Source organism: Geothrix sp. SG200 (assembly GCF_022808935.1).
Classification (GTDB): Bacteria; Acidobacteriota; Holophagae; order Holophagales; family Holophagaceae; genus Geothrix; species Geothrix alkalitolerans.
In genome coordinates, this window is the sequence record NZ_JAKZFR010000005.1 from 56490 (window position 1) to 165725 (window position 109236).

Annotated in this window: 114 protein-coding genes (2 of these 114 running past the window's edge); 57 read left to right on the plus strand and 57 right to left on the minus strand. The window is 68.0% G+C overall.

Going from position 1 to position 109236, the window contains the following annotated elements:
- The 29 genes from rplC to rplQ form a co-directional block, all read left to right on the plus strand.
- Nucleotides 1-98: the end of a 50S ribosomal protein L3 gene (gene rplC / locus ML539_RS10870; protein ID WP_243317342.1), read on the plus strand. Its footprint begins 529 nt before the window's first position; the window shows 98 of its 627 coding nt (coding positions 530-627); its start codon lies beyond the left edge, outside the window; the stop codon is at nt 96-98.
- A 1-nt stretch (nt 99) separates the two neighbouring features.
- Nucleotides 100-735, plus strand: a complete 636-nt coding sequence (gene rplD / locus ML539_RS10875; RefSeq protein WP_243288438.1) for a 50S ribosomal protein L4 — start codon at nt 100-102, stop codon at nt 733-735.
- Entirely contained in the window at nt 732-1007 is a 276-nt protein-coding gene (locus tag ML539_RS10880) for a 50S ribosomal protein L23 (protein WP_026852754.1), read from the plus strand. Before rplD ends, ML539_RS10880 begins: the two co-directional genes overlap by 4 nt.
- Nucleotides 1008-1080: 73 nt before the next feature.
- A complete protein-coding gene (rplB, locus tag ML539_RS10885) occupies nt 1081-1902 on the plus strand; it encodes a 50S ribosomal protein L2 (protein ID WP_243295500.1) in 822 nt (273 codons plus the stop codon).
- Between the two features lie 11 nt (nt 1903-1913).
- Entirely contained in the window at nt 1914-2198 is a 285-nt protein-coding gene (rpsS, locus tag ML539_RS10890; RefSeq protein WP_026852752.1) for a 30S ribosomal protein S19, read from the plus strand.
- A gap of 2 nt (nt 2199-2200) precedes the next feature.
- The gene (gene rplV, locus ML539_RS10895; RefSeq protein WP_043483641.1) at nt 2201-2554 is read left to right on the plus strand and encodes a 50S ribosomal protein L22; all 354 of its coding nucleotides are present in this window, start codon (nt 2201-2203) and stop codon (nt 2552-2554) included.
- Between the two features lie 2 nt (nt 2555-2556).
- Nucleotides 2557-3204, plus strand: a complete 648-nt coding sequence (gene rpsC / locus ML539_RS10900) for a 30S ribosomal protein S3 (protein ID WP_243317343.1) — start codon at nt 2557-2559, stop codon at nt 3202-3204.
- Between the two features lie 9 nt (nt 3205-3213).
- Nucleotides 3214-3633 (plus strand): 50S ribosomal protein L16, encoded by a 420-nt coding sequence (gene rplP, locus ML539_RS10905; protein ID WP_243295501.1) that lies wholly within the window; start codon nt 3214-3216, stop codon nt 3631-3633.
- Between the two features lie 5 nt (nt 3634-3638).
- Nucleotides 3639-3839, plus strand: a complete 201-nt coding sequence (rpmC, locus tag ML539_RS10910) for a 50S ribosomal protein L29 (protein WP_026852748.1) — start codon at nt 3639-3641, stop codon at nt 3837-3839.
- Nucleotides 3840-3847: 8 nt separating this feature from the next.
- Entirely contained in the window at nt 3848-4105 is a 258-nt protein-coding gene (gene rpsQ / locus ML539_RS10915; RefSeq protein WP_026852747.1) for a 30S ribosomal protein S17, read from the plus strand.
- A 9-nt stretch (nt 4106-4114) separates the two neighbouring features.
- Nucleotides 4115-4483, plus strand: coding sequence for a 50S ribosomal protein L14 (rplN, locus tag ML539_RS10920; protein ID WP_026852746.1), 369 nt, complete (start codon nt 4115-4117; stop codon nt 4481-4483).
- A 20-nt stretch (nt 4484-4503) separates the two neighbouring features.
- Nucleotides 4504-4758, plus strand: a complete 255-nt coding sequence (gene rplX, locus ML539_RS10925) for a 50S ribosomal protein L24 (RefSeq protein ID WP_347710762.1) — start codon at nt 4504-4506, stop codon at nt 4756-4758.
- 330 nt (nt 4759-5088) lie between these two features.
- Nucleotides 5089-5652, plus strand: coding sequence for a 50S ribosomal protein L5 (gene rplE / locus ML539_RS10930; RefSeq protein ID WP_243323813.1), 564 nt, complete (start codon nt 5089-5091; stop codon nt 5650-5652).
- A gap of 18 nt (nt 5653-5670) precedes the next feature.
- Entirely contained in the window at nt 5671-5856 is a 186-nt protein-coding gene (locus ML539_RS10935; protein WP_026852743.1) for a type Z 30S ribosomal protein S14, read from the plus strand.
- A 12-nt stretch (nt 5857-5868) separates the two neighbouring features.
- On the plus strand, nt 5869-6264 hold the full coding sequence (gene rpsH / locus ML539_RS10940; RefSeq protein ID WP_243288432.1) for a 30S ribosomal protein S8: 396 nt from the start codon (nt 5869-5871) through the stop codon (nt 6262-6264).
- Between the two features lie 48 nt (nt 6265-6312).
- Nucleotides 6313-6849 carry a 50S ribosomal protein L6 gene (rplF, locus tag ML539_RS10945; RefSeq protein WP_243288431.1) on the plus strand — a complete coding sequence of 179 codons (537 nt, stop codon included), beginning with the start codon at nt 6313-6315 and terminating at the stop codon, nt 6847-6849.
- A gap of 9 nt (nt 6850-6858) precedes the next feature.
- The gene (gene rplR, locus ML539_RS10950) at nt 6859-7221 is read left to right on the plus strand and encodes a 50S ribosomal protein L18 (protein WP_243288430.1); all 363 of its coding nucleotides are present in this window, start codon (nt 6859-6861) and stop codon (nt 7219-7221) included.
- Between the two features lie 9 nt (nt 7222-7230).
- A complete protein-coding gene (gene rpsE / locus ML539_RS10955) occupies nt 7231-7758 on the plus strand; it encodes a 30S ribosomal protein S5 (protein WP_243288429.1) in 528 nt (175 codons plus the stop codon).
- 1 nt (nt 7759) lies between these two features.
- The gene (gene rpmD / locus ML539_RS10960) at nt 7760-7957 is read left to right on the plus strand and encodes a 50S ribosomal protein L30 (RefSeq protein ID WP_043483639.1); all 198 of its coding nucleotides are present in this window, start codon (nt 7760-7762) and stop codon (nt 7955-7957) included.
- Nucleotides 7958-7960: 3 nt separating this feature from the next.
- On the plus strand, nt 7961-8422 hold the full coding sequence (gene rplO / locus ML539_RS10965; RefSeq protein ID WP_243295504.1) for a 50S ribosomal protein L15: 462 nt from the start codon (nt 7961-7963) through the stop codon (nt 8420-8422).
- Nucleotides 8423-8428: 6 nt separating this feature from the next.
- Nucleotides 8429-9784 (plus strand): preprotein translocase subunit SecY, encoded by a 1356-nt coding sequence (gene secY / locus ML539_RS10970; protein WP_243323815.1) that lies wholly within the window; start codon nt 8429-8431, stop codon nt 9782-9784.
- Nucleotides 9781-10440 carry an adenylate kinase gene (locus ML539_RS10975; RefSeq protein ID WP_243323817.1) on the plus strand — a complete coding sequence of 220 codons (660 nt, stop codon included), beginning with the start codon at nt 9781-9783 and terminating at the stop codon, nt 10438-10440. The genes secY and ML539_RS10975 overlap by 4 nt, the downstream gene beginning before the upstream one ends.
- A complete protein-coding gene (gene infA, locus ML539_RS10980; RefSeq protein WP_026852734.1) occupies nt 10437-10655 on the plus strand; it encodes a translation initiation factor IF-1 in 219 nt (72 codons plus the stop codon). Before ML539_RS10975 ends, infA begins: the two co-directional genes overlap by 4 nt.
- A gap of 18 nt (nt 10656-10673) precedes the next feature.
- Nucleotides 10674-10790: a 50S ribosomal protein L36 gene (gene rpmJ / locus ML539_RS10985; protein WP_026852733.1), complete on the plus strand. Its 117-nt coding sequence runs from the start codon at nt 10674-10676 to the stop codon at nt 10788-10790.
- A gap of 9 nt (nt 10791-10799) precedes the next feature.
- Entirely contained in the window at nt 10800-11168 is a 369-nt protein-coding gene (gene rpsM / locus ML539_RS10990) for a 30S ribosomal protein S13 (RefSeq protein WP_026852732.1), read from the plus strand.
- A 12-nt stretch (nt 11169-11180) separates the two neighbouring features.
- Nucleotides 11181-11588 (plus strand): 30S ribosomal protein S11, encoded by a 408-nt coding sequence (gene rpsK, locus ML539_RS10995; RefSeq protein ID WP_026852731.1) that lies wholly within the window; start codon nt 11181-11183, stop codon nt 11586-11588.
- Between the two features lie 15 nt (nt 11589-11603).
- A complete protein-coding gene (gene rpsD, locus ML539_RS11000; protein ID WP_243323823.1) occupies nt 11604-12236 on the plus strand; it encodes a 30S ribosomal protein S4 in 633 nt (210 codons plus the stop codon).
- 9 nt (nt 12237-12245) lie between these two features.
- Nucleotides 12246-13217 (plus strand): DNA-directed RNA polymerase subunit alpha, encoded by a 972-nt coding sequence (locus ML539_RS11005; protein WP_243288422.1) that lies wholly within the window; start codon nt 12246-12248, stop codon nt 13215-13217.
- 9 nt (nt 13218-13226) lie between these two features.
- On the plus strand, nt 13227-13619 hold the full coding sequence (gene rplQ / locus ML539_RS11010; protein ID WP_243288421.1) for a 50S ribosomal protein L17: 393 nt from the start codon (nt 13227-13229) through the stop codon (nt 13617-13619).
- A 57-nt stretch (nt 13620-13676) separates the two neighbouring features.
- Here the strand turns inward: rplQ and ML539_RS11015 are convergent, their stop codons facing one another.
- Nucleotides 13677-15134, minus strand: coding sequence for a bifunctional serine/threonine-protein kinase/universal stress protein (locus tag ML539_RS11015; protein WP_243323830.1), 1458 nt, complete (start codon nt 15132-15134; stop codon nt 13677-13679).
- Between the two features lie 2 nt (nt 15135-15136).
- On the minus strand, nt 15137-15877 hold the full coding sequence (locus tag ML539_RS11020; RefSeq protein ID WP_243323831.1) for a metallophosphoesterase family protein: 741 nt from the start codon (nt 15875-15877) through the stop codon (nt 15137-15139).
- Nucleotides 15878-16411: 534 nt separating this feature from the next.
- On the opposite strand from ML539_RS11020, the gene ML539_RS11025 reads away from it, so the two are divergent.
- Together ML539_RS11025 and acs are read left to right on the plus strand one after the other, a co-directional pair.
- Nucleotides 16412-18073 (plus strand): MFS transporter, encoded by a 1662-nt coding sequence (locus ML539_RS11025; RefSeq protein ID WP_243323833.1) that lies wholly within the window; start codon nt 16412-16414, stop codon nt 18071-18073.
- A gap of 285 nt (nt 18074-18358) precedes the next feature.
- Entirely contained in the window at nt 18359-20305 is a 1947-nt protein-coding gene (gene acs / locus ML539_RS11030) for an acetate--CoA ligase (RefSeq protein WP_243323834.1), read from the plus strand.
- Nucleotides 20306-20507: 202 nt separating this feature from the next.
- Here the strand turns inward: acs and ML539_RS11035 are convergent, their stop codons facing one another.
- The 7 genes from ML539_RS11035 to ML539_RS11065 all read right to left on the minus strand — a co-directional run bounded on the left by ML539_RS11035 (nt 20508) and on the right by ML539_RS11065 (nt 29040).
- Nucleotides 20508-21323 (minus strand): purine-nucleoside phosphorylase, encoded by an 816-nt coding sequence (locus tag ML539_RS11035; RefSeq protein ID WP_243323836.1) that lies wholly within the window; start codon nt 21321-21323, stop codon nt 20508-20510.
- A 20-nt stretch (nt 21324-21343) separates the two neighbouring features.
- Complete coding sequence (locus ML539_RS11040; RefSeq protein WP_243323838.1) at nt 21344-23278, minus strand: hypothetical protein; 1935 nt, start codon at nt 23276-23278, stop codon at nt 21344-21346.
- 146 nt (nt 23279-23424) lie between these two features.
- A complete protein-coding gene (locus ML539_RS11045) occupies nt 23425-24501 on the minus strand; it encodes a M23 family metallopeptidase (RefSeq protein WP_243323840.1) in 1077 nt (358 codons plus the stop codon).
- A gap of 159 nt (nt 24502-24660) precedes the next feature.
- On the minus strand, nt 24661-25161 hold the full coding sequence (gene moaC, locus ML539_RS11050; RefSeq protein WP_243323842.1) for a cyclic pyranopterin monophosphate synthase MoaC: 501 nt from the start codon (nt 25159-25161) through the stop codon (nt 24661-24663).
- 100 nt (nt 25162-25261) lie between these two features.
- Entirely contained in the window at nt 25262-25909 is a 648-nt protein-coding gene (locus ML539_RS11055; RefSeq protein ID WP_243323843.1) for an HAD family hydrolase, read from the minus strand.
- A gap of 122 nt (nt 25910-26031) precedes the next feature.
- Entirely contained in the window at nt 26032-27627 is a 1596-nt protein-coding gene (gene serA / locus ML539_RS11060) for a phosphoglycerate dehydrogenase (protein WP_243323850.1), read from the minus strand.
- Nucleotides 27628-27735: 108 nt separating this feature from the next.
- A complete protein-coding gene (locus tag ML539_RS11065) occupies nt 27736-29040 on the minus strand; it encodes a cation:dicarboxylase symporter family transporter (RefSeq protein WP_243323852.1) in 1305 nt (434 codons plus the stop codon).
- Nucleotides 29041-29128: 88 nt separating this feature from the next.
- On the opposite strand from ML539_RS11065, the gene ML539_RS11070 reads away from it, so the two are divergent.
- The 3 genes from ML539_RS11070 (at nt 29129) to lpdA (ending at nt 32204) form a co-directional block, all read left to right on the plus strand.
- On the plus strand, nt 29129-30280 hold the full coding sequence (locus ML539_RS11070) for a fatty acid desaturase (protein WP_243323853.1): 1152 nt from the start codon (nt 29129-29131) through the stop codon (nt 30278-30280).
- 31 nt (nt 30281-30311) lie between these two features.
- Nucleotides 30312-30689 (plus strand): VOC family protein, encoded by a 378-nt coding sequence (locus ML539_RS11075; protein ID WP_243323855.1) that lies wholly within the window; start codon nt 30312-30314, stop codon nt 30687-30689.
- 111 nt (nt 30690-30800) lie between these two features.
- Nucleotides 30801-32204 (plus strand): dihydrolipoyl dehydrogenase, encoded by a 1404-nt coding sequence (lpdA, locus tag ML539_RS11080; RefSeq protein WP_243323865.1) that lies wholly within the window; start codon nt 30801-30803, stop codon nt 32202-32204.
- A 220-nt stretch (nt 32205-32424) separates the two neighbouring features.
- Here lpdA and ML539_RS11085 read toward each other — a convergent pair whose 3' ends face one another.
- From ML539_RS11085 to ML539_RS11125, 9 genes are all read right to left on the minus strand, one after another.
- Nucleotides 32425-33351, minus strand: coding sequence for a hypothetical protein (locus ML539_RS11085; protein ID WP_243323866.1), 927 nt, complete (start codon nt 33349-33351; stop codon nt 32425-32427).
- Between the two features lie 201 nt (nt 33352-33552).
- Nucleotides 33553-33951 (minus strand): hypothetical protein, encoded by a 399-nt coding sequence (locus ML539_RS11090; RefSeq protein ID WP_243323868.1) that lies wholly within the window; start codon nt 33949-33951, stop codon nt 33553-33555.
- A complete protein-coding gene (locus ML539_RS11095) occupies nt 33944-34495 on the minus strand; it encodes a hypothetical protein (RefSeq protein WP_243323869.1) in 552 nt (183 codons plus the stop codon). Before ML539_RS11095 ends, ML539_RS11090 begins: the two co-directional genes overlap by 8 nt.
- Nucleotides 34496-34815: 320 nt before the next feature.
- Nucleotides 34816-36138, minus strand: a complete 1323-nt coding sequence (locus ML539_RS11100) for a serine/threonine-protein kinase (RefSeq protein WP_243323875.1) — start codon at nt 36136-36138, stop codon at nt 34816-34818.
- Between the two features lie 384 nt (nt 36139-36522).
- Complete coding sequence (locus ML539_RS11105) at nt 36523-37341, minus strand: hypothetical protein (RefSeq protein ID WP_243323877.1); 819 nt, start codon at nt 37339-37341, stop codon at nt 36523-36525.
- Nucleotides 37338-38951 (minus strand): hypothetical protein, encoded by a 1614-nt coding sequence (locus ML539_RS11110; protein ID WP_243323879.1) that lies wholly within the window; start codon nt 38949-38951, stop codon nt 37338-37340. Before ML539_RS11110 ends, ML539_RS11105 begins: the two co-directional genes overlap by 4 nt.
- A gap of 91 nt (nt 38952-39042) precedes the next feature.
- Entirely contained in the window at nt 39043-39789 is a 747-nt protein-coding gene (locus ML539_RS11115; protein WP_243323882.1) for an ABC transporter ATP-binding protein, read from the minus strand.
- Nucleotides 39786-39965 (minus strand): Arc family DNA-binding protein, encoded by a 180-nt coding sequence (locus ML539_RS11120; RefSeq protein WP_243323885.1) that lies wholly within the window; start codon nt 39963-39965, stop codon nt 39786-39788. Before ML539_RS11120 ends, ML539_RS11115 begins: the two co-directional genes overlap by 4 nt.
- Nucleotides 39966-39971: 6 nt before the next feature.
- On the minus strand, nt 39972-40853 hold the full coding sequence (locus ML539_RS11125; protein ID WP_279341624.1) for an SPFH domain-containing protein: 882 nt from the start codon (nt 40851-40853) through the stop codon (nt 39972-39974).
- A gap of 99 nt (nt 40854-40952) precedes the next feature.
- Here ML539_RS11125 and ML539_RS11130 point away from each other — a divergent pair, with 99 nt between their 5' ends.
- Nucleotides 40953-41741, plus strand: a complete 789-nt coding sequence (locus ML539_RS11130; protein ID WP_243323888.1) for an SDR family oxidoreductase — start codon at nt 40953-40955, stop codon at nt 41739-41741.
- A gap of 55 nt (nt 41742-41796) precedes the next feature.
- On the opposite strand, the gene ML539_RS11135 is transcribed toward ML539_RS11130, so the two are convergent.
- The 10 genes from ML539_RS11135 to ML539_RS11180 form a co-directional block, all read right to left on the minus strand.
- Nucleotides 41797-43143 carry a Fic family protein gene (locus tag ML539_RS11135; protein ID WP_243323892.1) on the minus strand — a complete coding sequence of 449 codons (1347 nt, stop codon included), beginning with the start codon at nt 43141-43143 and terminating at the stop codon, nt 41797-41799.
- 215 nt (nt 43144-43358) lie between these two features.
- Nucleotides 43359-44735 (minus strand): M20/M25/M40 family metallo-hydrolase, encoded by a 1377-nt coding sequence (locus tag ML539_RS11140; RefSeq protein ID WP_243323894.1) that lies wholly within the window; start codon nt 44733-44735, stop codon nt 43359-43361.
- Nucleotides 44736-44814: 79 nt separating this feature from the next.
- Nucleotides 44815-45813 carry an N-acetyl-gamma-glutamyl-phosphate reductase gene (gene argC / locus ML539_RS11145; RefSeq protein ID WP_243323895.1) on the minus strand — a complete coding sequence of 333 codons (999 nt, stop codon included), beginning with the start codon at nt 45811-45813 and terminating at the stop codon, nt 44815-44817.
- A gap of 115 nt (nt 45814-45928) precedes the next feature.
- Nucleotides 45929-46981 carry a hypothetical protein gene (locus ML539_RS11150; RefSeq protein WP_243323896.1) on the minus strand — a complete coding sequence of 351 codons (1053 nt, stop codon included), beginning with the start codon at nt 46979-46981 and terminating at the stop codon, nt 45929-45931.
- Nucleotides 46982-47005: 24 nt separating this feature from the next.
- On the minus strand, nt 47006-48193 hold the full coding sequence (gene argG / locus ML539_RS11155; RefSeq protein WP_243323897.1) for an argininosuccinate synthase: 1188 nt from the start codon (nt 48191-48193) through the stop codon (nt 47006-47008).
- A gap of 11 nt (nt 48194-48204) precedes the next feature.
- Nucleotides 48205-49563 carry an argininosuccinate lyase gene (gene argH / locus ML539_RS11160; protein WP_243323898.1) on the minus strand — a complete coding sequence of 453 codons (1359 nt, stop codon included), beginning with the start codon at nt 49561-49563 and terminating at the stop codon, nt 48205-48207.
- Complete coding sequence (locus ML539_RS11165) at nt 49560-50621, minus strand: M20/M25/M40 family metallo-hydrolase (RefSeq protein WP_243323899.1); 1062 nt, start codon at nt 50619-50621, stop codon at nt 49560-49562. Before ML539_RS11165 ends, argH begins: the two co-directional genes overlap by 4 nt.
- Nucleotides 50618-51550 (minus strand): acetylglutamate kinase, encoded by a 933-nt coding sequence (gene argB / locus ML539_RS11170; RefSeq protein WP_243323906.1) that lies wholly within the window; start codon nt 51548-51550, stop codon nt 50618-50620. The genes ML539_RS11165 and argB overlap by 4 nt, the downstream gene beginning before the upstream one ends.
- A gap of 94 nt (nt 51551-51644) precedes the next feature.
- A complete protein-coding gene (locus ML539_RS11175; RefSeq protein WP_243323909.1) occupies nt 51645-52637 on the minus strand; it encodes an N-acetylornithine carbamoyltransferase in 993 nt (330 codons plus the stop codon).
- Between the two features lie 140 nt (nt 52638-52777).
- Entirely contained in the window at nt 52778-53944 is a 1167-nt protein-coding gene (locus ML539_RS11180) for an aminotransferase class III-fold pyridoxal phosphate-dependent enzyme (protein ID WP_243323910.1), read from the minus strand.
- 136 nt (nt 53945-54080) lie between these two features.
- On the opposite strand from ML539_RS11180, the gene ML539_RS11185 reads away from it, so the two are divergent.
- From ML539_RS11185 to ML539_RS11195, 3 genes are read left to right on the plus strand one after another with little or no spacing between them, the layout of a single operon-like run.
- On the plus strand, nt 54081-54485 hold the full coding sequence (locus ML539_RS11185) for a hypothetical protein (protein WP_243323911.1): 405 nt from the start codon (nt 54081-54083) through the stop codon (nt 54483-54485).
- Between the two features lie 45 nt (nt 54486-54530).
- Nucleotides 54531-55271: a hypothetical protein gene (locus ML539_RS11190; protein ID WP_243323912.1), complete on the plus strand. Its 741-nt coding sequence runs from the start codon at nt 54531-54533 to the stop codon at nt 55269-55271.
- 4 nt (nt 55272-55275) lie between these two features.
- Complete coding sequence (locus tag ML539_RS11195; protein WP_243323918.1) at nt 55276-56418, plus strand: peptidoglycan DD-metalloendopeptidase family protein; 1143 nt, start codon at nt 55276-55278, stop codon at nt 56416-56418.
- Nucleotides 56419-56436: 18 nt separating this feature from the next.
- Here ML539_RS11195 and ML539_RS11200 read toward each other — a convergent pair whose 3' ends face one another.
- Nucleotides 56437-58092, minus strand: a complete 1656-nt coding sequence (locus ML539_RS11200; protein ID WP_243323922.1) for a tetratricopeptide repeat protein — start codon at nt 58090-58092, stop codon at nt 56437-56439.
- Between the two features lie 20 nt (nt 58093-58112).
- Nucleotides 58113-59300, minus strand: a complete 1188-nt coding sequence (locus tag ML539_RS11205; protein ID WP_243324129.1) for a type II secretion system F family protein — start codon at nt 59298-59300, stop codon at nt 58113-58115.
- A gap of 97 nt (nt 59301-59397) precedes the next feature.
- On the opposite strand from ML539_RS11205, the gene ML539_RS15555 reads away from it, so the two are divergent.
- From ML539_RS15555 to ML539_RS11255, 10 genes are all read left to right on the plus strand, one after another.
- Nucleotides 59398-61887 (plus strand): hypothetical protein, encoded by a 2490-nt coding sequence (locus ML539_RS15555; protein WP_279341625.1) that lies wholly within the window; start codon nt 59398-59400, stop codon nt 61885-61887.
- Nucleotides 61888-62021: 134 nt separating this feature from the next.
- Nucleotides 62022-63185 (plus strand): DUF4382 domain-containing protein, encoded by a 1164-nt coding sequence (locus ML539_RS11215; RefSeq protein WP_243323923.1) that lies wholly within the window; start codon nt 62022-62024, stop codon nt 63183-63185.
- A 220-nt stretch (nt 63186-63405) separates the two neighbouring features.
- On the plus strand, nt 63406-65376 hold the full coding sequence (locus tag ML539_RS11220; RefSeq protein ID WP_243324132.1) for a proton-conducting transporter membrane subunit: 1971 nt from the start codon (nt 63406-63408) through the stop codon (nt 65374-65376).
- Complete coding sequence (locus tag ML539_RS11225; RefSeq protein ID WP_243323925.1) at nt 65373-67328, plus strand: proton-conducting transporter membrane subunit; 1956 nt, start codon at nt 65373-65375, stop codon at nt 67326-67328. Before ML539_RS11220 ends, ML539_RS11225 begins: the two co-directional genes overlap by 4 nt.
- Nucleotides 67329-67353: 25 nt before the next feature.
- Nucleotides 67354-68256, plus strand: a complete 903-nt coding sequence (locus tag ML539_RS11230; protein ID WP_347710763.1) for an NADH-quinone oxidoreductase subunit H — start codon at nt 67354-67356, stop codon at nt 68254-68256.
- 2 nt (nt 68257-68258) lie between these two features.
- Complete coding sequence (locus tag ML539_RS11235) at nt 68259-68894, plus strand: hypothetical protein (RefSeq protein WP_243323927.1); 636 nt, start codon at nt 68259-68261, stop codon at nt 68892-68894.
- 3 nt (nt 68895-68897) lie between these two features.
- Nucleotides 68898-70355 (plus strand): proton-conducting transporter membrane subunit, encoded by a 1458-nt coding sequence (locus ML539_RS11240; RefSeq protein ID WP_243323928.1) that lies wholly within the window; start codon nt 68898-68900, stop codon nt 70353-70355.
- Nucleotides 70352-71866, plus strand: coding sequence for an NADH-quinone oxidoreductase subunit C (locus ML539_RS11245; RefSeq protein WP_243323929.1), 1515 nt, complete (start codon nt 70352-70354; stop codon nt 71864-71866). Before ML539_RS11240 ends, ML539_RS11245 begins: the two co-directional genes overlap by 4 nt.
- Nucleotides 71863-72690 carry a 4Fe-4S dicluster domain-containing protein gene (locus ML539_RS11250; RefSeq protein WP_243323932.1) on the plus strand — a complete coding sequence of 276 codons (828 nt, stop codon included), beginning with the start codon at nt 71863-71865 and terminating at the stop codon, nt 72688-72690. Before ML539_RS11245 ends, ML539_RS11250 begins: the two co-directional genes overlap by 4 nt.
- Before the next feature lie 141 nt (nt 72691-72831).
- Nucleotides 72832-73983 (plus strand): DUF4382 domain-containing protein, encoded by a 1152-nt coding sequence (locus ML539_RS11255; RefSeq protein WP_243323933.1) that lies wholly within the window; start codon nt 72832-72834, stop codon nt 73981-73983.
- 48 nt (nt 73984-74031) lie between these two features.
- On the opposite strand, the gene ML539_RS11260 is transcribed toward ML539_RS11255, so the two are convergent.
- The 6 genes from ML539_RS11260 to rplU form a co-directional block, all read right to left on the minus strand.
- Complete coding sequence (locus tag ML539_RS11260; RefSeq protein ID WP_243317401.1) at nt 74032-75285, minus strand: Glu/Leu/Phe/Val dehydrogenase; 1254 nt, start codon at nt 75283-75285, stop codon at nt 74032-74034.
- 12 nt (nt 75286-75297) lie between these two features.
- Nucleotides 75298-75672, minus strand: a complete 375-nt coding sequence (gene rsfS, locus ML539_RS11265) for a ribosome silencing factor (RefSeq protein ID WP_243317402.1) — start codon at nt 75670-75672, stop codon at nt 75298-75300.
- An 18-nt stretch (nt 75673-75690) separates the two neighbouring features.
- Entirely contained in the window at nt 75691-76308 is a 618-nt protein-coding gene (gene nadD / locus ML539_RS11270; RefSeq protein ID WP_243323934.1) for a nicotinate (nicotinamide) nucleotide adenylyltransferase, read from the minus strand.
- A complete protein-coding gene (gene obgE, locus ML539_RS11275) occupies nt 76305-77327 on the minus strand; it encodes a GTPase ObgE (RefSeq protein ID WP_243323938.1) in 1023 nt (340 codons plus the stop codon). The genes nadD and obgE overlap by 4 nt, the downstream gene beginning before the upstream one ends.
- A 175-nt stretch (nt 77328-77502) precedes the next feature.
- Nucleotides 77503-77763, minus strand: a complete 261-nt coding sequence (gene rpmA, locus ML539_RS11280) for a 50S ribosomal protein L27 (RefSeq protein WP_026852683.1) — start codon at nt 77761-77763, stop codon at nt 77503-77505.
- A gap of 118 nt (nt 77764-77881) precedes the next feature.
- Nucleotides 77882-78193: a 50S ribosomal protein L21 gene (gene rplU, locus ML539_RS11285; RefSeq protein WP_243288366.1), complete on the minus strand. Its 312-nt coding sequence runs from the start codon at nt 78191-78193 to the stop codon at nt 77882-77884.
- Between the two features lie 185 nt (nt 78194-78378).
- On the opposite strand from rplU, the gene ML539_RS11290 reads away from it, so the two are divergent.
- On the plus strand, nt 78379-79848 hold the full coding sequence (locus ML539_RS11290) for a menaquinone biosynthesis decarboxylase (RefSeq protein WP_243323940.1): 1470 nt from the start codon (nt 78379-78381) through the stop codon (nt 79846-79848).
- A 255-nt stretch (nt 79849-80103) separates the two neighbouring features.
- Here the strand turns inward: ML539_RS11290 and ML539_RS11295 are convergent, their stop codons facing one another.
- From ML539_RS11295 to ML539_RS11345, 11 genes are all read right to left on the minus strand, one after another.
- Nucleotides 80104-80637, minus strand: coding sequence for an outer membrane beta-barrel protein (locus ML539_RS11295; protein WP_243323941.1), 534 nt, complete (start codon nt 80635-80637; stop codon nt 80104-80106).
- A gap of 205 nt (nt 80638-80842) precedes the next feature.
- Nucleotides 80843-81202 (minus strand): 50S ribosomal protein L19, encoded by a 360-nt coding sequence (gene rplS / locus ML539_RS11300; protein WP_243295563.1) that lies wholly within the window; start codon nt 81200-81202, stop codon nt 80843-80845.
- A gap of 146 nt (nt 81203-81348) precedes the next feature.
- Nucleotides 81349-81903 (minus strand): outer membrane beta-barrel protein, encoded by a 555-nt coding sequence (locus ML539_RS11305; protein WP_243323942.1) that lies wholly within the window; start codon nt 81901-81903, stop codon nt 81349-81351.
- A gap of 202 nt (nt 81904-82105) precedes the next feature.
- Entirely contained in the window at nt 82106-82891 is a 786-nt protein-coding gene (trmD, locus tag ML539_RS11310) for a tRNA (guanosine(37)-N1)-methyltransferase TrmD (protein ID WP_243323943.1), read from the minus strand.
- Nucleotides 82891-83493 (minus strand): exopolysaccharide biosynthesis protein, encoded by a 603-nt coding sequence (locus ML539_RS11315; RefSeq protein WP_243323944.1) that lies wholly within the window; start codon nt 83491-83493, stop codon nt 82891-82893. The genes trmD and ML539_RS11315 overlap by 1 nt, the downstream gene beginning before the upstream one ends.
- Nucleotides 83494-83563: 70 nt before the next feature.
- Nucleotides 83564-84664, minus strand: coding sequence for a 23S rRNA (adenine(2503)-C(2))-methyltransferase RlmN (gene rlmN / locus ML539_RS11320; protein ID WP_243323945.1), 1101 nt, complete (start codon nt 84662-84664; stop codon nt 83564-83566).
- Nucleotides 84665-84666: 2 nt separating this feature from the next.
- The gene (locus tag ML539_RS11325; RefSeq protein ID WP_243323946.1) at nt 84667-84930 is read right to left on the minus strand and encodes a hypothetical protein; all 264 of its coding nucleotides are present in this window, start codon (nt 84928-84930) and stop codon (nt 84667-84669) included.
- 44 nt (nt 84931-84974) lie between these two features.
- Nucleotides 84975-85532, minus strand: coding sequence for a thiamine phosphate synthase (locus ML539_RS11330; protein WP_243323948.1), 558 nt, complete (start codon nt 85530-85532; stop codon nt 84975-84977).
- Nucleotides 85529-86518, minus strand: coding sequence for an aldo/keto reductase (locus ML539_RS11335; RefSeq protein WP_243323950.1), 990 nt, complete (start codon nt 86516-86518; stop codon nt 85529-85531). Before ML539_RS11335 ends, ML539_RS11330 begins: the two co-directional genes overlap by 4 nt.
- Nucleotides 86519-86666: 148 nt before the next feature.
- A complete protein-coding gene (bamD, locus tag ML539_RS11340; protein WP_243323956.1) occupies nt 86667-87599 on the minus strand; it encodes an outer membrane protein assembly factor BamD in 933 nt (310 codons plus the stop codon).
- A complete protein-coding gene (locus ML539_RS11345) occupies nt 87596-88597 on the minus strand; it encodes an alpha/beta hydrolase (RefSeq protein WP_243323957.1) in 1002 nt (333 codons plus the stop codon). Before ML539_RS11345 ends, bamD begins: the two co-directional genes overlap by 4 nt.
- Before the next feature lie 85 nt (nt 88598-88682).
- Here ML539_RS11345 and prfB point away from each other — a divergent pair, with 85 nt between their 5' ends.
- Nucleotides 88683-89789: a peptide chain release factor 2 gene (prfB, locus tag ML539_RS11350; RefSeq protein WP_243324134.1), complete on the plus strand. Its 1107-nt coding sequence runs from the start codon at nt 88683-88685 to the stop codon at nt 89787-89789.
- A gap of 503 nt (nt 89790-90292) precedes the next feature.
- Here prfB and ML539_RS11355 read toward each other — a convergent pair.
- On the minus strand, nt 90293-90793 hold the full coding sequence (locus ML539_RS11355) for a DUF6677 family protein (protein WP_243323959.1): 501 nt from the start codon (nt 90791-90793) through the stop codon (nt 90293-90295).
- Between the two features lie 89 nt (nt 90794-90882).
- Here ML539_RS11355 and dcuS point away from each other — a divergent pair, with 89 nt between their 5' ends.
- The 5 genes from dcuS (at nt 90883) to ML539_RS11380 (ending at nt 98265) form a co-directional block, all read left to right on the plus strand.
- Nucleotides 90883-92475: a DcuS/MalK family sensor histidine kinase gene (dcuS, locus tag ML539_RS11360; protein ID WP_243323960.1), complete on the plus strand. Its 1593-nt coding sequence runs from the start codon at nt 90883-90885 to the stop codon at nt 92473-92475.
- Nucleotides 92472-93188, plus strand: coding sequence for a response regulator (locus tag ML539_RS11365; RefSeq protein WP_243323962.1), 717 nt, complete (start codon nt 92472-92474; stop codon nt 93186-93188). The genes dcuS and ML539_RS11365 overlap by 4 nt, the downstream gene beginning before the upstream one ends.
- A 422-nt stretch (nt 93189-93610) precedes the next feature.
- Nucleotides 93611-94921 (plus strand): C4-dicarboxylate transporter DctA, encoded by a 1311-nt coding sequence (dctA, locus tag ML539_RS11370; protein WP_243323964.1) that lies wholly within the window; start codon nt 93611-93613, stop codon nt 94919-94921.
- Nucleotides 94922-95172: 251 nt separating this feature from the next.
- Nucleotides 95173-96288 (plus strand): hypothetical protein, encoded by a 1116-nt coding sequence (locus ML539_RS11375; protein ID WP_243323967.1) that lies wholly within the window; start codon nt 95173-95175, stop codon nt 96286-96288.
- A 390-nt stretch (nt 96289-96678) separates the two neighbouring features.
- Complete coding sequence (locus ML539_RS11380; RefSeq protein ID WP_243323969.1) at nt 96679-98265, plus strand: hypothetical protein; 1587 nt, start codon at nt 96679-96681, stop codon at nt 98263-98265.
- A gap of 436 nt (nt 98266-98701) precedes the next feature.
- Here ML539_RS11380 and rpsR read toward each other — a convergent pair whose 3' ends face one another.
- From rpsR to ML539_RS11410, 6 genes are all read right to left on the minus strand, one after another.
- Nucleotides 98702-98968 (minus strand): 30S ribosomal protein S18, encoded by a 267-nt coding sequence (gene rpsR, locus ML539_RS11385; RefSeq protein WP_243295579.1) that lies wholly within the window; start codon nt 98966-98968, stop codon nt 98702-98704.
- Nucleotides 98965-99354, minus strand: coding sequence for a 30S ribosomal protein S6 (gene rpsF, locus ML539_RS11390; protein ID WP_243288344.1), 390 nt, complete (start codon nt 99352-99354; stop codon nt 98965-98967). Before rpsF ends, rpsR begins: the two co-directional genes overlap by 4 nt.
- A gap of 189 nt (nt 99355-99543) precedes the next feature.
- The gene (pth, locus tag ML539_RS11395) at nt 99544-100122 is read right to left on the minus strand and encodes an aminoacyl-tRNA hydrolase (protein ID WP_243323972.1); all 579 of its coding nucleotides are present in this window, start codon (nt 100120-100122) and stop codon (nt 99544-99546) included.
- 85 nt (nt 100123-100207) lie between these two features.
- A complete protein-coding gene (locus ML539_RS11400; RefSeq protein ID WP_243323974.1) occupies nt 100208-100840 on the minus strand; it encodes a DUF6448 family protein in 633 nt (210 codons plus the stop codon).
- A gap of 24 nt (nt 100841-100864) precedes the next feature.
- Nucleotides 100865-101458 carry a TetR/AcrR family transcriptional regulator gene (locus ML539_RS11405; protein ID WP_243323975.1) on the minus strand — a complete coding sequence of 198 codons (594 nt, stop codon included), beginning with the start codon at nt 101456-101458 and terminating at the stop codon, nt 100865-100867.
- A gap of 90 nt (nt 101459-101548) precedes the next feature.
- A complete protein-coding gene (locus ML539_RS11410; RefSeq protein ID WP_243323976.1) occupies nt 101549-102190 on the minus strand; it encodes a 50S ribosomal protein L25 in 642 nt (213 codons plus the stop codon).
- Between the two features lie 181 nt (nt 102191-102371).
- Here ML539_RS11410 and ppk1 point away from each other — a divergent pair, with 181 nt between their 5' ends.
- Nucleotides 102372-104495 carry a polyphosphate kinase 1 gene (gene ppk1 / locus ML539_RS11415; protein WP_243323977.1) on the plus strand — a complete coding sequence of 708 codons (2124 nt, stop codon included), beginning with the start codon at nt 102372-102374 and terminating at the stop codon, nt 104493-104495.
- A 30-nt stretch (nt 104496-104525) separates the two neighbouring features.
- Here ppk1 and ML539_RS11420 read toward each other — a convergent pair whose 3' ends face one another.
- Nucleotides 104526-106616: a hypothetical protein gene (locus ML539_RS11420; protein ID WP_243323978.1), complete on the minus strand. Its 2091-nt coding sequence runs from the start codon at nt 106614-106616 to the stop codon at nt 104526-104528.
- Between the two features lie 284 nt (nt 106617-106900).
- On the opposite strand from ML539_RS11420, the gene ML539_RS11425 reads away from it, so the two are divergent.
- A complete protein-coding gene (locus tag ML539_RS11425; RefSeq protein ID WP_243323979.1) occupies nt 106901-107935 on the plus strand; it encodes an Mrp/NBP35 family ATP-binding protein in 1035 nt (344 codons plus the stop codon).
- 12 nt (nt 107936-107947) lie between these two features.
- Here ML539_RS11425 and ML539_RS11430 read toward each other — a convergent pair whose 3' ends face one another.
- The gene (locus ML539_RS11430) at nt 107948-108466 is read right to left on the minus strand and encodes a hypothetical protein (RefSeq protein ID WP_243323980.1); all 519 of its coding nucleotides are present in this window, start codon (nt 108464-108466) and stop codon (nt 107948-107950) included.
- 28 nt (nt 108467-108494) lie between these two features.
- Nucleotides 108495-109236, minus strand: the 3' portion of a protein-coding gene (locus tag ML539_RS11435) for a PstS family phosphate ABC transporter substrate-binding protein (RefSeq protein ID WP_243323981.1). The gene runs 257 nt beyond the window's last position; 742 of the gene's 999 nt are visible here — the last part of the coding sequence; the start codon falls outside the window, past its right edge; it ends in the stop codon at nt 108495-108497.

The window sequence follows — 109236 nt, forward strand, 5'->3', positions numbered from 1 at the left end:
AGATCGCCAAGGTGGACGCCGAGAACAACCTGCTGCTCATCAAGGGCGCCGTCCCCGGCCCCAAGGGTGGGTACATCGTCATCAAGCAGGAGGCCTAGGATGGCAGCGTTCCAGCACCCCGTCGTCAACCTCGACAACAAGCAGGTCGGCACCGTCGACCTCCTGCCCGAGGTGTTCAAGCTCGAGGACCTGAACGAGCACCTGATCTGGGAAGCGGTCCGCCACTTCCTGGCCAAGCGCCGCTCCGGCACCGCCAAGACCAAGGACAAGTGGGAAGTCAGCGGCTCCGGCAAGAAGCTCTGGAAGCAGAAGGGCACCGGCCGCGCCCGTGTGGGCTCCATCCGCAGCCCTCTGTGGAAGGGCGGCGCGACGGTCCATGGCCCGCACCCCCGTTCCTATGACTACGCCTTCCCCAAGAAGGCCCGGCGCGCCGCCCTGCGGAACGCCCTGTCCGCGAAGCTCGCGAGCGGCCAGATGCTGGTGGTCGAGAGCTGGGAGGTCGAGTCCCACAAGACCAAGGCCCTGATCCAGACCCTCGGCAAGCTCGGCGTCACCGGCTCCGCCCTTCTGGTGGGCACCGAGGCCAGCGAGAAGCTCTCCCGCGCCGCCGGCAACAACCCGAAGCTGCAGACCGTCGAGAGCCTGGGCGTGAACGTCTATGAGCTCCTCAAGTACGACCAGGTGATCTTCTCCAAGGAAGCCGTCCTGGCCCTCCAGGAGGTGGTGAAGCCATGACCAAGATCTTCGACGTGATCCGCAAGCCCCTCCTCACGGAGAAGGGCCAGATCCTGCGGGAGAAGAACATCCAGGTGTTCGAGGTGGCCACCTGGGCCACCAAGCACCAGATCCAGGAGGCCGTGGAGCTCCTGCTCCAGTCCAAGGTGAAGAGCGTCCGCACCGTGCGGATCCCCAGCCGGACCAAGCGCCTCGGCCGCTTCGTGGGGACCTCCAGCCCCCGCAAGAAGGCCTATGTCGAACTCGCCGAGGGCGCACCCGCGTCCGAGTAGGCGATCCATGGCGGACGGACAAGCTTTGCCCACTATCGCCCGCCCCTTTCAACCCTGAGGCAAGAGGACACCCATGAGCATCAAGCAGCTCAAGCCCACGACCCCCGGTCAGCGCGGCATGTCCAAGTTCGGCTTCGAGGAAATCACGACGGACACGCCTGAGCGTTCCCTGATTGCCAAGAAGAACCGCACTGGCGGCCGGTCCAACACCGGTCGGGTCACCACCCGCCACATCGGCGGCGGCCACAAGCGCCAGTACCGCATCATCGACTTCAAGCGCAACAAGCTCGAAGTCCCGGCCAAGGTCGCGACCATCGAATACGATCCCAACCGCACCGCCCGCATCGCCCTTCTGGTCTACGCGGACGGCGAGAAGCGCTACATCCTGGCCCCCGATGGCCTGGAAGTGGGCCGCACCGTGGTGGCCGGCAAGAACGCCGACATCCTGGTGGGCAACGCGCTGCCCCTGCGGAACATCCCCGTGGGCAACACGGTGCACAACATCGAGATGAAGCCCGGCAAGGGCGGCCAGATCGCCCGCGCCGCCGGCACCTTCGCCCAGCTCGTGGCGAAGGAGGACGACTACGCCCAGCTCCGCATGCCCTCCGGCGAGATCCGCAAGATCCACCTGGACTGCTACGCGACCATCGGCACCGTCGGCAACCTGCAGCACGAGAACATCCAGATCGGCAAGGCCGGTCGCACCCGCTGGAAGGGCATCCGCCCGACCGTCCGCGGCGTGGTCATGAACCCCGTCGACCACCCCCACGGTGGCGGCGAGGGTCGCACCTCCGGTGGCCGTCACCCGGTGACGCCCTGGGGCCAGCCGACCCGTGGCTACAAGACCCGTGGCAACCGTCGCACGGACAAGTTCATCGTCAAGCGGATCAACTAGGAGGCCCGACAATGGCACGTTCCCTGAAAAAAGGCCCGTTCATTGACGCCCACCTCCAGAAGAAGGTGGAAGTCGCCCAGGCGGCCAACGACAAGCGCGTGATCAAGACCTGGTCCCGCCGCTCCACCGTGGTCCCGCAGATGATCGGACTGACCCTCGCCGTGCACAACGGCAACAAGTTCATTCCTGTCTATGTCACCGAGAACATGATCGGCCACAAGCTGGGCGAGTTCGCCCTGACCCGCACCTTCAAGGGTCACGCTGGCAAGGCCGACACCAAGGCGAAGGGGAAGTAGCGATGGCTGAGATCGTTTCCAGCGCCACCGTTCGCCACCTGCGCGGTTCGGCCCAGAAGGCCCGCCTCGTGGTGGACATGATCCGCGGCAAGCACGTCGGCGAGGCCCAGTGGGTGCTCGCGCAGGCCAAGAAGTACGCCGCCGCCCCCATCCGCAAGCTCCTGGATTCCGCCGTGGCCAACGCCATCGACAAGAACCCGTCCGTCAACCCGGACGAGCTGATGGTCAAGACCGCCTTCGTGGACGAGGGCTTCCGCATGAAGCGGGTCCGCCCTGCGCCCATGGGCCGCGCCTACCGGGTCCAGAAGCGCACCTGCCACATCACCATCCAGCTTTCTGCGGCCGGGGAGGAGTAGTCATGGGTCAGAAGGTCCACCCCTACGGGTTCCGCCTCGTCCACCAGAAGAACTGGCGCAGCAAGTGGTTCTCCAAGCGCGAGTACTCTTCGCTGCTCCACGAGGACATCAAGCTGCGCCGCGAGCTCAAGAAGCAGCTGCACAGCCTGAATGCGATGATCTCGAAGATCGACATCGAGCGCGCCGCGGACAAGGTCACCGTGCGCATCTTCACCGCCCGCCCCGGCATCGTCATCGGCCGCAAGGGCGCCGAGATCGACAAGCTGCGCGAGGATCTCCAGAAGCGCCTGAACCGTCCCGTGTCCGTCGACATCCAGGAGATCAAGAAGCCTGAGGTCGATGCCCAGCTCGTGGCCGAGGGCGTGGCCCAGCAGCTCGAGCGCCGCATCGCCTTCCGCCGCGCCATGCGCAAGGCGGAGGAGGCCGCGATCCGCTTCGGCGCCAAGGGTTTCAAGATCAAGGTCTCCGGCCGCCTGAACGGCGCCGAGATCGCCCGGACCGAGGACTACCTCTCCGGTCAGATGCCCCTGCAGACCATTCGCGCGGGCGTGGATTACGGTTTCGCCGAGGCCCGCACGACCTACGGGATCATCGGCATCAAGGTTTGGGTGAACCTGGGCGACCAGGTTGCCGAGACCGTGAAGCGCTGAGGTGACCCCATGCTGATGCCCAAGAAGGTCAAGAACCGCAAAACCCAGAAAGGCCGCACCCGCGGCGTCGCCACCCGCGGCAACGATCTCGCCTTCGGCGATTTCGGCCTCAAGGCGACGGAGCACTGCTGGCTGACCAACCGTCAGATCGAAGCCGCCCGTATCGCCATGACCCGCCACATCAAGCGCGGCGGCAAGATCTGGATCCGCATCTTCCCGGACCGTCCCACTACCTCGAAGCCCGCGGAGACCCGCATGGGCTCCGGCAAGGGGGCTCCGGACGGTTGGGTGGCAGTGATCCGCCCCGGCCGCATCCTCTTCGAGATGGAGGGGGTGACCGACGAGGTGGCGCGCGAGGCCCTGCGTTTGGCCCAGATGAAGTTGTCCGTGGCGTCTGAAATCGTCACCCGCACGCCGCCGGAGGAGTGATCGCCATGACCAAGAAGAATCCCTTTTCCGATTTGACCGGCAAGAGCGTCGAGGAGCTGGCGCAGCTGGAGGCCGAGCTGGCCGCCAAGCGGTTCACCCTCCGCTTCCAGCACGCCGTGGGCCAGGTCGAGAACACCGCCGAGATCCGCAAGACTCGCCGTGAGCTCGCCCGTGTCAAAACCGCCCTGGCGACGAAGCTGGCCTAGGAGATCCCATGAGCCTCGAAAACAAGATGATTCGTAACGGCGTCGTGGTCTCCAACAAGGCCGACAAGACCGTGGTGGTGAAGGTGGAGCGCAAGTTCCAGCACCCGCTCTACCACCGCACGGTCAAGCAGACCGCCAAGTTCATGGCCCACGACGAGACCAACGCCTGCGGCATCGGCGACGTGGTCAAGATCGTGGAGACCCGCCCCCTTTCCAAGCGCAAGCGCTGGACGGTCCTCGAGATCGTCCAGAAGGCCGGCGAGTAAGGAGCTCACATGATCCAGATGGGAACCATGCTCACCGTCGCCGACAACTCCGGCGCCAAGAAGATCTGCTGCATCCTGCCCCTGGGCGGCGGTGTGGGCAAGATCGCCCAGCTCGGCGACGTGATCACCGCCTCCGTCAAGGAAGCGATCCCGGGCGGAACGGTCAAGAAGAAGGCCGTCGTCCAGGCCGTGATCGTCCGCCAGCGCAAGGCCTACCGCCGCAAGGACGGCTCCTACATCCGCTTCGACGAGAACGCCGCCGTCATCATCAAGAAGGATGGCGAGCCCGTCGGCACCCGCGTGTTCGGCCCCGTGGCCCGCGAGCTGCGCGAGCGGAAGTACATGAAGATCGTCTCCCTCGCCCCTGAGGTGCTGTAATGGAAGCCACCACCACCAAGATGAAGCTCAAGAAGGGCGATCAGGTCGTCGTCATCGCCGGCAAGGAGAAGGGCAAGACCGGGACCGTCTCCAAGGTCAGCCCCGCCACCAACCGGGTGGTCGTCGCCGGCGTCAACATGATCAAGAAGGCCACCAAGCCCAATCCCCAGACCGGCGAGGGCGGCGGCATCGTCGAGAAGGAGGCGTCCATCCACGCTTCCAACGTCATGCTCCTCGACGCCAAGACCGGCAAGGGCACGCGCAAGCGGGGTTGATTCTCTCCGAGGGTTCCGCGCTCCGCTACGCTGCGCGCACACCCCCGGGCCCCCGCGTCCTCGGAGGCTGAGCCTCCTCGGACCTACCTGATCGGGTGTTCCGGGACCCTGGAACCACCGCACCGCCTTTGAAATACAAGCTTTTGCCTTCCCAGGGGCCTTCGTTCATGGGAAGATCTTCGTTCTGTCCCGTGCGCGGGGCGGGAATCCACGGCGCATATCGCGCCATGACAACTGAGGTTGGGGGGAAACGGGCCGGACCGCCGTCCCAAGCCCCCCCGCCCTCCCGAACCCCTGGGGCATAGCCGCCCCACGGAAATGGAGGCATCCATGACTGCCAAGCAGGACCACGCGGAGCCCCGCGTCAAGGCTCGCTACCACCAGGAGGTGGTGTCGAAGCTCAAGGAGGAGTTCGCCTTCTCCTCCGCCATGCAGGTGCCCCGCCTGCAGAAGATCGTCATCAACATGGGCGTCGGCGACGCCATCCAGAACATCAAGGTCCTGGACGTGGCTGTTGACGAGCTGACCGCCATCGCCGGCCAGAAGGCCGTCGTGCGCAAGGCCAAGAAGAGCGTCGCCCAGTTCAAGCTGCGCGCCGGCATGCCCATCGCCTGCATGGTGACCCTGCGCGGTCCCCGCATGTGGGAGTTCTTCGACCGCCTGGTGACCCTGTCCCTTCCCCGCGTCCGCGACTTCCGCGGCGTGCCCACCAAGTCCTTCGACGGCCGCGGCAACTACACGCTGGGCCTCAAGGACCAGTTGATCTTCCAGGAGATCGACTACTCCAAGGTGGACAAGATGAAGGGCATGAACATCACCTTCGTGACCACCGCCAAGAACGACGCCGAAGCGCGGGCCCTGCTGGCCCACCTCGGTATGCCCTTCCGCAAATAGGCTAAGGAGATCATACCGATGGCCAAGATTTCCAAAATCGTCAAGGATTCGCGCAAGCCGAAGTTCTCGACCCAGCACCGCAACCGCTGCAAGTGCTGCGGCCGGCCCCGGGGCTTCATGCGCAAGTTTGAACTCTGCCGTCTGTGCTTCCGCAAGTTCGCCCTCAACGGCGAGCTGCCGGGCGTCCAGAAGTCCAGCTGGTAAGGAGAGGGGACCATGCATACCGATCCCATCGCTGACTACCTCACCCGCATCCGCAACGGCATCATGGCCGGTCACGATGCCGTGGTGGTGCCCGCCTCCAAGATCAAGGCCGGCCTCTGCGGCATCCTGAAGCAGGAGGGCTACATCCATTCCTTCAAGCAGGTGGAGCACGAGGGCCGCGCGTACCTCATCCTCAACCTCAAGTACGTGAAGGACAAGGAGAACGTGATCCACGGCCTGCGCCGCGTGTCCCGTCCCGGCCTGCGCATCTACTCCGGCGCGCAGGAGATCCCCGAAGTCCATGGCGGCCTCGGCATCGCGATCCTGTCCACCCCGAAGGGTCTCCTGACGGGCAAGGACGCCAAGAAGCAGAACGTCGGCGGCGAAGTCCTCGCCCACGTCTGGTAACCCATCCTGAAACGGGCGGCATCCCCGCCCTCATCTAAGGAATCAACCATGTCTCGAATCGGAAAGAAGCCCGTGACGCTGCCCAAGGGCGTGAAGGTCACAGTCACCGGGTCCGAGGCCGTCGTCGAGGGCGCCAAGGGCAAGCTCACTTGCCCGATCCCCGCCGGGATCACCCTCGAAGTTCAGGCCGACTCCGTGAACCTCACCCGCGTCAACGATGAGCCCCAGACCCGTGCCTACCACGGCCTGACCCGCGCCCTGCTCGGCAACGCCGTCACCGGTGTGACCGAGGGCTGGAAGAAGGAGCTGGACATCGTCGGCGTCGGCTACAAGGCCGCCATGGACGGCGCCAAGCTCAACCTCGAGCTCGGCTACAGCCATCCCATCAAGTACGAGGCTCCCGCGGGCATCCAGATGGCCGTCGAGAAGGCCACCCACATCGTCGTGACCGGCATCGACCGGCAGCTGGTGGGCCAGGTCGCCGCCGACATCCGGAAGTTCCGCAAGCCCGAGCCCTACAAGGGCAAGGGCGTCATGTACACCGGCGAAGTCATCCGCCGCAAGGCCGGCAAGACCGGGAAGTAAGGGGAACCCATGGCGAACGATATCAACATTCGGCGTGACAAGACCAAGGCCCGCATCCGCGGCCGCGTGAGCGGCACGCCCGAGCGGCCCCGCCTCACCATCTACAAGAGCCTGAAGCGCATCTACGTGCAGGCGGTGGACGACAGCAAGGGCATCACCCTGGCCTCCGCCAGCAGCCTCGAGAAGGACCTGCGCGAGAAGCTCAAGAACGGCGCCAACATCGAGGCCGCCAAGGCCGTCGGCGCCAGCATCGCCGCCCGGCTGAAGGAGAAGGGCATCACCGCAGTGGTGTTCGACCGGAACGGTTACGTCTATCACGGCCGCGTCAAGGCGCTGGCTGACAGCGCCCGCGAAGCCGGGCTCCAGTTCTAGGGGATCACCATGGCGACTGCAGAGCTCAAGGACAACAAGGAAACCCGCAACAACCCCGAAGCCGGGGAATTCAAGGACCAGGTCATCTACGTGGGCCGCGTCACCAAGGTGGTGAAGGGGGGCAAGAACTTCTCCTTCTCCGCGCTGGTGGTCGTGGGCGACGGCAACGGCAAGGTCGGCTTCGGTCTCGGCAAGGCCCTGGAAGTGCCCTCCGCCATCAAGAAGGGCATCGAGAGCGCCAAGCGCAACATGATCAAGGTCCCCCTCACCTCGAACGGCAGCCTGCCGCACCCGGTGACCGGGATCTTCGGCTCCGGCAGCGTGCTGCTGAAGCCGGCCCCCGAGGGCACCGGCATCATCGCCGGCGCCGCGGTGCGCGCCATCATGGAGGCCGCCGGCGTCCACAACGTGCTGACGAAGAGCCTGGGCTCCTCCAACCCCCACAACGTGGTGCGTGCCACGTTCGAAGGGCTGAAGGACCTCATGGATCCCTACACGGTCCTGACCAACCGGGGCCTGGACCAGGCGGAGGTTTAACATGTCGCAGTTCATCGGCAAGCAGGTGGTGCTGACCCTCAAGCGCTCCATCATCTGCACCACTCCCAAGCACCGGGCCTTCATGCAGACCCTCGGTCTGAAGCGCCCCGGCGATACCCGCGAATGCGAATACACCCCCAACGTCCACGGGATGGTCAAGCTCGTCCCGCATCTCATCGACGTTCAGGTGAAGGGGTAGGTCATGAAGCTCAACGAACTCAAGCCCGCTGAGGGCGCCACCAAGACCCGCAAGCGCCTGGGCCGCGGCAAGGGCTCAGGCCTCGGCAAGACCTCCGGCCGCGGCGAGAAGGGCCAGAAGTCCCGGTCCGGCTACCGCAGCAAGCGCGGTTTCGAGGGCGGCCAGATGCCACTCGTCCGCCGTCTGCCCAAGCGCGGATTCACCAACATCTTCGCTCCCGAGACCAAGGAGATCACCCTCAGCCTCATCTCCATCCACTTCAAGGATGGCGAGACGGTCTGCCTGGATGCCCTCCGGGACAAGAAGCTCGTCAACTCCCGCGTCGAGAAGATCGTGGTGCTGGCCAGCGGCGAGCTCACCGCCAAGGTGAACGTCGTCGCCGATCGCATCACCAAGGGCGCCCGTGAAGCCATCCTGGCCAAGGGTGGCACGATCCAGGAGCCCTGCGCGAAGTCTGCCGAGTAACGGCCGATGAACCGCCTCAAGAACCTCTTCGCAATCCCGGAGCTGCGCAAGCGGCTCCTCTTCACCCTCATCCTCCTGGCCATCTACCGCCTGGGGGTGCACGTCAGCGTGCCGGGGGTGAACGCCGAGAACCTGGCTGCCGCGCTCAAGCGCGGCGGCGGCGGGCTCTTCGACGTTGTCGACCTGTTCTCCGGTGGTGCGTTCAAGAAGTTCTCGGTCTTCGCCCTCGGCATCGCCCCCTACATCACGGCCAGCATCGTGCTGCAGCTGATGGGGGCCGTGGTGCCCTACCTGGAGAACCTCCAGAAGAAGGAAGGCGAGGCCGGCCGGCAGAAGATCACCCAGTGGACCCGCTACCTCACCGTGGCCCTGGCCTTCATCCAGGGCATGGGCATCGCCTCCCTGGCCCAGAGCCAGAACGCACCCGGCCTCGAGGTGGTGACCAACGCCATCTCGCCGACGGCCTTCCGGTTCCTGGCGGCCTTCACGCTGTCCGTGGGCACGATCTTCGTCATGTGGATCGGCGAGCAGATCACCGAACGCGGCATCGGCAACGGCATCAGCCTGCTGATCTTCGCCGGCATCGTGGCGGGCCTGCCCCAGGCCCTCACCACCCTGTCGGTGATGATCACCCAGTCCCTGAAGAACGCGCCGAACGTCCCGCCCCCGGGCATCTTCATCCTGCTCATCGGCGCCATGACCGTGGTGCTGCTGGCCGTGGTGCTGGTGGAGAACGCCTACCGGCGCATCCCCATCCACTACGCCCGCCGGGCCGACTCGGCCGGCATGTCCAGCCAGCGCAGCAGCTACATGCCCCTGAAGGTGAACACCGCCGGCGTGATGCCCGTCATCTTCGCCAGCTCCGTCATCTTCTTCCCCGCCACCATCGCCCAGTTCACCCGCTGGGAGTGGCTGGCCAAGGCGGCCGCCTACCTCAGCCCCCAGACCCACTTCTGGATCTACACGCCGGTCTTCGTGGGGGTGACGGTCTTCTTCTCCTTCTTCTACACCAGCATCGTCTTCAATCCCGATGAGACCGCCGAGAACATGAAGCGGTCCGGGGGCTACATCCCCGGCATCCGCCCCGGCAAGGAGACCAGCGTCTTCATGGACAGCATCCTGTCCAAGCTGACCTTCGTGGGCGCCATCTACCTGGCCCTGGTCTCCATCGTGCCCCTGCTCATCACCAACAACATCCAGGGCCTCAACTTCTACTTCGGCGGCACCAGCCTGCTGATCGTGGTGGGCGTGGCCATGGACAGCGCGGCCCAGCTGGAAAGCCTGCTGGTCATGCGCCGCTACGACGGATTCCTGGAGAAGGGCCGCATCCGCGGCCGTTCCACCCGCAGGGGTGAGGCATGAGTCTGACCGCGAACATCCTCCTCGGGGCCCCGGGCTCCGGGAAGGGCACCCAGGCCAAGCGCCTGGTGGAAACATTCTCTTTGACTCACCTCTCAACCGGTGACATTCTGAGAGATGCCGTCTCGAAAGGGACGGAGATCGGCCTGAGGGCGAAAGCCATCATGGCCGAGGGAAAACTGGTGGACGACGACACCGTCAATGGCCTTGTCTTCGCGCGGCTGCTGGACGAGACCTCCGATGTGCTGTTCGACGGCTACCCACGCACCCTTCAGCAAGCTCAAGCCCTGGAAGACTTCCTCTCCTCCAAGGGCATGAAGACGGGTCACGTGGTGCTGGTCGATGTCCCCCAGGATGTGCTGGAAGCCCGCGTGGTGGGCCGGCGCGTCTGCAGCAACAACGCCTGCGGCGCCATCTACCACCTGGAATCCAAGCCTCCCAAGCAGGCCGGTGTCTGCGATGTGTGCGGAAGTCCCCTGAAGCACCGTTCCGACGACACCGCAGAAGCCTTCCGGAGCCGGATGGGCGAGTTCCACTCGACCTTCCAGCCGCTCCTGGGTTTCTACAAGCATCGGCCGACCTTCCGGAGCGTGGATGGCAATCGCGCCCCGGAGCTGGTGTTTGAATCGCTGCGTCACGTCTTCGGAGAACGCGCTTGAGCAAAGAAGAAGCCATTGAGCTCGAAGCCACAGTGGTCGAGGCCTTGCCCAACGCGGTATTCCGGGTCGAACTGGAAAACAAGCACCAGGTGCTGGCGCACATCAGCGGGAAGATGCGCAAGAACTTCATCCGCATCCTCCCCGGCGACAGGGTCCTCGTCGAGGTCACCCCTTACGACCTGACCCGCGGCCGCATCATCTACCGATTCAAGTAACCGAAACGAGAGGAAACCATGAAAGTCCGGCCCTCCATCAAGAAGCTCTGCGAGCACTGCAAAGTGGTGCGCCGCGAAGGCATCAACCGGGTCATCTGCAAGAAGAACCCGAAGCACAAGCAGCGTCAGGGTTAAGGAGACACGATGGCACGCATCGCTGGCATTGATCTGCCCATCGGAAAGCGCATCGAGATCGCGCTCACCTACATTTACGGCATCGGCCGGGCCAAGGCTCACAGCATCCTGACCCGCGCGAAGGTCGACTTCGGCACCAAGGTGCGCGACCTGACCGAAGACGAGGTCGGCCGCATCCGCCGCGTCATCACCGCCGAGGAGACTGTGGAGGGCGACCTCCGCAAGAACATCGCCCTCGACATCAAGCGGCTCATGGACATCGGCTGCTACCGCGGCCTGCGCCACCGGAAGGGTCTACCCGTCCGTGGTCAGCGCACGCACACCAACGCCCGCACCCGCAAGGGCAAGCGGCGCACCGTGGCCGGCAAGAAGAAGTAAGGCGAGGAGACCATGGCCAAGACTCAGACCCGGACCGCCGGCAAGAAGGTGGTCAAGAAGAAGGAAAAGAAGAACGTCCCCCACGGCGTGGCTCACGTCCAGGCGTCCTTCAACAACACCATCATCTCCATCTCCGATCCGATGGGGAACATGCTCTGCTGGGCTTCCAGCGGCAACCAGAACTTCCGCGGCACCCGCAAGGGCACGCCCTTCGCAGCCCAGGTGGCCGCCGGCGTCTGCGCCGAGGCCGCCAAGGAGCAGGGCGTCCGCTCGGTGGACGTCCGCGTCAAGGGCCCCGGTGCGGGCCGTGAGAGCGCCATCCGCGCCCTCAACGCCGCCGGCATCCAGGTGACCAGCATCCGCGACGTCACCCCCATCCCCCACAACGGCTGCCGGCCGCCCAAGCGGCGCCGGGTTTAAGAGAGGAGGAGAGACATGGCACGTTACACAGACGCCGTTTGCCGCCTCTGCCGCCGCGAGGGCATGAAGCTTTATCTCAAGGGCGAGCGCTGCTTCAAGGAGAAGTGCTCCTTCGAGACCCGCAAGGGCAAGATCCCCGGCCAGCACGGCGCGGGGAAGATCAAGAAGCCCACCGGCTACGCCCTGCAGCTCCGCGAGAAGCAGAAGGTGAAGCGCATCTACGGTGTGCTCGAAAAGCAGTTCCGCCACTACTTCGAGAAGGCCGACGCCAAGAAGGGCGTCACCGGCCACAACCTGCTCGGGTTCCTCGAGAGCCGCCTGGACAACGTGGTCTACCGCCTGGGCTTCGCGCCCAGCCGCACCGCCGCGCGCCAGATGGTCATGCACGGCCACGTGCTGGTCAACGGCAAGCGGGTGGACATCCCCTCCTTCCAGGTCAAGCCTGGCCAGGCGGTGGAGCTGGGCAAGCGCGCCCGCGAGAACGACGGCGTCAAGACCTCCGTCGAAACCTCCACCGGCCGTGGCATTCCCAAGTGGCTTTCCCTGGACGCCGCCGCCTTCAAGGGCCAGGTGCTCGCCGCGCCGACCCGCGAGGACATCACCCTGGACATCAACGAGCAGCTGATCGTTGAACTGTATTCCAAGTAAGGGGGCAGGATGCTGAACCTCAGCGATTTCCAGAGGCCGCGATTCGCGGAGGTGACCCCCGGGTCCCTCACGGACTCCTACGGAGAATTCGTGGCCTACCCCTTCGAGCGTGGTTTCGCCACGACCGTGGGGCACAGCCTCCGCCGGGTGCTGCTCAGCAGCATCCAGGGGGCGGCTGTCACCAACGTCCGCATCAAGGGCGTCATGCACGAGTTCACCACCCTTCCGGGCGTCTGGGAGGACATCACCCATGTCCTCCTGAACCTCAAGGAAGTGCCGTTCAAGCTGCACAGCCCCGAGCCCCAGACGGTGACCATCTCCGCCAAGGGCGAGGGCACGGTGACCTCGGCCGCCATCCGCTGCAACCAGAACGTGGAGGTCGTGGATCCCAACATCCACATCGCCACCCTGGGTGAAGAGGGCGAGCTGGAGATCGAGATGGTGGTGCGTCTGGGCCGCGGGTTCGTGACCGCGGACCACAACCACGACGAGAGCCTGGGCCTGGGTTTCATCCCCATGGATGCCAACCACAGCCCCATCATCCGTGTGAACTACATCGTCGAACCCGCTCGCGTGGGCCAGAGCACCGACTACGAGAAGCTCACGCTCCAGGTCTGGACCAACGGCGCCGTCAACCCCAAGGAAGCCGTGTCCGACGCGGCCCTCATCCTGCGCGACCACTTCCTCGTGTTCGCCCGCCAGGACGAGGACTTCACCGAGATGGAGATGGGGGCTGCGACCCTCGGAGCCGAAGCCGCCAACACCTGGCTGGGCAAGTCCGTCGAGGAGCTCGAGCTCTCCGTCCGCGCCAACAACTGCCTCCGCAACGCCAACATCACCACCATCGGCGAGCTGGTCCAGCGGACCGAGGCTGAACTGATGAAAACCAAGAACTTCGGCAAGAAGTCGCTCCAGGAGATCAAGGACGAGCTCGCTCGCATCGGCCTCTCCCTCGGCATGCGGCTCGAGCAGGAAGTGTAAGGAGCCCCCATGCGTCACAACGTTTCCGGCAAGCGCCTGGGCCGCACCACCAACCAGCGCAAGGCCCTCATGAAGAACCTCGCGACCGCCCTGATCCAGAGCGAGCGCATCGAGACCACCCTGGTGAAGGCCAAGGAGCTTCGCAGCTTCGTGGAACCCTTCATCACCCTCGCGAAGACCGATTCGGTCGCCAACCGCCGCCTGGCGATGGCCCGCCTCGGGAGCAAGGACGCCGTGCAGAAGCTCTTCGGCGCCGACTTCCGCAAGCGGTTCGAGAGCCGTCCCGGCGGCTACACCCGCATCCTCAAGATGGCCCATCGCCTCGGCGACGCGGCCGACATGGCCCTCATCGAGTTCGTGGACTACACCCTCCCCGAGCCGAAGGCCGAGGACGCCGAGTAGGATTCTGCCGCAGCCATGGGAACGCCCCGGCCCGCCGGGGCGTTCCCATGTACGGCCTCAGCCCACGGTCCAGGTGCCCTCGCCCTTGTCCTCGGGTTCGTCCTTGAAGTCGGCCCCCCGCAGCCGCCGGGCCCGCACCACCGTCACGGTGCAGGGCGCCTGCGCGGCGACCTGGCTGGACACGCTGCCGAGGAGCGTCCGCCGCAGGGAGCTGGCGCGGGCGCCGATGACCACGTGGTCCACGTGGTTGGCGTTCACGTACTGGAGGATGGCCCCCGCGGGGTCCGGCGACTGCAGGACGTGGAAGCTGATCCGCCCCTCTTCGAGGCCCAGGGGCTCCGCCCAGTGGCGCAGCTCCACGAGCCGCTGCAGGTGGCGGTTCCGGCCTTCGGCGTCCACCTGCTCGTCCAGGGTGATCCGCCCCAGCTTGAATACGTTCAGGCAGGCCACCCGCGCGCCGGGAAGGGCCGGGAGCATGTGGGCCACCATGCTGCGCAGGATGCCGGCGATGGGCGCCGCCTCCGGGGAGAGATCGACGGCCACGGCGAGAATCGGCGCATCGCCGTCGCTCCGGCTGGGCGTCTTCCCCCCGGGAAGCGCCAGCTCGCGATCGGCGAAGCGGCGCCGGAGCACGGTGGTGAAAGGGTCCTGCCGGAGCTTCTCCGAGCGCGCCGTGAGCTTCACCTGATCCGGATGGCGGAGGGCCAGGGCCAGGTGGGCCGCGGTGGGATACCGCCAGGCGGGGTGCACCTCCAGGCAGCGCAGGATGATTTCCTGGAGCCAGGGCGGGCAGTCCGGGCGGAGGCGGCGGGGCGGCACCGGATCGCGCCAGATCCGTCGCTTCAGGCCGGAGAGGCGCTGGGGGTCACCGAAGGGCCGCACCCCCGTGAGGAAGAAGTACAGGAGCACCCCCAGGGCGAACTGGTCGCTGCGAGGGTCGCGGCGCAGGCCGAGCACCTGCTCCGGGGCCATGTAGGGCGCCGTGCCGTAGGGAAGGCGGAACTCCTCGCCCATCAGGTCGGGCAGCTCCTCGTGGTGGGACAGCCCATAGTCGATGAGCACCATCTCCCCGGTGGGCCGCGTGAGGAGGTTGGAGGGCTTCACATCCAGGTGGACCACCCGCTGGCGATGCAGGTCGTCCAGCGCCGTGGCGATGCGGGCGCCCAGGGCCGCCACCTCCGGGCAGGCCAGGGGGAGCCGGGTCAGCATGGGCAGGAGGCTGGGACCGGGGATCCGCTCCATCACCAGGTAGGGCTGGAAGCCGGTGGACCCCGTGGCGATGAACCGGGGCACGTGCGGGCCCGATAGGCGGGGAAGGATCATCTGCTCCATCTCGAAACCGACGATGGCGGCGGGATCCGTGCCTTCCGAAAGCACGGGCGCCTTGACCAGCAGGGGGAAGTCGAACCCGGGATGGGACGCGGTCCAGAGCGAGGCCATGCCGCCCTGGTGGATCCGCTCCCCAACGAGGAAACCGTCGAGGTTGGTTCCGGGGGCGATGGCCGTCTGCGGCATGGTCAGAACCCTTTCCGGAGACGGGCTGCAAGGGCGCGCGGGAGGCCCGCTTGCAGGATGGAGGTCGCAGTGGCTTGGATATCGTAGGCCACCCGGAAATGGGTGAGCTCGGACGAGGCCGTGTCCAGCATGGCGTAGGCCGCCCCCGGATGGCCGTCGCGGGGCTGGCCCACCGAGCCGACCACGGTCAGCCAGCGGCGGTGGATCGGCAGGGGGATGGGCACGGCGGGGACGGGCTTGAAGGAGACCAGCTGGCCCGTGGCGGTGATGCCGTGCAGGGCGGGAACATGCGTGTGCCCGCAGAAGACCATCTGGGCCCGGCTGGCTTCCAGCGCCCGGCGTGCATCGCGGCCCTCGCGGATGTAGAGCCACGGGGGGTAGGTCTGCGGGCTGGCGTGCACGTAGAGGCGGGGGCCGTCCTCGAAGCGCAGGGGAAGGCTGGCCAGGAACTCCCGGGCCTCGCGGCCGAGCTGGCCGCGGGTCCAGGCCATGGCGGTCTCGGCGTCCGTGGTCATCGATTCCTGCTCATCGGCCACGGCCTGATCATGGTTGCCCGCCACCGCGATGGCGCCCCGGCTCACCTCGGCCTGGATGCGCTCCAGCACCTCGTTCGGCTGCGCACCGTAGCCCACGTAGTCGCCGAGAAAGACGAGCCGCTCCGCGCCGCGCGCCTGGGCGTGCTCCAGGCAGGCCTCCAGCGCGAGCCGGTTGGCATGGATATCCGCCAGAAGGGCGAGGCGCATGGGGGCATCCGGAAGGAATAGAGGGTCAGGAACCATGATAGGGGCTTGGACGCGTCAGAGTCCGGTTCTCTCGCCCCGCGGGTCCGTGCCGCGGCGCCGAGGTGCGGAGGCGCGGAATCTGACAACCCCTGTCGGCAGGGTCGCGACTGATGTCTTCCCCCGCACGCCGCGTGGTTTGAAGACGATCACAAGGTCACCTTAAGGCCGGACTTACGGCAAATTTTCCAGCCTAAAAAATATCGGTCTCCGGACATGGACTTGCTTGACCCGGAGGAAAGGAGTGCGTTAGCTAGTGGTCAGCCAACCCAATCCAACCTGTTCCGCGGGGCATGTCCACCGCGAACCCCATAACGATCCGTCGCTTTCGGGCCTGGAGCCATCCAGGCGTACTCAGACCACCATCCCGGCTCAGACCGGCCTCACGAAAGGGGATTTCGAAAGGTTCCGCACCTGAGCTGCCATCCGGCTCGACCACGAGAAGGACCACTGAACGCCCAGCTTCAACCGAAGGAACTTTCAAGGAGGCAACACAACATGGCAATCGCAACCGAGCAAATCGCCACCAAGACCCCGCTCACCAAGGAAGAACGCATGGTGATCGTCGCCTCATCCGTGGGGACGGTGTTCGAGTGGTACGACTTCTACCTCTACGCCACGCTGGCGCCGTTCTTCGCGCACCTCTTCTTCCCGAAGGGGAACGATACGGCCGCCCTGCTGTCCGCCTTCGCCGCCTACGCGGCGGGCTTCCTGGTCCGCCCCTTCGGCGCCCTGGTGTTCGGGCGCATCGGCGACCTGATCGGGCGGAAGTACACGTTCCTCGTGACCATCATGGTCATGGGCCTCTCCACCTTCGGCGTGGGCCTTCTGCCCACCTTCGAGACGGTGGGTTGGCTGGCGCCCATCATCATGGTCACGCTGCGCCTCCTGCAGGGCCTGGCCCTTGGCGGTGAGTACGGCGGCGCCGCAACCTACGTGGCGGAACACTCCGCCCACGACCGGCGCGGCTACAACACGAGCTGGATCCAGACCACGGCCACCGTGGGCTTCTTCCTCTGCCTCGGGGTCATCATGGCCTGCCGCGGCACCATGACCAAGGAAGCCTTCGCCAACTGGGGCTGGCGCATCCCCTTCCTCGTGTCCATCATCCTGCTCGGCGTGTCCGTCTGGATCCGCCTGAAGCTGCACGAGTCGCCGATCTTCACCAAGATGAAGGCGGAAGGCAAGACCTCCAAGGCCCCCCTCAGCGACAGCTTCCTGAAATACCCCAACAACAAGTACGCGCTGCTCGCCCTCCTCGGCGCCACCGCGGGCCAGGGTGTGGTGTGGTACACGGGCCAGTTCTACGCGCTCTTCTTCATGCAGATCACGCTGAAGCTGGACTACCAGACCACCTACATGCTCATCGGCGCGTCGCTGCTGCTCGGCACGCCCTTCTTCATCTTCTTCGGCTGGCTGTCGGACAAGATCGGCCGCCTGAAGATCATCCTGGCGGGCTGCCTCATCGCCGCCCTCACCTTCTTCCCCCTGTTCAAGCAGCTGACGCACTACGTGAACCCGGCCCTGGAGACCTTCCAGAACAGCACCGTGATCACGGTGGCCGGCAACCCCAAGGACGAGACCTTCAACCTCTTCGTCGGCCCCTGGAGCAAGTTCACAGAGCTGGACCGCGTGAACGACTTCTTCGGCAAGCAGGGCCTCAACTTCACCAAGGTGGCGCCTGAGGCCGGCAAGATGGTGGTCGCCACCATCCAGGGCAGGAACGCCACCACGGGCGAGGTCACCACCACCCGCGTGGAAGGCTGGAGCACAGCCTCGGAAGGCGCCCTCAAGAAGGCCCTGAACGACCTCGGCTATCCCAAGGAAGCCGACAAGTCCAAGGTCAACTACCCCATGACCCTCCTGATCCTGTTTGTCTTCCTCATCTACGTGACCATGGTCTACGGGCCCATCGCCGCCTTCCTGGTGGAGCTCTTCCCCACGAACATCCGCTACACCTCCATGTCGCTGCCCTACCACATCGGCAACGGCTGGTTCGGCGGCATGCTGCCCCTCATCGCCACGGCCATCGTGGCCCTGAAGGGCAACATCTACTTCGGGCTTTGGTATCCCGTCGTCGTGGCCCTCATGACCGTGGTGATCGGGGCCCTCTTCCTGAAGGAGACCAAGGACCGCGACATCACCACCTACCAGCATTGATCGGACTTCCCGGCGGCTGGGCCGTCGGGAAGGCAGAAGGGGTCGGGCGGAGGGGACTTCGCCCGACCCCACCTCTTGGGTTCTGGGCACCTGACTGGAGGCTCTACCCGAGGTAACGAGTGCTGGACAAGGGGCGGGGCGGGCCGGAGAATGATCGCCTCCTCCCCCCTTCCAGTGTCTTTCACAGCCTGACGGACCTGCGTGGAGATCCAGGCCTCCACCGGCATCCACACGCTCCTCCGCCAATTCCCGCCTTCATCTCACCCTCTGGCACGGAGCCGACCCATGTCCGAAGACCTCTACCCCGTGAAGCCCCACATCCGGGAGCGGGCTCACATCAAGACCATGGAGGAGTACCACCGCCTGTACCGACTTTCCCTGGACAACCCGGAGTGGTTCTGGGGCGAGCAGGCCAAGTCCCTCACCTGGTTCCATCCCTGGCAGTCCGTCTTCGACGCGGACTACAACGAGGTGGACTTCTCCTGGTTCCTGGGCGGGCGCCTCAACGCCTGCTTCAACTGCGTGGATCGCCACCTGCCGCACCTGGGCGACAAGGACGCCATCATCTGGGCCCAGGACGAGCCCGGCGTCTACACCCACATTACCTACCGCGACCTCAAGCACCACGTGGCCCGCGTGGCGAACGTCCTCCTCTCCCACGGCGTGAAGAAGGGCGACCGGGTCTGCGTCTACATGACCATGATCCCCGAGCTGGTCTACACCATGCTCGCCTGCGCCCGCATCGGCGCGGTGCATTCCGTGGTCTTCGGCGGGTTCTCGGCGGAATCCCTGCGGGATCGCATCGTGGATGCCCGCTGCAAGGTCGTGGTGACCGCCAACGAGGGGCTGCGCGGCGGGAAGAAGGTCCCCCTCAAGAAGACCGTGGACCGCGCCATCGAGGGCATGTCCCTGGTAGAGACGGTCCTGGTGGCCCGGCGCACGGACAGCGACGTGCCCATGCAGCCCGGCCGGGACCTGTGGCTGGACGAGGAGGCCGCGAGGCAGCGCTCCACCTGCACCAACGAATGGATGGGCGCCGAGGACCCCCTCTTCATCCTCTACACCTCCGGCAGCACCGGGAAGCCCAAGGGCCTGCTGCACACCACCGGGGGCTACCTCACCTACGCGGCCTTCACCCACAAGCTGGTCTTCGACTACCACCCGGACGACATCTACCTGTGCGCCGCGGACATCGGCTGGGTCACGGGGCACAGCTACATCGTCTACGGCCCCCTGGCCAATGGCGCCACCACGGTGATCTTCGAGTCCACGCCGCTCTATCCGGACGCGGGCCGCTACTGGCAGGTGGTGGACGACCTGGGCGTGAACATCCTCTACACGGCCCCCACGGCCCTGCGCGCCCTGGCCCAGGCGGGCGACAGCTGGATCCACAAGTACAGCCGCAAGTCGCTGCGCATCCTCGGCACCGTGGGCGAGCCCATCAACCCGGAGGTCTGGCGCTGGTACCACGACGTGGTGGGCGAGGGCCGCTGTACGGTGGTGGACACCTGGTGGCAGACCGAGACCGGCGGCATCCTCATCACCCCCCTGCCCGGCGTCACCCCCACCAAGCCCGGCTCGGCAACCCTGCCGTTCTTCGGCGTGAAGCCCGTCATCGTGGATCCCTCCACGGGCGTGCCCATCGAGGGCAACGGCGTGGAGGGAGCCCTCTGCCTGGGCGCCCCCTGGCCCGGCCAGGCCCGGACGGTCCACGGTGACCACAAGCGGTTCCGCGAGACCTACTTCACCCAGTATCCCGGCTACTACTTCACCGGGGACGGCGCCCGGCGGGACGAGGACGGCTACTACTGGATCACCGGCCGCATCGATGACGTGATCAATGTCAGCGGGCACCGCCTCGGCACCGCCGAGGTGGAGAGTGCGCTCGTGGCCCACGAGGCCGTGGCGGAAGCCGCGGTGGTGGGCTACCCGCATCCCATCAAGGGCCAGGGCATCTACTGCTACGTGCTGCTCAACAACGGCTTCGCCGACAACCAGCAGCTCGTCGGCGCCCTCAAGGAGCAGGTGCGGCAGGTCATCGGCGCCTTCGCCGCGCCCGACGTCATCCACATCGCCTCGGGCCTGCCCAAGACCCGCAGCGGCAAGATCATGCGGCGCATCCTCCGCAAGATCGCCTCCAGCGAGTACGACGGCATGGGCGACATCTCCACCCTGGCCGAGCCCGACGTGGTCAACCGGCTCGTGGAGGAACACCAGAAAAGTCAGAATTGATGCCATCCGGGGGTTCTCCCTGCCACGCGTGCGTGGCAGGGAGCTCAGGGCTCGCTGCGCGCCTCCGCCTGACGCCACGCGGGGCGTGACTCGCACTCGCCTGACGGCTCGTGGAGACGGAGCCTCTTCCCAAGCCCCCGCGAAGAAGCCCGGCAAAGCCGGGCTTCTTCGTTCCCTTAACAGGGGGCTGGGTTCTAGGCCACTACAGCGGCAGATCTTTCGCGAACGCCCGCACCAGCGCCTCGAAGCGGCCCGCGGCGGCGGCGCCGGCCTCCAGCACTTCCTGGTGGGTGAGGGGCTGGGGCAGGATGCCGGCGGCCATGTTGCAGAGGCAGGAGATTCCCGCCACGCGCATGCCTTCGTGCCGGGCCACGATGGCTTCGGGCACGGTGCTCATGCCCACGGCGTCGGCGCCCATCACCCGGAAGGCCCGGATCTCCGCGGGGGTCTCGTAGCTGGGGCCCGTCAGGCCCAGGTACACGCCCTGGCGAAGGGTCTGGCCCAGGCGGGCGGCACAGGTGGCGAGGTGGGCCCGGAAGGCCGGGTCGTAGACGGCGGTCATGTCCGGGAAGCGCGGACCGGGCTCCACATTGGGGCCGATGAGGGGGTTCGTGCCGAAGAGGTTGATGTGGTCCGTCAGGGCCATCAGATCGCCCACGCCGAAGGCCGGGTTGAGGGCGCCGGCGGCGTTGGTGAGCAGCACGGCCTTCGCACCGAGTCGCCCGTAGAGGCGCATGGGCGTGACCACGAGGGGCATGGGATGGCCCTCGTAGAAGTGGAAGCGCCCCGCCTGGAGGACGATCTTCCGGCCCTCGAACTCGCAGAAGACCAGCTTGCCGCCGTGGCCGGCCACCGTGGGGGCCGGGAAGCCCGGGAGGTCCGTGAAGGGGACGGCCACGCCGGCCTTCGCCTCGGGGCTTTCCGCCAGGGCGCCCAGGCCTGAACCCAGGACGATGGCGAGATCCGGGACGAAGGGTGCCCGGGCCTGCAGGGCCTGGAGGGCGGAAGCGGCGGTCATGGCGTCTCCTGGGCGGAGGACTAGAGGCTGGGCGTGAAGCTCACGGTCACGATCACGTCGGGCTGGATGGCGCCCGGGCTCTTCAGCCGCACCCGCACCGGATGGTAGGCCGGAGGGGTCCGGTAGGCGGGGAGGGTGACGACATCCGTGGTTCCGCCGGCGCCGGTGAAGGCGAAGCTCCGGTCGATGTAGGGCAGGTCCAGATCCACCTCGCTTCCGGCCGCCAGGGCCGGGGAGATGCTCACGCCGATCACGTAGCGCCGGTCGGCGCTGAGGTTGAAGCCGCTGTAGAACACTTCGCCTTCGGACTGGTTCGGATAGCTGCCCCCCACCTGGACGGCCTTGGCCATGCTGAGGGTGAAGGGGGCCAGCGGGGTGGTGAGCGCATTGGGATCCGTGCCCCAGTTCACCACGAAGGAAGCCAGGGGCCCCGTGGTGGGCCGCGGCCACGGCATGCCGAAGGGAGTCGTGAGGGCGCCCAGGGTCGAGTCCGTGAAGATCGCTGCGAGATCGACCGGTTCGGCCGCGGTCTTGGACTCCTTGAGCCGGGCGACCTGGGAGTAGATGTTGAGCGGTTCTGAATCCCGGAGCCCGTCAGAGTTCGTCCTGCCGGGGGCCAGGAAGAGCCGGGCCGCGGCCAGGGGATCGATCTTGGCCCAATCGGTGGACGTCCCCGGGCTGGTGAGGCTGTTGGCCTTGAGGATGATCTCCCAGGCGAGGGCGCGGAGGGCGGGGGCGGCGTAGGGGGTGAGCTGGGCGGAGGTCAGCGTGCTCAGGTCCCGGATGTCGACGGCAGGCGCGGCCAGGCCGGTGCCCTGGGTGTCCGCCAGGTAGGGGGACTTCAGGACATCGGCGGCCATGGCCCCGGCCAGGCCTTCGATGCGCGCCATGTCCGGACTCAGGTCCGCGAGGGCCGCGCCGACAGGGAACAGGGGGGCCCGGGGGATGGAGAAGGTCCGGCCGGATCCGCTGGCGTAGAGGGCGCCGCGGGCGATCAGGGGCAGGATGACGCCTTCGTCCCACGCATCGTCGTTGGTCGGGCCGCCCTGGATGGATCCGAAATAGTGGAAGGTCTGGCGGAGGTAGTCGAAGGCCAGGGGGTAGACGGAATGGTCGAATTCCACGAAGGAGCCGCGGGGTTCCGATACGCCCGGAGCATAGTGGAGGTCGAGGACGCCGCCCGGGGTGGCCGTCCCGAAGGTGTTCCGGTAGCTGGCGACGGTGTCGCCGATGGCGAGGACACGGCTTCCGGTGCCCGTGGTCCTGCCGGACAGGCTGGTCTCAAGGATGGGGTGGGCCCCTTCGGGACCCATGAGGTAGCCGGAGATCAGGGTCGGATCGACCAGCCACCAGGCGTCCGAGAGCCCGACCGTGAAGTCGACGACGCTGTTTCCGGCCGGGAGGGCCGAGGGTGTCGGGTCTCCCGAGGGGGCGGTGCCATCCACGGCCTTGCGCATCGCGTAGCGGAGGCGGGTGGACTGGGGGACGGTGCTGTTGATGCCGGCCGGGTCGCCGATCAGGTTCACCGGGGTTCCGCCCCCGTCGAAGGAGCTCAGGAGCTCGACCATCAGGGGCTTGTCCTTGGCCACCGTCACGGCGTAGGCCCCATTGGCGTCGGTGTAGGTCGAATCATCCTTGGATGAGACCAGGATCCAGGAGGTGGACTTGGTCACCCCGTCGGGGTTGAGCTGGTCGTTGCGCTGGTAGACCCGGATCTTGGCGTACCGGGCGGGCATCGACTTGAGGTTCGCCGCCACGGTGCTGTCCACCAGTCCGGTGGGCACGCCATTAGCGTCCGTGGCAAGGGGCACCCGGCTGTAGGTGACGGTGCCCGAGACGGTGATGGTGGTGGCGGCGGCGGCGGTATCCCCGCTCTTCTTCCCCCCGCAGGCCAGCGCCGAGGCCAGAAGCACAACGGCCCCCAGGGCCCGAAGGGTAGCTCGGTACAACGGCATGACCACCTCAGAACGGCGAAAGGATCAAGTCTAGCATGGCGTCCGCGGCCGGTCCCGCGCCGGGACACGGTGGGGCGCTTCCTTCCAGTGCCGCGGGTGGCGCGGAGGTTCAGCGTGCCTGGCACCTCCCTGATGGGAGTCGCGGATCAGCGCTTGGCGCCGGTCCCCAGCAGGGCGTTCTGGGCGGCGAGGTCGGCGGAGACCTCTTCCTCGTCGTTGAGGACCGGCAGGGGATTCCGCTGGACGCCATCGATCTTGAGCTCGAAGTGGAGGTGCGGACCCGTGGCGTTGCCCGTGCGGCCCACCTCGGCGATCTTCTGGCCCCGGCGGACGATGTCCCCCTCATGGACCAGGTTCAGCTGGTGGTGGGCGTAGAGGGTGGCCACGCCGTTCCCGTGATCCACCACCACGAAATTGCCGTACTGCCTGTGCTTCCCGGCCATCACCACCTGCCCGTCCATGGCCGCGAAGACGGCCGTGCCGGCGGGGGCGTTGAGGTCGATGCCGCGGTGCCGGCCCTTGTAGCGGACCCGCTTCTTGCGCTGGTTCTTCACCCGCACGGTCTTGGTGCGCATGCGGGGGCCCCAGGCGGAGCTGATGGTCCGGGTCTCCACGGGCCAGAGCAGGTCGAGATGGCCCGGGTCGGCCGGCGTGAAGGTGGGCAGCAGGGCGTTCAGCTCGGCCTCGCTGACCGGCGGCATGACCGGCTGCATCCGGGCCAGGAGCTGGGAGGGGTTGTCGGGAGGCAGGTGCGCCTCGAGGTGGCCGGAGGTCGCGCCAGTCCGGGCCTCGGGGGTCACGGCGCGGACCTGGTAGGGCAGCAGACGCTCCAGGTGGGGCATGGGAGCCGGAGGCACGACGGCGGGCGCGGGCAGGGCGGCGAGGGCGGGCCGGGGCACGGCCGGGAGGGCCTGGACGGGCGCTTCGTCCGCATCCGCGGCCGCGGCGCGCGCCGAGAGCGCCGATGGCTTGGACGCGCGCACCTTCAGGCGGGCGCCCAGGGACAGCTTGGACAGCTTCCGTCCGGGGTTCAGGGCGGCCAGGTCGGCCAGGCTCAGGCCATGGGCGCGGGCGATGGCAGCGGCGGTCTCGCCTTTGCGCACGATGTGGACGGCACCATCATCGGCGGGCCTGGAGGAGGTCTTCTTGGAGGTCCGCTTCGGGGCGGCCTGGAGGCCGAGGCTGAGGGACGCGAGAACAAGGGTCAAGACGGCATGACGCATGAAAAAACTCCCGGCTGGAACGGAAAAGCCTGCTTCGCTAGGCCTCCTTGGGGGGGTCGTGACCCCGGTCGCGATGGAATAAGGAACAGTCCAGTCCCCAATCCTAGCGGGGTCCTGGAACCTTGCATATGCAAATGTTTTCCAACTGGCGTGGCAGGCTCAGGGCGCCCAGGGGCACCCTTCCCAGGGCAGGGTCACGGTGCCCCGCCGCCCCCCCTCCTTGCGGAGGAGACGGGCCGGCCCGATGGCCATGCCGTGGCTCACGGCCTTGAGCATGTCGTAGAGCACCAGCAGGCCCACCGTCACGCCGGCCAGGGCCTCCATCTCGATGCCGGTCCGCCCCTCGCAGCTCACGGCCACCCGGAGCCAGGCCCGCCGCAGGTCCGGATCCCAGTGGTGGACCACATCCACGGCCTCAATGGCCAGGGGGTGGGCCAGGGGGATCAGGTCCGAGGCCCGCTTCACGCCGCCCACCGCCCCGATCCGCGCCACGGACCAGGGATCGCCCTTGGGACCGCCGCCCTTCGACAGGGCCTCGGCCGCGGGCGCGTCCAGCTCCAGGTAGCCCGCGGCCACGGCCATGCGCCGCGTCACGGCCTTGGCCGACACGTCCACCATCTTGGGGCGGCCTTCGGGATCCAGGTGGGTCAGCTTGGCCATGAGGTCTCCGAAGTGGGGGCTTTCAGCAGGCTCGGCCTGCTGAAGGCCCGGGGGTCCGGGGGGACATCGCGAACGACGTGAGCAGGCGGTCCCCCCCGGATCATAGATAGGCCAGGAGGATGTCCCGCAGCGCCGCCGTGTCCGGCGCGTAGGCCCGGGGGCCGCAGGCGGCCAGGGCCTCCTGGGAGTAGAAGCCGTGGCCCACGGCCACGCTGGGCACGCCGGCATCCCGGGCCATGTCCAGGTCGAAGGGGGTGTCGCCCACCATGAGGATCTCCTCCGGGGCCAGGCCGGTCAGGGCCTGCATCTTCTCCAGGCTCTCGGGGTGGGGCTTGCCATGGGTGACCTCGTCGGGGGTGATGATGGGGTCGAACCAGGCCTCCCAGCCCCAGCGGGCCATCTGGCGCAGCAGGGGGACCCGGCGCTTGGAGGTGGCCACCGCCATGCGCTGGCCGCGCCCCCGCAGCTCCTCCAGCAGCTCGGGGATGCCCTCGAAGGGCTGCATCAGGTGCTCGTGCTCCGCGTGGCCGAAGCTGCGGTAGGCCTTGAGCACCGTGTCGTAGTCCAGGCCCAGGGGGCCGAAGGTGTTGCGGATGCCCGCCTCCACGGGCAGGCCCACGTACTTCAGCCATTCGTGCATGACCGAGCGGGGCTGGCCCAGGGCGTCCAGGGCGTGGGCCATGCCGGCCTCGATGAGGGGGCGGCTGTCCACCAGCGTGCCGTCGAAGTCCCAGGCGATGAGTTTCAAAGAGGCCTCCCTACTTTCATGATGGCAGACCGCATGGCAGGGCTTGGCCCTGCCATGCGGTGGGGGGCTCCGGGGGGGACATCGCGAGCGTCAGCGAGCAGGCGGTCCCCCCCCGGACAGCATTATGCCGAGGGCAGGTGCAGGGCCCGGACGAAGGTGGCCTCCGTGGCCTGCTGGAGCTCGGCGACCACGGCGGGCGGCACCGGCGAGTCCACCGAGAGCACCACCATGGCCTCGCCCTTCTTCTCGCGGCGGCCCAGGTTCATGAAGGCGATGTTGACGTCGTGCTGGCCGAGCAGCGTGCCGATCCGGCCGATCATGCCCGGGCGGTCCAGGTAGCTCAGGAGGAGCATGTGCTCCTCGGGCATGAAGTCCATGGCGTAGTCCCGCAGGCGGACGATGCGGGGGGTGCCTTCGAAGAGGGTGCCCGACAGCACGCGGGTCTTGCCGCTGCCCTCCAGGGTGAGGGTCACCAGGTTCGAGAAGGCGCCGCCGTCGGTGGACTTGCGCTCCTCCACCACCAGGCCCATGCGCTCGGCCACCAGGTTGGCGTTGACCATGTTCACGGGCTGGTCCGTGGCCCGGTCCAGCAGGGCGGCCAGGCCGCTCACGGTGAGGGGCGAGCAGTCGTGGTGGGCGATGGCGCCGGAGAAGCCGAAGGTGACGCGGTCCAGGCTGCCCTTCACCAGCTGGAGGCCGAACTCGCTGAGCACGGCCACGAGCTTGAAGTAGGGCCGCATCTGGTCCATCACGGCCGGATCGAAGCGCGGCAGGTTCACGGCGTTCTCCAGGGGCGTCCGGTCCAGGTAGTTGAGGATCTCCCGGGACACGTCGATGGCCACGTTCACCTGGGCCTCCTGGGTGTTGGCGCCCAGGTGGGGCGTGACCACCACCTTCTCGTGGCCGATGAGGCGCTTGAGCACCTCGGACTTGGGCGGCTCCTCGGACCACACGTCCACGGCCGCCAGGGCCACCTTGCCCGACTCCAGGGCCGCCAGCAGGGAGGGCTCGTCCAGGATGCCCCCCCGGGCCACGTTGAGGAGGATGACGCCCTCCTTCATCAGGGCCAGCTGGTCCGGGCCGATCATGCCGCGGGTCTCGTCGTTCAGGGGCGTGTGCACGGTGAGGATGTCGCAGGTGCGGCAGAGCTCGTCCAGGTCCGTGAGGCGCACGCCCAGGTCCTGGCCCCGCTTGGCGCTGACGTAGGGATCGCAGCCCAGCACCTCGCACTCGAAGGCCTTCAGCCGCGTGGCCACCCGGCCGCCCACCTTGCCCAGGCCGATGACGCCGGCGGTCTTGCCCTTCAGCTCCACGCCCGTGAACTTGGCCCGCTTCCATTCCCCGGCCTTGAGGCTGGCGTCCGCCGCCGGCACGTGGCGGCAGGCGGAGAGCAGCAGGGCCAGGGTGTGCTCGGCGGCGCTGTTGGTGTTGCCGAAGGGCGCGTTCACCACGATGACGCCCTTGGAGCTGGCGTAGTCCACGTCCACGTTGTCGATGCCCACGCCGGCCCGGGCGACGATCTTCAGGTTCGTGGCGGCGTCCAGCAGGGCCTTGTCCACCGTGGTGCCGCTGCGGGTGATGATGGCGTCGTAGCCACCGATGCAGGCGTGCAGCGCCTCCCGGGAGAGCCCCAGCTTCACGTCGAGCGTGACGCGCGGGTCGCGCTGGAGCAGGGCTAGGCCTTCGCCGGTCACCTCGTCGGTCACGATGATCTTCATGGAGCCCCCGGTCGGATCCTGATGCAGCGCCGCATTGGGAATCCACCAGGGTACCGGCGAAAGGCTTTCAAGACAAGGAATCGGGCGCCTACTCCCGGTAGACGATGATCAGGCCTCCTGGTCCGGCAGCAGCTCCGGGTCCGTGCCGAAGACGCCCTCCCACCGGGCCACCACCACGCTGGCCAGTCCGTTGCCGATGACGTTCACCGTGGTGCGGGCCATGTCCATGATCTCGTCCACGGCCAGCAGCATGGCGATGCCCGCCTCGCCCGGCAGGCCGAAGCTGCCGCAGGTGCCGGCGATGATCACCAGCGTCGCCCTCGGCACGCCCGCCACGCCCTTGCTGGTGAGCATGAAGGTGAAGACCATGAGCAGCTGCTGGCCCAGGCTCATGTGGATGCCCGCCGCCTGGGCGATGGTGAGGCTGGCCAGCACCAGGTAGAGGGTGGAGCCGTCCAGGTTGAAGCTGTAGCCCGTGGGGATGACGAAGCTGGCCACCTGGCGCGGTACGCCGAAGCGCACCACCTCCTCGAGCAGCTTGGGCAGGGCCGCCTCGCTGCTGGCGGTGCTGAAGGCCGTGAGCGCCGGATCCTTGATGGCCTTCACGAAGCCCAGGATGCGCACCCCCGCCATCCAGGCCACCGGCGCGAAGACCAGCACGAACAGCAGCGTCAGGGCCAGGTAGAGGCTGCCCACCAGCAGGCTGTACTGCTTGAGCAGGTGGAAGACGGCGGGCCAGCCCTTGATGAGGGTGCCGTTCACCGTGTGGCCGGCGGCCATGTGGCTCACGTTGTAGGCCATGGCGCCAAATACCCCCAGGGGCGTGAGGGTCATGACGAAGTCCGTGTACTTGAACATGGTCTGGGCCACGCCATCGAAGAAGGCCAGCACCGGCTGCCCCCGCTCGCCCACCTTGGTGAGGGCGATGCCGAAGATCGTCGCGAAGATCACCACCGGCAGAATGTCTCCGTCCGCCGCGTGCTGGATGAGGTTCGACGGGAACATGTGGAGGGCGATCTCCCAGCCGGTCTTGGCCTTGGCAGCGGCCACGGCCGTGTGGGCGCCCATGTCCATGGGCAGGTGGGCCCCGGGCTGCAGCCAGTTGGCCACGAAGAGCCCGATGAAGAGGGCCAGGGTGGTAATGACCTCGAAATAGAGGAGGGCCTTGGCGCCCATGCGGCCCACGGCCCGGATGTCGCCGGTCTGGGCGATGCCCACGATGATGGTGGAGATCAGCAGCGGGACGATGAGGCCCTTGATGAGGCTGATGAAGGCCTTGGAGAGGAAGCGGAAGGTGTCGTAGGCCCAGGGGTACTGGTCCTGGGGCAGGGAGCCGCCCAGGATCACGCCCAGGATCAGGCCCATGAAGATCCAGAAGGTGCTGGAGCGGTACCAGGGTCGTTTGACGGTCACAGAAACCTCATGGGGGAAAAGCCAGTTTGGCATGGGGTTCCTGTGACAGTCCTCCGGTAGAATTGAGCTTCATTTTGGAGTCTATGGAATGAACCCATCCAAGCGCTGGAACCTGCTCAACACGCTCTTCCTCACGGGCACCCTGGCCCTGGCCCTGGTGCTGGTGCCCTGGCGGCTGGCCACCTCGGGCCTGCGGTGGAGCGAAGGGCTGGTGTTCCTGGCCATGATCACCGCCGTGGGCACCGCCATCAGCGGCGGCTACCACCGGCTCTTCAGCCACCGGGCCTACAAGGCCTCCTGGCCCGTGCGCTTCCTCTTCCTCTGCTTCGGCGCCGCCGCCTTCGAGAACTCGGCCCTCAAGTGGGCCAGCGACCACCGGGTGCACCACCAGCACGTGGACACCGAGAAGGACCCCTACCAGATCGGCAAGGGCTTCTGGTACGCCCACTGGACCTGGGTGATGGAGGCCAAGGGCCTGCCCATCGCCGGCGTGGCCGACCTGGAGAAGGATCCCCTCGTGCGCTGGCAGCACCGGCACCACTTCCTCATCGGCGCCGTGGTGACCACCATCCCCCTCTGGATCGGCCTGGCCACGGGCAACGTCCTGGGCCACCTGGTCTTCGGCGTGGCGCTGCGCATCGTGATGACGCACCACACCACCTTCTTCATCAACAGCGCCGCCCACATGTTCGGCAGCCGCCCCTACACCGACGCCAACACCGCCCGCGACAACTGGCTCCTGGCGCCCCTCACCTACGGCGAGGGCTACCACAACTTCCACCACCTCTGGCAGTGGGACTACCGCAACGGCGCCCTCTGGTACCAGTGGGACACCACCAAGTGGGTGCTGAACGTCCTGGGCTGGTTCGGCCTGGTGGGCCAGTTCCGGCGCGTGTCCGCCGCCGCCATGACCCGGGCCCGCCTCCACATGGAGGAGAAGCGCCTGCGCGAGCGCCTGGCCCTGGCCAGCCCCGGCAGCGCCCACCCCATGCGCGACCGCCTGGCCGCCGCCCACCAGAAGCTGGACGCCGCCCTGGCCGCCCTGCACGACCGGCACGAGGCCTGGCAGGCCCGGAAGGCCGAGTGGAAGGCCAAGGGCCACGCCCGGGCCGAGGCCTGGCGCGAGGCCAAGGCCGAGCGCAAGGCCGCCCTGGCCCTGCACCGCGCCGAGCTGCGGGCCGCCTGGGCCGAGTGGAAGGCCGCCCGCCTCGAAGTGCGCTCGGCCCTGGTGTACGCCTGAGACTTGGCGTACGCCTAACCCTGGAGGGACCATGCGAGGCCATGCCAATGCCGCTTGCTGGTTTGAGATCTACGTCAAGGACATGCCCCGGGCCAAGGCCTTCTACGAGGGCGTGCTGGCCACCGAGCTGACGCGCCTGGAGGCCCCCGGCATCGAGATGTGGACCTTCGGAGGGGACCCCGAGAAGCCCGGCTGCGGCGGGGCCCTGGTCCACCTGGAGGGCGTGCCCTGCGGGGGGAGCGGGACCCTGGTCTATTTCTCCTGCGAGGACTGCGCCGTGGAGGAATCCCGGGTGGCGGCCCACGGAGGCAGCATCCACCGGTCCAAGATGTCGATCGGCCCCTTCGGCTTCATCACCCTGGCCACGGACCCCGAGGGCAACCTGATCGGATTCCACTCCCTGAAATAGCCGGGATCCAGTCAGGGGCCGCTCCGGCGCCACCTCGGCGCCCCATCCATCGGCACAGACCGCCGGGACCGGCAGCTGTGGGATCATGAACCTTCGTTCTTTGGAGCATCCATGGCTTCCTTCGACCTCCTCGTCATCGGCTCCGGCCCCGGCGGCTACATCGCCGCCATCCGTGGCGCCCAGCTGGGCCTCGCCACGGCCCTGGTGGAGAAGGATGCGGGCCTGGGGGGCACCTGCCTCCACCGCGGCTGCATCCCCGCCAAGACCTGGCTGGAGAGCGCCCACCGCTTCGAGCAGATGCAGGTGGCCGACGACTACGGCATCGACGGCGTGGACGCCAAGAGCCTGAAGGCCAACCTCGCCACCATCGTCAAGCGCAAGGGCCGCATCGTCCTGAAGAACGCCAAGGGCATCGAGTTCCTCATGAAGAAGAACAAGGTGACCGTGCTCAAGGGCTTCGGCAAGCTGCTGGGCGGCGGGCGGGTGGACGTGGCCGGCGAAGTGCACGAGGCCAAGCGCATCATCCTGGCCACGGGGTCGGCCCCCAAGCCCATCCCCGGCCTGGAAACGGATGGCGTCCGGGTGCTCAACAGCGACCACATCCTGGACCTCACCGAGCTGCCGAGCCACCTGGTCATCCTGGGCGCCGGCGCCATCGGCGTGGAGTTCGCCTCCGTCTTCAGCCGCCTGGGCTCCAAGGTGACCCTGGTGGAGTTCATGGACACCATCCTGCCCCTCGAGGATGAGGAGATCGGCCTGGAGCTGGCCAAGATCTTCAAGAAGACCTACAAGATGGACGTGCGCACCAAGACCAAGATCACCCGCATCGAGAAGCGGGACGACGGCGTGGTGTGCTTCCTCGAAGGCGAGACCCCCGGCGAGGTGGTGGGCAGCCACCTGCTGGTGGCCGTGGGCCGCGCGCCCATGGTGGAGGGCATCGGCCTGGAGGCCACCAAGGCCCAGGTGGACCGCGGCTGCGTCGTCATCGACAAGTTCATGCAGACCGGCGAGCCCGGCCTCTACGCCATCGGTGACATCGTGCGCACGCCCTGGCTGGCCCACGTGGCCAGCGACGAGGGCATCGTGGCCGCCGAGCACGCCGCGCAAAGCCTGGGCAAGGACGTGCATCCCCACCCCGTGCGCTACGACCGCTTCCCCGCCTGCACCTACTGCGATCCCGAGGTGGGCACCATCGGCCTCAACGAGAAGGCCGCCAAGGCCAAGGGCTACGACGTGCAGGTGGGCACCTTCCCCTTCGCCCCCATGGCCAAGGCCAACATCGTGGGCGAGCCCCACGGCTTCATCAAGATCGTGGCCGACAAGAAGTACGGCGAGATCCTCGGCATCCACATCCTCGGCCCCAAGGCCACCGAGCTCGTGGCCTCCAGTGTGGCCCTCATGGGCGGCGAGTTCACCGTGGACGAGCTCATCAACACCATGTATCCCCACCCCAGCCTGAACGAAGTGTTCCCCGAGGCGGCAAGGGCGGTGTATGGGCGGGCGTTGAATATGTAGGTTTTTGATTCATTAAGCGGGACACTAGGGCTTGAAAACGCGAAGAACCGCCCAACATGGGCGGTTCTTCGTATGTAGAAGGATTGGACTAACAAATGAAGCTAACCGGCCACGCCTGCGCCGAGTCTCTGAACGGAGCCGAGGAAGCGGGATATTGAGAGAGAACGCAAAGCAATGCAGGCGGGGCCTGGTTGAGCGCAGGCTAGGCCAGAGATGGGTTTCACTTTAAATTTAAATATTTTAATAAATGATATTTACCGGTTTTCATGTCTTCGAGAGTGACGGTAGAAGGACGAGCTGAATAATTTGTTTCGTACCATTCTGGTGGATTTTTAAAACGTTCATACCGACGGGTGATGGGTCTATTTTTTGTAGCAATAATAGCTAAAGGTTGTTTTGACTGATTAACAGAAATTTCTATACCAGCAGAGAACGGTATGGTTGCTGTATAGTCAAAGTCATTGCCGTGGTCGCTATAATTACCAAGATAAGTGGCATAATCCTTCCAGCGTGCAAATTCATATTGAAATTCGCCGATGATATTAATTGAATCGCCATTTACGCTACCGACATAAAGACCGGGTAGATTAGACCCTTTATCCTTGGATGTTATAGCCATGTGCCCGACAAGTAAAATATTGTCCCTGCTAGGTCGTCGATAGTTGTGTTCGTGACCATAATCATTGAATGCCCAATAGTTTGTTAACCCTAAGGATTTAATCTGCACTATCATTGATTCTGATTCGAAGCGAGAGTTGTCGTGAATAGCTTTGAAGCCAAGCCGTTTAATTCGTTCAGCTTCTTGGGCATCACGAATGAGTTTCTGTTCTAGGTTTTTAACCAAGACTTCGGCTTTGACCTTTTCCGGAGAAAGTGGATATTTTGACATCATATCCGCTAATAACTTTTTAGATTCCTGCAAATTTTGTTTCTTAATTTCGGATGAAATCGATTCAAGCAGGTTGGCTGGGGTTAATTTGAGATTAGCATTCTCAATTTCTAGGGCTGAAATTCTTTGTTTCAATTGATTAATCTCGGATTGAGAAATGCTGTTGTCCGAGGCTTTGTTGGAGCAGGCAACTGTAATTGCGATGCATAATGTTGGTATAGCAAAATCTTGAATAGATTTGGATATGTAGGATGTCATAATTTCTCCTGATAGAAGTTGTAAGGTAAATATATTTGAGTTGAAGGTTTACTATTTTTTATGAAGCCTGACGAATGAAGCTAATCGGCCCCGCCTGCACCGAGGCGAGGAGCGGAGCCGAGGAGGCAAGGAGTTGAGAGAGAGCGAAAGACAATGCAGGCAGGGTCCGAGTTGAGCGGAGGGTTAGGCGCAAGCGAGTATCTATAGCAATTTTGCTTTGTCGTTCAATGCTGGATATTCGAAAGGAAGTACTTCTACATCAGGCTGCTCGACGATCTCGGAACCCAATAGTACAGACGCCCATTGGTTGGGTGTGCGTTTGATCGTTCTGATGGTTTTAGTGGTTCTATTCGATTTAATGGTGGCAATTTTTTCTTGCAAATGAATGACGCTCCCTGTCCCTCTTAATATTTCAAGCCTACCGAGGTTTTCATTTGTTTCTGGGTCAAAAAGTTCTTCAGTTTCAAGAAAATATACTAAGAATTGATCGCCAATTTTCAATCCGTGATCACTACCTTTGTTGATAACAAGAGTGTATTCGTTGATGATTTTAACAATAGAGGCAATAAGTTGTCTTTTGGGGTTAACTTCATTAGACATTAACAGCTCCTTCTATTATATAGTTTGGAACGGATGGTTTAATGATTAACTTTGATAGATCATCGGAACGATTCTCATACAAGGCCTTCCATCTGTCTCCAAAATCGACATCAGAAATGACAGCTATTTGAATCTTTTTGTCTAATTGAATGTTAATCACTCGCCCGATCCCTACAAGTCTTTCAAGTTCGGATTCAAGTATGTAAATGGAAACGAGACTGTCATAAGTCAAAAGTGGAGTTGGATTTAATAACAATAAAGCATGTGTGGTTTGGTACGCACCAAGGGGTTTTCTGGCTATTTTTATTTTAGGTAAAAAATTATTAGAATAATTATAAGAATCAATAAAAGCTCGTAACAATACTAGGCATAGATATGCGAAAATCATAAAAATAACTATTACCCACCTTGCTTCATATTTGGTTTCTTTGGGGATTATAAATAATGATATTGTTGTAGCGAAAAACCCTAGCGCAGTGATTACCCCACCCCAGGATTTTATGGCTGCTGATAAAAGTATGTCTATCTGGGATTGTTCATGCATTACACCCTCGGAAAATGGAGGATTGGTTGGAATTGGGAACGATCTTCATGATAGTGCCTAATTAAGATTTGAACGAACAATAACAAGCAGGAATGAAAGTCGCCTAATCTGAGCTACAGGGGCGTAACTGCTGATTGAATACTAAGGTGATCGGATTGGCGACACGCTAGGGCAACCGAAGAGAGAGGTTGCCTTAACACTCGACAGAGAGAAGGACCTTAGGTGCTTCCCATGGAGACACACTGGTCTTGTATCTTCAAGAGAGATCGTTCAAACGGTCGAAACTCCGCCCCGAACGGTAGGGCCCTCCCGTCAATGACTCACGCCCCGTACTCCCCCTTCAACAGCCTCGCCCTCAGCTCCGCCGGCAACCGGCCGGCCTTGCGGTCCTGGGTGAGCATGGCTTTGTAGCGGCGGTTCTGGAGGAGGTCGGCGGCGGGGACTTTTCTCGCCTGGGCGTCCTTGAGGGTGGCGAGGAAGCCTTCCAGGTCCTTGGCGCGGTACTGCACCACCAGCAGGAGGGCCAGGGCGTCGGGGTCCACGGGCTGGCCGGGCGGGGCCTGGGCCAGCACGCCCCGGATGACGCGCAGGGCGCTGAGGGGGTCGCTGTCCACCAGGGCCTCGGCCCCCTTGAGGGCGGCGTCGTCCAGGGCGGCGTTCCTCGGCGGGGCCGGGCGCAGGGCCCACCAGGCGGCGCCACCCGCGGCCAGCAGGCCCGCCAGCCCCAGGGCCCAGGCCCCGCGGCGCCGGGGCCCGGCCTTGGCGGTGGCCTTCGCGGGATGGGGCAGGGCGACGGTCGGTTGGTCCTGAGGCCGCCAGGCGGGATCCAGGGCGGCGCGCAGGGCCTCGCCCAGCTCCTTGGCGGAGCCGAAGCGCTCCAGGGGATCCTTGGCCAGGGCCCGGGTCACCAGGTCCCGCAGGGCGGGGTTCAGGCCGTCGAGGGACTCGAGGTCCAGGTCGGGGGTGGGCTCGTTGAGGATGCAGTAGATGAGCGAGCCGTTGGTGTCGCCCTGGAAGGGGCGGTGCCCCGCCAGGCCCTCGTAGAGGATGACGCCCACGGCGAAGAGGTCCGCGGAGGGCGTGGCCTGGCCCCGGCTCAGGTACTCGGGGGCCATGTAGGCGAGGGTGCCCACCACCATGCCCGTCTGGGTGGCCTCCTGGCCCAGGGACTTGGCCACGCCGAAGTCCAGGATCTTGGCGACGGGCCGCTCGCCTTCGCGGGCGATCATGATGTTGGCGGGCTTGATGTCGCGGTGGACGATGCCCTTCTGATGGGCGGCCTGGAGGCCGTCGCAGACCTGGGCCATGGCCTCCAGGAAGGCCCGGGGCGCCAGGGCCTGGCGGCGCAGGAGGCTCTCCAGGCTGGGGCCCTCCACCACTTCCATGGCGAAGTAGAGCAGCCCGTCCGCCTCGCCGAACTCGTAGATGGTCACCACGTTCGGGTGGTGAAGCCCGGCGGCGGACTGGGCCTCCCGCGCGAAGCGGGCCTTCAGGTCGCCCAGGGCCTCGGCGTCTGCCTGGGGCCGGATGGTCTTGAGGGCCACCTCGCGCCCCAGCGTCGTGTCCCGCGCCAGGAACACCTCGCCCATGGCCCCCTGGCCCAGGGTGCGGAGGATCTCGAACTTGCCGATGTGGTCGGGCATGGGGCTTCCGGGGATGAGGCTGCGAGGGGAATGCTTCCCTGGATTCTAGAGCGAAGGCGGGACCCATCCGAGCCGCCATCAGCGTCATCGGCGAAATCGGTGGCAGACACACCTTCCTGGCGATCAGCCTGATTCATCCAGAAAAGCTGGGAACCGCGAATGACGCGAATCGCCCTGCGGGCGCGCGAATGGCGAACGATCCTGCTTCCGCCTCCACACGCGGGGCGGGCATGTCAGCTCCTGAAGGCTGCCGGACCCGCCCCGCGTGTGGCCAGCCGCGCCTCGCGCGACTGGGGGCCGAAGGCCCAGGCGGTCCATCCCCGCCGCGATTCGCGCCCATTCGCGTCATTCGCGGTTTGATCTTTTAGGGCTGACGCTCCCCGTTCAGCAGCGCGCGCAGAAGTGCGGCGGGGCGGGCAGGCGGGAGAGGCCTTCGAAGGCGAGCTCCCAGGCCCGGGCCGGGCCGCGGAAGGCCGTGGCCTCTGGCGTGAGCGCGCGCAGGGCGTGGAGGGGCGTGGGATCGCCGGGCAGGGGCAGGAAGGGGACGGGCTGGCCGGTGGCCTCGCGCAGGGCCGCGCGCAGGGCGTTCGTGAGGGCCGTGGCCTCGGGCAGCACCAGGGGCGGCACGCAAACCTCGGCGCCCTCGGGCAGGGGCACGCCGGGCCAGAGGTCCGTCTCGAAGCCGCCGTGCTGCTCGTGATCGGGGGCCTCTCGCCACTCGGGCCGGCGGAAGATCCGTTTGCGGTTCGCCTTGTCCCAGTCCGCCAGGAAGGCCTTCAGCTCCGCCTTCTCCAGGGGGCCCATGGGGGCTTTCTCCAGGGCCACGGGCAGGAGGCGCGCGATGCGGCCTGGCAGGCGCCGCACCAGCATGGGCTTCCCGTCCAGCCAGGGCAGGCCCGCGTCCAGGGCGCAGACCAGGGCGCCGAGGCGGCGGCGGTGCAGCTCCAGGGCGGCGGCCAGGTCGCAGCCGGGCGCGGGCACGAGGCCCAGCACGTTCAGGGGCAGGCCCCGGGCCTGGACGGCGTCGGCGGCGTCCAGGGGTTCGCGCAGGTCCTCCGCCGTCCGCCCCAGCACCAGCACCTGGGGCAGGCCGTGGGCCTGGATGCGCTCCACGAGGATGAGGCTGCCGTCCCCGGAAGCGCCGGGCGCCGAGAGCACAGTCCCGCCCAGCTCCGCGGCCAGCCGCAGCGCCTCGGGGTTCATCCGAGGGCCTCCACGAGCTTCTCCCGGCGGCGGTCCAGGGCCGCGGCCGCGGCGGGCAGCAGGAGCAGGTGGGCGGTGAGCACCAGCCCGAAGAGCAGCGCCATGCCCGGCACCAGCAGCCGCGGCGAGATCCAGGCCAGCAGTGCGTAGGCGCCGCCGAAGAGGCCGGCCCAGACGGCCGAAGTGCCCATGCTCAGCAGGCCCAGGGCGAAGGGCATGCTGTTGTTCTTGAGGCTGTCCATGGCCATGGGCCGGGGCGCCCAGGTGGAGGTCCACTGCCCCACGGCGGTCTGGGCCAGGAAGATGCAGCCCATGAGCAGGATGCCGCCCAGGAGGGGGATGGGGCCCGCGTGGTCCAGCAGCATCAGCAGGCCGGCCAGTACCAGCGCCTGGAGCCCCTGGTGGGCGGCCAGGCCCAGCAGCTTCCCCTTGAGCAGGTCCTCCGGCCCCACGGGCAGGAGCAGCAGGCCCTTCACGCCGTGCCGGTCCAGGCCGAACTGGTTGAACACGAAGTTGTTCGCCACCAGGGACAGGTAGGCGAAGGCCGCGGGCACGGTCCAGAGCGGGTTCGCCTTGAACTGGGCGAAGGGCCCCTTCAGCAGCACCACGGTCATGAGGGGCATGAGGAAGGCGAAGCGGCCCAGGTGGCTGCGCATGATCGTCTGGAAGTGGAGCCGGCCGAGGCCCTCCGCGGGATGGCGGAAGCTCCAGAGGCGGTGGGGCCCGCGGGTCTGCGGGGCGGCGGCGGTGCCGTTGGCCTCCCGCGCCATTAGCCGGGCGCCCAGCACCATCACCAGGGCCAGCAGGGCCAGCGGGTAGAGGTGCAGGGCCAGGGCCGCGCCCCAGTGGCCCGTCCGCGCCTGGGCCAGGCTCCGGGCGGCGGCATCGGTCGGCAGGGCACCCAGCACCCGGGCCGCACCCCGGCCCAGGGCCTGGACCTTCTCGACCTGGGCGGCCTGGAGGGGACGGGCCGCAGGCCTGGCGGCGGCGCCCGGTCCGCGCTTCGACAGGCCCGGGGACATCAGGGTGGAGCCCAGCCACGCCAGGACGGCCAGCGCCGTGAGGGCCACCCGGAGGCGCTTCACCAGGGCCGAGGCCAGGCCGCCCACGAGGAGCTGGAGGGCCAGCATCATCAGCAGCGTCTCGAGCAGGACGAGGGGCACCAGGAGCAGGGTGCGGGGCGCGGCCAGGCCGAGGCCCAGCAGCAGCCCGGTCAGGGCCAGGCCCATCGTCAGCGGCAGCATGTCCACCAGGCCCGCCGTCAGCTCCGCCAGGTAGAGGGTGCGCAGGCGCAGGGGGAAGCCGCGATAGGCCTCCCAGGCCAGCTCCCGGGCCCCGCCCAGCACGCCGCCGATGAGGCCGCCCCCGAAGCCGAAGAAGGCCAGCACGGCGCCGAGGATCGTCACAGCCACGGGCCGGTCCAGGCGGCCGCCCAGCAGCCAGCCCAGGGCCCCGCCGCCCAGGATCAGGCCCACGGCCGCGAAGGCGGCGAGGATCCCCACCACCAGGGCCAGGATCCAGGCGCCCTGCCGGCCCAGCTCCCGGGCCGAGCGGTTCCAGGTGGCCTGCCCATGGGCCGCCAGCAGCGCGCGGAAAGCCCCTACGACCATGACACCACCCCGCCGCCCTTCCTGAGGACTGAGGCCTGAGGACTGACCGTAGATATCGGACGGCGCATGCGCCATTCGATGAGGACTGCCCTCACAACCACGAGAGCGCCCCCTTCTGCCCGCCGCCCACCAGATCGACGAAGAGCTGCTCCAGGCTCTCGCCGCCGCGGCGCAGCTCGTCCAGGGGGCCGAAGCCCTTGAGGCGGCCCTCGTCCAGGATGGCGATGAGGGGGCAGAGCTTCTCCACCACCTCGAGGATGTGGCTGGTGAGCACCAGCGTCACGCCGCGCTGCTGCAGGCTCTGGAGGATGTCCTTGATGGTGCGGCTGGTGACCGGATCGATGCCCTCGAAGGGCTCGTCGAGGAACACGACCTGGGGCCCGTGGATGAGCGCCGCGCAGAGGGCCACCTTCTTCTTCATGCCGAAGCTGTAGTCCGCGATGAGGGTCTTGGGGCCCGGCGCCAGGTCCAGGGCGTCGAACAGCTCCTCCCGGCGGCCGTCGATGAGGGCGTCCGGCATGCCGTACATCCGCCCCACGAAGCGCAGGTACTGGGGGCCCGTGAGCATGTCCAGCAGGGCCATGTCCTCGGGCATGGCGCCGATCTGGCGCTTCACGGCCAGGGGATCGGCCTCGAGATCCAGGCCCAGCACGCGGATGCGGCCCGACGTGGGCTTCAGCAGGCCCGTGACCATCTTCAGCGTCGTGCTCTTCCCGGCGCCGTTGCGGCCCAGCAGGCCCAGGAAGGCGCCGGGCTCCAGGGCGAGGTCGAGGCCGTCCACGGCGACCTTCTCGCCGAACTTTTTGGTGAGGGCTTCCAGGTGCAGGGCGGGGGTCATTCGGGTGGCTTCCGTTTCACAGGTGGGGGCTTGAGCCGGCCCTCGCGCTGGAGGGCCTGGCGCAGCAGGTACTCGATCTGGCCGTTGAGGCTGCGCAGCTCCTCGTCGGCCCAGCGCTGGAGGGCTTCCAGCAGCGCCGGGTCGGTGCGGAGGAGGAAGGGCTTGCGCTCGGCCATGGAACCCTAATGGTACAGAGTGCCCGCATTCACGACGGGGTTGGCGGCGCGCTCGCTGCAGAGCACCACCAGGAGGTTGGAGACCATGGCCGCCTTGCGTTCCTCGTCCAGCTGCACGGTGTGCTTCTCGGCCAGCATCTCCAGTGCCATCTCCACCATGCCCACGGCACCCTCCACGATCTTCTGGCGGGCGGCGATGATGGCGCTGGCCTGCTGGCGCTGCAACATGGCCTGGGCGATCTCGGGGGCGTAGGCCAGGTGGCTGATGCGGGCGCCCTGCACCTCCACGCCGGCCTGGGCCAGCACGCGCTGGAGCTCGAGCTTGAGCTTGGCGGCCACCTCGTCCGTGCTGCCGCGCAGGGAGAGCTGGCCCGCTTCGTGGGCGTCGTAGGGGAAGTGGGAGGCCAGGGCCCGCAGGGCCGCCTCGCTCTGCACCGTCACGTATTTCTCGCAGTCCTCCACCTCGAAGAGGGCCTCGGCGGTGTCCACCACGCGCCACACGATGATGGCGGCGATCTCCACGGGGTTGCCGTCCTGGTCGTTCACCTTCAGGCGCTGGCTCTCGAAGCTGCGGACCTTGGTGCTGATCTTCCGCTTGCTGAGGAAGGGGTTGGCCCAGGCCATGCCCTCCTGGCGCACGGTGCCGCGGTAGTCGCCGAAGAGCTGCAGCGCCACGGCCTCGTTGGGATTCACCACGAAGAGCCCCGTCAGGGTGAAGAGGCCCAGGACGATCACCGGCACGGTGAAGACCAGGCGGGAGGGCTCTTCGATGACGGCGGCGTGGATGGTGAGGCCGCCCGCCCCGAGAATGGCCAGCAGGGCCAGGAGCAGGACGGGCAGTCCGGGAAGGGCGAATGCGGTGCGTTCCTTGAGCACGGGAACCTCCATTAGAAATCAATGTGATATCACTTTGATGTCGCGTCAAGCCCCTTCGGGCCCCGGGACCCGCCGGGGGTGGATCGCCTATGCTGGGGGCGGGAGGCGGCCATGGATCTGGGCATTCACGGCAAGGTGGCGATGGTGGCGGCCGGCAGCAAGGGGCTGGGCCGGGCCGCGGCCCTGGCTCTGGCGGCCGAGGGCTGCGCCGTGTCGGTCTGCGGCCGGGGCGGCGAGGCCCTGGCGGCGGTGAAGGCCGAGCTGGAGGCCCTGGGCGTGCCCGCCCTGGCCCTGGTCGCGGATGTGGCCAAGGCCGAGGACCTGGCCCGCTGGCACCAGGCCACGGCCGTGGCCCTGGGTCCCGTGCAGATCCTCGTGACCAACACGGGCGGGCCCAAGGCGGCCGGGTTCTCGGGGCTTTCCGATGACGACTGGGCCGCCGGGGTGGACTCCACGCTCATGAACGTGGTGCGCCTCTCGCGGCTCGTGCTGCCCGGCATGCGGGCGGCCCGGTGGGGGCGCATCGTCCACATCACCAGCCTGGTGGCCAAGCAGCCCACGCCCCTGCTCACCATCAGCTCGACGCTCCGGGCCGGCCTCTCGGGCCTCACCCGCACCCTGGCCCAGGAGACCGCGGCGGACGGGATCACGGTGAACGCCGTCCTGCCCGGCCACGTGATGACCGACCGCCAGACCCACCTGGCCGAGGTGCGCTCCGCCGCCGAGGGCATCTCCATGGACGAGTACTACGCCCGCACCGCCGCCGCCATCCCCGCCGCCCGTATTGGCGACCCCGGCGAGATCGGCGCCGTCATCGCCTTCCTGGCCAGCGCCCAGGCCAGCTACGTCACCGGCCAGAGCCTGCTGGTGGATGGGGGGCTGGTGCAGGGTACGTTCTGACAAAAATCGCCGGCCCGATGACCGGCGATTTTCGCAGGCCACAGCCTTGAACGATTTATGGTTCGAGGCGGGACATCCGGATCGCCAAGTCATCGGGGGCGACGAAGAGGAACGCACGCCCGTCCTTGATTTTCTCGAGGAGGCTGAGTTCTGCCAGCTGCAATAGGTCGGTCCGGGCGGTCTGGTAGACGATGCCATGCGCCTTCTGGTGGTCCTCGATGCGGTAGCCCACACCGGGGTGTTTCAGCGCATGGGTGAGCAGGGTCTTCTGGCGGTGGTTGAGCCTGATGCGCAGGGCGGGAGACTCGGCCAGCAGGCGCTCCATGCTTCGCTGTTCCTTCGCCTTCCGGGCGAGGTAGTCATGGAGGCTCTGGATGGCCTTCCGCATGGTGGCCAGCTGGTGGATCAGGAAGTAGGTGGTGTCCCCGCCGTCGGTTTCGGCGAAGAGGTAGGCCCGTCCATACTGGGCCGGCGCCTTGCGGAGGATGTGCGAGATGGAGATGAACTCGGCCAGCCAGTACCCGCTCCGGAGCATGGACCAGTAGAAGAGCGCCCGGGCGGTCCGGCCGTTCCCGTCCGCGAACGGGTGGTCATATCCGACCATGAAGTGCAGCAGGATGGCGCGCAGGACTGGATGCACGAAGGGGCGCTGGTCTTCGCCGGCATTGGCGAAAGCGCAGAGCCGCTCCAGGCGTTCCGGCAGCTCATGGTGGTCGGGCGGCTGGTGGAGGATGGTGCCGTCGTCGTTATCCACCACGTGGATGTCGTTGGACTGGCGCAGCCTGCCCACGTCCCGGGGGTCGTCCAGGGTGCGCTCGGACACCAGGCGGTGGATCTCCAGCAGCCGCGCCTGGGTCATGGGCTCGTTCCTGAAGCCCTGGATGGCGCGCATGGCCAGGAAGTTGTTGAAGATCATCTGCTCGCTTCGGTCCTTCGGAGCCCTGCCGGATCGGAGCATCTCGGCGGCCACCCTCCGGGTGGTCGAAGCCCCTTCCAGCTGGCTCGAGGTGATGGCCTCCTCGATGACCGATTTGAGGAGGTACCTGTCCCGGGTGGCGGGCGTGGCGGTCTCGGTGGCGGACTTGATCTCGCCGGCCGCATCCTGGTCGATGTGGTGCAGGTCGATCTGGACAGGCTCCGGGGCGCCGAAGAAGAAGGGACGTCCCTCCTTGTCCAGCAGCGGAAGGGGCTTCAGGAGGGCCTGCCGGGCCCACTTGACACCCAGCCACCAAAGCTCGTGGTCCAGACCCTCCGGGGGATCCCGATGCCTCAATTCCTCCCAGTGGAGGTAGACGTCCTTGACCAGGGGGCCCGGCTGGTGCTCAAGGATCTTCTGGATATCTCCAGGTTCAATGACTGAAAGGAGGCTGGATATATCTGGAGGAGGGTGAGGGAGTTTCATGGGTACCTACTAATTGATAATCCAATTAGGAATTCGTTAGTAGGTTAGAGCGGGACGAGGTGAGTGTCCATGAAAAACTAAAACTGAAACCAATTAGTAGCAAATTGACACATCAAACAAACGTCTGGGGACGGTCCATCGGTGGTCGCTGATGCAGGGCCTTATTCAACAAAAATCGCCGGCCATCGGCCGGCGATTTTCGCAGGGAACAGCCCTCACCCCTTGAACGAACTCACCGTCTCGAAGTAGTGGGCGAAGGCGGCGATGCCGCCGCTGGCCTGCTCCCAGTCGTAGTTCTCGTTGGGGGCGTGGTAGCCGTGGCTGGGGAGGCTGAGGCCCAGGAAGAAGACCTCGCAGCCCAGGATGTCCTCCATGGTCTTCACGGCGCCGATGCTGCCGCCCTCGCGGGTGAAGGAGCAGGGGGCATTGAAGGCGAACTTGTACGCGTCCTTGATGGCCTCGGCGTAGGGGCCGGTCACGTGGCCCTTGAAGGGGGCCAGGCCGTGCTCTTCGTGGAACTGCACGTCGGGGAAGTGCTCGTTCACGAAGGCGCGGATGCGCTCGATGGTCTTCGCCTCGTCCATGTCGGGCACCAGGCGGCAGGAGAGCTTCACCTCGGCCCGGGGCGGCACGGCGCTCTTGATGCCGGGGCCCGTGTAGCCGCCCACGACGCCGTGGACCTCCATGGTGGGCCGGCCCCACACGCGCTTCATGACCTTGATGGGATCCTCCGTGCGCATGCCGGTGATCATGTGGTCCTTCTTGAAGGTCTCCACGCTGAAGCCCGCGTGGGCCCACTCCTCCAGTTCCTGCTTGGAGGGCTTCACCACTTCGTCGTAGAAGCCGGGGATCTTCACCTTGCCGGTCTCGCCGTCCATCATGGCGGCGACCACCTTGATGAGCTCGGCCAGGGGGTTGCGCGCCGCGCCGCCCACCACGCCGCTGTGCAGGTCGTGGTCCGCCGTCTCCAACGTGAGGCGGAAGCCCTTGAGGCCGCGCAGCCCGGCGGGGGTGCTGGGCTTGCCGCGGGTGATCCAGACCGTATCGCTCACCACGATGGCGTCGGTCTTCAGGCGGTCCTTGTGGCGGTTCAGGCCGCCCTCGAAGCTGGGCGAGCCGATCTCCTCCTCGGTCTCCCACAGGAAGTGGATGTTGAGGGGCACGCCCGCCTTCCGGGCGGCCAGGGCGCCGAAGAAGGCCGTCACCGCCGGGCCCTTGTCGTCCGTGCTGCCGCGGCCCCGATAGGTATCGCCGTCCACCACGAAGGTGAAGGGCTCCGCCGTCCACTCGGGCTCGTTGGCGGGCTGCACGTCCATGTGGTTGTAGACCGTGATGGTCAAGCAGCTGGGATCCTCCCCGAACCAACCGTGGATGAGCGGGTTGCCGCTGGTCTCCAGGATCTCGGCCTTGCCCCCGTGCCGCTCGAAGAGCGCCCGCGCGGCCTCGGCCACGCGCCGCACATCGCCCTGCCGGGCCGGGTCGGCGCTGATGGAGGGGATCTCCACCAGGGTCTTCAGCTCCGCTTCGAAGGCCGCACGGCTCGCGCTGGCGAACTGCCCCAGGGCTTCACGGGTGAGAAGGGACGGATTCATAGACGCTCCGGAAAGGGTCAATCATCATCCCACAACCGGAAGTCTTGTCTATTAAGGGATCTATGGGTCGCCCATCCCCTCAGCCCGGGTAGCCCCCCGCCACCTTCAGCCCGGTCCACTCCGGCAGTCCCAGGGCCAGGTTGAGGTTCTGCACGGCCTGGGCAGCCATGCCCTTGCCGAGGTTGTCCAGGGCCACCATCACGGCCCCGTGGCCACCCCTGGCCGCCACCGCGATGTCCGCGAAGGCGCTCCCCGTGGTGGCCGCCACCCGGGGCGACCCATCCACCACCCGCACGAAGAAGCGGTCCTGGTAGAAGGCCTCGTAGCGGGCCCGCAGCGCCCCTGCGTCCACTCCGGCGGGCAGCGGGAATTGCGCGGTGGCGAAGATCCCCCGCACCATGGGCGCGCTCTGCGGAACGAAGCTGAGGGGCGCCTCCCAGCCTTCCGCCGCCAGGGTGCGCAGCACCTCGGCCTCGTGCTGGTGGCTGAGCATCTTGTAGGCGCGGAAGTCCGCGGCCCGCGTCGGATGGTGGGTGGTCTCGCTGGGCGCGGCGCCCGATCCCGAGGAGCCCGTGGCCGCCGTGACCGCCACGAAGGCGGGCTTCCACTGGGCCAGAGGTAGCAGGGCCAGCTGCAGGGCCGTGGCGAAACATCCCGGATTGGCGATGCGCCGGGCGCCCTTCATGCGCACGGGCTTCCAGTCCACCAGGCCGTAGACCCAGGCGGGATCCAGGCGGAAGTCCGTGGAGAGGTCGATGACGAGGAGGCGCTCCAGGAGGTCGTGATCCTTCCCCGCCGCCTCGATCTCCGGCCAGAGCTTCCCCAGCTCGCCGTGGGGCAGGGCCGAGAAGAGGACGGGGTTCGGGCTCTTCGCCAGGGCCGCCCAGTCCGGCGCGGCCTCGAAGCTGCCCTCCACCAGACCGCGCAGGTTGGGGTGCTGGGCGTGGAAGGGCTTGCCCGCGTGGCTGCGGGCCGTGCCGCGCAGGGAGGCCACCGCCGGATGGTTCGAGAGCCACCGCAGCAGCTCTCCCCCGCCGTAGCCCGACGCGCCGAGGATGAGGACATCGACTGAGGTCATGGGAGGTCCTGGGACAAGAAATCTAACCGCAGAGAACGCAGAGGGCGCAGAGAACTGCAACGAATGGCCTGTTCTTTCCCTCTGCGATCTCTGCGCTCTCTGCGGTTAATGGTTTTCAGACCTTCGCCGAGATCTTGGGCTCGACGAGGCCGAGGACGAACTTGCCGAGGGCGTCGGCGTCGGCGCGGGCATTGCGGGCGGGGAGGCCGAGGGTGGCCACGAAGCGCTCGCCCACGCGGTTGTCCGTGGCGGGGCCGGCCACCAGGTCCGTCTGGATGCCGAAGGCGGACTTCAGGTACTGCACGCCGCCCGCCGCGCCCACGGGGTCGTTGGCGCAGAGGAGGAAGGCGCCGCCCAGGGCCTTGAGATCCGGGTCCGCGAGGATGGCCTGGACCCCGTACTCGCCCATGATGCCGTCGCCCGTCTCGGCCACGATGACGTCCACGCCGTGGGTCGCCAGCTCTGAGAAGATGATGCGCGACATGGCGGCGGCGGAGCCGGCGTCCGTGCAGACGCTGCCGGCGTCCGTGAAGTCCAGGGCGACTTCGGCGCCGTAGTCCCGCATGGCCAGGGCGTCGCGCATGAGCGACACGCCCGTGAGCTTGCAGCCGCCCACGCGGTAGCCCGCCCGGCTGAGCACGCGAATGGCGGCGCAGGCGGCGGCCGTCTTGCCCGCGTTCATGCAGGTGCCGGCCACGTAGACCACGGGGCAGTGGGGCGAGAGGCTGGTGCCCTTGAGGGCGCCCATGCGGATGTGGGCGGGCTGGCCGGCGCGGGACTGGAACTCGGGGAAGACGAGCACCTGGCCCAGAACTTCCAGCTCGAAGGGCTTGCCCACGTCGGGATTGTGGGAGAGGCACTTGCCGAGCACGCCGCCCATGTTGAGCAGGTTCACCGTGTCGCCGGGCTTCAGGGACTCGGGCATGACGCCCTCGTAGCCCTGCAGCGCGTTGCGGTGGCCCAGGGCCCCCACGACGATGTCCCCGTCATGCAGGGTGCTCATGCGCCCGTGGGGATCCTCCAGCTGGTTGTAGGTGGTCTTCTCGCCGCGGATGCGGCAGGCGATGACCGAGCCCTCCTCCAGGAGGATCTCCGGCCCGAGGGTGAGGGTCCGGCCCAGCCGCAGGTTGCGGGTGACCGAGGCGAGCTTGTCGACGTGGATGCGCATGGGGACCTCTGATGAATCCGGGGATCAGTTCGGCTTGGCCTTGAGGGTGAGGACCTGCTGGACGCCGAAGAGCTTGGCGAAGCCGGCGGCCTCGTCGCCGGTCCAGAGCTTGTTGGCCTCGCCGTAGGTGGCGATGCGGGGGTCCATCAGGGAGTAGGGCGACTGCACGCCTTCCACCACGAAGGCACGGGGGTGCAGGGTGAGGCGCACCTCCCCGCTCACGCGGTCCTGGCTGGACGCGAGGAAGGCCTCCAGGTCGCGGGCCAGGGGGTCGAAGAAGTGGCCTTCGTGGAGGAGGGAGCCGTAGAGGTTGCCCAGGCTCTCCTTCCAGAAGAGCTGCTTGCCGCTGAGCACGAGCTTCTCCAGCTCCCGGTGGGCGCCGATGAGCAGATGCGCGGCGGGGGCGTCGAAGCCCACGCGGCCCTTGATGCCCAGGATGGTGTCGCCCAGGTGAACGCCCCGGCCGATGCCGTAGGGGCGGCCCACGGCGTTGAGCTGGGCGATGAGGGTGACGGGGTCCATGCTGTTGCCGTCCAGGGAGACGGGCACGCCCTGCTCGAAGCCGATGACGAGCGACTTGGGGGCCAGGGTGCCGATGACGCCGCCGGGGAAGGCCGCCTCGGGCAGGGAGGTCCAGGGGTCGAGGGTCTCGCGGCCGCCCACGCTGGTGCCCCACATGCCCTCGTTGATGGAGTAGTCCTTCGTCTTCGGGGGGAAGATCACCCCCCGGTCGGCGCAGTAGGCCATCTCCTCGGCCCGGGAGAGGGCCAGGTCGCGGATGGGGGTGAGCAGGCCCAGCTCGGGTGCCAGGGCGCGGAAGGCCACGTCGAAGCGCACCTGGTCGTTGCCGGCGCCCGTGGAGCCGTGGGCGATGGCAGCGGCGCCCATGTCCTTGGCCAGCTCCGCCACGGCCTTGGCCTGGCAGACCCGCTCGGCGGAGACGGACAGCGGATACATCTGGCCCCGCAGCACGTTGCCGTAGACCAGGTAGCGCAGGTAGCCGTCGAAGAGCCCGGCCCGGGCATCCACCGTGGTGTGGCTCACGGCGCCGAGCTTGGGCGAGGCGGCCTCGATGCGGGCCAGCTCCTCGGGCGAGAAGCCGCCGGTGTTCACCGTGACCGTGGCCACGTCGTAGCCCTGCTCCTTGAGGTAGAGCACGCAGAAGGAGGTGTCGAGACCGCCCGAGAAGGCGAGAACGGCGAGCTGGCTCATGGGGAATCCTTTCAGGCGGTCCAGAGGGCGGTTTCGGCGTCGGCGTGCTGCTTCTGCTTGGCTTCGATCCACCCTCGGGCGGCGGCCAGGTCGGCTTCGAGGGCGTCCAGGGCTAGGTTGCCGGCGCCGCCCAGGTGGGTGGCGGTGAGGGCGCTGCGGTCCGGGGCGAAGGTGCCGTCCTGGATCTGCTGCGCCACCTTGCGGTAGGCCTCGCGGAAGGGCAGGCCCCCCTGCACGAGGACATAGGCCTGGTGGGCGGCGTAGAGCTCGTCGCTGGAGGCGTCCGCGGCGGCCCCGGCCTTCACCTGGAGGGCGGGCAGCAGGGGCGTCAGCACGCCGAAGAGGTCGTCCGCGTGCCGGAGGGCGGTGATGAGCGGCTGCTTCAGCAGCTGGAAGTCCCGGTGGTAGCTGGAGGGCAGGCCCGAGGCCAGCTGCTCCACCAGCCCCGCGGCGCCCCGCAGCTCCCGGCAGCGGCCGCGCGCCAGCTCGACGACGTCCGGGTTCTTCTTCTGAGGCATGATGCTCGAGCCCGTGGTGAAGGCGTCCGGCAGCTTGAGGAAGCCGAACTCCTGGGTGCTGTAGAGGGAGACGTCCCACAGGAACTTCTCCAGCACGCCGCCCACGGAGGCGGCCCACTGGAGCACGGCGGCCTCGTGGCGGCCCCGGCTGTTCTGCACATCGATGGGGCTGCGCTGCACCTTCGAGAAGCCCAGCAGCTTCGCCGTGAGCGCCCGGTCGATGGGCAGGGGCACGCCGAAGCCCGCGGCCGAGCCCAGGGGGCAGCGGTCCAGACGGCCGTACACGCCCTGCAGCGCCTCCAGCTCCTCCAGCAGGCCCTCGGCGAAGGCCGTGGCCCAGAGGCCGAAGGTGCTGGGCATGGCCCGCCGCAGGTGGGTGTAGCCCGGCAGGGGGATGTCCTGGTTCGCCTTCGCGAAGGCCAGGAAGCCCTCGGCCAGGTCCGCCACGCGCAGGCCCAGGCGCACCAGCTTGTCCCGGAGGTAGAGGCGCAGGGCCAGGATCACCTGGTCGTTGCGGGAGCGGCCCAGGTGGATGCGGGCGCCGGCCGGGCCTAGGTGCCGGGTGAGGTCGGCCTCGATGGCGGTGTGGCCGTCCTCCATGTGGGGCGGGATGGGGAAGGCCCCCTGCTTGGCGAGGTTGGCGATGCGCCGCAGGCCCCGCACCAGCGAGACGGCATCGGCCTCGGGGATGAGGCCCGTGGCGGCCAGCATCTTCGCGTGGGCGGCGCTGCCCAGGGCGTCCCAGGCCAGGAGGGCCAGGTCCGTCTCGGGATCCTCGCCCACGGTGAAGCGGTGGATGGCCGCGTCAAGGGGGACATCCTTGGCCCAGAGGGTGGTGGCTTCCGGCCTCATGGCTGCACCTGCATCTTGAAGAACGCGGGGACGAGCTTGGCATAGAAGTCCGCGCCGGCCTCGAGTTCCTGGATGGTCAGGTACTCGTTGGGGCTGTGGCTGCGGAAAGTGTCGCCGGGGCCGGCCTTCACCGCCGGGATGCCGCCAAGGAAGGCCCAGTCGGACGTGGTGCCGGAGCCCACGGGACCTGCCTTCTTCGCGGCCTGGAGGGCGGCGCGGACGATGGCGTGGCCCGGATCTGTGCCCTTGGGCAGGTAGCGCTTGGAGTGGATGGCGACTTCGCTCTCCAGCTGCCGCTGGAAGTCGGCGCACAAGGCGTCGTGGTCCTGGTCCGGGCCCGTGCGGAGGTCGATGAAGAACTCGCAGGCGTCGGGCACCTGGTTGCGGCGCAGGCCGCCGCTGATCTGGGTGACCTGGGCCTTCTGGCTGCCCAGCAGCGGATGGGCCGGGAAGTCCATGGCCGCGACCTTGGCGATGTCCCGGGCGGCCTTGTGGATGGCGTTCTCGGCGCCCAGCATCTGGGCGTTGGCCACGTGGCCGCTCTGGCCCCGGGCCGTGCACTTGAGCAGCAGCATGCCCCGCTGGGCGGCGCAGATCCGCAGCCCCGTGGGCTCGCCCACCACCGCACCCTCGAAGGGGCCGAGCGGGTCGAGGATGGTGGCGATCCCGTTCCCCCCGGTCTCCTCCTCGGCCGTGAGGGCCACCACCACCTCGCCGCCGAGATCCTGCTTCGACAGCTCGAAGGCCGAGAGCAGGATGGCGGCCACGCAGCCCTTGGCGTCGTTGGCGCCCAGGCCCTGGAGCCGCGAGCCGTGCCAGACGGGCGTGAAGGGGTCGCCCTCCCAGCCGGCGCTGGGGGGCACGGTGTCCAGGTGCGAATTGAGCAGCAGTCGGGCCCCGCCCTTCTTCCCGAAGGAGAACCAGAGGTTGTTCCCCTGGCGCCGGGCTTCGAAGCCCTGCGCGGAGACAAGGCTCTGCACCAGGTCCGCGAGGGGGCCCTCCTCGCCGGACACGCTCGGCGTGCCCACCAGGAGCGTGAGCAGCTCGGCGGGGCTCATGGCTTGGTCCCGGCCGGGGCGGCGCCGGAGGCGAACCCAGTTACGATCATCGTCCCGCTGCCCTCGTTGGTGAAGATCTCCGCCAGCAGGGCGTCCGGAGCGATCCCGCTCACCAGGTGGGCGCTGGAGACGCCGCCCTGGAGGGCCGCCTTCACGGCCGCGAGCTTGGGCCGCATGCCGCCGCTGATGATGCCCTTGGCCTCGAAGGTTGCGAGTTCGTCCAGGGTGGCGTGGGGGATGAGGGACGAGGCCTTTTTGACGTCCTTCAGCAGGCCCGGCACGGAGAGCAGGAAGAACAGCTTCTCGGCGCCCAGGGCCGTGGCCAGGCTGGCGGCGATGGTGTCGGCGTTCGTGTTGTAGATGGCGCCGTCCTCCCCTCCGGAGAGGGGCGCCACCACCGGCACGAAGCCCCCTTCGAGCAGGTGGCTGAGCACGTGGGGATCCACGGCGTCGATGTCGCCCACCAGGCCGTAGTCCACCAGCTGGGGCTCGGTGGCGCCGTCGGGCACCACGGGCACGGGGGGCCGCCTGGTGGCCTTCAGCAGGCCGGCATCCAGCCCCGTGAGGCCCACGGCGGGCAGGCCGGCGGCCTGCAGCTCCGCCAGCAGGTCCATGTGCACCTGGCCCGCGAAGACCATCTTGGCGGCGTCCAGCACCTTGGGGCTTGTCACCCGCCGGCCCGCCACCTTCTGCACCGGGATGTCCATGGCCTCGCAGACGGCGTCCAGCTCCGCGCCGCCGCCATGCACCACCACCACCCGGATGGAGAAGGACCACAGCAGGGCGATCTGCTCGCAGAAGGCCTTGCGGATCTTGGGCTCGGCGAGGACCTCGCCGCCCACCTTCACCACGAAGGTCTTCCCGCGGAAGAGGCGGACGTAGCGGGAGGCTTCCTTGAGGGCGGCGTAGGGATTGGGGGAGAGCGGCATCGCAAACCTCGGGATCGGGAAACTGAGGACTGAGGACTGAGGACTGAGGACTGACCATAGACACCGGGCGGCGCATGCGCCGATCGGTGAGGACTCAGCGCTGCGACAGCAGCGCGTGGATGGTGGCCCGCTGCACGTGGAAGCGGTTCTCGGCCTCGTCCACCACGCGGCTCCAGGGGCCGTCGAGGACGCTGTCGTGGACTTCCAGGTTCCGGCGCACGGGCAGGCAGTGGGTGAAGATGGCCTCCTTCGCGGCCTTCTGCATGTGGGCGGCGGTCGGCATCCAGGCCGAGAGGTCGGCCATGGGCGCGGCCTCCAGGCCCGAGGTGGTGGAGGGGCCCCAGGCCTTGGCGTAGACGGCGGCGCTGCCCTCCAGGGCGGCGTCCTGGTCCGTGGTGTAGACGATCTTCCCGCCGGTGGCCGCGGCGTACTTTTCGGCCTCGGCCCGCACCTCGGGCGCCAGCTCGTAGCCCTTGGGGTGGGCCACGCGGATCTCCGCCCCGCAGGCCGCGGCCGTCAGGAGGAAGGAGTTGGGCACGGCCTTGGGCAGGGGCTTCATGTGGGGCGCCCAGGTGAGGGTGACGGGCACCTTCGTGGTGCCGTGGGCCTCCTGGATGGTGAGGAGGTCGGCGAGGCCCTGGTGCGGGTGCTCCCGGGCGCTCTCCATGCTCAGCACGGGCACGGTGGAGAAGCGCCGGAAGGCGTTGATGACGGGATCCAGCTCATCGACGTCGTCGCCGTCGCCGTGGCTGAAGGTCCGCACGGCCAGGGCGTCCGCGTACCGGCCCAGCACGGGCACGCCCTCGCGCACGTGCTCGGCCCGGTCCTGGTCCATGACGGTGCCGTCCCGGTCCTCCAGCTTCCAGGTGCCGGCTCCCACCTCGAGCACGATGGCGTGGCCGCCGTGCCGCAGCATGGCCGCCTCGAAGCTGGCCCGGGTCCGCAGGCTGGGGTTGAAGAAGACCATGCCCAGGATGCGGTCCGCGAAGATGGCGCCGGGGCGCTCCTTCTTCCAGGCCGCGGCGGTCTTGAGGATCTCCGCCACTCCGGCGGGACCCAGGTCGGCGATGCGGGTGAAGTGCTTCATAAGTACCTCGGGAAAGACTGGAACCGCGAATGGCGCGAATCGCCCTTCGGGCGCGCGAATGGGAAAGCGGAAGGAAAGGTTGGGTCAGGGAAGGGCAGCCGTCAGGCCATCATTTGCGAACATTCGCGTCATTCGTGGTTTCAAGCCTTGAAGGACTTGATGGCGGCGATGAGGGCCTCGAGGGCTTCGCCGCTGACGTTGAGGGGCGGCATGAGGCGCAGCACCTGGGGATCGCCGGAGCCGCCCAGGAGGATGTTCTGGGCCATCAGGTGCTTCTTGAGGGCCGCGGCGTGAGGCGTGCGGAGGCCGAGGAGCAGCCCCTCGCCCTGGATGGCCTCGACCACAGATCCCTTCAATTCCTTCCGAAGCTGCTCGGCGGCTTCGGAAGCCCGCGCCATCAGCCCTTCCGCCTCGATGACGTCCACCGTGGCCAGCAGGGCCGCGCAGGCCAGGGGGCCGCCGCCGAAGGTGCTGCCCAGGTCGCCGCCCTTGAGCTTGGAGGCCACGGCGGCGGTCATGAGGAGCGCCCCCATGGGCACGCCGGAGGCCAGGCCCTTGGCGGAGGTCATGAGGTCGGGGCGCACGCCGTAGAACTGGGCGGCGAAGGGCGTGCCCATGCGGCCCATGCCGGTCTGGATCTCGTCGAAGATGAGCAGGGTTCCGGTGGCGTCACACTTGGCGCGCAAGGCCTGGAACCACTCGGGGGAGGCGGTCTTGATGCCGGCCATGCTCTGGATGGGCTCGAGGATGACGCCGGCCACGTCCGAGAAGTCCGCCGTGTCGAGGGCCGCCAGATCGCCGAAGGGCAGGCGCAGGCAGGGGGTGAGGCTGTCCGCGAAGGGCTGGGTGATCTTGGGGTCGTCGGTCACCGAGAGGGCCAGGGTGGTCCGCCCGTGCCACCCGCCGTCGAAGGCGCCGAGCGTCTTGCGGCCCGTGAGCAGCAGCGCGACCTTCAGGGCGTTCTCGTTGGCCTCGGCGCCGCTGTTGCAGAAGAAGACCGAGTCCATGCCCGAGAAGGCGGTGATCTTCGCGGCGGCGGCGTCCCGCACGGGCAGGGCCGCGGCGGCGGAGTAGAAGAGCAGCGAGGCGGCCTGGTCGGCCACGGCCTGCACCACCTTGGGGTGGCTGTGGCCCGTGGCGCACACGCAGTGGCCGCCGTAGAAGTCCCACCAAGCCTGGCCCCGGTCGTCGAAGACCCGGTCGCCTTCGCCCTTCACCAGCGGGAAGGGGTAGGGGGCGTAGGTGGGGAGGAGGGCGGGGACGGCGGGGCTGGGCAGCATGCGGAGATCCTGTGCATATGCGCGCATGGGGATGCATAACCATGCAATCAATTGCATAATATGCACAGGGTGAATTCCGTGAAGCAAGAACTATTTCAGGACTTTTGAGGGTAGCCCAGGTGAATTTCTTGCTATTCCATGCAATTTCATGCAACATCCGTGCATGGATCTGGATCAGCTCATCCTCCGGCTGCTGGAGGCCCACCCCATCGCGGACCAGACGGACCTGCTGGAGAAGCTGTCCGCCGAGGGCCACGAGCTCACCCAGTCCACCCTGTCCCGGCGCCTCAAGCGCCTGGGAGTTCAGAAGGTCCAGGGCCGCTACCGCCGGGTGGAGGCCGCCACCCAGGTGCTTCCGGACGTCACCCTGACCGAGGTTCCGCCCAACCTGCTGGTGCTGCGCACCGCGCCCGGATTCGCCCAGGCCCTGGGCCTCAGCCTCGACGCCGATCCCGTTCCCGGCCAGATGGGCACCCTCGCCGGTGACGACACGGTCTTCGTGGCCGTGCTGCCGGAGCGCCTGGCTGAGGTGAAGGCCCACCTCGCGCGGGTGGTGGCGGCGCGGTAGGGGCTTCAGCCGCTAGACTGACCTCCTGACCGTCGGGGAGTTCGCATGGATCGTTTCGGAAGTTCGAAGCTGCGCATCGGCTGGACGCTGGCCTGCCTGTTCCTCGCGGGGCTGGTGTTCATGGCGATCCGGGGCCAGCAGGGACCGGACGGGTCACAGGTGGTGGTCTTCGGCACGGCGGTCCCCCTGGGGGCGGACTCGCTGAAGGACTACGCGCTGGGCGGCCTGCAGGGCGTCATGTACTGGCTGGTGTCCCTGGTGGTGCTGCTGGGCGCCTTCGGTCCCGTGAGCCAGTGGACTGCGGCGGCCTCCCGCGGCGAACGGCTCAAGGGCTTCTTCGCGGGCACGGGCCTGGGCTTCGCCCACGGGCTGTTCCTCTCCCAGGTGGCGCTGCTCCCCGTGTGGGCCCTGAGCTGGCGGCTCATCGGCCAGGCCTGGCCGCCGGAGCTGCTGCGGGCGGACCTCCACGGCCTCCTGCTGGGCCTCCAGATGCTGCTGTGGGCGGTGCTCCTGTCGCGGCTCCTGAAGTCCAGCGCCGGCCTGGCCCTGCTGCTCACGCTGCTGCTCCGCGAGCTGGGTCCGCGCCTGAGCTTCTTCCTGGACTTCGGCCAGGACCTGGGCTGGAGCGCGGGCCAGGTGAAGGTGCTGGAGATCTTCGTGCGGCTGCTGCCCATGGCCCAGCTCCCCTCGGACCCCTTCTCGCCGCTGGCGCTGCCCCTGTCCATCGGCGGCCCGCTGGTGCTGGGCACGCTGGCCATGCTGCTGCCGGCCGGGGGGCGGAAGTAAGCGGATGCGCCCCGCCGTCGGATTGATGCTCCTGCCGCCGGTGCTGGCGGCCCAGGGGACCCAGAATCCGGCGGAGCTGCGCCAGAAGCTGGCGGCCATCCAGGGGCGCCTGGGCCAGGTGGACCAGCAGCTGGAGGCCTTGAAGAAGCGGCGCAAGGGCGTGCTGGTGGAGATGCAGGGCATCGCGCTCCAGCGCGACCGGGCCAAGGCCCAGGTGGACGGCGCGCGGCTGCGCCGGGACCAGGCCCAGAGCGAAGTCCAGATCATCGGTCGCGAGCAGGCCCGCATCCAGGGCGAGGTGCTGAAGCTCCAGGGCGACCTCCGCAAGCAGGTGCGCTGGATGCAGGCGCTGGGGCCCCTGGGCGATCTGGGGGTCTACACCACCTTCAAGGACCCCGACGCCTGGCTGGAGCGCGGCCGCCTCCTGGCCTGGGCGCGGCTGCAGGAGCGCAAGCGCCTGGACCAGATCCACCGCCTGCAGGGCGACCTCGCCGCCAAGGAGAAGTCCCTCAGGGAGGTGCTCGCGCGGCTGGCCCGGGAGGAGCAGGAGGCCGCCCAGCTCCAGGCGGCGCTGCGCCTGCAGGAGGACAAGCTCAACAGCTTCCTCGACGGCCTGCAGAGGGACGAGACGGCCCAGCGGCAGGTCCAGGCGGAGCTGGCGGAGGAGGCCATCCAGCTGGAGCGCCTGCTGGCGGGCCTGCTGGCCAAGCCCAAGGGCGAGGTCTTCGAATCCGCCGTGGCCTTCGCCTCCCTGCACGGCAGCCTGCCCCAGCCCGTGGAGGGCTCCCTGGCCCAGAGCTTCGGTGAGCACCTGCATCCCCGCTTCCACACCAAGACCGTGCAGAGCGGCCTGCTCATCGCGGCGGCCAGCGGCGCCCCGGTGGCGGCGGTGGCCGACGGCAAGGTGGTCTACGCGGACTACTACCAGAGCTACGGCCCCATGGTGATCCTCGAGCACGGCGGCGGCTGGTTCACCCTCTACACCCACCTCCAGGGCCTCCAGGTGGCCAAGGATCAGGTGCTCAAGGCCGGCGAGCGGGTGGGCGCCGTGGGCGAAACCGTGGACGGCCCCCGCCTGGGCTTCGAGATCCGCCACCAGGCGCAGCCCCAGGATCCGCAGAAGTGGCTGAAGCAGAGGTATCGATAGCGGGTCGGGACTGCAGTCCTATCTCGGGCTCGCTGTACGGGCGCCTGCGGGGGGACGGATCAGGTCCTCGAGGGGGGCCAGGGATCCGTCGGGGCGGACTCGACCCCTGGCCAGGGGGTATCCGGCTGCTTCCGCCTTCTGGTACCAGACCTTCGCCTGTTCCAGGTCCTTCTTGACCCCGATCCCCTGGTGGTGGATCAGGCCGAGATGGAACATCGCCGGGGCCCACCCCAGGTCCGCGGCGGCCGTGAAGAGGTTTAGGGCTTTCGAGGGGGATCGGGGGACCACTTCGCCGTTCTGGTACAGAAGGCCCAGTTCAAACGTACCCTCCGGATGATGTTGATCCTTCAGTGCCTCAAGGATATGGAGGGCCTGCGTCCGTTCGGCAGAGGAACCGTGGGCCAGGGTCTTGGCCCACTCGAGCTTCGCCCCTGGCCCACCCTGTTCAGCAGCCTTGGACAGGAGGTCGGATCCCACTGCGATGTACTGCTTTCCCAGCACGCCGCCGCTCAGAAGGCGAAGGGTCATGGGAAGCAGGGGACTCGGGGACTGGGATCCCTGTTCCTCGGCGACCAGGGCCCGGATCCGTGCCGGATCGGCAGGGGAGTCCCCACGGCGGATCAGCAGCAGCGCCAGGGGCAGGCGGAACCGGCCCCGCCCGGCCGCGAGGTCCTTCTCCATCCATCCGGCCACGCTGTCGGCCTCCTGGAGGGTGGGCCGGTAGCCGGTGACCAGGACACGGACCAGCCCGTCGATGGACGCGTCCCATCCCTGGGCGGCCCCGAGCGAGTGGTAATGGAAAGCCAGACCGAGGTCCCGCTCCACCCCATGGAAGCCCTCATAGACCTGGCCCAGATGCTCCTGGGACAGGTGGTCGCCGGCATCGGCGGAGAGCTTGAACCACCGCAGGGCGGTGGCCATGTTCTTCGGGACCCCGAGGCCATTCTGGTAGAGGTAGCCGAGGTTGCCGTCCGCCCGGGCCCAGCCGAGCGAGGAGGCGGACTCGAACAGCCGCCGGGCTGTGCCGTAGTCCTTCTGGAGCCCGCCCATCCCCTCGACGAAGAACCACCCGAGGTTGGTCATTGCCATCGCGTTCCCACTGCGGGCGGCCACGGCGTACATCTGGGCGGCCGCCGCCTCGTTCTTCGGAACCCCCCGGCCCGATTGGGTGAGCCAGCCGAGGGAGGCCAGGGAGTCCATGTCCCCCAGCTTGGAGGCCTTCTCATGCCATTCGGCGGCCAACCGGTCGTCCTGCTCGATCCCGCGGCCCAGCTCGTACATCCAGCCGAGCATGTGGGTGGCGTAGCGGTGGCCTTGCTTCGCGGCCTGCTGGAAGCAGGTGAACGCCTTCGCCTCATCCACCGGGAGCCCACCCAGTCCCTTCATGTAGAACCAGCCCAGGTCGGCCTGGGCATCGGCGAAGCCCTTGGCCGCGGCCTGCTGGTACAGGGCGGCGGCCTTCGTCTCGTCCTTGGGCAAGCCCATGCGCCCTTCGGCGTACCGCTCGCCGAGCTGGTGCGCGGCCGCGGCATCCCCCTGGGAGGCCGCTTTCTGGAGGGCCTCGTTCGATGGGGGCTGGAGGGGCCCTGCGGTGGCTGGGGTCTGGCCCCCGGCATCGGGATGCATACCCGCCAGGGGAAGGGCCAAGAGACACAGGGTGGCGAGAAAGGCCATGTGGCCCCCGGGGACAAGGCCTACCGCACCACGTTGCTGGCGTTGAACAGCGGCACGTAGATGGCCAGCAGGAGGGCGAGGACGACGACGCCCATGAAGAGGATGAGCACGGGGCCGATGAGGCTGGTGACGGCGGTGGTGGCCTTCTCCACTTCCTGGTCGAAGAAGTCGGCCACGTGGTCGAGCATCTCGGGCAGGGCGCTGCTCTGCTCGCCCACGCGCACCATCTCCACGGCCAGGGGGTCCAGGATCTTCGCCTGCTCCAGGGCCAGGTGCAGGCTGCTGCCGGCGCGCACCTTCTCGGTGACCACGGCCAGGCCCCCCTTCAGGCGCTCGCTGGGGCTGGTGCGCTGGACGACCTCCAGGGCCTGCACCACCGGCAGGCCGCCGGAGAGCAGCACGCCCAGGGTGCGCGAGAACACGCTGGAGTGGTACATGCGGTAGAGGGTGCCGACCTTGGGCAGCATCAGCAGCAGCCGCTCCGCCAGCTTGCGCCCGGCCTCCGAGGCCGCCATCCAGCGGATGAGCACCGCGAGCCCCGCGAGGAGGATGCCCTGGAGCCAGAGCGTGGAGCTGATCACCTTGCCCATGCCCAGCAGGATCCTCGTGAAGAAGGGCATCTCGATGTCGCCCCCCGCGTAGAACTCCGCGAAGCGCGGCAGCACCACGTTGAAGATCACGCCCAGGGCCAGGATGAGCACCAGCACCAGGAAGGCGGGATAGAAGAGGGCCTCGATGATGCGCCGGCGGCTGCTCTGCGCGAACTTCTGGAAGGACAGCCAGCGGGCCAGAACCTCCGGCAGGGTGCCGCTGCGCTCGCCCGCCACCACGTTGCTGCGGTAGACCGGCGGGAAGGCCCCGGCCTGCTCCAGGGCGTCGGAGAAGGACATGCCCTCCCGCACCAGCTCCACCACGTGGGCCAGGGCGCGGCGCAGCTGGGGATCCTTGCCGTGGCCCACCAGCAGCTCCAGCGACTGCAGGAGGGGGATGCCGGCCTTCAGCAGGGCCAGCAGCTCCTGGTTGAAGAGCACCAGGGATTCGGTCTTGAGCTGGGTGCGGCTGCGGAAGGCGGTGTCCGTGCGGGTGATCTCAAGGGGGAAGCCGCCTTCGGCCAGCACGCGGGTCCGCAGCGCCTCGACGCTCTCCGCCTCGAAGTCCCGCACGAGGACGTCGCCATTGGAATGCGTGAGCCGGACCGTGAATCGCATGGGCACCTGGGAGCTTTGAGGATAGCGGGAAAGGAAGCCCGGAGTCTGGAGGCTCCGCCCCCGACCGGATAGCCTCATGGAATCCTCCGGAGGCCTCGTGCCGTTTCGCCCGCTTCTTGCGCTGCCCGTCCTGACCTTCACCCTGGCAGCCCAGGCGCCGGCCTCGGCGCCCCTGCGCACGGGTGTGGCGGAACCGGCGATCCTGGATCTGCGCGCCGTGGACGGGTCGCTCCTGGTGCCCCGGGACAACCGGGACGCGACCCAGGTGGAGGCGGCCCGGCAGCGCTGGACCGCCCTGGTGGCGGGCCTGAAGGAGGCCTCCGCCGTGCGGCTGCGCCTGCCCTCCGGTGAAGGGCGGCTTCCCCTCCTGCTGGCGGCGGCCCAGGCCCTCAAGGCCCAGTCGCCGACCCAGCGCCTCTACGTGGCCTTCGATCCCGAGGCCGCGCCTCTTCTGGACGAGACCGCCTGGGGGGCCGTCGATGGCGGCGCCCTGGTGCCCGCGGACCTGAACCTGGACCCGGCGAAGTGGCGGGCGCAGCTCACCCGGGCCCAGGACAGCTTCCCGGGCCGGCCCTGGACCCTCTGGCTGCCCTCGGACCCCGGCGCCCTGGTGTCCGTCCTCATGGGCGACGGGGGGCGGGTGGTGGTGCCCGCCGGCGGCCCCGGGGCCCGGCTGGCGGAGACGCTGCCCGCGGGCTTCACGGACGTGGAGGGCGGGCTCGGGGACCTCACCCTGCGGAACCGCGCCGGGGCCATGCGCCGCTGGACCTTCGCGGGCGGCGCCTGGTCGTCGGTGCCCCTGCCCAAGGACCGCACGGAGGTGGCCGTCAGCGCCGCCGAGGCCTACGACGTGGGGGCCCTGCTGGCCAAGGTGCGGGCGGCCCAGCTCCGGTCCCGCGCCATGGCGCGGACCGTCCAGGCCAAGGCGGAGCTGGACCTGCACCTCCAGACGCCCTCCGGGCGGGGCGGAGACCTGGGCTTCAGCTTCGGCTACTTCGAGCAGGCCGGAGAATGGCCGGAGCTGCTCCAGAAGGCCGTCCGCTTCAACGGCGTCACCGCCAAGCTCGACGGCGAGGTGCAGCTGCCCCTCATCGAAAGCCGCCAGTCCATGTCCCTGCCCGTGGCCCTCGGCATGACCGAGCGCTACCGCTACCGGGACGGCGGCGCCGCGGGCCCTGGTCGGAGGCGGCTGCGCTTCGAGCCGGTGGACGCGGATCCCCTGCTGTATGCCGGGGACCTGGAGGTGGAGGAGGCCACCGGGCGGATCCTCGTGGAGCGGCGGGAGCGCACGGACCTGCCGGGCACCGTGAAGAGCGAGCGGGAGATCCTCACCTACGGCGAGGCGGCGCCGGGCCTGTGGCGGCCCGTCTCGGTGCAGACCTTCGAGCGCTGGGTGAGCGCCGGCGGCGTGGTGCAGGTGCAGCGCCGCTTCACCTACCGCGACTTCCAGGTGAACGGCGAGGGCTTCGAGGCGGCGCGCGCCGCGGCTCGGGCCTCGGGAGCCACCATGCTCAAGGTGACGCCGGAGGGCGCCCGTTATTTCACGAAGCAGGGCGACGGCACGCGGAAGATCGAGGAGAAGCCCAAGAGCAGCGGCCGCGCCCTGGCCGCGGTGGTGCTCGCGGATCCCGGTCTCACGCCGCCGGTGGCGCCCCTGGGCGGCCTCCTCTACTTCGACTACAACGCCTTTGGGAAGGGCGTGCAGCTCAACGCCCTCACGGCGATCCTCTTCAACACCGCCAGCCTGGCCATCCCCCGGGGCCTGGGCAGCTTCGACGTGAGCGCCGACGCCACGGCCCTGCTCCTCAAGGGCACGGAGCGACCCGTGGTGAACGGGCGGCTCTCGGACCGGGACGGCGTGGGCCGCCGCTTCGGGAAGATGGGCCTGGAGCTGGGGCGGGACCTGGGCCTGGGCTTCCGCCTGGAGGGCCGCGGCGACTTCGAGTACGACGACTTCAGCGAGGGGGACAGCAAGTACCGCACGCCGGGCTACCAGCTGCCGCCCTCGGGCCTGACCCGCATCGGCACCCTCCAGGGCTCCTGGCTCTTCCGGGGTTTCCAGGTGCGGGCCTACCACGGCTGGGGCCGCCGTCCCGACGGAACCTACGGCCTGGCCGCGGATCTCCAGGAGGTTCCCGACGGGGGCGATTTCCGCCGCTGGGGCGGCAGCCTGGGCCTGGATCGCGAGTTGTCGCCCGGGCTCTGGTTTCACGGCGAGGCCGGGTGGGCCTCGGGTCGCGCCTTCGATCGCTTCAAGGCGCTGGATGTGGGCGGTCTGGGCGGCGTGGTTCGCATCGCGGGCATCCGGGCCAACGCCATCACGGCGGACCGGCTCTCCTACGCCAAGACGGCCCTCGCCATCCCCACGGGGCCCAACCTGCGCCTGTCCCTCAGCCTCGAGTACGCCCGGGCCCGCAGCCTCGACGACCAGAAGACCTACGGCATGGGCGGGGTCGGCGTCACAGGGGACCTGCCGGGCTTCTGGCTCTTCACCGCCGTGCGCGTGGATCTGGGCGTGGGTGTTCAGAGCGACATCGCGGGCGTCCGCACCGTGAACGGGTACGTGGCTCTGCTCAGGGTGTTCTAAGAAAGTTAGACCAAAAGATCTATATCTTTATTTGATTGACCTTAAATCTTGTTTTTTAAATTGCGGGTCACCTCCTCCGGGACCATGATGGCTGTCCTGATGTCCTTATCCGGGGCATGAGATCGGAGGTGACCATGCTGAAATGGCGCGCAACCTTCCTGACGCTGGCCGGTCTGGGCCTCGCCTTCCTGCTGGCGTGCAGCAGCTCTGGCTCGGGCAGCGGCGGCAATGTCGCCAGCGGAAGCATGAACGTGCATCTGGTGGACGGACCCATCTCCGGCTACCAGGAGATCAACGTCAACATCCAGTCCGTGGAGATCAACAGCAACGGCACCTGGATCACCCTGGGCACGCCCAACAAGACCATCAACCTGCTGGGCCTCGTGGGCGGCGTGGAGGAGACGCTGGTCACCGGCGCGACCCTGCCCGCGGGCCACTACGGCCAGATGCGGCTGGTGCTCGGCTCCGGCAACACCGTCAAGCTGGCCGACGGATCCGTCCAGCCCCTGAAGGTGCCTTCGGGCATGCAGAGCGGCATCAAGCTGATCGTGAACTTCGATGTGGCGGCCGGGACCACGAAGGACGTCTGGATCGATTTCGACGCCGCCCACTCCATCCAGGTGGTGCAGGCCGGGATGTCCGGCCAGTACATCCTGCGTCCCACCATCTGGGCCTTCGACAAGATCGCCACGGGCTCCATCCAGGGCACCTTGACGGACGCCGCCACCTCCACGGGCCTGCCCGGCGTGACGGTCTATGCCGAGACCCTGGACGGCTCCGGGAACGCCCGGATCGCCCGCAGCACCGTGACGGACGCCAATGGCGCCTACGCCCTGGACCTGCTGCCGGTGGGCACGACCTACTACGTGGTGAGCCACCCGCTGGTGGGGACCACGACCCTGCAGGCCTATGACGCCAAGGCCAGCGAGGCCTTCGCCCTGACGGCCTCGACCCCCGTGTTCACCTACAGCGCGGCCTTCACCGCGAACGCCTCCACGGGCACCGTGTCCGGCGGCCTCACGCCGCTGGCCACCAGCAGCCAGAGCGACCAGGTGAACCTGCTCCAGTCGCTAGTGACGTCCTCGGGCAGCTTCAGCTTCATCGTGCGCACCACCATGGCCGTCGTGGGCACCTCCACGGAGACCTACGACTTCACCACCGTTCCGGTCGGGGCCTACAGTGTCCAGGCCGTGCGGAACACCTTGAACCTGGATGGCACCACCACCACGACCACCTCGACCGTGCAGCCGGCCACCGTGACCGCGAGCACGACGACGACGGTGAACCTGGGGCTCTGATCCCCCCGCCTCAAGGCCCGGAGGCCCGCGGACACGGGGTCTCCGGGCCTTGCCTTGCCCGCGGGTGGGGGGCATGGGCCGCATCGGTTTTGAAGACACGCCCGGCTTGGGAGTAGCATGGGCCCAACCGACCCCGGCCCATCTGATGACGAGCCCCCATCCGGGTGCCCCAGCCAAAACCTGAGCCGCCGGGCTCGTTTCCTGAACCCGGAGCGTGCAGATGCTGGATGTGGCCTTGGTCCTCGCGTCCACCGGGTGCTGGTTCGCGGGGGCCCTGATCTCGGCCGTGCCGCGCGCGCCGGAACGCCTGGCCACGGGCCTCGGCCTACTGGGAAGCCTCCTGGCCCTGGGCGCGGCGCTCCACCTCCTGCTCGGGGGGGCGGTCTCGGGTCTGGACTTCCGGGTCTGGGGCTTCCCGGCCCGCCTGGAGCTGGATGCCCTGTCCGCGGCCTTCCTGCTGCCCCTCCACCTGGTGGGTGGGCTGGGCCTGATCTATGGGCAGCGCTACTGGCCGTTGCAGCTGGCCTGGGGCTCGGGCCGCTCCCTGCGCTTCTTCTACGGCCTGCTGGTGGCGGCCATGACCCTGCTCTTCCTGGCCCGCCACGGCCTGGTGTTCCTGGTGGCCTGGGAGCTGATGGCCGTGTCCGCCTTCTTCCTGGTGGGCACCGAGCACGAGAAGCCGGAGGTCCGCCGCGCCAGCTGGGTCTACCTGGCCTGCACCCACACGGGCACCCTGCTCCTGACCGCGATGGTGATCCTGATGGCCCAGCGTTCCGGCGGGCTGCTGTGGACGGTGCTCCCCACCGCCACCTCGCCCTGGTTCGAAGGCGGCATCCTCCTGCTGGCGGTGGCGGGCTTCGGGTTCAAGATGGGCGTGCTGCCCCTGCATTTCTGGCTGCCTTCGGCCCATGCCAGCGCCCCCAGCCACGTCTCCGCGATCCTTTCGGCGGTGATGCTCAAGACGGGCATCTACGGCATTCTCCGCGTGTCGAGCCTGCTGCCGGACATCCCCCGGGGCGTGGGCGGGATGCTCCTGGCCCTGGGCGCCCTCACCGCCCTCTACGGGGTGGGCAACGCGCTGGCCCAGCGCGACTACAAGCGGCTGCTGGCCTACTCCAGCATCGAGAACCTGGGGATCATCGCCATGGGCGTGGGCCTGGGCTGGACGGGCCGGGCCACCCACGATCCCTGGCTCATGGCCCTGGGTTTCGGCGGGGCGGTCTTCCACGTGTGGAACCATGCGGTGTTCAAGAGCCTCCTCTTCTACGGAGCCGGGGCCCTGCTGCACGCCACGGGCACCCGGGACATGGAGGCGCTGGGCGGCCTGGCGCGGCGGATGCCCCGCACGGCCCTGACCGTCTTCCCGGCCGTGCTGGCGGTGGCGGCCCTGCCACCCTTCAATGCCTTCCTCAGCGAGTGGTTCCTCTACCGGGGCCTCTTCGCCTCCCTGGGCCGGGGCTATCCCTGGTCCTCAGCCCTGGGCCTGGTGGCCCTGGCCCTGGTGGGAGGGATGGCGGCCGTGGCCTTCGCCCGGTTCTTCGGCACCCTGTTCCTGGGCTCGCCCCGGAGTGGGCTCGTGGATCACGCCCACGACCCCGCCGCCTCCATGCTGCTGCCCATGGCCGTCCTGGCGGGGCTCTGCCTGGCCGTGGGCCTGGGGGCCTTCCTGCTGCTGCCCCTGCTGGACCGGGTGATCGCCGCGATGGCGCCCGGGACACCCTGGCCGCCGGCGCTGCTGGCCGTGGGCCTCCGCGTGGACCTCCGCCTGCTGGCCGGGGTGGAGCTGGGGCTTCTGGCCCTCGTCGGGGTGGGCCTCGCCTGGCTCCACCGACAGGCCGACGCGCCGGAGGCGGACCTTCCCACGTGGGACTGCGGCTATGCCGCGCCCGTGGCAAGGGCCCAGTACACCGGCAGTTCCTTCGCGGATGCCTGGGCCCCGGTCCAGCCGGGCCTGCGCGCGCGGAGGCCGCGCTTCCGGGGGCTGTTCCCCGGCGGGGCCTCCTTCCGCCAGGCCTTCCGGGACCCGGTGGGCGAGGTGTTCCTGGAACCGCGGGTGGTCCGGGTGGCGGAGCGCCTGCTCCGGTTTCGGCGCTTCCAGCAGGGTCACCTCCCGGTCTACCTCCTCTACGTGCTGCTGACCCTCCTGGGAACCTTCCTCTGGATGCTGCTGAGGGGGAGGCTGCTGGGATGAGCCTCTGCCTCCTCGCCCTGCTGGTCGCGGCGGTCTCCGGCGTGCCGGGGCTGTTCCTGCGGCGGCAGGGCGGGGAGGCGGCCGCGGGCCTGCTGGGCCTGGCGGCGGTCCTGGGCCTGACGGCCGCCCTGCCCGTGCTCGCCGGCGGGACCGGCGGGACCCTCCTGCTCCGCACGGCCGCGCTGGGATCGCCGGGGCTCCTGGCGCTGGATCCGCTCGCGGCCTTCTTCTCCATTCCGGTGCTGCTGCTCTCGTTCTGCGGAGGGCTCTACAGCCTGGGCTACTGGGAGGGCCACCGCGGCCACACGCCGATCCTGCGCCTGGTCTACGGGCTCCTGACGGCCTCGCTGCTGATGCTGGTGATGGCGTCCCACGCCCTGACCTTCCTGCTGGCCTGGGAGGGCATGGCCCTCGCCGCCTTCGTGCTGGTGATGGCCGAAGACCGCGAGCCCGAGACCCGCCGGGCGGGCTGGATCTACCTGGCCGCCACCCATACGGGCACCCTGCTCCTGTTCGCGGCCTTCGCGCTGCTGGCCAAGGTCCAGGGTCATTCGGCCTTCGCCGCGCTTCCGGCGGGACTGGCGGCCACCCGCGGGGGCACGGCCCTCTTCGCGCTGTTCCTGCTGGGTTTCGGCTTCAAGACGGGCGTCCTGCCGCTGCATTTCTGGCTGCCGCCGGCCCACGCCGCCGCCCCCAGCCACGTCTCCGCGCTGATGTCGGGCGTGCTGCTCAAGATGGGCATCCTGGGGATCGTGCGCTTCCTCTCCTGGGTGCCGGATCCGCCGCCTTGGTGGGGCGGGACGCTGGTGGCGCTGGGCGCCCTGTCCGGCATCCTCGGGGTGGCCTTCGCCCTTGGCCAGCACGACCTGAAGCGCCTGCTGGCCTACCACTCCATCGAGAACATCGGGATCATCCTGCTGGGCCTGGGGCTGGGCACCCTGGGCAAGGCCACGGGTCATCCCGCGATGCAGACCCTGGGCTATGCCGGGGCCCTGCTCCACGTGGTGAACCACAGCCTGTTCAAGGGCCTGCTGTTCCTGTCGGCGGGATCCGTGCTGCGCGCCACGGGCACCCGAGACCTGGAGCGCCTGGGCGGCCTGGGGCGGACGATGCCCTGGACGTCCGCCGCGTTCCTGGCCGGGTCCTGGGCCATCTGCGGGCTGCCGCCCCTCAACGGCTTCGTCAGCGAGTGGCTGATCTACCTGGGGGCCTTCCGGGGGCTCGGACTCCCGCTCGGGCTGGGCCGGCAGACCTGGCCGCTGGTGATCCTCGTGTCCCTGGCCCTCATCGGGGCCCTGGCCCTGGCCTGCTTCGCCAAAGCCTTCGGGGCGGTCTTCCTGGGGCTGCCGCGGACCCGGACGGTGGCACAGGCGGCGGAAGCGCCACGCACCATGCTCCTGCCCATGGGCCTGCTGGCCTTGGCCTGCCTGGCCATCGGGGCGGCGCCCGCCCTCTTCGCACCCGCCCTCGGGCGGGTGGCCGATTCGATGGGTGGGAGTCTGGGTGGCGGCGAGGCCCTCCGCGCGCTGGTCCCCCTGCGCATGCTCACCTGGGCGGCCGTGATCCTGGGGCTCCTGGCCCTCCTGCTCGGGCGCTGGCTCCGCCTGGTGCCGCAGGGAAGGGACCTTCCCACCTGGGACTGCGGCTATGCGGCAGCGGACGCGCGGATGCAGTACACCGCCTCCTCCTTCGCGGACGGCCTGACCCGGGGTCTCCGCTGGGCCCTGCGCCCCGTGGCGCACCTGCCCCGCATCGCGGGCTGGTTCCCTCGGCTGGCGCGGTACGAAAGCCATGTGCCGGATCCGGTCCTGGATCGCACGGCCTCGCCCGCGCTCCAGCTCATCGTGCGGAGCGCCGGCCTCCTCCGCGTGGCCCAGGGCGGGGCACTGCCCGTCTACCTGCTCTACGTCCTGCTCACCCTGCTCGCGCTCCTGGTCTGGATGGTGGCCTGACATGCTCCGATCCCTTCTTCCGACGATGCTCCAGTTCCTGCTGCACGGGCTCACCGTGCTGCTGCTGCCGCCCCTGCTGCCCGGCCTCATCGCCAAGACCAAGGCCCTGATGGCCGGCCGGCAGGGGCCACCGGTGCTCCAGCTCTACTACGACCTGGCCAAGCTCGCCCGCAAGCAGGCTGTCTTCAGCCGCACCACCACGTGGGTGTTCCTCGCCGGTCCCGTGGGGGGCGTGGCCGCGGGCCTGGTGGCCTCCTGCCTCGTCCCCTTCGGCCACACACCCGCGCCGGTCTCCTTCGAGGGCGACGTCATCCTCTTCGCCTACCTCTTCGGGCTGGCCCGCTTCCTCACGATCCTCTCGGCCCTGGACACGGGCTCCAGCTTCGAGGGCATGGGCGCGGCCCGGGAGGCGACCTTCTCGGCCCTGGCGGAACCCGCGCTCTTCCTGGGCTTCGCCGCCCTGGCCAAGGCGACGTCCAGCCTCTCGCTGAGCACCATGCTGGCCTTCCCGGGCAGCCTCACGGCGCGGTTCACGGGGCCCCTGATCCTCATCCTCGCGGGCTGGGTGATCGTCTACCTGGCTGAGAATTCGCGCATCCCCGTGGACGATCCCAACACCCACCTGGAGCTCACCATGATCCACGAGGTGATGGTGCTCGACCACTCGGGTCGGCCCTTCGCCCTGGTGCTCTACGGCGCCAGCCTCAAGCTCCTGGTGCTGGGCACCCTCATCCTCACGCCGGCCCTTCCTCGGGCGCCCCACGCCTGGCAGAACTGGCTGGCGTTCTATGCGGCCCTGGCGGGCCTGGCCGTGGCCGTGGGCGTGGTGGAGAGCTCCATGGCCCGCTTCCGCATGACGAAAGTCCCCCAGTTCCTCGTGGCCGGCGTGCTGGCCACCGCCTTCGCCTTCCTCCTGATGCTGGTGTAGTCATGCTGCCCGACCTGCTCATCGCCCTCACCATGCTGTCCAACTTCAGCCTCGTGGCCACCAGCCGCGTGGCCAAGGCCATCCAGTTCGCCGTGCTCCAGGGCGTGCTGCTGGGCCTGATGCCGCTGGCCATGGGCCTGGGCCGCCACTTCCACATCGTCCTGCTCGCCGTCGCGGCGGTCACGGTGAAGGGCTGGCTCATTCCCTTCCTGTTCCGCCGCGCCCTGAAGCAGGTGCAGATCAAGCGCGAGGTGGATCCCACCGTCGGCTACACGGTCTCGCTCATGCTGTGCGCGCTGGGCACGGGCCTCAGCCTGCTCCTGGCCCACAACCTGCCGCTCAAGCCGGGTACGGAGTACGTGCTGATGGTGCCGGCCTCGCTGGCGACGCTGTTCACGGGCTTCCTGCTGCTGGTGTCGCGACGGAAGGCCCTCATGCAGGTGGTGGGCTACCTGGTGCTGGAGAACGGCATCTACCTCTTCGGCCTCCTGCTGGTGGAGGACATGCCGGCCCTGGTGGAGGCGGGGATCCTGCTCGACCTCTTCGTGGGCATCTTCGTGATGGGCATCGTCATCAACCACATCCGCGTGGCCTTCGATTCCACGGATACCCGGCACCTGGCCGAGCTGAAGGACTGACCCATGGCCTGGCTGCTCATCCTCGTCCCCCTCCTGGCCGCGGCCCTGGCCTTCGCCGTGTCGTCTCCCGCCCTCCGCGCCTGGATCCTGCCGGCCGTGGGCGTCCTCCACCTAGGCATCCTGCTTCTGGCGCTGGCGGGGTGGCGGGCCCTGCCGGCCACCGCCTGGTTCGGCCTCGACGCCCTGGGCGGCTGGGTGCTGCTGGTCATCAGCCTCCTCTTCTGCATCTGCGCCTTCTACGCCCCGGCCTACCTGGCCCTGCGCCCGGACCGCGACCACCGCGTGCTCTCCACCTGCCTCCTGGGGTTCCTGGGCCTGGCTTCGCTGCTGGCCCAGGCCCGCCACCCGGGCATCGCCTGGGTGGCCATGGAGACCACCACCCTGGTCACCGCACCCCTCATCTACTTCAACCAGAACCGGCGCTCGCTGGAAGCCACCTGGAAGTACCTGGTCATCGGCTCCGTGGGCATCGCCCTGGCCCTGCTGGGCACCCTGTTCATCGCCTACGCGGCCCACATGGGCGGGCTGGAGGAGCCGCTGCGCTACACGCGGCTCGTGGAGAACGCCTCGCTCCTGTCGCGGCCCTGGCTGCGGGCGGGCTTCGTGCTGACGCTGGTGGGCTACGGCACCAAGATGGGCCTGGCGCCCCTGCACACCTGGAAGCCGGACGCCTACGGCGAGACCCCGGGCCTCGTGGGCGCCCTCCTGGCCGGCGGCGTCACCAGCTGCGCGTTCCTCGCCTTGCTTCGGATCTACGGCGTGGTGGCCGCGGCGGGGGAAGGGGCCTTCGCCCGTGAGCTGCTGGTGGCCTTCGGCATGCTCTCCATGGCCTGGGCCCTGGTGTTCATGATCCGGCAGTCGGACATCAAGCGGATGCTCGCCTACTCCAGCGTCGAGCACATGGGCATCCTCGTCTTCGGCATCGGCATCGGGGGCCTGGCGGCGAAGTTCGCCCTCTTCCATCTGGCGGCCAATGCCCTGGTGAAGAGCGTGCTGTTCCTGTCGGCGGGCAACATCCACCGCAGCTACGCCAGCAAGCAGCTGCCCTTCGTCACCGGCGCCCTCCGCCGCACGCCGGTGTCGGGCTGGCTCTTCTTCCTGGCCTTCCTGGCCATCACGGGCATGCCACCCTTCGCGCCCTTCCTCAGCGAGTTCAGCATCGCCTCAGGGGCCCTGGGCACCGGCCATCTCGCCAGCGGCGCGGCCTTCCTCGTCCTGCTGGGCGGCATCTTCCTCGCCATGAGCGAGACGGTGGTGAAGGTGGTCTTCGGCACGCCCAGCGCCCAGCGCGTCCGCACACCCTACAAGGACGCGCCGGCCACCACGGCGCCCCTCATCGTGGCGCTCGGCCTGGCCCTGGTCCTGGGCATCTGGCTGCCCCGGCCCCTCCAGGCCATGCTCGACCAGGCGGGAGCTTCGGTCGATGGCGTTCCCTCCATCGGAAGGGAGGCGCGGCGATGAGCCTCGACTTGCCGATTCTTCGCAACGGTCAGCGCCTGCCCCTGCGGGAGGTGCCCGACCTGCCCATCCGCGACTTCCGCGAGGCCATCCTGCGGCGCGTGCAGGAGGGGGACCGCCTCGCCTGCCTGTGCGCCGGCTTCGATCTGCAGCTCATGGCGGTGCTCGCCGACGATGCGGGGCACGCGCTCCGCGTCCTCCGCACGAAGCTGGACGCGCCCCGCTATCCCGCCCTCACGCCGGACTGCCCCCAGGCCCACCTCTTCGAGCGGGAGATCGCCGAGCAGACCGGCATCGTCGCCGAAGGCCACCCCTGGCTGAAGCCCGTGCGCTTCCACCTCCCTTGGACCGGCGCGCCGGATCCATGGAACCGGGGCGGGGCGCCCATTCCCGGCGTGGCGGACTTCTACCGGGTGGAGGGCGAGGAGGTCCACGAGGTGGCCGTGGGGCCCGTCCATGCGGGCGTCATTGAGCCCGGCCACTTCCGGTTCCAGTGCCACGGCGAGCGGGTCTTCCACCTGGAGATCGCCCTGGGCTACCAGCACCGCGGACTGGAGAAGGCCCTGATCGGCGGGCCCCATCCCCTCAGCCTCAAGCAGGCGGAGACCGCCGCCGGGGACAGCAGCATCGCCCACGCCTGGGCCTACTGCCGCCTGCTGGAGGGCCTGGCGGACGTCCAGGTACCCGAGCGCGTGGACCTGGTGCGGGGCGTGGCCCTGGAGCTGGAGCGCGCCGCCAACCACGTGGGCGACCTCGGCGCCCTGTCGGGCGATGTGGGCTTCCTGCCCACGGCGTCCTTCTGCGGGCGCATCCGCGGCGACTGGCTGAACCTGAGCGCCGAGGGCTGCGGCAGCCGTCTGGGCCGGGACTGGCTGCGCCCCGGGGGACTGCGGCAGGATCTGGAGCCGGCGCGGGCCGCCGCCATGCGGCCGCGCCTGGACCGCGCCTGGGCGGACACGGAGGACGCGGTGGAACTGCTCTGGGGCGCGGCTTCCGTGATGATCCGCTTCGAGGCGGCGGGCCGCGTGGATCCGGACCAGGCCCGCGAGATCGGGCTGGTGGGTGTGGCGGCGCGAGCCTGCGGCCTGGATCGGGATGTGCGCCGCGACCATCCGTTCGGACCCTACGGGACTCGTCCCCTCTCCGTGGCGCAGGCCGAGAGCGGCAACGTGCACTCCCGGGCCTGGGTGCGCTGGCTGGAGCTGGGCGAGAGCTCGCGCTTCCTCGCCGCGGCCCTGGCCTCGCTGGCGGAGCGCGAAGCCGACCCCAGACCCCGGCCCCTGCCGCCGAGGGCCCCGGAGCACCTGTGCGTCTCGCTCACGGAGGGCTGGCGCGGCGAAGTGCTGCACCTGGCCTGGACCGATGCCCAGGGCCGCTTCGCCCGCTACAAGATCGTGGATCCCTCCTTCCACAACTGGTTCGGCCTGGCCCTGGCCCTGCGGGGCGAGCAGGTCTCCGACTTCCCCCTGTGCAACAAGAGCTTCAACCTCTCCTACTGCGGGCACGACCTATGATCCACATCCTGCTCTCCCGCTGGCGCCAGGGGTACCGCACCTTGCCCTATCCGAAGGCGCTGCCCGCGCTGCCTGACCGGTTCCGGGGGCGGCCGAAGATCCATCCGGAGCGCTGCGCCGAGAGCTACTCCGGGGCCTGCCGGGCCTGCGCGGAGGCCTGTCCCACCGAGGCCATCACGCCCGGCCCCACAGGACCGCGCCTGGATCTCGGCCGCTGCCTCTTCTGCCCCGACTGCGTCGAGGCCTGCCCCGAGGGCGCCATCGAGTACACGCAAGAGCATCGCCTCGCCACCCGCGACCGCGGGGACCTGGTGTGGGATTCCACGGAGGAATACCGGCTGGCGACGGCCCTGGATGGGGAGATGAAGCGGCTCTTCGGCCGTTCGCTCAAGCTCCGGGTGGTGAGCGCCGGCGGTTGCAACGGCTGCGAGGTGGACGTGAACGTGCTGGGCACCCTGGCCTGGGACCTGGGGCGCTTCGGCATCCAGTACGTGGCCTCGCCGCGCCACGCCGACGGCCTGCTCCTCTGCGGACCCGTGACGAAGAACATGGCGCTGGCCGTCCGCAAGACCTACGACGCCATCCCGGGTCCCAAGCTCGTCATCGCCGTGGGGGCCTGCGCCATCGCCGGTGGGCCCTTCTTCCGCCAGGAGGAGCAGCTCGGCGGCGCCGCGAGCGTGGTGCCCGTGGACCTCTTCATCCCCGGCTGCCCGCCGCACCCGCTGACCATCCTGGATGGCCTGCTCCGCCTGCTGGGGCGGATCGGAACCAATGGCCGAGATGGAACTACGCCTTTGGATGGGGGCGAAACGTCACAAAAATAGGCACTCGGCGGGCTCCGATTTTTATCGCCGTTCATGATTTTGTATAAACATTCATATTCTTGACGCTTGGCCATGGCGAGGGCTTTCCGCCCTTCAACCAAAGAATGGTTTCGGGACTCAATAACCCCCGAGGAGGCAACCATGAGCCGTTGGCGTGGATTCACCATCGTTGTTTTGGCAACCCTGGGATTGGCGTTCCTGATGGCCTGCGGGGGCTCTTCAGGCTCCAGCACCGGCACCATGAACGTCCACCTCGTGGATGGCCCCATCACGGGCTACCAGGAGGTGAACGTCCACATCCAGTCCGTGGAGATCAGCGGCAACGGCGGCTGGATCACCCTTGGAACCCCGGACAAGACCTACAACCTGCTGAGCCTCACCGGCGGCGTGAGCGAGATGTTGGCCTCGGGGACGACCCTGCCCGCGGGCCACTACCAGCAGATGCGACTGATCCTGGGCGCGGGGAACACCGTGAAGCTGGCGGATGGCAGCGTCCAGCCCCTCACCGTGCCTTCGGGCCTCCAGTCGGGCGTCAAGCTCATCGTGAGCTTCGACGTGGCGGCCGGCACCACGAAGGACGTATGGATCGACTTCGACGCGGCCCATTCCATCCAGGTGGTGCAGGCCGGGATGTCGAACCAGTACCTCCTCCGTCCCACGGTCTGGGCCTACGACAAGATCGTGACGGGCTCCATCTCAGGGAAGCTGACGGATGCCGCGACGTCGACGGGCCTCGCCGGCGCCGTGGTCTATGCGGAGACCCTGGACACCGCGGGGAACGCCCGGATCGCGCGCAGCACCACCACGGACGCCACCGGCGCCTACACCTTGGACCTCCTGCCCGTGGGCGCCACCTACTACGTGGTGAGCCAGCCGGTGCTGGGGACCACCACGCCGAAGGCCTATGACGCCAAGGCCAGCGATGCGTTTGCGCTCAGCGCGGCCACGTCGGTCTTCACCTACAGCGCGGCTTTCACCGCGGACGCGGCCACCGGCGGTGTGTCCGGCGGACTGACGCCCGTGGCCACCAGCAGCCAGAGCGACGTGGTGAATCTCCTCCAGACCTTGTCCACGGGCTCGGGCAGCTTCGCCTTCATCGTGGACAGCGGCATGGCCACCGTGGGCACCTCCACGGAGACCTACGGCTTCGCCACGGTGCCCGTTGGGGCCTACAGCGTGCAGGCCGTGCGGACCACCCTCAATGCCGACGGCACCACCACCGTGACCACCTCCACCGTCCAGCCGGCCACCGTGAAGGCGGGCCTGACGCTGACGGTGAACCTGGGGCTGTGAGGCCGACCTGAATACGGGAAGGGGCGCCCCGGCGCCCCTTCCCGTAGCTCAGGCGTAGAATCCGCGGTACTTCATGGCCTGGGCCACGCGGTCCAGGGCCAGGATGTAGGCGCCGATGCGGGGGTTGGTCTTGTACTTGTCGGTGGTGGCGAAAGTGGCCTGGAAGGCGTGGGTCATGTAGTCCACCAGGCGCTCGTTGATCTCGCGCTCCCGCCAGTAGAACCCCTGGCGGTTCTGCACCCACTCGAAGTAGCTGACGGTGACGCCGCCCACGTTGGCCAGGATGTCCGGCACCACGAGGACGCCGTGCTCCAGCAGGATGGGGTCGGCCTCGGGGGTGGTGGGGCCGTTGGCGCCCTCCACGATGACCTTGGCGCGGACTTGGGCGGCGTTGGCCTCGGTGATCTGGTTCTCCGAGGCGGCGGGCACCAGGATGTCCACGGGATGGGCAAGGACGGCGTTGGGGTCCATGGGCTCGGCGCCCCGGAAGCCCACGACGGTGCGGGCCTCGGCCACATGCTTGAGGAGGGCGTGGATGTCCAGGCCGCGGTCGTTCCGCACGGCGCCCTGGATGTCGCTGATGGCGACGATGCGCGCCCCGGCCTCGTGCAGCAGGCGGGCGGCCTGGCTGCCCACGTTGCCGAAGCCCTGCACGGCCACCGTGGCGCCGGCCAGAGGCTTGCCCAGCCGCTGCATGGCCTCGCGGGCGGTGATGAGGATCCCGCGGCCCGTGGCCTCGTTGCGGCCCAGGCTGCCGCCCAGGCCCAGGGGCTTGCCCGTGACGATGGCGTTCTCGGTGCGGCGCACGTGCATGGAGTAGGTGTCCAGTACCCAGGCCATGGTCTGCGCGTCCGTGCCCATGTCGGGCGCGGGCACGTCGCGGTCTGGTCCGAGGATGTCCATGATCTCGGCGATGTAGCGGCGGGTGAGGCGCTCCTTCTCGCCCAGGCTCAGGCGCGAAGGGTCGCACACGATGCCGCCCTTGCCGCCGCCGAAGGGCACGTCCACCACGGCGCACTTCCAGGTCATCCAGGCGGCAAGGGCCTTCACCTCGTCGAGGGTGACGTTCAGGTCGTAGCGGATGCCGCCCTTGGCGGGGCCGCGGGCGATGTTGTGCTGCACGCGGTAGCCCGTGAAGACCTCCCACTGCCCGTTGTCCATGAGCACGGGGAGGCTCACGATCATCGACCGGCTGGGGGCCATGAAGACTTTGAACAGTGCGTCATCCAGGCCGTAGAGCTGGGAAGCGACGCGGAGGCGGGCCTGCATGGCCTCGAAGGCGTTGGTCTGGTTGGTCAGCATGGAGGGCATCTCCTACGGACGGGCTTCTTGGGCGGGATGGGTCTCGGCCGGCAGTTCCAGATCGCGGCCGGCGCTCCAGAGCCCCTCGATGTTGTAGTGGCGGCGGGTCTCTTCGTCCATGACGTGGACGACCAGGTTCCCGTAGTCCAGGAGCACCCAGTTGCCGTTGGCCTCGCCTTCGCGGGAGATGGGGCGCTCCCCAGCGAGCTTGAGGGCATCCTCCACCGCCTCGGCGATGGCGCGGTTCTGGCGGTCGCTGCCCCCGCTCATGAAGGCGAAGGTGTCGGTGAAGCTGGCGATGTCCCTCACGTCCAGGAGGCGGATGCGGAAGGCTTTCTTGGACCGGGCGGCTTCGACGACGGTCGCGAGCCGGGAATCAAGGGTCATGCGGGCTCCGAAACAGGGCTAACGATACAGGTTTTCCGCGCGGATGGCAGCGAGAACTTGGGGCGGGATGCCGCCCGGATCCTGGGCAGGATCCGCCGCCAGACGGTGCCGGAGCTCCGTGGAGGCGAGGTCCGTGTCCGTGGAGGGGAGCCAGACCAGCTCGCCGGTCCCGCCGGACCAGGCCGAGGCCGGTCGCAGCCCGGGAAAGGCCGGAACGTCCGCCGGGGCGCCGGGGCGCAGGGCCACGGCCAGGGAGGCCAGCTGGAGGATCCGCTCCGGGCGCCGCCAGGTGGCGAAGCCCGCCAGCTGGTCGCTGCCCATGACGAGGATCCAGGCCGTGCCGGGCTCCCGGGCGGACAGCGTCTCCAGGGTGTCCACGGTGTAGCTGGCGCCACCCCGCTCGAGCTCCGCGGTCTCGACGGCGCAGCGCGGATCGAAGGCGCGGAGTGCCTCATCCAGCAGGTGCAGGCGGGTTCCGGGCGCGGGGCCGCCGGGGTCGGGCTTGTGGGGGCTGATGGCCGTGGGCACGAAGCGCAGCTCATCCAGGTCCAGGTGGTCCAGGGCCAGCCGCGCCAGCTTCAGGTGACCTTCATGGGGGGGATTGAACGCCCCGCCGAGCAGGCCCACGCGCTTCACTGGGCCGCGTCCTTGTCCTTGAGGGCCGCATCGACCGCGAAGGCCAGCTCGCGCAGTCCCTCGCCCGTGACGCCCGAGATGAAGATGGGCTTCTGGCCGCGGTCGGCGCAGAGGGTCTCGAAGGCGGTACGCCGCTCGTCGTCCTGCAGGGCGTCGAGCTTGGTGCCCACCAGCCAGCGGGGCTTGGCGGCCAGCACGGAGCTGAAGGCCTCCACCTCGCCTTCGATGACGCGCACGGCCTCCGCGGGCTCCGTGATGGGATCGGACAGATCCACCAGGTGGAGCAGCATGCGGGTGCGTTCCACGTGGCGGAGGAACTGGATGCCGAGGCCCGCACCGCCTGCCGCGCCTTCGATGAGGCCGGGGATGTCGGCGATGACCCAGCTGTCCAGCAGGTCGCCGCCGAAGCGGTCCAGGCTCACCACGCCGAGCTGGGGCTCCAGGGTGGTGAAGGGGTAGTCGGCGATCTTGGGCCGCGCCGCGCTCAGGCGGCTCACCAGGGTGCTCTTGCCGGCGTTGGGGAAGCCCACCAGGCCCACATCCGCGATGAGCTTCAGCTCCAGGTCGAGGGTGCGCTCCTCGCCCTCCTCGCCGGGCTGGTGATGGCGGGGCGTGCGGTTGGTGGAGCTCTTGAAGTGCGTGTTGCCCAGGCCGCCGCGCCCGCCGCGGGCCACGCAGACATCCTGGCCGTGGGCCAGCAGCTCCGCCAGCACCTCGCCGGTGTCGGCGTCCTTCACCTGAGTGCCGAGGGGCACGTCCAGGGTGATGTCGAGACCGTCCTTGCCGTGGCGCATGCAGCCCTCTCCCTGGCGCCCGCGGTCGGCGGCGAAGTCGCGCTTCTGGCGGTAGGGATTGAGGGTGTTCAGGGCCCGGTTGGCCCGCAGGAAGATCGAGCCGCCCTTGCCGCCGTCGCCGCCGTCCGGCCCGCCCTCGGGGGCGAACTTCTCGCGGCGGAAGCTCATGGCGCCGGACCCGCCGTGGCCGGCGACGACGCGGAGCTGGACGTGGTCAAGGAACATTCGGACCTTTGATTGCGGAAGACCGGGGAGGCATAAGCATAGGCCGGGCTACGCCCGGCCTATGCGCGGGGGTCTCGGGGGGGGGGCTCCATCTCCACGAGCCCTGCGGGCGAGTGGGAGCCACGCGCCGCGTGGCGTCAGATGGAGGCGCGCAGCGCACACCCCCGGACAGCATTCATCCTTCGATCGGGTCGATGTGGATGAAGCGGCCGGACTGGCCCTTGTCCTGGAAGCGCACCTTGCCGTCGATCTTGGCAAAGAGGGTGTGGTCCTTGCCCATGCCGACATTGATGCCGGCCTTGAACTTGGTGCCGCGCTGGCGGACCAGGATGGAGCCGCCGGTGACGACCTCGCCACCGAACTCCTTCACGCCCAGGCGCTGGGAATGGGAATCACGACCGTTGCGGCTGGAACCGACGCCTTTTTTGTGAGCCATGGAAGAACCTCTTCAGAATCGAATGTCATGGACGAGGAAGGATGCGAGCACGGGTGCGACCCGGGCGAGCATCGGGGGCTCCGGGGGTGTGCGCGCAGCGCGGAACCCCCGGACAACATCAACCCTTAATGGCTTTGATCCGCACTTCCGTGTACCCCTGGCGGTGGCCCTGGGTGCGCTGGTAGGTGGTGGTGCGCTTCTTCTTGAAGATGATCACCTTCTTGGCGCGGTCGTGGGTGATGACCTCGGCCTCGACCTTGGCGCCCTTCACGGTGGGCTGGCCCACCTTCAGGTCGCCGTCCTTGTCGATGAGGAGCACGTCCTCGAACGTCACGGCCTGCTTGGGATCCTTCTCCAGCAGCTCCACGCGGAGGATGTCGCCCTCGGCGACGCGGTACTGCTTCCCGCCGGTCTTGATGATTGCGAACATGGAAACCTCATTCGGTTGGGGCGCGGGGGCGGCAGTCCATCGGACGCACTTGGGAGCCCACGGCCAGGGCAAGGCCCATCAGTATGCGGGAAAATCCCTGGCCCCTCAAGGGAAATTCCTGAATGACAGGGGATAGGGTTCCGGCGGCGAGGCCTGGATGGGATGATCGGGGTCCGGAGATTCCCATGGGCCGTGATTTCCAGACCTTCCTCAAGCAGCTCGAGGCCGAGGGCGAGCTGAGCCGCATCGCCGCCGAAGTCGACCCCTATCTGGAGATGGGCGCCATCGCCGACCGGATCTCCAAGCAGCCCGGGGGCGGCAGGGCCCTGGTCTTCGACCGGCCCAGGGGCAAGGCCATGCCCGTGGCCATGAACGCCTTCGGCAGCCTCAAGCGCATGGAGCTGGCCCTGGGCGTGGACAAAGATCCCCGCGGCCTGGACGCCGTCGCCGACCGCATCGAGAAGCTGGTGCAGGAGGCCATGCCCAAGCCCGGCACGGGCTTTTTCGAGAAGCTGGCCAAGCTGCCCGTGCTGGCCGAGGTCTCCAACTGGATGCCGAAGACCGTCCGCAAGGGCATCTGCCAGGAGGTGGTGCTGAAGGGCGACCAGGTGAAGCTCTCGGAGCTTCCCGTGCTCACCACCTGGCCCGAGGACGGCGGTCCCTTCATCACCCTCGGCATGAGCCACACCCGGAACAAGCAGACGGGGCACCGCAACACGGGGCTCTACCGCCTGCAGGTCTTCGACGACCGGACCCTGGGCTTCCACACCCAGCTCCACCACGACGGCGCCCGCAACCGCCACGGCTACGGGAAGGACGAGCGCATGCCCGTGGCCGTGAGCTTCGGCGGCGACCCGGCCCTCACCTATGCCGCCACGGCGCCCCTGCCGCCCTTCCTCAGCGAGGTCATGTTCGCGGGCTTCCTGCGGGGCGAGGGCATCGAGATGGTGCCGTGCGTGACGAACGACCTGGAGGTGCCCGCGGATTCCGAGCTCGTCATCGAGGGCTACGTGACCCCCGGCGAGCTGCGCCGCGAGGGCCCCTTCGGCGACCACACGGGCTACTACTCCCTGGCGGACAACTACCCGGTGCTCCACGTCGAGGCAATCACCAAGCGGAAAAATCCCGTGTTCCCCGCCACCATCGTGGGCCGTCCGCCCCAGGAGGACGCCTACCTGGGCCTGGCCACGGAGCGGATCTTCCTGCCCCTGCTCCGCATGGTGCTGCCCGAGATCCGCGACATGCACCTGCCCGCCGCCGGGGCCTTCCACAACCTGGTGATCCTCTCCATGAGGAAGGAATACCCCGGCCACGCCCAGAAGGTGATGAACGCCATCTGGGGCACGGGCCAGATCATGTTCACCAAGGGCATCGTGGTGGTGGACGAGGACATCGACCCCCACGACCTGACCGAGGTGCTCTTCCGCCTCACCAGCAACGTGGACCCCAAGCGCGACATGCTCTTCACCGAAGGCCCGCTCGACGTGCTGGACCACAGCGCCGACCGCTTCGCCTTCGGCAGCAAGGTGGGCATCGACGCCACCCGCAAGAACCGGCCTTGGGACGGCTTCCCCCGCGAGTGGCCCCGCGATTTGGTCTTCCCCGACGAGATCCTCGACCGCATCGGCCAGCGGTGGAAGGAATACGGCCTTTGATCGGAGTACAAAGCGAAGCCCGGTTATGCCGGGCTTCGCGCGGGGGTCCGGGGGGAGGCTCCACCTCCGCGAGCCCAAGGGGGGAGTGGGAGCCACGCCCTGCGTGGCGTCAGGTGGAGGCGCGCAGCGCGACACTAGATCCTCGCCACGCATGCGTGGCGAGGGGGACCCCGGAGAGCAAAGCGAAGCCCGGCTGGGCCGGGCTTCGCGCGGGGGTCCGGGGGTGTGCGCGCAGCGCGGAACCCCCGGAGAGCATTAGAACCGGATCGTGACCCCGGCCTGGAGCGCGTCGGCCTGGAACTGGCCAGTGATTCGCGAGTGGATGAAGCGGGCCTCGGTCCCCACGGTGGCGTTCCACTGATAGCCGGCGCCGACGGCCAGGCCCAGCTTGGTCGTGTGGGTGGAGACGTTGCCCAGGACAGGATCCTTCACTTCGAAGGACCAGCGCATGGCGGCCAGGCCCGCCGTCAGGTAGAGGCCCTCGGGCTTGCCGGCGATGAAGTAGAGGTAGTCACCGCCCAGGCTGAGGTTGTTGGCATCCTGCTTGAGGCTGCCGAAGCTGGACTCCGGATAGACCGAGTAGTCGAGGCGGGGGCGCAGCATGTGGCCATCGCCCAGGTCGAAGGTGCCATGCACGCCGACTCCCGGGCCCGGCTTGCTGTCCACGTAGTCCTTCAGGTCGCCCAGGGGGATGTTGACGAGACCCTGCACGCCGTATCGGGGTGCCTCAGCCTGGAGGGACAGGGCGGTGGCCAGGACGGCCAGGGTCAGCGGGGACAGGATCTTCATGGTTCCTCCGGAAGGCGCGGGCCCGGGGCGGGCCGACCGGCGCCGGGGCCATGTTCCCACAAATAACGGGAAGGCCGCCCCTCATTCAGGAAGGAAAAGATGGGGCTAGAAATAAAGATCTAGCTTGAGTTGAGGTGAATCCGATTCCGGTTATTTCCAACGAAAAGGCGCCCTCGCGGGCGCCTTTTCAGGGAAGCGGTCAGACCTATTCGCCGTTCTCGGTGCGGCGCTCCTTGAGGCGACCGGCCTTGCCGAGCTTCTCGCGCAGGAAGTAGAGCTTGGCGCGGCGGACCTTGCCGTGGCGCACGACTTCCAGCTTGTCGATGGTGGGGCTGTTCAGGGGGAAGATGCGCTCCACGCCCACGCCGCTCGCGATCTTGCGGACGGTGAAGGAGGTGCGCATGCCGCCGCCCTTGATGCCGATGACGATGCCCTGGAAGAGCTGGATGCGCTCCTTCTCGCCTTCCTTCACCTTCACGTGCACCTTGACGGTGTCGCCGGGCTGGATGCGGGGCAGGTCGGAACGAAGCAGGCTCGCTTCGAGCTGGTCGATGATGTGGCTCATGTGGGCTCCTGGGCCAGCGGTCCCGGGCCGGAATCGGCGGACATGGCTCGATGTCCCCGGAGTCGGGGAGTCCATCAGTGTATCGGAAAAGGCCGGAAAGGCAAGGGGGCATTCCCGGAGGAAGCCCCCCATCCCTGAACCTCAACCTAGAAACAGAAGGTGGCGCCCACCTGGATCATGTCGAGGTCGCCTTCCCAGGCGCTGCTCTTCAGGTAGCGGACGTCAGCTCCGACGGTCTTGTTGAACTGGTAGCCCACGCCGGCGGCCAGGCCCAGCTTGGTGGTGGTCTCACTGGCGGAGGCGCTGGCGCCCAGGTAGGAGGAGCTCAGCTCGGCCTTCCACTGCACGAGTGCGAGGCCACCGGTGACATAGAAACCCTGGGGCTTGCCCTCCACGAAGTACAGGTAATCGGCGCCGAGGGAGATGTTGGAGAACTTGTGGCTGGTCGAGTAGCCGCCCCAGCCCCAGGAGTACTCCGGGAACCAGGTGTAGTCCAGGCGGTGGCGGATCATGTGGCCGCCCCGGAGGTCGAAGGTGGCCTGGGCGCCGACGGTGAAGCCCACCTTGCTGTCCACCGCGTCCTTGAGGTCGCTCTGGGGGATGTTGAGGCCCGCCTGGAGCCCGAAGCGGGGACCTTCCTGGGCGCTGAGGGCGGGGGCCACCAGCGCGGCGGCGGCCAGGATGAGGGCGCGGATCGTCATGGGTTCTCCTGTGGGCCCAAGCGGGGCCCATCCACAAAAGCAGGCTTGATGCCAGCTCGTCCATAGAGGATGACGATATTGAATATCCTGAAGTTGCTTGTCCAAAATTCCTCAGGACTGGCGACTGGCGCGGCTTTCCAGGCCACTGCGGCCTGTTGCAAAACACGCGCAGGGGCGTTGCGGCTCGCCACAAAGTGTCAAGCTACTTCCACCCCTTCCAGCCCTTCGGCTTGGGCCGCTCCCAGTCCTCCGGATGCTCCACCTGCCAGGCGCACCACTGGGCGGGGCGATCCAGGGCGGGCAGGCGGTCCCGCAGGAAGGCGGTCCAGAGGTCCGGCCGGAGACGCCGGGTCCGGGCCATGGCCTCCCGAAGGCGCCAGAGGCGGATGGCGCCGTGGTCGCCCCCCTGGAGCACCGCCGGCACCTCCAGACCATCGAAGGCGGCCGGGCGCGTGTAGTGGGGGTGGTCCAGCAGGCCCGTGGCGAAGCTGTCCTCCTCGGCGCTGGCCTCGTTGCCCAGCACGCCTGGCAACCAGCGGCACACGGCGTCGATGAGGAAGAGGGCCGGCAGCTCGCCGCCGCTGAGCACGGCCTCGCCCACGCTGAGCTCCTCGTCCACGTAGCGCTCCACCGCCCGCTGGTCCAGGCCCTCGTAGCGCGTGCAGACGAGGATCAGCTGATCCAGGCGGGCCAGCTCCAGCACCTTGGCGTGGGTGAGGGGCGGCGCCGCGGGACTGAAGTGGATGACGCGGTTCGACGCCGCCCGGGGCACGGAGGCCAGGGTGTCGCGCAGCACCTCGGGGCGCAGCACCATGCCTGGCCCGCCGCCGAAGGGGGCGTCGTCCACGTGGCCGAAGGGGTTGCCCGCGAAGGGCCGGTAGCTGTGGGTGAGGAGGGTGTGCCCCAGCTCCCGGAAGGCGCGCCCGGTGATGCCGAGGCGGGCGGCCTCGAAGAATTCCGGGAAGAGGGTGAGGGCGTCGATGCGCATCACTTCATCATCGCGTGGAAGGCCTTCATGAAGGTGCGGGCGATGAGGTCGAAGCTGAAGGCGAAGTACAGCGTGTTGGCGAGGGCGGCGGCGGCGCCGATCCAGGCCCAGAGGGGGCGTTCCTCCAGGAGGGAGGCGCCCAGGAGGCAGAGGATCGCCGCGGGCAGCTGGTTGCCGAAGGGAAGGGGGACGGGGATGGCCAGCAGGAACCCCGTCCAGGCGATGCAGGCGCCCACCCAGCGGCGGTTAATGGGCCGCCGCCGGGCCCTGGGCCAGCGGAGGCGGTCGAGCTGGGTCTCGAGCTTCGCCAGGGCGTTCTTGATGCGGCCCTTGTGGATGGGCTGGGCCTGCACCCGCCCGGGCACCCAGGGATGGGGTGTGTCCCAGGCCAACTGGGTGCCCAGGACGATGAGCCCGATGCCGCCCACCGGGGCCAGCCCGAGGTTCAGGCCCGGCACCAGGCTTGGGAGGGACAGCAGCAGCGTCAGCAGGCCGTAGGTCTGCTCGCCCGCGGCGTCCAGCAGCTCCCCGAGCGTGACTTCGCCTTCCGCGTCCAGCAGGGCGTGGAGGGTCTCGAAGAAGGGCTTCGGGGCGGACGGCACCCCTCCAGGATGACGGGAAAAGGGTCCTCGGTCCCTGGTCTTCAGTCCTGATGCCTCAGGCTCCGGGACCTCAGGCCCCGGCCTTCGGTTTCCGGGCCTGGCCTTCCCGCACCAGCTGGCCACAGGCGCCCGCCACGTCCTGGCCCCGGCTGCGGCGGACGCTCACGGGCAGGCCCGCTTCCGAGAGCAGGCGGCAGAGGGCGCCGACGCGCGCTTCCTCCGGGGGCTCGAAGCCGCTGCCCTCGTGGGGGTTGAAGGGGATCAGGTTCACCTTGGCGGGGAAGCGGCGTGCGAAGGCGGCGAGGCGCCGGCCGTCCTCCAGGCTGTCGGTGACCCCCTTCAGCAGCACGTATTCGAGGGTGATGCGCTCGCCGGATTGCAGGGGGAAAGCCGCCAGGGCCGCCGCCAGCGCCTCCAGGTTCCAGACCCGGTTCACGGGCATGATGGCCGAGCGGTGGACGTCCGTGGTGGCGTTGAGGCTCAGGGCCAGGCGCGGCCGCTTCGCGAAGCTGCCCAGCCGCTCGATGCCGCTCACCAGACCGGAGGTGGACACGGTGATGCGCCGGGGCGGGATGGCCAGGCCCTTGGGATCCGTGAGGATGGCGAAGGCCGCCATGAGGTGGTCAAGGTTGTGCAAGGGCTCGCCCATGCCCATGAACACCAGGTTCACGGCCCGGCCTTCCGGGTGGCCGTGATGGTTCAGCATGGCCACCACCTGGCCCACGATCTCCGCTGCCGAGAGGTTGCGGATGATGCCCATCTGCCCCGTGGCGCAGAACGTGCAGCCCATGGCGCAGCCCACCTGGCTGGAGAGGCAGAGGGTGGTGCGGTCCTCGTACGGCATGTGGACGCCCTCCACCTGCCGGCCGTCCGCGAGCTCGAAGGCGTGCTTGGTGGATCCGTCCTCCGAAGCCTGGCTCTGGACGATGGCGGGCCAGGTCAGGTCCACCTCGGCCTCCAGGCGCGTCCGCAGCGCCTTGGACAGGCTGGAGAACTGCTCCCAGCGGGTCCAACGCTGCCGGTAGAGGCCGTCGAAGAGCTGGCCTCCGCGCCAGGCCGGCTCCCCCAGGGCGGAGACCAGCGCCTTCAGGTCCGCGGCGTCCAGACCCGCGGCGTTGGGACGCGCGGCGCGGCCGGCTTCAGGGGCCGGCAGGTCCCACAACTGGGTCATCGTCAGTCCATCCGGATCTTGAAGGACTTCATCAGGCGCTTGTCGTCCTCGGAGAAGGGCTGCTCGGGGCCCTCCTGGGGCAGCCCTTCGCCGGGGCCCTCCCCGCGGAGCCGGATGGGCGCGGCCTCCAGGATGAGCATGAGTCCGTAGCCCTGGGCCTGGATCTGGAAGGTGAGGTCGCGGCAGTGGTCATCTTCGGCCAAGGCCTTCACCAGCGAATCGCCCAGTTCGCTGACCAGGTGATGCAGGTTCTCGGGCAGATCCATGGAGCCTCCGCTCCCAGAATACCAGCCGGCTCCAGATCCGCCGGCTAGGAGGACTCGCGGAAGGCTGCGACTGCGCGGCGCGGATCTCCGTCCCAGAAGGGCCGGATGGCCGCCACTCCCGCCAGGCGCGGATGCCTGAGCAGGGCCGCCTTCACGGGATCGATTCCGCCCAGGGCCAGGAGGCGCGGGCCCTCCGCGGGCAGGCCGTCGAGAAAGCGGCCCAGCCGTACCGGCCCCCAGGGCGCGCCCTTGCCGGGGCTGGCGAAGATCGGCGAGATGAGCAGCTGGTCCACGCGGCTGCGCGCCGCCCACTGACTTTCGTCGTGCAGGGGACGGGACAGCGGCACCAGACCTGGTTCCACCTCCGGATGGGCTTCCGGGGCGTGCAAGCCGCAGCCCGCGGCGAAGGCCACATCCAGGCGACCGGCCACCCACAGCGCCACCTCCGGGGCGGCGTCCTGGCACCAGGTGGCGGCCTCCAGGAGCGCGCGCGCCTCCAGCTGCTTCTCGCGGATCAGAAAGCCATCCACCCCCGAGCGCAGCACGGCCGCCCAGCGGTCGCGGTCGAAGCCGAAACCCGGCGTGATGGCGAGGAGGATCATCCGAAGAGGCCCTCCAGCACGGCTGGGTCCACCTTCGGAAGGGCCATCACCGCGGCGTTCTCGGTGGCGTGGTCCGCGCGGCCCATGCCGCAGAGGGCCACCGTGACGCCGGCGCAGGAACGGGTGAACTGGAGGGCCGCCTGGGCGGGGGTGGCCCCTCCCAGCGCTTCCACCAGGTCTGCGGGGAGCTGGGAAAGGATGCGGGCCTGCATGATCGACGCGGAGGTCTGCACCGACAGGCCGGCGGCGCGGGCGGCCTGGAGCGGCGTCAGGCCCTCGCCCCGGAATGGCTGGGTGGGGGCGATGAAGGCCTCGGGCAGGGCGAGGTTGAGGGGCAGCTGGATCCAGCGGAAGTGGTGATCCCGTCCTCCGGCGGCCTCGGCGGCGGCCATCAGGCGTTCCAGGCTGAGGTGGTCGGCCCGCCCCGGCGGCACGCGGAACCCGTTCCAGGTGGCCACGCCGTACGCGCGGATCGCGCCGGAGGCCACGAAGCCCTCGCAGGCTTCGAAGGCCTTCTGGATGGCGGCGTAGAAGGCCTCCGGCCCCAGGTGCGGGAGCTGCTGCTCGGGGTTGTGCAGGTGGAAGAGATCCACGGTCGCCACGCCCAGGGCGGCCCGGCTCACCTCCAGCTGGTGGGCCAGGTAGCGGGGTGTCATGGCGTGGCAGCCGTCCACCACATCTTCGGCGGACAGGATGCCCGGGCCCTCCAGCACCCGCTGGAACCAGGCGCGGGGGCTCTCCTCCGTGATCCCGTCGCCCATGGGCAGGTAGCCGGCCTTGGTGGAGACGAAGAACGCCTCCCGGGACAGCCCGGCGAAGGCCGAACCCAGGGCCCGCTCCGAGCGCCCTCCGCGGTAGTTCGCCGCCGTGTCGAAGACATTCCCCCCGGCCGCGAAGAAGGCGCGGGCCGCGGCGGCATAGCCCTCATCGGCGGCGGAGGTGGCCTCCCCGAGGTAGGTGCCGAGGCCGAGGCTGCTCAGGTCCATGACGCCTCCGGGTGATGGCGGAGTCCGGGGGTGCTCGCGCTCTGGAGGACCCCCGGAAGGGTAAAGCGAGGTTCGGCTTTGCCGAACCGAGTGCGGGGGTCCGGGGGTATGCGCGCAGCGAAGCGAAGCGCGGGACCCCCGGAGAGAACTAACTATCCAGGTCTTCCTTCACGCCGTCGGTGCCCATGGTCACCAGGCGGTCCGCCGCACGGCGGGCCCACTCGGAGCCCGGATAGCTCTCCACCAGCTTCTGGTAGTAGCTCCTGGCCTCGTCGCGGAAACCCTTGATGCGCTCGGTGGTGAAGGTGATGAAGTCCTTCTGGTACTGCATGCCCTGTTCCCGGGTGAGCTCCTTCAGATCCTCTTTCTGGAGCTTCTTGGCGTAGTCCTTCTCGAACTGGTTCAGCTCTTCGGGAAGCAGCAGCCGCTGGCGCAGGGCCTCGCCGAGGTAGAAATAGGCCCGCTCGCGATCCACGTAGTCGGGATAGGTCTCCAGCAGGGCCTTCAGGCGCCGCTCGGCCCCCGGGTAGTAGTAGACGTTCACATAGAAGATGCCCACGACTAGCTCGTGTTCGGCGATGCGCCGCCAGCACTGGACGACCTTGGACCTGGCCTCGGGGGCGTAGGGGCTGCCCGGAGATTCCGTCAGCAGCTGCTGGAACCCGTCGAGTGCCTTGCGGGTCTCGGTCTGGTCGCGCTCGGCGCTTTCGATGGACGAGAAGTGACACAAGGCCCGGTGGTACAGGGCATAGTCCCGGAGCTCGTGGCGGGGGAAGTAGTTCAGGAAGCTCGTGTATTCCACTTCCGCTTCGGGAAAGCTGGGGTTCGACTGGAAGAAGAAGCTGTCCCCCAGCATGAGCTTGGCCTTGGGGAACTCGGGAGAGCCCGGAAGGTACTGCTCCAGCTGGCGGAGGGTCGTCCTGGCCTCGTTGAACTTGCCCTGCTTCATCTGCTTGTCCGCCTGAGCCATCAGGACGGTGGAGCTGAGGGTCACCTGGCTGGCGGTCTTCGGCTTGCGGCAGCCCAATCCCAGCCCCGCGAGGAGGAGGCTGACGGACAGGGTGGTGAGGATGCGCTTCATGCGGACTCCGGGGACAGCATTTCAGACATGGCGGGACGGAGCGAAGGGTTCCGGGGGCGCTGGGAGGGATTCCATGCCTGGTAGAGGTGGTCCAGCCAGGGCTCGGCCAGGGCCTGGGCCTCCGCGCGCCGGCGGTCGTGGAAGACCTCGTGGTAGAAACCGGGCAGGCGGTGCCGCTCCAGCAGGCCTGGATTCACCGCGGACCACAGCGCCTCGGAGGCGTCCGGATCCACCACCGTGTCCTCGCCGGATTCCAGCAGCAACATGGGGCGATCCAGCTCCTGGCCCAGGGGCAGCAGCTCGGCCCGGCCCTCTTCCAGGGCGGCGCCGAAGGCGGCGGTGGCCCAGCGGTGGCAGAGGGGATCCGTCTGGTAACGCTGCACGAGGACAGGATCCGAGCAGACCCGGCTCTTGTCGCCATGGAGCTGGATGGGCCGGTGGGGCATGAGCCAGCTGAGGAGGCGGGAGAGCACGACCAGGGCCTTCGAATTGGACCGCACGGCCACGCTGGGGCTCGACAGGATCAGACCGTCCAGGGTGTCCGCGTGCCAGAGCAGGGTGAGCAGGGCAACCAGCCCGCCGAAGCTGTGGCCCAGCACCACCTGGGGGCAGACCGGCAGCGGTGGCATGGGCACGCCGTCCACCACCCGGGCCTGGGCCCCTGTGCGTTCGGCGTCGTGGCGGCGCTCCTGGCGGAGGAAGAGGGCGAAGTCATCCACGAAGACGCGGATGCCATCCGCGTCGCCCCGGATGCCCCCGGACCGCCCAAAGCCGCTGTGATCCATGGCGGACACGGACCAGCCCAGCCCGTGCAGCCAGCGGGCCGTGTGGCGGTAGCGCTCGCCGTGCTCGCCGTAGCCATGGGAGATGACCACCCGCCCCTTGGGCGCCGGGTGCTCCCAGCGCGCGTAGGCGAGGGTCACGCCCCCATGGCCCGACAGGACCCCACGGGCGGTGGGCTCCAGATCGGCGGGCAGCACGGGGGTGGGATCATGCATCTGATCAGAATACCGTGGGGACGGCCGATCCCCGATTGGCATAAACTTGAAGGTTCCCCGGAAGCTCGGGCTGGAGACGCGGACGATGGATTTCGAGACCCTGGTGCGGGCCAAGAACGAACTGGAGCCCCGGGTCCGGCAGCTGGTCGCCCACCTGGATCCCGAGCGCAAGGCCCTGGAACTGGAACAGATCGAGGAGCGGACCACCGCCCCGGGCTTCTGGGACGATCCCGAGGCCGCCAAGCCCCTGCTCCAGAAGCGGGGCTCCATCAGCGATGACATCGCCCTGGCCAAGCGCCTGTCCGGCGGGCTGGAGGACCTGGAGACGGGGCTGGAGCTGGCCCGCGAGGACGCCGAGATGCTGGTCGAGGCCGAGGCCGTGGAGACGGGGCTCCGCAAGGCGGTGGAGGATGCCGAGCTGAGGATGATGCTCAGCGGCGACCTGGACAACAACCACGCCATCGTTGCCATCGCACCCGGCGCCGGCGGCACCGAGAGCCAGGACTGGGCCGCCATGCTGCTGCGCATGTACCTGCGCTTCTGCGAAGCCAAGGGCTGGGCCACGGAGATGATCGACTACCAGGACGGGGAGGAGGCCGGCATCAAGGGCGCCACCTTCATCGTCGACGCGCCCTTCTCCTACGGCTACCTGCGGGCCGAGGCGGGCGTCCACCGGCTCGTGCGCATCAGCCCCTTCGATGCCGCCAAGCGGCGCCACACCAGCTTTGCCGCCGTGTACGTGAGCCCCGAGCTGGACGACACCATCAACGTCGAGATCCCCGAGAAGGACCTCAAGATCGATGTCTTCCGCGCCAGCGGCGCCGGCGGCCAGCACGTGAACCGCACCGAATCAGCCGTGCGCTTCACCCACCTGCCCACGGGCATCGTGGTGAGCTGCCAGAACGAGCGCAGCCAGATCAAGAACCGCGCGACAGCCATGAAGGTGCTCCAGGCCCGGCTCTACGAGCTGGAACAGCGCAAGTTCCAGGAGAAGGTGGCCGCCGCCAGCGGCGACAAGGCCGACGTGGCCTGGGGCAGCCAGATCCGCAGCTACGTCCTCCAGCCCTACCAGATGGTGAAGGACCACCGCACCGGCGAGGAGACCAGCCAGACCCAGAAGGTCCTCGACGGCGACATCGACGCCTTCATCCGCGCCCAGCTCCTGGCCAAGTCGCTCAAGACCGAAGGCTGAGGCTCACTCGCCCTTGGCGATCTTCTGCTGCTCATCCTTAGGCAGCCGGAAGACCCAGCGGCCCGTGATGCGGTCCCAGAGGTCGAAGCAGCAGAGCCAGTTGAGGAGGCCGGCGACCGGGGGCCCCGCTCCGCGAACGGGGTCGAAGGCCCCGTGAGTGGGAGGACGCGCCAGTGGCGCGTTAGATCGCGGGCAGCCAGGGCCGCGTGCGCGCTCGAAGGCGCGCCCAGCGGCCGCCCGGAGGGCGTGATGGCTACTCGCCCTTGGCGATCTTCTCCTGCTCATCCTTGGGCAGCCGGAAGACCCAGCGGCCCGTGATGCGGTCCCAGAGGTCGAAGCAGCAGAGCCAGTTGAGGAGGCCGGCGACCGGGGGCCCCGCTCCGCGAACGGGGTCGAAGGCCCCGTGAGTGGGAGGACGCGCCAGTGGCGCGTCCGATCGCGGGCAGCCAGGGCCGCGTGCGCGCTCGAAGGCGCGCCCAGCGGCCGCCCGGAGGGCGTGATGGCTACTCGCCCTTGGCGATCTTCTCCTGCTCGTCCTTGGGGAGGCGGAAGACCCAGCGACCCGTGATGCGGTCCCAGAGGTCGAAGCAGCAGAGCCAGTTGAGGAGGCCGGCGACCATCACGTAGGTGGCTCCGTACTCCTGCGTGAGCGTGCGCACAGGCTCGGTGCCCGCGCCACCGAAGGCCCAGGCGAAGATGCCGTACGCCGGCCCGATGCCCGCGGTGGCGAAGGCGCCCAGGGTGGGCAGCCAGGCCCCGGCCTGGGGCACGAAGACGCCGCCCTTCACGCCCGCGACCGCGCCGTACTGCATCTGCAGGGCGCCCAGGAGGCAGAAGAGCGTCCAGACGCCGAAGAACGCCTTGGCCCGGCCCTTTTCGCCGATCATCCAGTAGCCCGCACCCGGCACCAGCCACTGGAACAGCAGCGGCTTCCACGCGGCCTGGACGGCCTTCTGGCGGCGGAGGGGCATGGGGAGCCGTGGAACGGACTTGTCGTCGGTCATGCCCCTAGGTTACCCCAGAACGGACGAGCCCCCGCCGGCCTCGCCTTTCCTCGTCCTTCCGCCCTACGATGGTCCCTACCATGCCGCGGATGCGCCCGTTCCTCCAGCTCCGGACCCGGATCACCATCCTGGTCTCGCTGATCTTGGCCCTGGCCTTGACTGTCACGGGGGCCATGGTGGACTGGCGCATGGCTCGCCAGACCCGGGACACCCTGGGGCAGAAGGTGGTCCTGCTCTCTCGGATCACCGCCGAGGCGGAGGTGGTGCGGGACGCCCTGGCGGGAGGCCGCCCCCAGGCGGACGTCCAGGACCTTGCGGAGCGCATGCGCACCGAATCCGGCGTGGACTACGTCGTGGTCATGGACATGAACGGGATGCGGCTCTCGCACCCCAACGCGTCCCTCATCGGTGCCCGCTTCGCTGGCGGTGACGATGCGGAGGTGTACCGGGGGCGGTCCTACCTTTCCATCGCCAAGGGCACCCTCGGCCTCTCGCTGCGTGCCTTCACGCCCGTGTGGAAGGGGGACCGGCAGGTGGGGGCGGTGGCGGTGGGCATCCTCCAGTCCGGGGTGGACCGCACGCTCGTGAGCGTGCGCAAGCGCATCGTCATCGGGGGCGTCATCGGGTTTGCCGCGGGAATCCTGGGGGCCATGTACCTGGGTGGCCGCATCAAGAAGATCCTGCTGGGCATGGAGCCGCAGGAAATCGCCACCATGCTCCAGCAGCGCAACGCCATGCTGCACTCGGTGCGGGAGGGCATCATCGGCGTGAACCGGGACCTGGTGGTCACCATCGTCAACGAGGAGGCCCTGCGCCTGTTCGCGCTGGCGGGAAGCCATGGCGAGCTGGTGGGCCACCCGGTGGAGGAGGTCCTCCCCAGCTCCAGGCTGGGCACGGTGATGGAGACCGGCCAGGCGGAGTACGACCAGGAGGGCGACATCCTGGGCCTGCCGATCCTGACGAACCGCGTTCCCGTCATGGTGGGCGGCCGCATCACCGGGGCGCTGGCCACCTTCCGCGACATCACGGAGATGAACCGGCTGGCGGAGCAGCTGACGGGGGTCCGCCTGTACGCCAATGCCCTGCGGGCCCAGGCCCATGAGTTCATGAACAAGCTCCACGTGATCCTGGGGCTGGTCCGGCTGGAGGAGTACGAGCGCCTCAAATCCTTCATCGCCGGGGTGGTGGGCCGGCTGGACGACGAGGTGGGCTTCGTGGTCCAGCGGATCAAGGACCCGGTCATCGCGGGCTTCCTGCTGGCCCGGTTCGCCTCGGCGCGGGAGCAGAACATCCACATGGAGCTGGACCAGGACGCCTCGCTGCCTCCCTGCCCCGATGACGCGGCCTCCCACGACCTCGTCACCGTGCTCGGCAACCTGCTGGAGAACGCGGTCGAGGCCATCGGCGACGGCACGCGCCGCGAGATCCAGGTGTCCCTCCGGCCCGAGGGCACCCTGCTGCACCTGTCCGTCGCGGACAGCGGTCCGGGGATGCCCGAGGACATTCTGGCCGAGGCCTTCAACCTGGGGTTCTCCACCAAGGGGGAGAACCGCGGCTTCGGCCTCTGGCAGGCCGCCCGGGCCATCGAGGCCCGGGGCGGGCGCCTGGTGGCGCAGAACCGCGAAGAAGGCGGCGCCCTCTTCACGGCCACGTTTACCCTGTTCCTCCGGGAGGAACCATGATCCGGGTGCTGCTGGTCGAAGACGACCCCATGGTGGCCGAGCTCAACCGGATGTACCTGAGCCGCGTGCCGGGGTTCGAGGCCGTGGCCTCCGCCGGCAACGCCGCCGAGGCCCTGGACCTGCTCCGGCGCCACACCGTGGACCTGCTGCTGATGGACATCTTCATGCCCGGGCAGAGCGGCATCGAGCTCATGGGGGAGATCCGTCGGCAGGCCCTGGATGTGGACGTCATCTTCGTGACGGCCGCGAGGGACGCGGCAACCATCGATCGGGCCCTGAAGCTGGGCGCGGTGGACTACCTCATCAAGCCCTTCGAGTTCGAGCGGCTCAAGCAGGCCCTGGATCGCTACGGCGAGACCCGCCGCCTGATCCGGGGCGGGCAGGTCCTCGACCAGACCGAGCTCGACAAGCGCCTGGCCGGGCGGGCCACGGAAGGCCGGAAGGCGGAAGGACTCCCCAAGGGCCTGGACCGGAACACCCTGGAGAAGGTGGTGAAGGCGGTCGCGGCCTGGCAGGGACCGTCCCCCTGGTTCACCGCCGAGGAGATCGGCCACCAGGTGGGCATCTCCAGGGTCTCCGTGCGGAAGTACTTCGAGTTCCTCAGCGCGCTGAAGGTGCTCCGGATGGAACCCGGCTACGGCACCGGGGGGCGGCCGGTCCACCGGTTCCAGTTCCAGAAGGGGTACTTGCGCGAAGTCCAGACATTCCTCTGAGGCCCCCGGGCGTTCCCCCCGCCGCGCAAGCGTGGCAGGGATCTAGAGGCGCGCTGCGCGTCTCCACCTGACGCCACGCGGGGCGTGGCTCCCACCCGCCCTCTGGGCTCGCGGAGGGGGACCTCCCCCCGGACCTCGCTTCGGCGCGCCGGACATTGCGGGTTGCGTTGTAGGTCCCTCGATGAATCCGCTTTCAAAAGTTCCAAATCGGGGAATCAACTTCCAGAACGGCGCGTTCCGGGAAGGCTGACCGAGAATCAGGAAACCTACCCGCAGGTCGTGTGAGCAGTGCAGCTGTTCGGCACCCGGGACCCCTCCCGGGTTTCCGCTCAGACCTCCGGCATCTTTCCCACCACGTTTCCTTCCGGCCCCCTTGGGGCCGCCCGTTCCCCATGTCTGGATCTTCTGAAAGGACCATCCGCATGTTCAAGCGTGCCGCATCAAAACTGTACAACTGGGTTGCCGTCATGATCGTCCTCGGCGCGCTTCTGGGGCACTTCTATCCCGCCATCGCGGTGAAGATGCAGCCGGCGGCCGACGGCTTCATCAACCTGATCAAGATGCTGATCCCGCCGGTGATCATGTGCAGCGTGGTGCTGGGCATCGCCGGCTCCGGCAGCATCAAGAAGGCCGGCCGCGTGGGCGGGAAGGCCATCCTCTACTTCGAGATCGTCAGCACGCTGGCCCTGGTGATCGGCCTGGTCATGGCCAACGTGTTCGGGCCCGGCCGCGGCTTCCATGCCGACCCCTCGAAGCTTGATCCCAAGCTCGTGGCCAACTACGTCACCCAGGCCCAGCACCTGACGATCACCGACCACCTGCTGAAGATGATCCCGAAGACGCTGTTCAGCGCCTTCACGGAGGGTGACATCCTCCAGGTGCTGCTGATCTCCGTGCTGATGGGCTTCTCCCTCGCGGCCCTGCCCGACAAGGTCAAGGATCCCGTCATCGCCATGCTGGACAACCTCAGCAAGATGTTCTTCGGGGTCATGAAGCAGATCCTCTACCTCGCCCCCCTGGGCGCCGGTGCCGCCATCGCCTACACCATCGGGAAGTTCGGCCTCAAGTCGCTGATTCCCATGGCCCAGCTCATCTTCCTCTTCTACGCCACCTGCGCGGTCTTCATCTTCGTGGTGCTCGGCCTCATCGCGCGCCTGGCGGGCTTCAACATCTTCAAGGTGGTGAGCTACATCAAGAGCGAGCTGCTGCTCGTGATGGCCACCAGCTCCTCCGAGTCCGCCCTCATCCCCCTGATGGACAAGATGGAGAAGCTGGGCCTGTCGAAATCCATCGTCGGACTGGTGATCCCCACGGGCTACTCGTTCAACCTGGACGGCACGAACATCTACATGACGCTGGCCTCGCTCTTCATCGCGCAGGCGCTCGGCATCGAGCTGACCCTGGGCCAGCAGCTGGGCATCCTCGTGGTGGCCATGATCACCAGCAAGGGCGCCGCCGGCGTCACGGGCTCGGGCTTCATCACCCTGGCCGCCACCCTGGCCGTGGTGCCCACGATCCCCGTGGCGGGCATGGCCCTCATCCTCGGCATCGACAAGTTCATGTCCGAGGCCCGCGCCATCACCAACCACATCGGCAACTGCATCGCCGCCGTCGTGATGGCCAGCTGGGAGAAGGAACTGGACTGGGACAAGTTCCACGCCACCCTGGGCGGCAAGGCGGAAGCGGCGCTGCCCGTGGGCGAGGTTCCCGTCCTGGCCAACGAGATGGAATAGGGCCTCCGGGTCTGATGGAGAAGCGGGGGCTCCGGCCTCCGCTTTTTTTTGGGGCCGACACCAAAATCTTCGCGACCACGGCTTCGATGAACCCCTCCTTGAGTGAAGAGATCATGGCCTTTAAGTGAGGCGCACCTCCGCAGGGATGGGCTGGCGGTAGAACAAATGGTGTATATACATTGACTTGCGTGAATCCGGAGGCGGCACCACCCTTCAGGTCCAGTGTTTCCCCGCTCTCTGAGGAGGTGTGCATGACATTCCTGAAACCCTTCGCCCTCGGGGCCGCCCTTGCGGTCCTCCCGCTCGCCCTCGCGGTCGGGTGCAATCAGAAGTCGCAGTCCGAGTCCACGGAATCCAAGGATTTCGCCAGCAAGGTGGCGGAGGCCCAGCAGGCTGAAGGCCAGGCCCAGGGCGTCACCAAGGCCCAGGCCGAGGCCATGGCCAAGGCGGGGCTCCAGCCCAACGCCGCGGGCATCCAGCTGACGGAGGACCAGCGCGCCCTTCTGGAAGCGCGCATCAAGGCCGAGAAGAACAACGGCACCGCGGCCCTCCTGCAGGAGATCCTCGACCGCGACAAGCAGATCCGCGAGCTCAACACCAAGGTGGCCAGGCTGCAGTCCCAGCTGCCCAAGCCCCAGATCGCCACCGAGAAGGACAACCACTTCGCCATGGCCGTGCGCTTCCTGAAGGGCAAGGGCCTCTCGGAGGAGAAGGCCAAGACCCTCGCCGCCCGGGCGAACATCCTGGAAGAGCTCCAGCCCGGCTGGCAGGTCTACCAGCAGTACGCCGGCGGCGCCTACATCACGGCCGTCACACAGGGCAAGGCCGAGATCGGCCCCACCGAGTATCTGCACAATCAGCGGGCGGCCCTTCAGAAGGATCGCGATGACCTCTCCACCCAGGTGCAGGACCTGAAGACCGAGCGCTCCAAGGTGCAGGAGGAGGTGGACGCCCTCCATTCCGAGAAGACCACCCTGACGGCCCAGGTGAGCGAGCTGACCACCCTGAGCCAGGCCCAGAAGGTCAAGCTCAACTCGATGCACTACCTGGTCGGCCAGCGCAAACAGCTGGAGAACGAAGGCGTCATCGTGGTGCCAGTCTTCGCCAAGGACCGCATGGGCCCCAAGGCCGTGGCTTCCCGCTTCGTGAAGGATCTCCCCTTGGACGATCCCAATCCCCAGGTCCAGATCCAGGCCTCGGACGTGGGTCTCGCCAAGATCAGCAAGGTGAACGTGGTGCCCGGCTCCCTCCAGAAGGACAAGGACTACACCGTGATCCTCGCCGAGGACCGGAAGAACGCCACCATCCGCATCCTGGATCCCGAGCGCCTGCGCAACGACCGCGTGGTGTTCGCGGTGACGGATTGAGTGATGGTCTTGTGCCATGCGAAAAGCGGGGGCGCAGGCCCCCGCTTTTCGCAGGTTCAAGAACGAACCTGATCCTCGTGAATGGCGGCAGCGCGATGCGAGGGACGATGCGGGCCGCGGGTGGCCCCTTTCGTTGAATGCCCGCCGACGCCTGGCTTCGTCCGGAACCCTTGGGATGGAACCACCCAGTCTGTCCTGAGCCCCAGGCCGACTCGTCCGACCCTCCCAGAGTGCCCGTTGCGAATTCTTCAACTAAAGCCCTAAAAACAGATCAATTTAGGCTTCCTGATTTTCTCCATTCGCAACACTTGTCCTCAGGGTGCCAGGTGTTCACAGTGAGCTCATCCGGAGCCACCCGTGGTCACGGAATCGAACCTGCCCAGACCTCTCATGTTGAGCCGACGAGCGCAGGTGCTGGTCGCGTGCGCGCTGCTGGTGGTGCTGTCGCTGTGGATGAATCCCCAGATCCCCCACCGGATGGCCACCTTGGGGCACCCGCTGAAACGGTTGATCTACCTGGTGGAAATCCTGGCCGCGGTCTTGGCGCTGGTGGGCTGCGGGTTCGCCCGTCGCCGGTGGGCGATCCTGGGGGGGCTTTTCTTCTCTCTCAATTTCCTGGTCGGCACCTCCTTCTTCAGGATCAGGGGGCGGCCCCTGACCCTGGTCGATGGGAAGACCCTCCTGGAATCGGTCGGGAACACGGGCGATGCGCTATCCCAATTCACGGCACCCATCCTCGTCGTGGTGCTGCAGATCCTGGCGGTGCTGGCCCTGCTTGTCTGGGTCCGCGTCGCCGGGCGGGCCAGGAACAGCATCCCCATGATCAGCGCCAGCCTGACCGCGATCGTCATGTACTTGGCGATCCTGGTCATCGGTGGAGACACGGCTTTGAATGGGTTTCCCATGCAGTTCCAGGCGGGTCTGCACGCCGGAACGCTGGCCGTGGATGCCGCGGCCCGCCGATGGGTACAGGACGGGAAAGCCGCGGCGGCGTTCCAGCACGTTCCCCTTGATCCCGCCGTGCGGCACGTCATTCTCGTCATCGACGAATCGGTGGAAGGTGGCGCGTTCCGCGACCTGGTCGATCGGGCCCACCTGCCGGACCTCCGCAATCTCGGTCTGGGGTACAGCTTCGCCAATTCCAGCGCCGCGTCGAACCTGATGCTCAGGCGGGGCGCTGATCCGAAAGATCCGGGAACATCCCTTCGCCACTTCCCCAGCCTGTTCCAGGTGGCGAAGGAGGCTGGGTTCCGGACCGCCTACATCGATTGCCAGGGCGTGTTGGACGACCTGGCCATCCAGGACTATTTCGATGACCTCGAGAAGTCCTTCATCGACGAAGTCCTGCCGTCCGGGGCCTTGGGTGCGCGAACGGAACGGGATCTCAATGCCGTCCCCGCGCTGTTCGGCCAGCTGGGGAAGGCGGATCGGACGTTCACCCTCATCAACAAGGTCGGGACCCACTTCCCCTATGCGCATAGCCTTCCGCCTGAGCTGGCTGGGACCCCGGACCCCTATTCCATCTCGATCTCCCGGGCCTCGCTGGCGTTCCTCCAGGGCCTGGCCGGGCGGCTTCCGGAGGGCACCCTGGTGTTCTACACCAGCGACCACGGGCAGAATTTCCAGGCCAAGGCCCCCCACGGGAATCTGCCCGGGGAATGCGGCATTTCCGAATGGACCGTCCCCGTGATCGTCCTTTCCAGCCCTGAGCTGGCTGGCAGGCTCCAGGGCATCGATCCAGGCTGGCAGGACCGTGCCTCGCATGCGCTGATAAGTGAATCCATCCGGAATCTCCTGGGCCAGCGGATGCCCGGGATGCCGTCGCTCTGGTCGGCGCCCAGCCCCGAAGACGCCTCCAGGCACCGCGCCTTCTACGGCTCGCCCATGGGATTGTTCGGCAAGCCCATTTCCTATCTGATCATCGACAAGGATAGACGTGTGTTCGTGCCCCGGCCGGGGGTGCCAGTCCCCCCTTGAACTGGCCAGGCGCCTGACATCCGCGTCGCCGCTGGCATGGAAGCCGGATGCGACGAAGCGGAGGCACCCACCCCCGCTTTGTCGACAGCTGCGATCAGGACCAGCCCCCGGTCCCCGGCGAACGGCAGGAGCGCGATGCGAGGGACGACGCGGGTCGCGGAGGAGGCTCCAAGGGAGCCTTCGGAGCGGGGCCCCGCCGACCCGAGTGCGCGCTTGATGGCTTCGACGGAGGCTCCATCTCCGCGAGTGGAGCGAGCGGGAGGGCACGCCGGGGGCGTGCCCGTCAGATGGAGGGCGCGCTGGTGGACGGCAGAAGCTGACCGGCCCCGGAGGGGCGACAGGGCTCCGGGGGAGCCCTGTCGAGGGAGGCTTTCGTGCGGAAACGAAGAGGGGGCCGAATGGCCCCCTCTTCGTTGAAAGTCCGCCAGCGCCAGGACTAGTCCGTGGCGAACGGCAGCAGCGCGATGTTGCGAGCGCGCTTGATGGCTTCGACGAGGGCGCGCTGGTGGACGGCGCACACGCCGCTGGTGCGGCGGGGCAGCACCTTGCCGCGCTCCGGGGTGAAGGCCTGGAGGGTCTTCACGTCCTTGTAGTCGATGAGGGTGCTCTTTTCGACGCAGAACTTGCAGAACTTGGCGCGTCGTCCCCCAAAGGCCTTCTTCTTCTTGGGCTTGCCCTTCTTGGCGTCGCTGCGGCGCTTCATCCCATCACCTCTTCAGCGGAACGTTCCTTGATGCCTGCCTGGGCCTTGCGCTTGGCCTCGCGCTCGATGCGCTGCTTGGCGCGGCCCGCGGCCTTCTCGGCCTCGTCCATGCGGACGCTCAGGTACTTGATGACCGAATCGTGGTTGCGGAAGCGGCGCTCCAGCTCGGCGATGAGGTCGGGGCCCGCGTTCATCTCGAACAGCGTGTAGTAGCCCTCGCTGAACTTCTGGACTTCGTAGGCCAGCTTCTTGCGGCCCCACTTGTCGGTCTTGAGCAGCTCGCCACCCTGCTCGGCAATGATCCCCTCGAACTGCTTGACGAGCTCATCGCTCTGCTCGTCCGTCAGCGTGGGGGAGGCGATGAAGATGGTCTCGTAGTGACGCATCTGTCCTCCTTGTGGATGTGAAGCCCCCCTCTGGGTTCCGGGGAGCAAGAGAGGTCCCATCTCTCGCCGGCAGCGCCGGTGAGGAGCACGGTCCGGGGGGCCGTGCGTTCGATGGGTACGCCTCCAGCGGAGGCGCGAACGGATAGTTTCGCGCGGAAGGTCAGGAAATTCAATGAAAAGTCGTGCGGCTCAGCCCTCGACCGGGGTCCAGAACGCCGTCGGATTCACCAGGTTCGCCAGGCCACCCAGATCCTCCGTCTGCCCGAGCAGATCCAGGAACCGGGCAAAGGGGGCGTCCAGCCGGTCGATGACCTCCCATTCGGGGTCGGTCCAACGCTGCAGCACGTAGTCCACCAGGGGGCGCTGGAAGGGGCCGATGCCCAGGCGGAGGCGGGCGATGTCCGTGGTTCCCAGGCACTCGAACACGGAGCGGAGGCCGTTGTGGCCGCCGCTGGAGCCGTCGAGCCGGAAGCGGCCCGTGCCCAGGGGCAGGTCCTTGTCGTCGTAGAGGAGCACCAGCCTTCGGGGGTAGATCCCCGCGGCCTCGGCCTGGAGGCAAGCCTCCCCGGAGAGGTTCATGTAGGTGGCGGGCACCAGGGCCTGGAGGCCCTCCGTCAGCGGATAGAGCGTGCCCGAGGGGAACCGCTTGGCGGGAGTCGGCGCCAGCTCCCGGTCCGCCATCCAGCGCTGGAGCATGAGGCGGCCGAGGTTGTGCCGGGTGTCCTGGTACTCCGGGCCGGGGTTTCCGAGGGGAACGAGGGTCCACATGGGTCGAAGCTATCAGCTGTCGGCTGTCAGCTTTCGGAAAAGGCAGCGGGCGCCTTCGGGCGCCCGCTGGCGGAGTGAAGAGCCTTCAATGCTGGTGGTGGGGCTCGGGCTTGGCGGGGGCGGTGCGGGCTTCCACTTCGGCACCCTCGGCGTGGGCACTGCCACCAGCGGCGGCCTGATAGACGCCGTCCACGTAGTGGAGGAAGTCCACATAGGCGGCCACGGCCTTGCGGCCGGAGGCGGGATTCGTCGGCGCCTCGCTGCGGGTGGCGCGGGTCTCCTTGAAGCGGGCTTCGAGGCCGGGCTTGAGGACGCTGTGCATGAGCTCGAACACGGGCTTCATGTCGCCGGAGGCCAGGGCCTTGTCCGCCGCCGGGATGGCGGGGCCCAGGTCCAGACCCGCAGGCTTGAGCCCCGTGTAGGGTGCGCCCTCGCCCGCACGGTGAAGGCGCACCAGAGTCTCGAAGAAGTAGGTCTCGGCCAGCTCCTTCGCCTCGGGGCCCAGCGCGCCGACCTTGAGGGTGCGGGCGAAGGCTGCGCGGATCTGGGCTTCGTCCTCGGCCTTCACCCATGCGAGCACGGGGTTGACGTCGCCCTTCGCCAGGGCCTTCCGGGCAGTGACGATCACGGGACCGTCCAGGGCATCGCAATGGGCGCTCAGGGGCAGGGCGCCGAGGCCGGCCAGGAGGATCGTGAGCAGGATGGGAAGCTTTCGCATGGGGAGCTCCGGGAAGCCGCCGGCTCAGGGGGCTGGCGGTGGTTGCAGTAGCGCCAGAAGGGTGGCGCAGGTTTCATCGGTGTCCTGGGCTCGGCCCTGGCCGGCGGCTTGGGCGTGCACGAGTTGCATGAGCATTCCGAAGACCACGGCCAGCAGGGCCCCCGCCGTGAGATCGCTGCGGATGACACCTTCCCGCTGCCCCTCCTCGAGGGCGGCCTGAAGGAAGGCCCTGGTCCGCACGACCACGGAGCGGAGCCGCTCGGCGGCGGCGGCCGGCAGGGCCAGGGCGAACTGCTCGGAGAACATCAGCCGGCCGATGCCCCGATGGCCGCCCACCACCCTCGCCCGGGCCCGAAGCAGGGCCAGGAGGCGCTCCAGGGGCGGATCGGTCTCCGGGGGGAAGGTGCCGAGGATCAGTTCCTCCACCCGCAGGACCACGGCCTCGAGGATCTCGTCGCGGTTCGCGAAGTGGCGGAAGGGGGCGCCGCTGCTCACGCCCAGCTCGGCCGCCAGGGCGCTGGTGGTCAAGGCCGCGATGCCCCGAGTCTCGATGATTCGGAGTGCCGCATCCGTAATTTCTACGCGCTTAGAGGTGAGTTCCAGAGCCGATCCAGCCATGTCTCGAGTGTAAGTAAGTACTTACTTTTGTCAACCTCAAAAAAACGAGCGCCAAGTGGCGCCCGTTTTCCAGCAGCTGATCGCTGACAGCTACTTCTTCTCTTCCTTCTTGCCCTTCTTGGCCACTTCGGGCTCGGCGGCGGCCGGCGCGGCGGCTTCCTCTTCCTCGGCGGCCTTGCCGCGGACGGAGCAGACCGTCTGGTGGGCGTCGCCCACGAAGGCCACGTTGGGCATGAGGGCAATCTGCTCGAAGCGGATGCTGTCACCCACGGCCAGGTTGGTCACGTCCACATCGATGTGGGCGGGGATGATGCTGGGCAGGCACTCGAGCTCGATCTCCCGGTGGGCGAAGTCGAGGATGCCGCCCATGCTCTTCACGCCGATGGAGGTGCCGATGAGGCGCACGGGCACCTTCACGCGCACCTTGTGGGTCATGTCCACGCGCATGAAGTCGACATGGCGGAGGCGGCCGGTGACGGGGTCGCGCTGCAGGTCCTTGATGATGACGTGGCGCTTGATGTCCGTGCCCTCGCGCTGGAGGAACATCACGGAGTTCATGCCGGCGTCGCTGGCCAGCACGCGGGCCACGGCCTTGGGGCTGATGGCGATGGCGATGGGCGCCTCGTTCAGGCCATAGACCACGGCGGGGATCATGCCGTTCTTCTTGAGATCGCGAATGGCGGCCTTGCCGAAGGTCTCGCGCTTGGGGACGACCAGGACTTCCTGGGACATGTCTTCCTCCTACCTGGCGGCTGGCTGCCGCCCTCTCGTTGGGGTGGGTCCGGGCGGACCGGTCGGCGCCTCCCCATGGAGGGCCGAACCACCGATTCTGCCTGAAAAAGCCCCGGAACCAAAGGGGATATTCCCCGCGGCCCGACACACGGCCGTCACAGGCCGGGATTATCCTGCTTCCATGTTCCACCCCATCCCCCGTCCCGAGGAACTGCTCAACCGCGAGCTGAGCTGGCTGGACTTCAATGCCCGGGTCATGGAGGAGGCGGAGGATCCCTCGGTGCCGCTGCTGGAGCGGGTGAAGTTCCTCGGCATCGTATCGAACAACTGGGACGAGTTCTTCATGGTGCGGGTGGCGGGCATCTGGCGCCAGATCGACGCGGGGATCACCCAGCCCGGCCCGGACGGTCTCACGCCCCGCCAGCTGCTGGAGCGGGTGGCGGGGCGGATCCACGCCTACTCCGCCCGGCAGCACGAGCTCTTCCACGCCATCCTCGAGCCCCAGCTGGAGGCCTCAGGCATCCGCATCCTCGACCCGAAGGACCTGGATGGAGTGCAGGAGGCCTTTGTCCTCGACTACTTCGAGCGCAGCATCCTGCCCCTCATCACGCCTCTGGCCGTGGACACGGGCCACCCCTTCCCCCGCCTGGGCAACCGGGCCCTGGTGCTGGTGGTGGAGCTAGTGCCGGACGAGGACCTGCTGGACGGGGACCTGCCGGCCTCGGAGCTGTCCTTCATCCACGTGCCCACGGGCCTCGCCTCCCGCTTCCTCCGTGTGCCCTCGGCGGCGGACACCCACGCCTTCGTCATGCTCGAGGACGTGGTCCGCCATCACCTGGCCCGCCTCTTCCTGGGCTATGCGGTGAAGTGCTGCCACGCCATCCGCGTCACCCGCGACTCGGACCAGCCGGTGGAGGAGGATCCCTCCGAGGACCTGCTCAAGACCGTGGAGGAGAGCCTGCGCGATCGGCGCCGGGGCGCCGTGGTGCGCCTCCAATACGAGCATGGCCTGTCGGCCAAGGTACTGGACCTGCTCATCGAGGAGATGGAGCTGAGCCCCGAGGACCTCTACCCGAGTTCGGGCCTCACGGCCTTCTCGGACCTCATGCAGCTCTACGTCCAGCTGGACCTGCCCCACCTCAAGGACTCGCCGCTGCCGCCCCTGCCCGTGCCCCAGCTGGACCAGGCGGGCAGCGTCTTCGACGCCATCGCCAAGAACGACATCCTCCTCCACCATCCCTACCAGAGCTTCGACGACAGCGTGGTGCGCTTCGTGCGCGAGGCCGCCGAGGATCCCAAGGTCCTCGCCATCAAGATGACGCTCTACCGGGTGACGGCCAACAGCCCCGTGGCCGCGGCCCTGGAGCGCGCGGCGGAGCGGGGCAAGCAGGTGGCCGCCATCGTGGAGCTGCGGGCCCGCTTCGACGAAGCCGCCAACATCGCCTGGGCCCGGCGCCTGGAGAAGACCGGCGTCCACGTGGTCTACGGCCTGCCCAACCACAAGATCCACTGCAAGGCCTGCCTGGTGGTGCGCCAGGAGGCCGCCGGCATCCAGCGCTACTGCCACCTGGGCACGGGCAACTACAACGAGCGGACCAGCCGCCTCTACTCGGACCTGGGCCTCTTCACCGCCCGGCCGGAGTTCGGCGAGGATCTCTCCAACCTCTTCAACATGCTCACGGGCTACACCCGCCCCCCGAAGTTCAACCAGATCCTCCTGGCGCCCCAGCACCTGAAGAAGGCGCTTAAGGAGCGCATCCAGCGGGAGATCGGCCACGCGCGGAAGCAGCGCCCGGCGCGGATGGTGCTCAAGATGAACGCCCTGGTGGACCCGCAGCTCATCCAGCTGCTCTACGAGGCCAGCCGCGAAGGCGTGAAGGTCGACCTCATCGTGCGGGGCACCTGCTGCCTGCGGCCCGGCGCGCCGGGCCTGTCGGAGAACATCCGCGCCCTGTCCATCCTCGACCGCTTCCTGGAACACGCCCGGGTCTACCACTTCGCCAACGACGGACAGCCCGAGACCCTCCTCGCCAGCGCCGACCTCATGCCCCGCAACCTGGATCGCCGCGTGGAACTGGCCTTCCCCCTGGTGGATCCCCAGCTGGCCGCCCAGGTGGTGGAGATGCTGGACCTGCAGCTCCATGACACGCTCAAGGGGCGGGTACTGGGCCCCGACGGCGACGTGCTCCGCAGGGGCCTCGACGAGCAGGATCCTCCGCTGCGAAGCCAATTGCGGATCTACGAGCACTCCCTCCTGGCCAGCGGCGTGGGGGCCGTGACTCGGAAGCTGCCGCCCGAGGCCTGATGCCGATTTCCATTCGATGGTTAGGAGTACCTACTTCCCAAGGCCCTGGAGGCTGACGGTGGGAGGGGGCGGAAGTGGAGCCAGCGGGGTTCCGACCTGTTCGTCATACAGGACATTCAGAGAAACCACCTGCATTCCGATTGCGGCCTGGCTGACCTGGCAGAGCAGATGGAAGTGGCCGTAGGGATCAAAGGCCGGAAAGGCGTTGGAACCAGGGTTGGCATCCAGGAGGTGCGCCGTCCAATTCCCCTTGGTTCCGAGCACGACCCTGGTGCCTTCATTGCTGCCATTGAAAAAGGCCAGGCGATCCCCCGCCGGGCTCTTCGCCCAGGTGAAGGAAAGCGAGTCGTAGGCTGGGTGGAATACCGGATCCACGTTCTGCCATGTCCCGGAGATTCTGCTCAGGAGGACGAGTTCGTCGTCAAAGGTTCCCGCGGCGACCCTCAGCAGGAAGAGGGTGAAATCACCCGGACCGTCCCCAAAACCTGCATCATTGGGCAGCTTGAAAAACCGACCCTGCCCAAGGTCTCCGAGGTTGTCCCAGGCCCAGGTCCCCGCTCCTGTTCGGACCCCGTGATAGACGGTGAAGATGTCATCGACCAGGAGGTGGGGCGTGTCGGTCGCATCGAGGAAGAGCTGAAAGGATCTTCCACTGAAGCTCTGTGCAGTCTGGGGCAGGTTCACGGGCTCGATGGACCAGGTGCCGTCAGTCCCCCGGAAAGCAAACTCCAGGGCCTGTGGTTGGGTGTAGTCACCCACGGCCCAGATGAGGCGTGGAATTCCGGCGCTGTCCAGCCTCCAGGCTACGCCTGGGGTGAAAGAAGCATTGATGTCCCGCTGGGCGATGGCTTCTGTCTGCCAGGCGTTGCCGTCATGCCACCCGCGGAGGAGGCTCTGTGGATTGGTTCCTGGTGCGCCTGTGCGGAAGATTGTGTGGGGATGCTCCTTGGCATCGAGCGCCAGATAGGGGGCGATCAGCTGGTCAGCGCCGCTGGGCGTGGCGGTGTTCCAGGCGTTGTTCACGGGCAGGTAGATCGAGGGGTGTCCGTCATGCATCTCCTGGGCGAAATACCATGCCCCCGAGTCTCCCCTCAGGGCTTGGCGGGCCACGGGCATTTGCTGGATGCTCGAGATCAGGGACAATCCGTTGGCGGGAGGCAGTGTGCCAGCCATGACCGGGATGGCCATGGCGCTTGCCCACAGGCTCGTCCGGGCCTCCAGAGAATAGGTGTAGTAGCCCGGCGCGGGTACGGTGTCAGTCCAGGTCTGGGTCGATGGGAAGAGGGTCGCCACCTCGAGGCCGGCACCCGAGGCATTCAGACCGGCGCTGCGCAGGACCACGATCTTGGTGGCAGCGGCACTATGGTTGTTCCAGGATAGGGAGATGGACTGGCCCGCCACGGTCGCTGCCAAGTCACTGGGAGGACGGAAGGCGGCGGAGCACTTGTTCGAGGTGTTGGAAGCAGTTGCACTGCCCTTGCTGTAGGTGGCGGTGTAATACACGACCGATCCCTCTGGAGGTGCGTCATCCACGATGGATGTCGTTCCGACAGGAAAATCGCCCATCGACGTGGTATTCCAGATCAGCAGGTTGAGGTCGAACGAGTGCAGGCGGTCCACGTGGAGATGATCGGCGACCTTGCTGTGGTTGGTCAGCGTGAGCCGTTCCACCCCATCCTCAGAGGTCGCCAGGGCCAACTCGGGCCGGAGCAGGGGCGCACTGGTCGAGGCGACTGTGCTGATGCCTGGAGGCAGGGTGCCTTTATAGCCCAGGACTCGGAACTCGATCGTTGAAAGCTCCGGGACGTTCAGGGCATCGAGGGTCGTCGGGAAAGACAGGAATTTGCCGGTGGCGGCAATGGTGGTCGGATTCACCGTGCGGAAGTCAGCGGGAGCCACCCGTGCCTGAACGTCATACCCATCGGCTCCGCTGACGGGGGCTTCCCAGGTGACGAGGACCGATCCGGCGGGGTCCGCCGAGGCGCGCACATTCACTGGTGGTCCAGAGGTGGTGGAAGGCGCTGGAGAGGCCGTCCCGCCTCCTCCCCCGCCACCACAGGCCGCAGACAGCCCAAGGATCAGGAAGAGAAAAATGGCCTTGTGGTTGTCGAGCGAAAACATCATCTGCCTCGCGAATGGAAGGATGCTTGCACGTGTGACTGGGGTGAGGGATGTAGAAGGTCCCAAAGGAATGCCGGCGACAATCCTGACCCTGGGCTATTTTTTGATCCGAGAATAGCAGGGCCTTTAGAGGGTGGCTTCCGGATTTCGGTCAGGGGCTTTTCGGGGGTGGGACCCGATGCCGGGCCCCTCGAAGTCGATACGTGGCCTTCTTCCGAGTCCCCTTGGATCCCACCTGCTGCGGCACAATTCTCTCGTGGCACACTGTCGGGCTGGAGACACGCATGACGAAGATCAGCCGCGCCGCCCTGTTCGAAGCCCTGAATGCCTATGTCGTTCCCGGGACCACCGCCACGCTCACGAACCTGAAGGCCGTGAAGGGCATCGATGTCACCGAGGGCAAGGTGACGGTGCTGCTCCAGCTCATGGAGGCCTACCGGGACCGCGTGGCGGTCATCAAGCAGGCGCTGGAGGAGATCATCCTCAACCAGCCGGGCGTCGCGGCGGCGGACATCGAGATCGGCTGGGAGAAGACGGCCCAGGTGGAGTTCAAGAACCTCATCCCCGGCATCAAGCGTTGCGTGGTGGTGGGCTCGGGCAAGGGCGGCGTGGGCAAGAGCACGGTCACGGCCAACCTCGCCATCGCCCTGGCCCAGGAAGGCCTCAGGGTGGGCCTTCTGGATTCCGACATCTACGGCCCCTCCATCCCCATGATGCTGGGCCTGAAGGACTCGCCCCTGGGCACGCCGGACGGCCAGATCCTGCCCCTCGAGAAGTTCGGCATCAAGGTCATGTCCATGGGCCTGCTCATCGAGGAGGACCGGCCCGTCATCTGGCGCGGCGCCATGCTCAACAAGGCCCTCCAGCAGTTCCTGAAGGACGTGGCCTGGGGCGACCTGGACGTGCTGCTCATCGACCTGCCGCCCGGCACCGGCGACGTGCAGCTCACCCTCATCCAGAACGCCCAGGTGGACGGCGCCATCATCGTCAGCACGCCCCAGGACGTGGCCTTCCTCGATGCGAAGAAGGCCATCGGCATGTTCGGCACGGTGAAGGTGCCCGTGCTCGGCATCATTGAGAACATGAGCAGCTTCATCTGCCCCGGCTGCGGGAAGGAGACCCAGATCTTCGGCCACGGCGGCGTGAAGGCCGCCGCCATCCGCATGGAACTGCCCTTCCTGGGCGAGGTGCCCATCGACCTGGCCATCCGCGAGGGCGGCGACAGCGGCAAACCATTTGTGGCGGAGCATCCCCACAGTGTCCAGACGAAGGTCTTCCAGGACATGGCCGAGACCCTCAAGGGCGTGCTGAAGCTTTAGGCTCTCAAGGCTCTATGGTTTCCCGAAGGCCTCGACGCGGAGGGGCCGGGCCACGGTGAGCGTGGCCCGGCCGCCGTCATGGATGTCGAGCTGGGCTCCCGGGCCCAGGCGGAACCCTTCCTCCGGAGCCCCCAGGCTGCGGCCGTCCGGGAGGGTCAGGGACTGGAAGGCCATGAACCGGTACTCGCCGCGCAGCAGGTGAACCAGGCCCACCAGGCGGGTGCCGGCCGGCAGCAGCAGGGCGCGGCGTCGCGCATCATAGACCGGCGCCTCCAGGCTGAAGTGGATCAGGGTACGGCCGGGATCCGTCGGGGGCGCCGCGAGATCCCCTTCGATCCGCAGGGGCACTTCGAGCCCTGCGGGCACCGGGTACGTCGAGCCGTTCTCCTGGAGGCGCAGATCGGCGGTTCCCCGCGCCGCGGGCATGGCCGGCAGCTGCAGAACGGTGCGGTGGGGAGGCGGCGCGGGAAGGGGCTCCGGCCCGGCCTCGAACAGGGCGCCGAGCATCACCGGCATCAGCAGGGGCGTCATCAGTGGCCTCAGGAGTGGCATGGCTACCTCAGTTCAGCTTGCCCACGCCCATGCCCGCCAGGTCCCCGGGGATGGACACGGCCCCGAAGCTGGCCACCGCCGCCTGGCCCTCCCGGGACAGGACGAAGTGGAGGAACTCCTTCACCGTGGGATCGAGCGCCCGGCCCGGGGCCTTGTTCACGTAGAGGTAGAGGAAGCGGGTTAGGGGGTAGGTGGCCTTCTGGATGGTCTCCAGGGTGGGTTCCACGAAGGTGTCGCTGCCGAAGGAGGCCACGGGCACGCCCTTCACCATGCGGTTGGCGTACTGGAGGGGGCCGTAGCTGATGCCGCCGCCGTCCACCGCCGGCGCCTCCACCACGGCGAACTGGTCCATGAAGGCCTTCACGCCGGGCTTGAAGTCGCCCTTCTTCATCACGTGCTCGCGGAAGAAGGCCCTGGTGCCGGAGTTCTCGTCCCGGCCGTAGGCCTGGATGTCCCGCTGCTTCCAGTCGCCGCCGAGGCCCAGGTCGCCCCAGCGCAGGATGTCGCGCCGGGCGCCGCCCCTGCGGGTGGTGGAGAAGATGGCGTCGATCTCCTCCATGCGGAGCTGCTTGATGGGATTGTTGGCGTTGACGTAGACCACCAGGGCGTCCACGGCCACGGGGATGCGGGTGGGTGCGTAACCGTACTTGGCCTGGAAGGCCGCCAGCTCCGCGTCGGTCATCTCGCGGCTCATCTGGCCCATGATGGCGCTGCCTTCCAGGAGGGCCTTGGGGGCCGTGGCCGAGCCC

Excerpts from the sequence above, each read along its gene's own strand:
- rplD (WP_243288438.1), top strand. The coding sequence starts at position 100 with ATGGCAGCGTTCCAGCACCCCGTCGTCAACCTCGACAACAAGCAGGTC.
- ML539_RS10880 (WP_026852754.1), top strand. The coding sequence starts at position 732 with ATGACCAAGATCTTCGACGTGATCCGCAAGCCCCTCCTCACGGAGAAG.
- rplB (WP_243295500.1), top strand. The coding sequence starts at position 1,081 with ATGAGCATCAAGCAGCTCAAGCCCACGACCCCCGGTCAGCGCGGCATG.
- rpsS (WP_026852752.1), top strand. The coding sequence starts at position 1,914 with ATGGCACGTTCCCTGAAAAAAGGCCCGTTCATTGACGCCCACCTCCAG.
- rplV (WP_043483641.1), top strand. The coding sequence starts at position 2,201 with ATGGCTGAGATCGTTTCCAGCGCCACCGTTCGCCACCTGCGCGGTTCG.
- rpsC (WP_243317343.1), top strand. The coding sequence starts at position 2,557 with ATGGGTCAGAAGGTCCACCCCTACGGGTTCCGCCTCGTCCACCAGAAG.
- rplP (WP_243295501.1), top strand. The coding sequence starts at position 3,214 with ATGCTGATGCCCAAGAAGGTCAAGAACCGCAAAACCCAGAAAGGCCGC.
- rpmC (WP_026852748.1), top strand. The coding sequence starts at position 3,639 with ATGACCAAGAAGAATCCCTTTTCCGATTTGACCGGCAAGAGCGTCGAG.
- rpsQ (WP_026852747.1), top strand. The coding sequence starts at position 3,848 with ATGAGCCTCGAAAACAAGATGATTCGTAACGGCGTCGTGGTCTCCAAC.
- rplN (WP_026852746.1), top strand. The coding sequence starts at position 4,115 with ATGATCCAGATGGGAACCATGCTCACCGTCGCCGACAACTCCGGCGCC.
- rplX (WP_347710762.1), top strand. The coding sequence starts at position 4,504 with ATGAAGCTCAAGAAGGGCGATCAGGTCGTCGTCATCGCCGGCAAGGAG.
- rplE (WP_243323813.1), top strand. The coding sequence starts at position 5,089 with ATGACTGCCAAGCAGGACCACGCGGAGCCCCGCGTCAAGGCTCGCTAC.
- ML539_RS10935 (WP_026852743.1), top strand. The coding sequence starts at position 5,671 with ATGGCCAAGATTTCCAAAATCGTCAAGGATTCGCGCAAGCCGAAGTTC.
- rpsH (WP_243288432.1), top strand. The coding sequence starts at position 5,869 with ATGCATACCGATCCCATCGCTGACTACCTCACCCGCATCCGCAACGGC.
- rplF (WP_243288431.1), top strand. The coding sequence starts at position 6,313 with ATGTCTCGAATCGGAAAGAAGCCCGTGACGCTGCCCAAGGGCGTGAAG.
- rplR (WP_243288430.1), top strand. The coding sequence starts at position 6,859 with ATGGCGAACGATATCAACATTCGGCGTGACAAGACCAAGGCCCGCATC.
- rpsE (WP_243288429.1), top strand. The coding sequence starts at position 7,231 with ATGGCGACTGCAGAGCTCAAGGACAACAAGGAAACCCGCAACAACCCC.
- rpmD (WP_043483639.1), top strand. The coding sequence starts at position 7,760 with ATGTCGCAGTTCATCGGCAAGCAGGTGGTGCTGACCCTCAAGCGCTCC.
- rplO (WP_243295504.1), top strand. The coding sequence starts at position 7,961 with ATGAAGCTCAACGAACTCAAGCCCGCTGAGGGCGCCACCAAGACCCGC.
- secY (WP_243323815.1), top strand. The coding sequence starts at position 8,429 with ATGAACCGCCTCAAGAACCTCTTCGCAATCCCGGAGCTGCGCAAGCGG.
- ML539_RS10975 (WP_243323817.1), top strand. The coding sequence starts at position 9,781 with ATGAGTCTGACCGCGAACATCCTCCTCGGGGCCCCGGGCTCCGGGAAG.
- rpmJ (WP_026852733.1), top strand. The coding sequence starts at position 10,674 with ATGAAAGTCCGGCCCTCCATCAAGAAGCTCTGCGAGCACTGCAAAGTG.
- rpsM (WP_026852732.1), top strand. The coding sequence starts at position 10,800 with ATGGCACGCATCGCTGGCATTGATCTGCCCATCGGAAAGCGCATCGAG.
- rpsK (WP_026852731.1), top strand. The coding sequence starts at position 11,181 with ATGGCCAAGACTCAGACCCGGACCGCCGGCAAGAAGGTGGTCAAGAAG.
- rpsD (WP_243323823.1), top strand. The coding sequence starts at position 11,604 with ATGGCACGTTACACAGACGCCGTTTGCCGCCTCTGCCGCCGCGAGGGC.
- ML539_RS11005 (WP_243288422.1), top strand. The coding sequence starts at position 12,246 with ATGCTGAACCTCAGCGATTTCCAGAGGCCGCGATTCGCGGAGGTGACC.
- rplQ (WP_243288421.1), top strand. The coding sequence starts at position 13,227 with ATGCGTCACAACGTTTCCGGCAAGCGCCTGGGCCGCACCACCAACCAG.
- ML539_RS11015 (WP_243323830.1), bottom strand. The coding sequence starts at position 15,134 with ATGCCGCAGACGGCCATCGCCCCCGGAACCAACCTCGACGGTTTCCTC.
- ML539_RS11020 (WP_243323831.1), bottom strand. The coding sequence starts at position 15,877 with ATGCGCCTCGCCCTTCTGGCGGATATCCATGCCAACCGGCTCGCGCTG.
- ML539_RS11025 (WP_243323833.1), top strand. The coding sequence starts at position 16,412 with ATGGCAATCGCAACCGAGCAAATCGCCACCAAGACCCCGCTCACCAAG.
- acs (WP_243323834.1), top strand. The coding sequence starts at position 18,359 with ATGTCCGAAGACCTCTACCCCGTGAAGCCCCACATCCGGGAGCGGGCT.
- ML539_RS11035 (WP_243323836.1), bottom strand. The coding sequence starts at position 21,323 with ATGACCGCCGCTTCCGCCCTCCAGGCCCTGCAGGCCCGGGCACCCTTC.
- ML539_RS11040 (WP_243323838.1), bottom strand. The coding sequence starts at position 23,278 with ATGCCGTTGTACCGAGCTACCCTTCGGGCCCTGGGGGCCGTTGTGCTT.
- ML539_RS11045 (WP_243323840.1), bottom strand. The coding sequence starts at position 24,501 with ATGCGTCATGCCGTCTTGACCCTTGTTCTCGCGTCCCTCAGCCTCGGC.
- moaC (WP_243323842.1), bottom strand. The coding sequence starts at position 25,161 with ATGGCCAAGCTGACCCACCTGGATCCCGAAGGCCGCCCCAAGATGGTG.
- serA (WP_243323850.1), bottom strand. The coding sequence starts at position 27,627 with ATGAAGATCATCGTGACCGACGAGGTGACCGGCGAAGGCCTAGCCCTG.
- ML539_RS11070 (WP_243323853.1), top strand. The coding sequence starts at position 29,129 with ATGAACCCATCCAAGCGCTGGAACCTGCTCAACACGCTCTTCCTCACG.
- ML539_RS11075 (WP_243323855.1), top strand. The coding sequence starts at position 30,312 with ATGCGAGGCCATGCCAATGCCGCTTGCTGGTTTGAGATCTACGTCAAG.
- lpdA (WP_243323865.1), top strand. The coding sequence starts at position 30,801 with ATGGCTTCCTTCGACCTCCTCGTCATCGGCTCCGGCCCCGGCGGCTAC.
- ML539_RS11085 (WP_243323866.1), bottom strand. The coding sequence starts at position 33,351 with ATGACATCCTACATATCCAAATCTATTCAAGATTTTGCTATACCAACA.
- ML539_RS11090 (WP_243323868.1), bottom strand. The coding sequence starts at position 33,951 with ATGTCTAATGAAGTTAACCCCAAAAGACAACTTATTGCCTCTATTGTT.
- ML539_RS11095 (WP_243323869.1), bottom strand. The coding sequence starts at position 34,495 with ATGCATGAACAATCCCAGATAGACATACTTTTATCAGCAGCCATAAAA.
- ML539_RS11100 (WP_243323875.1), bottom strand. The coding sequence starts at position 36,138 with ATGCCCGACCACATCGGCAAGTTCGAGATCCTCCGCACCCTGGGCCAG.
- ML539_RS11105 (WP_243323877.1), bottom strand. The coding sequence starts at position 37,341 with ATGAACCCCGAGGCGCTGCGGCTGGCCGCGGAGCTGGGCGGGACTGTG.
- ML539_RS11110 (WP_243323879.1), bottom strand. The coding sequence starts at position 38,951 with ATGGTCGTAGGGGCTTTCCGCGCGCTGCTGGCGGCCCATGGGCAGGCC.
- ML539_RS11115 (WP_243323882.1), bottom strand. The coding sequence starts at position 39,789 with ATGACCCCCGCCCTGCACCTGGAAGCCCTCACCAAAAAGTTCGGCGAG.
- ML539_RS11120 (WP_243323885.1), bottom strand. The coding sequence starts at position 39,965 with ATGGCCGAGCGCAAGCCCTTCCTCCTCCGCACCGACCCGGCGCTGCTG.
- ML539_RS11125 (WP_279341624.1), bottom strand. The coding sequence starts at position 40,853 with ATGGAGGTTCCCGTGCTCAAGGAACGCACCGCATTCGCCCTTCCCGGA.
- ML539_RS11130 (WP_243323888.1), top strand. The coding sequence starts at position 40,953 with ATGGATCTGGGCATTCACGGCAAGGTGGCGATGGTGGCGGCCGGCAGC.
- ML539_RS11135 (WP_243323892.1), bottom strand. The coding sequence starts at position 43,143 with ATGAAACTCCCTCACCCTCCTCCAGATATATCCAGCCTCCTTTCAGTC.
- ML539_RS11140 (WP_243323894.1), bottom strand. The coding sequence starts at position 44,735 with ATGAATCCGTCCCTTCTCACCCGTGAAGCCCTGGGGCAGTTCGCCAGC.
- argC (WP_243323895.1), bottom strand. The coding sequence starts at position 45,813 with ATGACCTCAGTCGATGTCCTCATCCTCGGCGCGTCGGGCTACGGCGGG.
- ML539_RS11150 (WP_243323896.1), bottom strand. The coding sequence starts at position 46,981 with ATGCGCATCCACGTCGACAAGCTCGCCTCGGTCACCCGCAACCTGCGG.
- argG (WP_243323897.1), bottom strand. The coding sequence starts at position 48,193 with ATGAGCCAGCTCGCCGTTCTCGCCTTCTCGGGCGGTCTCGACACCTCC.
- argH (WP_243323898.1), bottom strand. The coding sequence starts at position 49,563 with ATGAGGCCGGAAGCCACCACCCTCTGGGCCAAGGATGTCCCCCTTGAC.
- ML539_RS11165 (WP_243323899.1), bottom strand. The coding sequence starts at position 50,621 with ATGAGCCCCGCCGAGCTGCTCACGCTCCTGGTGGGCACGCCGAGCGTG.
- argB (WP_243323906.1), bottom strand. The coding sequence starts at position 51,550 with ATGCCGCTCTCCCCCAATCCCTACGCCGCCCTCAAGGAAGCCTCCCGC.
- ML539_RS11175 (WP_243323909.1), bottom strand. The coding sequence starts at position 52,637 with ATGAAGCACTTCACCCGCATCGCCGACCTGGGTCCCGCCGGAGTGGCG.
- ML539_RS11180 (WP_243323910.1), bottom strand. The coding sequence starts at position 53,944 with ATGCGCGCATATGCACAGGATCTCCGCATGCTGCCCAGCCCCGCCGTC.
- ML539_RS11185 (WP_243323911.1), top strand. The coding sequence starts at position 54,081 with ATGGATCTGGATCAGCTCATCCTCCGGCTGCTGGAGGCCCACCCCATC.
- ML539_RS11190 (WP_243323912.1), top strand. The coding sequence starts at position 54,531 with ATGGATCGTTTCGGAAGTTCGAAGCTGCGCATCGGCTGGACGCTGGCC.
- ML539_RS11195 (WP_243323918.1), top strand. The coding sequence starts at position 55,276 with ATGCGCCCCGCCGTCGGATTGATGCTCCTGCCGCCGGTGCTGGCGGCC.
- ML539_RS11200 (WP_243323922.1), bottom strand. The coding sequence starts at position 58,092 with ATGGCCTTTCTCGCCACCCTGTGTCTCTTGGCCCTTCCCCTGGCGGGT.
- ML539_RS11205 (WP_243324129.1), bottom strand. The coding sequence starts at position 59,300 with ATGCGATTCACGGTCCGGCTCACGCATTCCAATGGCGACGTCCTCGTG.
- ML539_RS11215 (WP_243323923.1), top strand. The coding sequence starts at position 62,022 with ATGCTGAAATGGCGCGCAACCTTCCTGACGCTGGCCGGTCTGGGCCTC.
- ML539_RS11220 (WP_243324132.1), top strand. The coding sequence starts at position 63,406 with ATGCTGGATGTGGCCTTGGTCCTCGCGTCCACCGGGTGCTGGTTCGCG.
- ML539_RS11225 (WP_243323925.1), top strand. The coding sequence starts at position 65,373 with ATGAGCCTCTGCCTCCTCGCCCTGCTGGTCGCGGCGGTCTCCGGCGTG.
- ML539_RS11230 (WP_347710763.1), top strand. The coding sequence starts at position 67,354 with ATGCTCCAGTTCCTGCTGCACGGGCTCACCGTGCTGCTGCTGCCGCCC.
- ML539_RS11235 (WP_243323927.1), top strand. The coding sequence starts at position 68,259 with ATGCTGCCCGACCTGCTCATCGCCCTCACCATGCTGTCCAACTTCAGC.
- ML539_RS11240 (WP_243323928.1), top strand. The coding sequence starts at position 68,898 with ATGGCCTGGCTGCTCATCCTCGTCCCCCTCCTGGCCGCGGCCCTGGCC.
- ML539_RS11245 (WP_243323929.1), top strand. The coding sequence starts at position 70,352 with ATGAGCCTCGACTTGCCGATTCTTCGCAACGGTCAGCGCCTGCCCCTG.
- ML539_RS11250 (WP_243323932.1), top strand. The coding sequence starts at position 71,863 with ATGATCCACATCCTGCTCTCCCGCTGGCGCCAGGGGTACCGCACCTTG.
- ML539_RS11255 (WP_243323933.1), top strand. The coding sequence starts at position 72,832 with ATGAGCCGTTGGCGTGGATTCACCATCGTTGTTTTGGCAACCCTGGGA.
- ML539_RS11260 (WP_243317401.1), bottom strand. The coding sequence starts at position 75,285 with ATGCTGACCAACCAGACCAACGCCTTCGAGGCCATGCAGGCCCGCCTC.
- rsfS (WP_243317402.1), bottom strand. The coding sequence starts at position 75,672 with ATGACCCTTGATTCCCGGCTCGCGACCGTCGTCGAAGCCGCCCGGTCC.
- obgE (WP_243323938.1), bottom strand. The coding sequence starts at position 77,327 with ATGTTCCTTGACCACGTCCAGCTCCGCGTCGTCGCCGGCCACGGCGGG.
- rpmA (WP_026852683.1), bottom strand. The coding sequence starts at position 77,763 with ATGGCTCACAAAAAAGGCGTCGGTTCCAGCCGCAACGGTCGTGATTCC.
- rplU (WP_243288366.1), bottom strand. The coding sequence starts at position 78,193 with ATGTTCGCAATCATCAAGACCGGCGGGAAGCAGTACCGCGTCGCCGAG.
- ML539_RS11290 (WP_243323940.1), top strand. The coding sequence starts at position 78,379 with ATGGGCCGTGATTTCCAGACCTTCCTCAAGCAGCTCGAGGCCGAGGGC.
- ML539_RS11295 (WP_243323941.1), bottom strand. The coding sequence starts at position 80,637 with ATGAAGATCCTGTCCCCGCTGACCCTGGCCGTCCTGGCCACCGCCCTG.
- rplS (WP_243295563.1), bottom strand. The coding sequence starts at position 81,202 with ATGAGCCACATCATCGACCAGCTCGAAGCGAGCCTGCTTCGTTCCGAC.
- ML539_RS11305 (WP_243323942.1), bottom strand. The coding sequence starts at position 81,903 with ATGACGATCCGCGCCCTCATCCTGGCCGCCGCCGCGCTGGTGGCCCCC.
- trmD (WP_243323943.1), bottom strand. The coding sequence starts at position 82,891 with ATGCGCATCGACGCCCTCACCCTCTTCCCGGAATTCTTCGAGGCCGCC.
- rlmN (WP_243323945.1), bottom strand. The coding sequence starts at position 84,664 with ATGACCCAGTTGTGGGACCTGCCGGCCCCTGAAGCCGGCCGCGCCGCG.
- ML539_RS11325 (WP_243323946.1), bottom strand. The coding sequence starts at position 84,930 with ATGGATCTGCCCGAGAACCTGCATCACCTGGTCAGCGAACTGGGCGAT.
- ML539_RS11330 (WP_243323948.1), bottom strand. The coding sequence starts at position 85,532 with ATGATCCTCCTCGCCATCACGCCGGGTTTCGGCTTCGACCGCGACCGC.
- ML539_RS11335 (WP_243323950.1), bottom strand. The coding sequence starts at position 86,518 with ATGGACCTGAGCAGCCTCGGCCTCGGCACCTACCTCGGGGAGGCCACC.
- bamD (WP_243323956.1), bottom strand. The coding sequence starts at position 87,599 with ATGAAGCGCATCCTCACCACCCTGTCCGTCAGCCTCCTCCTCGCGGGG.
- ML539_RS11345 (WP_243323957.1), bottom strand. The coding sequence starts at position 88,597 with ATGCATGATCCCACCCCCGTGCTGCCCGCCGATCTGGAGCCCACCGCC.
- prfB (WP_243324134.1), top strand. The coding sequence starts at position 88,683 with ATGGATTTCGAGACCCTGGTGCGGGCCAAGAACGAACTGGAGCCCCGG.
- ML539_RS11355 (WP_243323959.1), bottom strand. The coding sequence starts at position 90,793 with ATGACCGACGACAAGTCCGTTCCACGGCTCCCCATGCCCCTCCGCCGC.
- dcuS (WP_243323960.1), top strand. The coding sequence starts at position 90,883 with ATGCGCCCGTTCCTCCAGCTCCGGACCCGGATCACCATCCTGGTCTCG.
- ML539_RS11365 (WP_243323962.1), top strand. The coding sequence starts at position 92,472 with ATGATCCGGGTGCTGCTGGTCGAAGACGACCCCATGGTGGCCGAGCTC.
- dctA (WP_243323964.1), top strand. The coding sequence starts at position 93,611 with ATGTTCAAGCGTGCCGCATCAAAACTGTACAACTGGGTTGCCGTCATG.
- ML539_RS11375 (WP_243323967.1), top strand. The coding sequence starts at position 95,173 with ATGACATTCCTGAAACCCTTCGCCCTCGGGGCCGCCCTTGCGGTCCTC.
- ML539_RS11380 (WP_243323969.1), top strand. The coding sequence starts at position 96,679 with ATGTTGAGCCGACGAGCGCAGGTGCTGGTCGCGTGCGCGCTGCTGGTG.
- rpsR (WP_243295579.1), bottom strand. The coding sequence starts at position 98,968 with ATGAAGCGCCGCAGCGACGCCAAGAAGGGCAAGCCCAAGAAGAAGAAG.
- rpsF (WP_243288344.1), bottom strand. The coding sequence starts at position 99,354 with ATGCGTCACTACGAGACCATCTTCATCGCCTCCCCCACGCTGACGGAC.
- pth (WP_243323972.1), bottom strand. The coding sequence starts at position 100,122 with ATGTGGACCCTCGTTCCCCTCGGAAACCCCGGCCCGGAGTACCAGGAC.
- ML539_RS11400 (WP_243323974.1), bottom strand. The coding sequence starts at position 100,840 with ATGCGAAAGCTTCCCATCCTGCTCACGATCCTCCTGGCCGGCCTCGGC.
- ML539_RS11405 (WP_243323975.1), bottom strand. The coding sequence starts at position 101,458 with ATGGCTGGATCGGCTCTGGAACTCACCTCTAAGCGCGTAGAAATTACG.
- ML539_RS11410 (WP_243323976.1), bottom strand. The coding sequence starts at position 102,190 with ATGTCCCAGGAAGTCCTGGTCGTCCCCAAGCGCGAGACCTTCGGCAAG.
- ppk1 (WP_243323977.1), top strand. The coding sequence starts at position 102,372 with ATGTTCCACCCCATCCCCCGTCCCGAGGAACTGCTCAACCGCGAGCTG.
- ML539_RS11420 (WP_243323978.1), bottom strand. The coding sequence starts at position 106,616 with ATGTTTTCGCTCGACAACCACAAGGCCATTTTTCTCTTCCTGATCCTT.
- ML539_RS11425 (WP_243323979.1), top strand. The coding sequence starts at position 106,901 with ATGACGAAGATCAGCCGCGCCGCCCTGTTCGAAGCCCTGAATGCCTAT.
- ML539_RS11430 (WP_243323980.1), bottom strand. The coding sequence starts at position 108,466 with ATGACGCCCCTGCTGATGCCGGTGATGCTCGGCGCCCTGTTCGAGGCC.